77 protein-coding genes and 2 pseudogenes (1 of these 79 running past the window's edge) are annotated in these 85,523 nt (G+C 58.6%); 42 read left to right on the forward strand and 37 right to left on the reverse strand.

Annotation, left to right across the window (positions count from 1 at the left end):
• Positions 1 to 804: the 3' portion of an ABC transporter ATP-binding protein gene (locus ABK249_RS17190; protein WP_037145750.1), read on the forward strand. It extends 261 nt beyond the left edge of the window; the window shows 804 of its 1,065 coding nt (coding positions 262–1,065); the start codon falls outside the window, past its left edge; the stop codon is at positions 802 to 804.
• Positions 805 to 812: 8 nt separating this feature from the next.
• The gene (locus ABK249_RS17195; protein ID WP_037145753.1) at positions 813 to 1,193 is read left to right on the forward strand and encodes a RidA family protein; all 381 of its coding nucleotides are present in this window, start codon (positions 813 to 815) and stop codon (positions 1,191 to 1,193) included.
• Here the strand turns inward: ABK249_RS17195 and ABK249_RS17200 are convergent, their stop codons facing one another.
• The 3 genes from ABK249_RS17200 to ABK249_RS17210 form a co-directional block, all read right to left on the reverse strand.
• Positions 1,194 to 2,747, reverse strand: coding sequence for an acetolactate synthase large subunit (locus ABK249_RS17200; protein WP_037145755.1), 1,554 nt, complete (start codon positions 2,745 to 2,747; stop codon positions 1,194 to 1,196). It abuts the gene before it with no gap.
• 50 nt (positions 2,748 to 2,797) lie between these two features.
• Complete coding sequence (gene gabT / locus ABK249_RS17205; protein ID WP_037145757.1) at positions 2,798 to 4,105, reverse strand: 4-aminobutyrate--2-oxoglutarate transaminase; 1,308 nt, start codon at positions 4,103 to 4,105, stop codon at positions 2,798 to 2,800.
• 74 nt (positions 4,106 to 4,179) lie between these two features.
• The gene (locus ABK249_RS17210) at positions 4,180 to 4,767 is read right to left on the reverse strand and encodes a cupin domain-containing protein (RefSeq protein WP_037145759.1); all 588 of its coding nucleotides are present in this window, start codon (positions 4,765 to 4,767) and stop codon (positions 4,180 to 4,182) included.
• Between the two features lie 226 nt (positions 4,768 to 4,993).
• Between ABK249_RS17210 and panC the strand changes: the two genes are divergently transcribed.
• From panC to ABK249_RS17235, 5 genes are all read left to right on the forward strand, one after another.
• Positions 4,994 to 5,851, forward strand: coding sequence for a pantoate--beta-alanine ligase (panC, locus tag ABK249_RS17215; RefSeq protein ID WP_037145760.1), 858 nt, complete (start codon positions 4,994 to 4,996; stop codon positions 5,849 to 5,851).
• Positions 5,852 to 5,864: 13 nt separating this feature from the next.
• The gene (panB, locus tag ABK249_RS17220; RefSeq protein ID WP_037145763.1) at positions 5,865 to 6,686 is read left to right on the forward strand and encodes a 3-methyl-2-oxobutanoate hydroxymethyltransferase; all 822 of its coding nucleotides are present in this window, start codon (positions 5,865 to 5,867) and stop codon (positions 6,684 to 6,686) included.
• Between the two features lie 92 nt (positions 6,687 to 6,778).
• On the forward strand, positions 6,779 to 7,759 hold the full coding sequence (locus tag ABK249_RS17225) for a quinoprotein relay system zinc metallohydrolase 2 (protein WP_348863456.1): 981 nt from the start codon (positions 6,779 to 6,781) through the stop codon (positions 7,757 to 7,759).
• 27 nt (positions 7,760 to 7,786) lie between these two features.
• Positions 7,787 to 8,605: a quinoprotein dehydrogenase-associated SoxYZ-like carrier gene (locus ABK249_RS17230; protein ID WP_415926444.1), complete on the forward strand. Its 819-nt coding sequence runs from the start codon at positions 7,787 to 7,789 to the stop codon at positions 8,603 to 8,605.
• Between the two features lie 9 nt (positions 8,606 to 8,614).
• The gene (locus ABK249_RS17235; protein ID WP_348863457.1) at positions 8,615 to 9,199 is read left to right on the forward strand and encodes a rhodanese-like domain-containing protein; all 585 of its coding nucleotides are present in this window, start codon (positions 8,615 to 8,617) and stop codon (positions 9,197 to 9,199) included.
• On the opposite strand, the gene ABK249_RS17240 is transcribed toward ABK249_RS17235, so the two are convergent.
• A complete protein-coding gene (locus ABK249_RS17240; RefSeq protein ID WP_348863458.1) occupies positions 9,159 to 10,019 on the reverse strand; it encodes an SDR family oxidoreductase in 861 nt (286 codons plus the stop codon). The two genes, ABK249_RS17235 and ABK249_RS17240, sit on opposite strands and share 41 nt — an antisense overlap.
• Positions 10,020 to 10,110: 91 nt before the next feature.
• Between ABK249_RS17240 and ABK249_RS17245 the strand changes: the two genes are divergently transcribed.
• Entirely contained in the window at positions 10,111 to 11,025 is a 915-nt protein-coding gene (locus tag ABK249_RS17245) for an AraC family transcriptional regulator (protein WP_348863459.1), read from the forward strand.
• An 83-nt stretch (positions 11,026 to 11,108) separates the two neighbouring features.
• Here the strand turns inward: ABK249_RS17245 and ABK249_RS17250 are convergent, their stop codons facing one another.
• On the reverse strand, positions 11,109 to 11,303 hold the full coding sequence (locus ABK249_RS17250) for a hypothetical protein (protein WP_348863460.1): 195 nt from the start codon (positions 11,301 to 11,303) through the stop codon (positions 11,109 to 11,111).
• Between the two features lie 238 nt (positions 11,304 to 11,541).
• Between ABK249_RS17250 and cysD the strand changes: the two genes are divergently transcribed.
• The 3 genes from cysD (at position 11,542) to ABK249_RS17265 (ending at position 15,088) form a co-directional block, all read left to right on the forward strand.
• On the forward strand, positions 11,542 to 12,441 hold the full coding sequence (gene cysD / locus ABK249_RS17255; RefSeq protein ID WP_037145774.1) for a sulfate adenylyltransferase subunit CysD: 900 nt from the start codon (positions 11,542 to 11,544) through the stop codon (positions 12,439 to 12,441).
• Complete coding sequence (gene cysN, locus ABK249_RS17260; protein WP_348863461.1) at positions 12,441 to 14,357, forward strand: sulfate adenylyltransferase subunit CysN; 1,917 nt, start codon at positions 12,441 to 12,443, stop codon at positions 14,355 to 14,357. The genes cysD and cysN overlap by 1 nt, the downstream gene beginning before the upstream one ends.
• A gap of 113 nt (positions 14,358 to 14,470) precedes the next feature.
• Positions 14,471 to 15,088, forward strand: coding sequence for a sulfotransferase family protein (locus tag ABK249_RS17265; protein ID WP_037145778.1), 618 nt, complete (start codon positions 14,471 to 14,473; stop codon positions 15,086 to 15,088).
• A 516-nt stretch (positions 15,089 to 15,604) separates the two neighbouring features.
• Here ABK249_RS17265 and ABK249_RS17270 read toward each other — a convergent pair.
• Genes ABK249_RS17270 through cyoA form a run of 5 tightly spaced genes read right to left on the reverse strand, consistent with a single transcriptional unit; the run spans position 15,605 to position 20,658 of the window.
• Positions 15,605 to 16,333, reverse strand: a complete 729-nt coding sequence (locus tag ABK249_RS17270) for an SURF1 family protein (protein WP_348863462.1) — start codon at positions 16,331 to 16,333, stop codon at positions 15,605 to 15,607.
• A gap of 48 nt (positions 16,334 to 16,381) precedes the next feature.
• A complete protein-coding gene (cyoD, locus tag ABK249_RS17275) occupies positions 16,382 to 16,789 on the reverse strand; it encodes a cytochrome o ubiquinol oxidase subunit IV (RefSeq protein ID WP_037145780.1) in 408 nt (135 codons plus the stop codon).
• Complete coding sequence (gene cyoC / locus ABK249_RS17280; RefSeq protein WP_348863463.1) at positions 16,786 to 17,397, reverse strand: cytochrome o ubiquinol oxidase subunit III; 612 nt, start codon at positions 17,395 to 17,397, stop codon at positions 16,786 to 16,788. The genes cyoD and cyoC overlap by 4 nt, the downstream gene beginning before the upstream one ends.
• Positions 17,398 to 17,410: 13 nt before the next feature.
• Positions 17,411 to 19,414, reverse strand: coding sequence for a cytochrome o ubiquinol oxidase subunit I (cyoB, locus tag ABK249_RS17285; RefSeq protein ID WP_348863464.1), 2,004 nt, complete (start codon positions 19,412 to 19,414; stop codon positions 17,411 to 17,413).
• A gap of 20 nt (positions 19,415 to 19,434) precedes the next feature.
• Positions 19,435 to 20,658 carry a ubiquinol oxidase subunit II gene (gene cyoA / locus ABK249_RS17290; protein WP_037145786.1) on the reverse strand — a complete coding sequence of 408 codons (1,224 nt, stop codon included), beginning with the start codon at positions 20,656 to 20,658 and terminating at the stop codon, positions 19,435 to 19,437.
• A gap of 314 nt (positions 20,659 to 20,972) precedes the next feature.
• On the opposite strand from cyoA, the gene ABK249_RS17295 reads away from it, so the two are divergent.
• Positions 20,973 to 22,316 carry an MFS transporter gene (locus tag ABK249_RS17295; RefSeq protein WP_348863465.1) on the forward strand — a complete coding sequence of 448 codons (1,344 nt, stop codon included), beginning with the start codon at positions 20,973 to 20,975 and terminating at the stop codon, positions 22,314 to 22,316.
• Between the two features lie 65 nt (positions 22,317 to 22,381).
• On the opposite strand, the gene ABK249_RS17300 is transcribed toward ABK249_RS17295, so the two are convergent.
• From ABK249_RS17300 to ABK249_RS17315, 4 genes are all read right to left on the reverse strand, one after another.
• Positions 22,382 to 23,293, reverse strand: a complete 912-nt coding sequence (locus ABK249_RS17300) for a dihydrodipicolinate synthase family protein (RefSeq protein ID WP_348863466.1) — start codon at positions 23,291 to 23,293, stop codon at positions 22,382 to 22,384.
• A 57-nt stretch (positions 23,294 to 23,350) separates the two neighbouring features.
• Positions 23,351 to 24,493 carry a M24 family metallopeptidase gene (locus ABK249_RS17305; protein ID WP_348863467.1) on the reverse strand — a complete coding sequence of 381 codons (1,143 nt, stop codon included), beginning with the start codon at positions 24,491 to 24,493 and terminating at the stop codon, positions 23,351 to 23,353.
• Between the two features lie 105 nt (positions 24,494 to 24,598).
• Entirely contained in the window at positions 24,599 to 25,849 is a 1,251-nt protein-coding gene (locus ABK249_RS17310; protein WP_348863468.1) for an NAD(P)/FAD-dependent oxidoreductase, read from the reverse strand.
• 37 nt (positions 25,850 to 25,886) lie between these two features.
• Entirely contained in the window at positions 25,887 to 26,600 is a 714-nt protein-coding gene (locus ABK249_RS17315) for a GntR family transcriptional regulator (protein ID WP_348863469.1), read from the reverse strand.
• 441 nt (positions 26,601 to 27,041) lie between these two features.
• Between ABK249_RS17315 and ABK249_RS17320 the strand changes: the two genes are divergently transcribed.
• The 6 genes from ABK249_RS17320 to ABK249_RS17345 all read left to right on the forward strand — a co-directional run bounded on the left by ABK249_RS17320 (position 27,042) and on the right by ABK249_RS17345 (position 31,831).
• Positions 27,042 to 27,290, forward strand: a complete 249-nt coding sequence (locus ABK249_RS17320) for a hypothetical protein (RefSeq protein WP_348863470.1) — start codon at positions 27,042 to 27,044, stop codon at positions 27,288 to 27,290.
• Positions 27,291 to 27,382: 92 nt separating this feature from the next.
• Positions 27,383 to 28,198, forward strand: a complete 816-nt coding sequence (locus tag ABK249_RS17325) for a cytochrome c oxidase subunit II (protein WP_348863471.1) — start codon at positions 27,383 to 27,385, stop codon at positions 28,196 to 28,198.
• A gap of 42 nt (positions 28,199 to 28,240) precedes the next feature.
• Entirely contained in the window at positions 28,241 to 30,016 is a 1,776-nt protein-coding gene (gene ctaD, locus ABK249_RS17330; RefSeq protein WP_348863472.1) for a cytochrome c oxidase subunit I, read from the forward strand.
• A complete protein-coding gene (locus ABK249_RS17335) occupies positions 30,013 to 30,735 on the forward strand; it encodes a cytochrome c oxidase subunit 3 (RefSeq protein ID WP_227705407.1) in 723 nt (240 codons plus the stop codon). Before ctaD ends, ABK249_RS17335 begins: the two co-directional genes overlap by 4 nt.
• On the forward strand, positions 30,732 to 31,451 hold the full coding sequence (locus ABK249_RS17340) for a heme-copper oxidase subunit III family protein (RefSeq protein ID WP_037145819.1): 720 nt from the start codon (positions 30,732 to 30,734) through the stop codon (positions 31,449 to 31,451). The genes ABK249_RS17335 and ABK249_RS17340 overlap by 4 nt, the downstream gene beginning before the upstream one ends.
• 11 nt (positions 31,452 to 31,462) lie before the next feature.
• A complete protein-coding gene (locus tag ABK249_RS17345; RefSeq protein WP_037145821.1) occupies positions 31,463 to 31,831 on the forward strand; it encodes a cytochrome C oxidase subunit IV family protein in 369 nt (122 codons plus the stop codon).
• A 161-nt stretch (positions 31,832 to 31,992) separates the two neighbouring features.
• Here the strand turns inward: ABK249_RS17345 and ABK249_RS17350 are convergent, their stop codons facing one another.
• From ABK249_RS17350 to ABK249_RS17365, 4 genes are read right to left on the reverse strand one after another with little or no spacing between them, the layout of a single operon-like run.
• A complete protein-coding gene (locus tag ABK249_RS17350; protein ID WP_227705408.1) occupies positions 31,993 to 33,261 on the reverse strand; it encodes an ABC transporter substrate-binding protein in 1,269 nt (422 codons plus the stop codon).
• Between the two features lie 32 nt (positions 33,262 to 33,293).
• Positions 33,294 to 34,397, reverse strand: coding sequence for an ABC transporter ATP-binding protein (locus ABK249_RS17355; protein WP_227705409.1), 1,104 nt, complete (start codon positions 34,395 to 34,397; stop codon positions 33,294 to 33,296).
• A 3-nt stretch (positions 34,398 to 34,400) separates the two neighbouring features.
• On the reverse strand, positions 34,401 to 35,315 hold the full coding sequence (locus ABK249_RS17360; RefSeq protein ID WP_037145827.1) for a carbohydrate ABC transporter permease: 915 nt from the start codon (positions 35,313 to 35,315) through the stop codon (positions 34,401 to 34,403).
• The gene (locus ABK249_RS17365; protein WP_037145829.1) at positions 35,315 to 36,208 is read right to left on the reverse strand and encodes a carbohydrate ABC transporter permease; all 894 of its coding nucleotides are present in this window, start codon (positions 36,206 to 36,208) and stop codon (positions 35,315 to 35,317) included. The genes ABK249_RS17360 and ABK249_RS17365 overlap by 1 nt, the downstream gene beginning before the upstream one ends.
• A 161-nt stretch (positions 36,209 to 36,369) precedes the next feature.
• Between ABK249_RS17365 and ABK249_RS17370 the strand changes: the two genes are divergently transcribed.
• The 4 genes from ABK249_RS17370 (at position 36,370) to ABK249_RS17385 (ending at position 39,264) form a co-directional block, all read left to right on the forward strand.
• Positions 36,370 to 37,173 carry an aldo/keto reductase gene (locus ABK249_RS17370; protein ID WP_348863473.1) on the forward strand — a complete coding sequence of 268 codons (804 nt, stop codon included), beginning with the start codon at positions 36,370 to 36,372 and terminating at the stop codon, positions 37,171 to 37,173.
• A 47-nt stretch (positions 37,174 to 37,220) separates the two neighbouring features.
• The gene (locus tag ABK249_RS17375; protein WP_348863474.1) at positions 37,221 to 37,685 is read left to right on the forward strand and encodes a VOC family protein; all 465 of its coding nucleotides are present in this window, start codon (positions 37,221 to 37,223) and stop codon (positions 37,683 to 37,685) included.
• A 53-nt stretch (positions 37,686 to 37,738) separates the two neighbouring features.
• Positions 37,739 to 38,158 carry a VOC family protein gene (locus ABK249_RS17380; RefSeq protein ID WP_037145834.1) on the forward strand — a complete coding sequence of 140 codons (420 nt, stop codon included), beginning with the start codon at positions 37,739 to 37,741 and terminating at the stop codon, positions 38,156 to 38,158.
• Positions 38,159 to 38,238: 80 nt separating this feature from the next.
• Positions 38,239 to 39,264 carry a LacI family DNA-binding transcriptional regulator gene (locus tag ABK249_RS17385; RefSeq protein ID WP_348863475.1) on the forward strand — a complete coding sequence of 342 codons (1,026 nt, stop codon included), beginning with the start codon at positions 38,239 to 38,241 and terminating at the stop codon, positions 39,262 to 39,264.
• Positions 39,265 to 39,292: 28 nt separating this feature from the next.
• On the opposite strand, the gene ABK249_RS17390 is transcribed toward ABK249_RS17385, so the two are convergent.
• The 3 genes from ABK249_RS17390 to ABK249_RS17400 all read right to left on the reverse strand — a co-directional run bounded on the left by ABK249_RS17390 (position 39,293) and on the right by ABK249_RS17400 (position 42,779).
• Complete coding sequence (locus ABK249_RS17390; protein WP_348863476.1) at positions 39,293 to 40,066, reverse strand: slipin family protein; 774 nt, start codon at positions 40,064 to 40,066, stop codon at positions 39,293 to 39,295.
• Between the two features lie 26 nt (positions 40,067 to 40,092).
• The gene (locus ABK249_RS17395; RefSeq protein ID WP_348863477.1) at positions 40,093 to 41,451 is read right to left on the reverse strand and encodes an NfeD family protein; all 1,359 of its coding nucleotides are present in this window, start codon (positions 41,449 to 41,451) and stop codon (positions 40,093 to 40,095) included.
• A gap of 293 nt (positions 41,452 to 41,744) precedes the next feature.
• The gene (locus ABK249_RS17400; RefSeq protein WP_037145840.1) at positions 41,745 to 42,779 is read right to left on the reverse strand and encodes a LacI family DNA-binding transcriptional regulator; all 1,035 of its coding nucleotides are present in this window, start codon (positions 42,777 to 42,779) and stop codon (positions 41,745 to 41,747) included.
• A 170-nt stretch (positions 42,780 to 42,949) separates the two neighbouring features.
• Here ABK249_RS17400 and ABK249_RS17405 point away from each other — a divergent pair, with 170 nt between their 5' ends.
• From ABK249_RS17405 to ABK249_RS17440, 8 genes are all read left to right on the forward strand, one after another.
• Positions 42,950 to 44,875, forward strand: coding sequence for an ABC transporter substrate-binding protein (locus tag ABK249_RS17405; RefSeq protein WP_348863478.1), 1,926 nt, complete (start codon positions 42,950 to 42,952; stop codon positions 44,873 to 44,875).
• An 86-nt stretch (positions 44,876 to 44,961) separates the two neighbouring features.
• Positions 44,962 to 47,070: an alpha-amylase family protein gene (locus ABK249_RS17410; RefSeq protein WP_348863503.1), complete on the forward strand. Its 2,109-nt coding sequence runs from the start codon at positions 44,962 to 44,964 to the stop codon at positions 47,068 to 47,070.
• A 110-nt stretch (positions 47,071 to 47,180) separates the two neighbouring features.
• The gene (locus ABK249_RS17415; protein WP_348863479.1) at positions 47,181 to 48,167 is read left to right on the forward strand and encodes an ABC transporter permease; all 987 of its coding nucleotides are present in this window, start codon (positions 47,181 to 47,183) and stop codon (positions 48,165 to 48,167) included.
• Between the two features lie 10 nt (positions 48,168 to 48,177).
• A complete protein-coding gene (locus ABK249_RS17420) occupies positions 48,178 to 49,368 on the forward strand; it encodes an ABC transporter permease (protein ID WP_348863480.1) in 1,191 nt (396 codons plus the stop codon).
• Positions 49,369 to 49,378: 10 nt separating this feature from the next.
• The gene (locus ABK249_RS17425; protein WP_037145848.1) at positions 49,379 to 51,085 is read left to right on the forward strand and encodes an ABC transporter ATP-binding protein; all 1,707 of its coding nucleotides are present in this window, start codon (positions 49,379 to 49,381) and stop codon (positions 51,083 to 51,085) included.
• A 10-nt stretch (positions 51,086 to 51,095) separates the two neighbouring features.
• Complete coding sequence (gene otnI / locus ABK249_RS17430; protein WP_037145852.1) at positions 51,096 to 51,875, forward strand: 2-oxo-tetronate isomerase; 780 nt, start codon at positions 51,096 to 51,098, stop codon at positions 51,873 to 51,875.
• Between the two features lie 7 nt (positions 51,876 to 51,882).
• Positions 51,883 to 52,758, forward strand: a complete 876-nt coding sequence (locus tag ABK249_RS17435; RefSeq protein ID WP_227705421.1) for a 2-hydroxy-3-oxopropionate reductase — start codon at positions 51,883 to 51,885, stop codon at positions 52,756 to 52,758.
• A 103-nt stretch (positions 52,759 to 52,861) separates the two neighbouring features.
• A complete protein-coding gene (locus ABK249_RS17440) occupies positions 52,862 to 54,976 on the forward strand; it encodes a beta-galactosidase (protein ID WP_348863481.1) in 2,115 nt (704 codons plus the stop codon).
• A gap of 109 nt (positions 54,977 to 55,085) precedes the next feature.
• On the opposite strand, the gene ABK249_RS17445 is transcribed toward ABK249_RS17440, so the two are convergent.
• From ABK249_RS17445 to ABK249_RS17460, 4 genes are all read right to left on the reverse strand, one after another.
• Complete coding sequence (locus ABK249_RS17445; RefSeq protein WP_037145856.1) at positions 55,086 to 56,186, reverse strand: RHE_PE00001 family protein; 1,101 nt, start codon at positions 56,184 to 56,186, stop codon at positions 55,086 to 55,088.
• A gap of 840 nt (positions 56,187 to 57,026) precedes the next feature.
• Positions 57,027 to 57,275 carry a WGR domain-containing protein gene (locus ABK249_RS17450; RefSeq protein ID WP_348863482.1) on the reverse strand — a complete coding sequence of 83 codons (249 nt, stop codon included), beginning with the start codon at positions 57,273 to 57,275 and terminating at the stop codon, positions 57,027 to 57,029.
• Between the two features lie 154 nt (positions 57,276 to 57,429).
• Positions 57,430 to 58,656 carry a zinc metallochaperone AztD gene (gene aztD / locus ABK249_RS17455; RefSeq protein WP_348863505.1) on the reverse strand — a complete coding sequence of 409 codons (1,227 nt, stop codon included), beginning with the start codon at positions 58,654 to 58,656 and terminating at the stop codon, positions 57,430 to 57,432.
• A 108-nt stretch (positions 58,657 to 58,764) separates the two neighbouring features.
• Positions 58,765 to 59,520, reverse strand: coding sequence for an IclR family transcriptional regulator (locus ABK249_RS17460; protein ID WP_227705424.1), 756 nt, complete (start codon positions 59,518 to 59,520; stop codon positions 58,765 to 58,767).
• A 213-nt stretch (positions 59,521 to 59,733) separates the two neighbouring features.
• On the opposite strand from ABK249_RS17460, the gene ABK249_RS17465 reads away from it, so the two are divergent.
• The 4 genes from ABK249_RS17465 to ABK249_RS17480 all read left to right on the forward strand — a co-directional run bounded on the left by ABK249_RS17465 (position 59,734) and on the right by ABK249_RS17480 (position 63,121).
• A complete protein-coding gene (locus ABK249_RS17465; RefSeq protein ID WP_037145864.1) occupies positions 59,734 to 60,468 on the forward strand; it encodes a 3-oxoacid CoA-transferase subunit A in 735 nt (244 codons plus the stop codon).
• Entirely contained in the window at positions 60,465 to 61,154 is a 690-nt protein-coding gene (locus ABK249_RS17470; RefSeq protein WP_037145866.1) for a 3-oxoacid CoA-transferase subunit B, read from the forward strand. Before ABK249_RS17465 ends, ABK249_RS17470 begins: the two co-directional genes overlap by 4 nt.
• Positions 61,155 to 61,164: 10 nt before the next feature.
• On the forward strand, positions 61,165 to 62,370 hold the full coding sequence (gene pcaF / locus ABK249_RS17475) for a 3-oxoadipyl-CoA thiolase (protein ID WP_348863483.1): 1,206 nt from the start codon (positions 61,165 to 61,167) through the stop codon (positions 62,368 to 62,370).
• Between the two features lie 283 nt (positions 62,371 to 62,653).
• Positions 62,654 to 63,121, forward strand: a complete 468-nt coding sequence (locus ABK249_RS17480; protein ID WP_348863484.1) for a group III truncated hemoglobin — start codon at positions 62,654 to 62,656, stop codon at positions 63,119 to 63,121.
• 17 nt (positions 63,122 to 63,138) lie between these two features.
• Here ABK249_RS17480 and recX read toward each other — a convergent pair whose 3' ends face one another.
• Positions 63,139 to 63,693, reverse strand: coding sequence for a recombination regulator RecX (gene recX, locus ABK249_RS17485; protein WP_227705882.1), 555 nt, complete (start codon positions 63,691 to 63,693; stop codon positions 63,139 to 63,141).
• 90 nt (positions 63,694 to 63,783) lie between these two features.
• Entirely contained in the window at positions 63,784 to 64,515 is a 732-nt protein-coding gene (locus ABK249_RS17490; RefSeq protein ID WP_227705429.1) for a L,D-transpeptidase, read from the reverse strand.
• 190 nt (positions 64,516 to 64,705) lie between these two features.
• On the opposite strand from ABK249_RS17490, the gene ABK249_RS17495 reads away from it, so the two are divergent.
• Complete coding sequence (locus ABK249_RS17495) at positions 64,706 to 65,464, forward strand: IS6 family transposase (protein ID WP_227705430.1); 759 nt, start codon at positions 64,706 to 64,708, stop codon at positions 65,462 to 65,464.
• A 472-nt stretch (positions 65,465 to 65,936) separates the two neighbouring features.
• Here the strand turns inward: ABK249_RS17495 and ABK249_RS17500 are convergent, their stop codons facing one another.
• From ABK249_RS17500 to ABK249_RS17510, 3 genes are read right to left on the reverse strand one after another with little or no spacing between them, the layout of a single operon-like run.
• Positions 65,937 to 67,079: a site-specific integrase gene (locus ABK249_RS17500; protein WP_227705431.1), complete on the reverse strand. Its 1,143-nt coding sequence runs from the start codon at positions 67,077 to 67,079 to the stop codon at positions 65,937 to 65,939.
• Complete coding sequence (locus tag ABK249_RS17505; protein WP_037146307.1) at positions 67,069 to 67,485, reverse strand: type II toxin-antitoxin system VapC family toxin; 417 nt, start codon at positions 67,483 to 67,485, stop codon at positions 67,069 to 67,071. The genes ABK249_RS17500 and ABK249_RS17505 overlap by 11 nt, the downstream gene beginning before the upstream one ends.
• Positions 67,485 to 67,724 carry a type II toxin-antitoxin system Phd/YefM family antitoxin gene (locus ABK249_RS17510; RefSeq protein ID WP_037146308.1) on the reverse strand — a complete coding sequence of 80 codons (240 nt, stop codon included), beginning with the start codon at positions 67,722 to 67,724 and terminating at the stop codon, positions 67,485 to 67,487. Before ABK249_RS17510 ends, ABK249_RS17505 begins: the two co-directional genes overlap by 1 nt.
• A gap of 191 nt (positions 67,725 to 67,915) precedes the next feature.
• Here ABK249_RS17510 and ABK249_RS17515 point away from each other — a divergent pair, with 191 nt between their 5' ends.
• Positions 67,916 to 69,049 carry an RHE_PE00001 family protein gene (locus ABK249_RS17515; RefSeq protein ID WP_348863485.1) on the forward strand — a complete coding sequence of 378 codons (1,134 nt, stop codon included), beginning with the start codon at positions 67,916 to 67,918 and terminating at the stop codon, positions 69,047 to 69,049.
• A 33-nt stretch (positions 69,050 to 69,082) separates the two neighbouring features.
• Positions 69,083 to 70,033, forward strand: a complete 951-nt coding sequence (locus ABK249_RS17520) for a DUF4238 domain-containing protein (protein WP_348863486.1) — start codon at positions 69,083 to 69,085, stop codon at positions 70,031 to 70,033.
• Positions 70,034 to 70,140: 107 nt separating this feature from the next.
• Here ABK249_RS17520 and ABK249_RS17525 read toward each other — a convergent pair whose 3' ends face one another.
• From ABK249_RS17525 to ABK249_RS17545, 5 genes are all read right to left on the reverse strand, one after another.
• On the reverse strand, positions 70,141 to 71,292 hold the full coding sequence (locus ABK249_RS17525) for a reverse transcriptase family protein (protein WP_348863487.1): 1,152 nt from the start codon (positions 71,290 to 71,292) through the stop codon (positions 70,141 to 70,143).
• 183 nt (positions 71,293 to 71,475) lie between these two features.
• Positions 71,476 to 72,762: a phosphoribosyltransferase-like protein gene (locus ABK249_RS17530; protein ID WP_348863488.1), complete on the reverse strand. Its 1,287-nt coding sequence runs from the start codon at positions 72,760 to 72,762 to the stop codon at positions 71,476 to 71,478.
• Between the two features lies 1 nt (position 72,763).
• Positions 72,764 to 75,337: a poly-gamma-glutamate hydrolase family protein gene (locus ABK249_RS17535; protein WP_348863489.1), complete on the reverse strand. Its 2,574-nt coding sequence runs from the start codon at positions 75,335 to 75,337 to the stop codon at positions 72,764 to 72,766.
• A complete protein-coding gene (locus ABK249_RS17540) occupies positions 75,334 to 77,082 on the reverse strand; it encodes an ATP-dependent nuclease (RefSeq protein WP_348863490.1) in 1,749 nt (582 codons plus the stop codon). Before ABK249_RS17540 ends, ABK249_RS17535 begins: the two co-directional genes overlap by 4 nt.
• Positions 77,083 to 77,363: 281 nt before the next feature.
• Entirely contained in the window at positions 77,364 to 78,395 is a 1,032-nt protein-coding gene (locus tag ABK249_RS17545; RefSeq protein WP_348863491.1) for a hypothetical protein, read from the reverse strand.
• Positions 78,396 to 78,465: 70 nt separating this feature from the next.
• On the opposite strand from ABK249_RS17545, the gene ABK249_RS17550 reads away from it, so the two are divergent.
• The 5 genes from ABK249_RS17550 to ABK249_RS17570 all read left to right on the forward strand — a co-directional run bounded on the left by ABK249_RS17550 (position 78,466) and on the right by ABK249_RS17570 (position 85,016).
• Positions 78,466 to 79,776 (forward strand): XRE family transcriptional regulator, encoded by a 1,311-nt coding sequence (locus ABK249_RS17550; RefSeq protein WP_348863492.1) that lies wholly within the window; start codon positions 78,466 to 78,468, stop codon positions 79,774 to 79,776.
• Between the two features lie 6 nt (positions 79,777 to 79,782).
• Complete coding sequence (locus ABK249_RS17555; RefSeq protein WP_348863493.1) at positions 79,783 to 80,895, forward strand: beta family protein; 1,113 nt, start codon at positions 79,783 to 79,785, stop codon at positions 80,893 to 80,895.
• A 107-nt stretch (positions 80,896 to 81,002) separates the two neighbouring features.
• Positions 81,003 to 82,268: a YiiX/YebB-like N1pC/P60 family cysteine hydrolase gene (locus ABK249_RS17560; protein WP_348863494.1), complete on the forward strand. Its 1,266-nt coding sequence runs from the start codon at positions 81,003 to 81,005 to the stop codon at positions 82,266 to 82,268.
• Positions 82,269 to 82,333: 65 nt separating this feature from the next.
• Entirely contained in the window at positions 82,334 to 83,782 is a 1,449-nt protein-coding gene (locus ABK249_RS17565; protein WP_348863496.1) for an RES family NAD+ phosphorylase, read from the forward strand.
• Between the two features lie 232 nt (positions 83,783 to 84,014).
• Entirely contained in the window at positions 84,015 to 85,016 is a 1,002-nt protein-coding gene (locus ABK249_RS17570; protein WP_227705444.1) for a sensor histidine kinase, read from the forward strand.
• An 84-nt stretch (positions 85,017 to 85,100) separates the two neighbouring features.
• On the opposite strand, the pseudogene ABK249_RS17575 reads toward ABK249_RS17570, so the two are convergent.
• Positions 85,101 to 85,226, reverse strand: a pseudogene (locus ABK249_RS17575) (nuclear transport factor 2 family protein); the annotation flags it as partial.
• 171 nt (positions 85,227 to 85,397) lie between these two features.
• Positions 85,398 to 85,523, reverse strand: a pseudogene (locus ABK249_RS17580) (IS630 family transposase); the annotation flags it as partial.

Genomic DNA, 85,523 nt, shown 5'->3' on the forward strand with positions numbered 1-85,523 from the left:
TTCCCACACAAGACGGCCGTTGAGAACGTGTATTTTCCCCTTCAGATGCGTGGTGTCGGCCGTTCTCAGGGCTTGAAGCGGGCGGAAGACATGCTCTCGCTTGTCGGTCTCAAGGGTTTCGGTCATCGCCACCCGAAGGAACTTTCCGGCGGCCAGCAGCAACGCGTAGCGCTTGCCCGCGCGCTGGTCTTCGAGCCATCGCTGCTCCTGCTCGACGAACCGCTCGGCGCGCTTGACAAGAACCTGCGCGAGCAGATGCAGATCGAGATCAAGCGCATCCAACGCAGCTTGGGCGTGACCACCATTTTCGTCACTCATGATCAGTCGGAAGCCATGTCCATGTCCGACCGCATCGTGGTTTTCGAGAAGGGGCGGATCGAGCAGGCGGCCGCACCCCTCGATATCTATCATCGCCCGCGCACCGCATTCGTCGCCACCTTCATCGGCGAGAGCAACCTCATTCCGGCAACCATCACCAATGCGATGACGAAGACGGCGGACAATCCGACGCTCGGGCCCTTTGATTATGCGGGCAGCGAAGCTCTCTCCGACGGCCAGAACGTGACGCTGCTCATCCGGCCGGAGCATATCAAGCTTTCACGCAATCCGATCGAGGGGCGCAAGAACGTGCGCATGAAGGTCGAAACCATCGTCAACTACGGTGACAACGCGCTCGTTATCGGCCGGGCAGGAGAACTCTCCATGCGGGTGCGTGTGCTTGGCGCGGACGTGGTGATCATCAAGGAAGGCGAGGAATGCTGCATCAGCTGGACGCCCGAAGCTGTCTTCGTCATCACCAAATAGGTAGCCCCATGAACTCGGACTTTTCGTCGATCATCCGGCGTTTCGGCGTCGGCCAGCGCGGCAGCCTCGCCGTCGTCCATCAAGGTACGGGTTATTTTGCCTGCACGCCTCAGGCACCCTATGACGGTTCGCTGAGCATTGCAGAGCAGACGCGGCAGCTTCTCGCCAAGGCAGAAGGCCGGCTGGCGGAAATCGGCAGCGCCAAGGAAGGCCTCATCTTCTGCGCGATCATGCTGGCGGACATGGATGATTATGCCCCCATGAACGAGGTCTGGGACGATTGGGTCTCCGGCATCGCGCCGCCGGCGCGCGCCTGTTTCGAAGCGCGATTGGCGAGCCCGGACCTGAAGGTCGAGATGATCATGGTTTCCGCAGCGAACGCGGCCTGATCAGACGATTGCGGCTTCGATGAGAAACGGTCCTCTACGGCCGAGCGCGGCGGTATAGAGCTTTACGAATTCCTCGACAGTTGTGGCACGGCCGGCTTCAACGCCGAGGCCCTTGGCAAGCGAGCACCAGTCGAGTTTCGGCTGGTCGAGGTCGAGCATCTTGCGGGCATTCACGCCATAGGAATTCACGCCGACATTGGTCATCTCACCCTGCAGGATGCGATAGGCGTTGTTCGCAAAGACGATCGTCACGATGTCGAGTTGCTCGCGCGCCTGGGTCCACAGGCCCTGAACCGTGTACATGCCGCTGCCATCGGCCTGCATCGCCACAACCTTGCGATCCGGCGCGCCGATCGCAGCACCTGCCGCAAGCGGGATGCCGATGCCGATCGAACCGCCGGTGATGGGCAGGTGGTCATGCGGATGAAGGCCGGGCGCGAGTGCGGTATGCTGGCCGATCGAGGTCAGTGCCTCGTCAATGACGATGGCATTTTCCGGCAGGTAGCGAGCAATCGCCAGGCTGACGGCATCCGGTGTTAGAGCACCGTTTGGCACCCGTATCTCGTTCTGACGGAAAGCGTTGCGGGCGAAGTTCGCATTCGGCCTGATGCCGAGCCCATCCGCCAGTTGCTCCAGCGCATCGGCGAGATCGTGCTCATGCTCGGCGAGCTGGATCACCCGGCAGTCCGGTGGCAACGTCGTGCTCGGCTTGCCGGGATAGGCGAAGAAGGTAACGGGGCGAGGCCCGCCGATGCAGATCGCCACCTCGAATTCCTTCAACGCCTCGATCGCCAGCTCGATATTGTAAGGAACGGGCTGTACCAAAACGCGCCCCGCACCGCGTGCGCTTCTGGCCGACGATGTCGAGAAAAGAGCCGCACCGGTTGCCGCCGCAATACGACCGGCGGTCTCGACCGGCTTTTCGCGCAGGGCGTGGCCGGAGAGGATGATCACGGCGCGTTTGCCGCTGCGAAGCGCCGTGACGGAAGCCTTCAACGCTTCCGGTTCGATTGCCGGAGGCTCGGGGATGGCAACGGGAGAAAGCGTTTCCGGCGAAACCTCGCCCCAGGCGGCATCGGCCGGCAGGATCATCGTCGAGACGCCGCGGCGGGTGATCGACGCGGCAAAGCCCTCTTCGGTGCAACGGCGTATATCGTGAGCTCCGCCAGCACGTCCGACCCAATGGGACATCGGCCGTGCCAGGCTTTCGATGTCGCTCGTCAGCGGTGCATCATATTGCAGGTGATAGGATGCATGATCGCCGACGACGTTGAGAATGGGCGTGCGTGCGCGACGAGCGTTGTGAAGGTTGGCAAGACCGTTGGCGAGGCCGGGTCCCAGATGCAGGAGTGTCGCAGCAGGCTTGTCCGCCATGCGAGCGTAGCCATCGGCAGCTCCCGTCACAACGCCTTCCGAAAGACCGAGGACGCAGCGCATGGCGGGCTTGCGGTCGAGCGCCGCGACGAAATGCATCTCCGATGTACCGGGATTGGCGAAACAGACGTCGATGCCGTTTACCAGCAGGACATCACAAAGCATATCGGCGCCGTTCATGCAGTTCCCTCTTTTTCGTCTATACCGGCATCCATTCGCACGGACGCAGCTCAGGCTGCCACTGGAGCGGTCGCATCCGAAAATGCGGCTTCGATCGAAGCTTCGAGAATGTTGAGCCCTTCTTCAAGAACATCCCATTCGATCGTCAGCGGCGGCAGCAAACGGATCACGTTAAGACGCGTTCCGCAAGACAGCAGAATGAGGCCGCGGGCTTCCGCTTCCGCAACAATACGGTTGGTGATCGCCGGGCTGGCCGCCTTGGACTCGCGGTCCTCAACCAGTTCGAATGCCACCATGGCGCCGAGTCCGCGGACTTCGCCGATGCGTTCCATGCCCTGGCGCGATGCGATCGACGTCAACCGCTCCGTGATCCTGCGCCCGACTTCCGCCGCACGCTCGCACAGTTTCTCGCTCTCGATGACGTCAAGCACGGCATTGGCGGCTGCGACGCTCAGCGGATTGCCGGCATAGGTGCCGCCAAGACCGCCGGGATGCGCCGCATTCATGATCTCGGCCTTTCCGGTGACGGCGGAAAGCGGGAAACCGCCGGCTAAGCCCTTCGCCATGGTGACGAGGTCCGGCTTGACGCCGGCATGCTCGAAGCCGAACATTTTTCCCGTGCGCGCCATTCCCGCCTGCACCTCGTCGGCGATCAGCACGATCCCGTATCTATCGGCGATCTCGCGGAGCCGGATGAGGAATTCCTTCGGCGCGATGTTGAAGCCGCCTTCGCCCTGCACCGGCTCGACGATGAACGCCGAGATTCGTTCCGGATCGACGTCTGCGGCGAACAGGCGTTCCAGACCGGCGATCGCATCTTCGGTCGAGAAGCCGAGATAGGGGTTGGGGAAGGGGGCGTGATAGATATCGGCCGGGAAGGGACCGAAATTCTTCTTGTAGGGCATGACCTTGCCGGTCAGCGCCATGCCGAGCATGGTGCGGCCATGGAAGGCGCCCGAGAACGCGATGATGCCGGCACGGCCGGTATAGGCGCGGGCGACCTTCACGGCATTCTCCACCGCTTCGGCGCCGGTCGTGACCAGCATGGTGCGGTTTTCGGCACCCGTCGGCGCGATCGCGTTCAGCCGCTCTGCGAGCCGGACATAACCTTCGTAGGGCGCGACGTGGAAGCAGGTATGGGTGAAGCGTTCGGCCTGTTCGGCGACGGCGCGCATAATGGTCGGGTGACGGTGACCCGTATTGTTGACGGCGATGCCGGCCGCGAAATCGATGAAGCGCCTGCCGTCCACATCCCAAAGTTCGGCGTTCAGTGCCTTCTCCGCGAAGATGGCGCGGGTGCCAACGCCACCTGCCACGGCAGCTTTCTGGCGCGAATGCAGATCTGATGAAACGGTCATCGCAGTGTCCCCTGATGTCGATGATCAAGGTATATCTTTGCTCAATATTTTGAGCAATAGGGCAGCCCTAGGAATTACAGATAAGGTGGAGAGCAGGCGGAGATGACGATCGTGCGGCGATCGGAAAGGTTCCGGAAGCGATGCGGCACGCGGCTGTCGAAGAGATAGGCCTCGCCAGCCTTGAGCACGCGCACGTCGTCCCCGACGGTGACCTCCAATTCGCCCTCGACCACATACCCTCCTTCGGACGAGGCATGCTGCAGCAGCGTGTCGCCGGTATCCGCGTTCGGTTCATAGACTTCGTGGAGAATCTGGAGGTTATGTGTCCGTGCATCGCCGATCTGGCGAAAAACGAGTGTTCCGTCATCGCTGCCGGAAATCGGCGAGGCGGCGATTTTCGAGGTCAGATCAACGAGTTCATGCGCCGAGAAGAACGGGCCTTTCGGAGGGCTGCGCTCCGGTTCGAAAAAATCACCCATGCCGACGCCGAGGCCGTTCAGGATCTTGCGCAATGTCGCAACAGAGGGGCTGACCTTGTTGGTCTCCACGTTCGATATCTGAGCATGAGGCACACCGGCTCGCTCTGCGAGCTGACGCTGGGATAGGCCGGCTGCCAGCCGCATGGCGTTGAGCCGCGCCCCGATATCAAATGTTTGGTCCATCGGCATGATCCAGATTTTATAGCGGCGGTTATGCCAAGGATGGCCCGAAGGATCAACTGGATCATATTTTGAGCGATCACGCGCCGCAAAAGATCGCGTCCGGCTTCGGACCGCCTCGTGAGCGGCCTTAACATCTAATCGTTATTAATGGTTGGGGCACGTTGACTCCCCGCAGGGCCGGTCTCTATTCAGATCGCCACAAGCTTGGCGCACCGAGGGAGAGATGATGCGGGTTATCCAGGCGATCGATGAGCTGCGCGATAGTTTGCGTCTGCAGGCAAAGCCGGGAAAGCGGGTCGGATTTGTTCCCACCATGGGCTATCTGCACGCCGGCCATATGGAACTCGTCTCGCGAGCCCGCGCGGAAAACGACATCGTCGTAACCTCGATCTTCGTAAATCCATTGCAGTTCGGCGCCAATGAGGATCTGAGCCGGTATCCACGCGATCTGCCGCGCGACAGCAGCATGCTGGAGGCTGCCGGTGTCGATATCCTGTTCGCCCCGGGCGGTGAGGACATGTACCCCCGTCCCATGCTCACCGTCGTCGACGTGCCTGATCTCGGGCGCGAACTGGAAGGCGCGGTGCGGCCGGGTCATTTTGCCGGTGTCGCCACGGTGGTCTGCAAACTCTTCAATATCGTCCAGCCGCAGACGGCCTATTTCGGCGAAAAGGACTATCAGCAGGTCGTCATCATCAAGCGAATGGTCGAAGACCTGGCGCTTCCGGTTCGGGTCATTGCCGTTCCAACTGTACGGGATACAGACGGGCTGGCTCTGTCGTCGCGCAATGTCTATCTTTCGGAGGTGGAGCGGCGCGCCGCGGCGATTGTGCCGCGTACGCTCGATGAAGCGGAACGACTTGTGCGGTCGGGCCAGACCGATCCGGTCAGGCTTGAGGAAATGCTGCGCGAATTCATCGGCCGGGAACCCTTGGCAAATGCGGAGGTCGTTGCAGTGAGAGATGCTTCGACCTTGCAGCCTGTCGCATTGATTGACGAGCTGGTCGTCGTCGCGCTGTTCGTCCGCATCGGCTCCACACGGCTTCTTGACAACAGGGTCATTGGCCGCCGAGGCGTGCAATGAAAGAGAGATTTCGATGAGTGTCCCGGCAAAACAAGGGCGCATTACGCCGAAGCGTATCCGTTCAATGAAAGGCGGGCAGCCGATCGTCTGCCTGGCCGCGTATACGACACCGATGGCACGTCTGCTGGATGCGCATTGCGATCTGCTGCTTGTCGGGGATTCGCTCGGCATGGTCCTCTACGGCATGGAGACGACCGTTTCGGTGACGCTCGATATGATGATTGCCCACGGACAGGCAGTCATGCGGGGCGTTAAAAATGCGTGCGTCGCCGTCGACATGCCTTTCGGCTCCTATCAGGAGTCCAGGGAGGTCGCTTTCCGGAATGCCGTCCGCCTTCTTCAGGAAACAGGATGCGATGCGGTGAAGCTCGAAGGCGGGGAGGAGATGGCTGAGACGATTGCCTTTCTGACGACGCGGGGCGTTCCCGTGCTCGGTCATATCGGCCTGATGCCCCAGCAGGTTCACACGGCCGGTGGTTATCGTTCGGTCGGCCATTCGGATGAGGAGTCCGCAAAGCTTCGGCGTGACGCAAGCGCCATCGGCAGCTCCGGGGCATTCGCAGTTGTCATCGAAGGAACGGTCGAAACTCTTGCCAGGGAGCTGACGGCACAGGTCGAGGTTCCCACCATCGGCATCGGCGCATCCTCGGCATGCGATGGGCAGATTCTGGTCTCCGATGACATGCTGGGCCTCTTCAACGACTTCACGCCCCGCTTCGTGAAGCGGTATGACGAACTGGGTCAGCGGGTTCGCAAGGCAGCCGAGGATTATGCGCGCGAAGTTCGCGCACGCCAGTTCCCGGGGCCCGAACATACGTTCAAGCGCCGATCGTGAGTTCGGGATTTTGTCCGGGATGGCAAACACCCATTGCACGATGACACTCTGCTTCGGCTACCAGGTCGAGGTGAAACGTGCTATTTTAGGGAATGTCGATAGATAGGCTCAACTGGGTCGATGATGCCGGACAGCCCGCCGTTAGCGCCCGCTTCACGCGGCGTGCAGCGTTGGCAATGGGTCTCTGTCTGTGCTGCGTGCCGATGCGTGGCTTTGCGGCCGCGTCTCTTTCGCTGAAAGATGTCGGGAACGGCCTCTTCATTCGTGAGGCGCCGCACGAGGAAGCGACACGGGCCAATAGCGGAGGCATTGCCAATATAGGTTTCATCATCGGACGCGATAGCGTGCTCGTGATCGATCCCGGAGGCAGTCTGGCAGATGGGCAATGGCTCCTTTCAGAAATCAGGAACCGGACCAGCAAACCGATCCGGCATGTCGTAATGACCCACGTCCATCCCGATCATTGCCTTGGTGCTGCGGCCTTTGCTGAAGAGCGGCCGGATTTCGTCGGTCATCACGCTTTGAGGTCCGCGCTCGATGCGCGGGGAAGCTATTATCGCCAGCGTCTTGTCGAGATCGTCGGATCGGAGAACGTAGGCGGCATCGTATATCCCACCCGGGAGATAGAAGATGTCGCCGAGGTCGATCTCGGTGACCGCATTATCCGGTTTACCGCGCACGGCACCGCGCACACCGATTGCGACCTGTCGATGTTCGACACCTCGACGGGGACGCTGTTTCCCGCGGATCTGCTTTTTGTCGATCGCGTTCCCTCGCTGGATGGAAGCCTGCCCGGATGGCTGATCGAAGCCGAGCGGCTCAAGGGCGTTGGTGCTGCCCGCGCAGTGCCGGGGCATGGGCCGGCGATGGTGGACTTCGGACCGGCCGTGGCAAAACAGGTGCGCTATCTCACGGCTCTCCGCGATGAAACACGCAAGGCGATAGCGCAGGGCATTGCGATAGACGAGGCCAGCCGAACGGTGGCTGCGGGAGTGGGCGAAGGCTGGGTGTTGTTCGACGACTATAATGGCCGCAACGTCATTCAAGCTTACAAGGAGCTTGAATGGGAGTAGGCTTCGGATCGAAGCAGGGAGGAGAATATGATGCACATATTGCGACCGGCCTTTGCGGCCGCTTTGATTACGGCGATCTGCGCCGGGCCGGCTCCCGCCGCAGATTCCTCTCAGGCTGATGCCAAGCGAGAGGAGCGCTGGCAACTGATTGCCGACTATCTCTTCGATGATCGGGAAGTTCTTCCAACCGATTCCTTGATCAAGATCGATGCGCCAAAGCGTGCGCAGGATGCTGCGCTCGTTCCGATCACTCTGACGATGCCCGAAAAGGACAGGATCAAATCGGTCTATCTTGTGATCGATGACAATCCTGCGCCGCTTGCCGCTCACGTCACCTTCGGGCTGGCTGCGGATCCTGGCTCGCTGCAGCTGCGTGTGCGGGTCGACACCTACACCAACGTTCACGCCGTTGCCGAGACGAAAGAGGGAAAGCTGTTTTCAGCTGTCGCCTTCGTGAAGGCCTCCGGCGGCTGTTCGGCGCCCTCCGGACCGAGTGACGCGGAAGCGATGAAGGGAATGGGTGAAATGAGAATGAAGTTCGCGGAGAGCATGCAGGACGGACAACCTGCCGAGGCAACGCTGATGATCCGCCATCCGAATTTCACCGGAATGCAGATGAACCAACTCACCCGGCTTTACACGCCGTCGCGTTACATCGACAAGGTGACCGTCTCCTATGGCGACCAGACTGTCCTGGAAGTGTCTGGCGATATCTCCCTGTCCTCAAATCCCGCAATCGGCTTCAATTTCGTGCCGGGTGGCAACGAGCCGATGAAGGTGGTCGCGTCCGACACCAAAGGAGAGCGCTGGGAGCAGAGTTTCAAAGTGCCTCCGGTCACGAATTGAGGTGTAGGCATGTCCGACCTGATTGGAGCCTTGGTGAGGGTTGCCGCTTCACTTGCGATTGCGTTGTTGATGACCGCGGCGGGCACGCAACTGTCCCGGGCCGAAGTGCCGGAGCCGGAAGGCTTGTGGACCGGACCGATGCGAGGGGAGACACCAAAGACGCTTACAGGTGCCGTCGTCATCGATCTGGCAGGCCTTGAGGCGCTCATGCCGAAGAACCCGGTGCTTCTCGATGTCGGCCCCGCCGAAAGGAAGCCGGAGGATTTTCCCCGGGACCGGCTTTGGCTGCCGACCCATCGCTCCATCCCGGGCGCCGCGTGGTTTCCGGGCGCCGGAGCAGCATCTTTTGAGGCGGCGCAGGAAGAAACTTTCTTTCGTCGCGTGGAAGAACTGACTGAAGGCGACAGTTCAAAGCCCATCGTCACCTTTTGCCTTCCCGGCTGCTGGGGGAGCTGGAACGCCGGCAAGCGGCTGGTGATGAAGGGCTATACCGGCGTTCATTGGTTCCCAGGCGGCATCAACAGTTGGCAGGAGGCCCACGAGGCGGTTGAAATCAAGCCAGATAGGGCTTGGGAGTCGGAGCCGGCAAAATAGTCGTGGGGATGAACAGCTCTCTGATCTTCGCCAGGTAGTGGTCTTCGCAGGTCGACCACCGCAGCTTCGCGAGAAGCTTGGTATCGGCGCCGGCGGGATAACGAATACGCTTCCCGTCCTCCGTTGCAGCCGTCCAGGTGGCCTCCGCGACTTCAGCCTCGGTGCAGTACGGTGTCGGATAGTTCGCCATCTTCTCGAAGAAGGCCTGGACGAACCCTTCATAGTCCTTAGGAAAAACCCCTTGCATCCTCGTTCCAGTATTCGCGCCAAAGCTGGTGGTCGGCGCCAGGCCGGGCTCGACGAGCCGGGCCTTGATGTCGAACAGGCTCAACTCGTAGGAGAGCGACTCGGTAAAGCCTTCGATGGCGCATTTGCTGGCGGCATAGACCGCCGACAGCGGCATGACGCCAATGGTGACGCTGGAGGTGACGTTGACGATGATACCGCGGCTTTGCTTGCGCATCTGCGGAATGATTGCGCGGCAACAGGCCATCACGCCGAACGTGTTGGTCTCGAACAGCTCTCGGATCGTTGCCTCGGGCGTCGCCTCTACCGCGGAGGCCAAGCCGATCCCGGCGTTGTTCACCCAGACGTCGATGCCGCCGAAGGCAGCCACACCGTCGGCGATTGCACCGGCGATGCTGTCGGCGTCGGTCACGTCGAGCGGAAGCACTTTCAGCCGATCCGACTGCACCTTAAAGACGCTCGGATCCGGGCGCCGCATGGTCGCGAGGACGTTCCAACCGCGATCGAGGAAAAGCTCGGCGATGGCTTTGCCGTAGCCAGACGACGTTCCGGTGATGAGGATTGTTTTGGTCATTGGTTTCTCCGCTTCTGTCAGAGCGGAGAATAGACATTTGATTAGGACGATCTATAATTATCTGTCTTTATTTTATTATGGATCGTCCAGAATGGACCCTTTCAGCGACATCATCGCCTTGCTGCGCCCTCATGCAGTGTTCTCGAAGCCGATAACCGGCCGCGGAAAGTGGGGCGTGAGCTATTCGGCCTATGCGGCGCCGGGGTTCGCCATCGTGCTCAAGGGGCGATGCTGGCTGTCCATCGAGGGCGCAGACCCGGTGCCGCAGGAGCGGGGCGACTTCGTGCTCTTGCCTGCCTCGCCAGCATTTTCGCTTCTCAGCGAGCCGGGTGCGGCATGCGTGCCGGGCATTCCATCGTTCAGCAGCATCCGGCATGGAGATCCGGAGGGGGAGCCGGACTTCGAGATGCTCGGCGGCTCATTCCAGCTCGAGCCCGTCAATGCCCCGCTGCTGCTGGCCCTGTTGCCGGGTATGATTCACATAAGGGCGGAAGACGGAGATACCTCCCGTCTGGCTCGCATCATTGATCTCATCATGGACGAGTGCGCCAACGACAGGCCGGGGCGCGAAATGATGCTTCAACGCCTCCTGGAGGTCATGCTAGTCGAATGCCTGCGCTGGCCCAGCATCACTCCGGGAGCACTGCCTGCCGGCTTGCTGGCGGGGATGCAGGATCCGGCCCTTGCATCGGTCCTTCGTGCAATGCATGCCAATGTGCGCGCCGGATGGACGGTGGCGGAGCTGGCAAAATTCGCGGGCATGTCGCGATCGGCATTCTCGGCCCGCTTTTCCGAAGCCCTTGGTTGTGCCCCTATGGAATACCTTTCCCGTTGGCGCATGACGCTGGCTCAAGATCTCCTAAGCCGCGGCGGTAAGCCTCTCGAACGCCTGGCAGAAGAGATCGGCTACGAGTCCGCCAGCGCGTTCAGCACGGCGTTTCGTCGGCGTCTGGGGTGCTCGCCCGGTATGTTCGTCCGCTCGCGACGCACTGCGAACGGTCACTAACGTTGCGGCGGAGGGTCGAAGCCATTGCCGCTTGGAGCCGCCGTTGCCATCCAGTGCATCTGCGGAGGGTCACGAGGCGAAGCTCAGCCTGTGCCGAGCACTTTGGCCAAATACTTGTCGAGCGTGATCGGATAGCCGCGCACCCTCACGCCGGTAGCGTTGTATATCGCGTTCGCGATCGCAGCCGCGGCACCGGGATTTCGAGTTCGCCGATGCCCCTGGCCTTCAGCACAGCCGCTGCCCGGCTGCCGTTTATTGCAGTGCTGGTCAGCAGTCAAGTCCGTGTTTCGCGCAAGCGCACCGATCCTCGACTCATCTCCCGGCGTCCTCTCGATCGTATTGAGCCGATGTGGTTTAGTTGACGAGATGGGCGGACGCCTCAATCTGGCCTAACGGGCGGATTAGCCGGCTATACGACAGCAAACGGTTTCCCTGGGATGGAGCCACAATTAAATGTCCGACTTGTTGACAAAGGTAAATTGCCTTCAGCACGGACGTATGGTTTAGGAAAACGTGATGATCGTTAACAATCTTCAAAGGCTAGAGGCGGAAGCCATCCACATCTTGCGGGAGGTGGTTGCGACGTCCGCCAAGCCGGTCATGTTGTATTCGATCGGCAAGGATTCTTCGGTTATGCTTCACCTTGCGCGGAAGGCATTCCATCCAGCCAGACCTCCTTTTCCTCTGTTGCACATCGATACTATGTGGAAATTCAGAGCGATGATCGAATTTCGTGATCGGGTTGCTCGAGAATACGGGATTGAACTTCTTATCCACACCAGTCAGGAGGGGCTGCAGCAAAACATAACTCCGTTTACCCATGGATCAAGCGCTTATACGTATAGTATGAAAACTCTTCCTTTGCGGCAGGCGTTGGACAAATACGGATTCGATGCCGCTTTCGGCGGAGGGCGGCGTGACGAAGAGAAGTCTCGCGCCAAGGAAAGGATCTTTTCGGTCCGTAATTCCCAGCACGCCTGGGATCCGAAAAACCAGCGCCCGGAAATGTGGAAAACCTACAATACTCGGATTGCCCAGAATGAATCATTCCGGGTCTTTCCATTGTCGAATTGGACCGAGCTGGATATTTGGCAGTACATTCTCAAGGAGCGCATTCCAGTTGTCCCACTGTACTTCGCTGCAAAAAGGCCAGTGGTGAATCGTGATGGCACGTTGATCATGGTCGATGACGACAGGATGCCGATACTGGCTGGTGAGCGGATCGAGGAAAGGGTGGTCCGTTTCCGCACTCTTGGTTGCTATCCACTGACCGCTGCAATTGAAGCAGAGGCTTCGACTGTGGAGGAAATTATCCTTGAAATGTTGACAACCCGAACGTCGGAGCGGGAGGGCCGCCTTATTGATAAGGATGAAACCGGATCCATGGAGCGAAAAAAACGTCAAGGATATTTCTGATGGTCGATAATATGCCGAGTGAGCAATTACCGAACCTCTCCCGAATTCTTCATGAGCAGGAGAACAAGTCGCTGCTGCGTTTCTTCACTTGCGGCTCTGTAGACGATGGAAAGTCAACCCTTATTGGAAGATTGCTTTACGATACGAAACTGATTTTCGACGATCACTTGGCAGCGCTGCGACGCGACTCTGCCAGACATGGGACGACATCCAGCGATGACATCGACTTTGCGCTTCTATTGGACGGATTGGAAGCCGAACGGGAGCAGGGCATTACCATTGATGTGGCATATCGTTTCTTTGCTACCGAAAGGCGGAAATTCATCGTCGCTGATACGCCAGGTCATGAAGAATACACGCGCAATATGGCGACGGGAGCCTCGACTGCAGATTTAGCGGTCATGCTTGTCGACATCCGCAAGGGTATTCTACCCCAGACAAGGCGGCATTCCTGTATCGCGTCACTTCTGCGGGTTCCGCATATCGTTTTAGCTGTCAATAAGATCGACCTTGTTTCTTTCGATCAAGAAAAATTCGAGGACATCGTCGCTGAATACAGGCGATTTGCGTCGGACCTTGGCTTTACCTCAATCTGCCCTATTCCAGTTTCGGCCCGTTTTGGCGACAACGTGATCGAAAAGTCGACCAATACTCCTTGGTACGAGGGCCCGACTTTACTTCAGCATCTGGAGACCGTCCCGGCGACATCGGTTGATGCATCCAAACCATTCCGTTTCCCAATCCAATTGGTCTCCCGCCCAAACTCAGATTTCCGAGGATTTTCTGGGCAGGTCGCGGCAGGACGTATCGGAGTAGGTGACCCAGTCGTAGTTGCCAAGTCGGGGCGGATGTCAAAAGTTATGAAGATCAGCACTTACGATGGCTTCCTGCCCCAAGCCGTGGAAGGGCAGGCGATTACTTTGCTTCTCGAAGATGAACTGGATTTATCCAGAGGAGACATGCTGGTCGCGCCGAAGGGACGCCCCCATGTGTCGGATCAGTTTCAAGCCAATATAATTTGGCTCGACAAAGAGCCGATGTTTCCGGGTCGAAGCTACATCTTGAAAACAGAAACAGACAGCGTCGACGCGACGATCACCAGCCTAAGATATCAGATCGATGTTGCAGACTTGGGTCATGTTGCGAGCAAAACTTTGCGCATGAATGAGATCGGCACCTGCAATGTCGCAACGCAGGCGCCGATTGTTTTTGACAGTTACGGCGATAATCGTCTTGTTGGAAATTTTATTTTGATTGATCGTCTGACCAACCGAACTGTTGGTGCGGGAATGATCAATTTTCCTCTCCGCCGCGCGGATAATCTTCATTGGCAGACTCTGGAAGTTACCGCGCAAGCCCGCGCGAATTTGTTGCGCCAGCGCCCCGCCATCGTTTGGTTCACGGGATTTTCAGGCTCAGGCAAATCAACTATCGCCAATAATCTGGAGAAATTGCTCCATGCCAAGGGCAGGCACACATGTCTGCTAGACGGGGACAATGTGAGGCATGGCCTCTGCCGTGATCTGGGTTTCACGGACGAGGATCGTGTTGAGAACATTCGGCGTGTTGCGGAAGTCGCGAAACTTATGGCGGATGCTGGCCTGATCGTGTTGGTAGCGTTCATATCCCCGTTTCGTTCCGAGAGGCAGATGGCGCGCGACTTAATGGGCAGTCACGATTTCATTGAGGTCTTCATCGACACACCGATTGAGGAGTGTGCTCGGCGTGATCCTAAGGGTCTTTATGCCAAGGCAAGAGCTGGGATGCTCCTGAACTTCACGGGCATAGATTCCAGCTACGAAGCCCCTGAAAAGCCAGATATGCACTTGCAGACGGTGGGAAGCAGTCCGCAGGAGCTTGCCATCGCGATTGAGGAGTTTCTTGAGCGTCAAGGTCGTGACCTGGATGAGACCTGAACATCGTGAATCAGAGTAGCCGCAGAATGCGTTCTATTTAACGGCAGAGGACCGAATTTATGAGAGTGCCACGGAATTTCATCGAGAGCCTTCTGTCGAATCGAGGTCTTTCCATGATTCACATCCACACACCGAAGTGCGGCGGAAGCTTCGTGAACAGCGCGTTTGGTGAACGCTTCAAGCAATGCCCTACGCTACGATGGAGTGAAGCAAAGGGACACAAGACCTTTCTTGAATACCGGGACATTTTTGAGAAGCGTGGTGATAGCCTTACCAAGTACGTCCTATTCACAGTCATCCGAAATCCATGGGATTGGCACCTTTCCTGGTTTAACTACGTATCGAAGGATGCTGGTGGAAGAAATTCCGGCATGCTGTTGGAACATGAGCAGATAAAAGACCTGAGTTTCTCCGGTTATATCAAATGGCTTGAAGATATGGACCAACCGAGGTCGCTTCACGATTATGCACGAAGGCAAGTGAGTGACTGGATTATTGATGAGAATGGAAAAATTGCTGTCCATGAAGTATTGAGGCAGGAGAGGCTCGAGGAAGATCTTCGGTCACTTAAGGAAAAGTACGGGCTTCGGATAACCGTACCCTATGGCCAACGAATAAATTCCTCACGGAGCGAGCGCGGCTACAGATGGTCCTATTCTGACGAAGATGCGGAAATAATTGCGCGGCGGCATCAGCGTGACATCGCCTTATTTGGCTATCGCTTCGAATAGGCTCGTTGGGATTGATGTTGATCGCGAGCAGGTATCATACGGCAGTGTGCTGAAGATCACCGAGCCTGGGCACAATCTCACAGCGGCTGCAGCGAACGACCAATCGAAATGGGACAGGAGGTCCGACGCGCCTCATGTGATCCGAGCCGGACTTCCCGGCCGCAGGGAGGGGTATTTGGGGGGCTTTCCCGCGGCAACGGCACTATCTTTTGCCACCCTGAATGGTTCCAGTTCCGTTAGTAGACGTGGCTAACATTTTGTAAATATCCACACATCCCGTGCCGAAGCGAGGCAGAACCTCTCAAAATCAGGGCCGCGGCGGCTTTGACAGGCACTTTCCGTCATCCTCACTCCTGTTCTCGATGGCGGCAGTGATTCGAATGCCCTGAATACTGGGATTGAAGGGCGGAGAATTCGGGCCTGTAGCATATCGGCCGAAAACGGGACGCCCTTTCGGGATGACGAAAGATCAGTGAGTTAGATCACCTCGAGCGAATCCGCGGGATGCGGAGAATCTTAGGCAATCTGCCTGCGAAAAATCGCGAAAGCCGCGCCGGCGCTCATGGCGGCCAGCAGATACCAGGTGATTGCATAAACGAGGTGGGTGTTGCGGAACTTGACGACCGTCAGTCCGCCGACCGGCAGGCCACCGGGATTGGGTGTCGCATCTACATCGATGAAATAGGGTGCAACGTTCGTCAGGCCTTTTGCCGCGGCGATCGCCGCGACGTCACGCGAGTACCAGCGGTCGCTTGCCGGGTCGTTGTTCCGCAAGAAGGCGCCGCCGGGTTCCGTCATTCGGAGAAGGCCGGTGATTTTGACGGAGCCTTCGATCTCGTCCTCGGCACGTGATGCAGGCTCGCGTCTGTCGACCGGGACGAAGCCGCGGTTGATCAGGATTGTTGTTCCCTCCGCCAGCCTGAGCGGCGTTATCACCCAGAAGCCGGCGCCGAGTTCGGTGACTGCCTGGACGAGGGTTTCCTTACCATGATCGAAGGTGCCCGACGCAGTCACACGCCGGTATTCGTCCTTTTCAGCATCAACTCCCGGCCACGCGGATGGTGACGGTGCCGCGACCGGCGCAGCGTGAATGCGAGCGTCTACGCGGGCGATCAGATCGAGTTTCCAGAAAAGCCGCTGCACCTGCCAGGTGCCGAGCCCGAGGAAAGCTGCGGCCAGCAACAGCATGGCCGCCGCGAAAAACCGGCGGGGCTGCGCCGAACGGGCCGGTTTGTCCGGCGTCATGTTTCCAATCTTTGGGCGATCCGGGGCCGCGCTCATCGGTTTTGCCCGTCAGGGCATGTTCTTCATCATTTCCGGTGACATTGGCATCATATTGACGTTGAGGTGATGCATGACCCAAAGGGAGCCGGCGAGCGTGATGCCGACCAGCACCAAGGTGAAGATCAACGCCATCATCGTCCAGCCGCCTTCCGAACGTGGGTTCATGTGCAGGAAGTAGATCATGTGCACGACGATCTGGATGACACCGAACCCCATGACGAGGAAGGCCGTGAACAGCTTGCTGTCGAAGACGCCGCCCATGACGAGCCAGAAGGGAATGGCCGTCAGGATGACGGAAAGCGAGAAGCCGATGAGGTAGCTCCTGAGGGTGCCGTGACCAGCCTCGTGGCCGTTGCTGTGCCCGTGATGCGCATTGTGGGCATCTTCATGGGCGGGTGCGTGCGGGTGCGAGCTCATCCGAGGACTCCCATCAGGTAAACGAAGGAGAAGACGCCGATCCAGACGACGTCGAGGAAGTGCCAGAACATCGACAGGCACATCAGCCGGCGCTTGTTTTCCGGGATCAGGCCGTGTTTGGCGACCTGCACCATCAGCGTGATCAACCAGATGATGCCGAAGGTCACGTGCAGACCGTGGGTGCCGACCAGCGTGAAGAAGGAGGAGAGAAAGGCACTGCGGGTCGGACCGGCGCCCTCGTGGATCAGGTGATTGAACTCGTAGAGCTCGAGAGCGAGGAAAATCGCTCCGAAGACACCGGTTACAGCAAGCCAGAAGAGCGTTTCGGCCTTGGCATTCCGCTCCATCTGCAGCATCGCGAAGCCGTAAGTGATCGATGAGAGGAGCAGCATCGACGTGTTGATCGCGACGATCGGCAGATCGAAGAGATCGGCGGGCGAGGGGCCTGCCGCGTAAGAGCGGCCGAGCACGCCGTGGGTAGCAAAGAGCACTGCGAAGATCAGGCAATCGCTCATCAGATAGAGCCAGAAGCCCAGCATGGTGCTGCCTTCCGGATGGTGCTCTTCCTTCAGGTAGAATTCCGGCTTCTCTGTTTCTTTAAGTTGCATTTGACTTGGCATGTCAGGTCCGTTCCGCGAGCAGTTTCGAGCGCGCGTTCTCCGTTGCGGCCACTGTTTCCGACGGGATGTAAAAATCCCGGTTGTAGTTGAAGGTATGGCCGATCGCGACGGCGAGCAGGGCGACGAAAGAGGCGATCGCCAGCCACCACATGTACCAGATCATGCCGAAGGCGAGTGCGACGCTGATCGCGGCCAGGATGACGCCGGTGCCGGTGTTCTTCGGCATATGGATCGGCTTGAAGCCGGCAAGCGGACGCTCGTAGCCGCGGCTCTTCATGTCGTACCAGCTGTCGTGGTCGTGCACGACGGGGGTGAAGGCGAAATTGTAGTCCGGCGGCGGCGAGGAGGTCGACCATTCCAGCGTGCGACCATCCCAGGGATCGCCGGTCGTATCGCGCAGCTGGTCGCGCTTGAGAAATGAAACGACGAGCTGGATGACGAAGGAGGCGATGCCGAGCGCGATCAGGAAGGCGCCGAAGGCAGCGATGACGAACCAGATCTGCAGCGACGGGTCCTCGAACTGGGATACACGGCGGGTGACGCCCATCAGGCCGAGTACATAGAGTGGCATGAAGGCGAAGAAGAAACCGATCTGCCAGAACCAGAAGCTCATCCTGCCCCAGAACGGATCGAGCCTGTACCCGAAGGCCTTGGGGAACCAGTAAGTCACGCCCGCCAGCACGCCGAACACCACACCGCCGATGATGACGTTGTGGAAGTGAGCGATCAGGAAGAGCGAGTTGTGCAGCACGAAATCCGCGGGCGGGACGGCAAGCATGACGCCTGTCATGCCGCCGATGACGAAGGTCACCATGAAGCCGACTGTCCACAGCATCGGAACCTCATAGCGGATGCGGCCGCGATACATGGTGAAGAGCCAGTTGAACATCTTCGCACCGGTCGGGATCGAGATGATCATCGTGGTGATGCCGAAGAAGGCGTTCACAGACGCGCCCGAACCCATGGTGAAGAAGTGGTGCAGCCAGACGATGTAGGAGAGGATCATGATCACGCAGGTTGCGTAGACCATCGAAGCATAACCGAAGAGGCGCTTGCCGCAGAAAGTGGCCACCACTTCGGAGAAGATGCCGAAGGCCGGCAGCACGAGAATGTAGACCTCCGGGTGGCCCCAGATCCAGATGAGGTTCACATACATCATCGGATTGCCGCCGAGGTCGTTGGTGAAGAAGTTCGTACCCGCATAGCGATCGAGCGTCAAAAGGGCGAGCGTGGCGGTCAGGATCGGGAAGGTCGCGACGATCAGCACGTTGGTGCAGAGCGAGGTCCAGGTGAAGACGGGCATCTTCATGAAGGTCATGCCGGGTGCCCGCATCTTGACGATCGTGGCGATCAGGTTGATGCCCGACAGCGTCGTGCCGACGCCCGCCACCTGCAGACCCCAGATATAATAGTCGACCCCGACGCCCGGACTGTAGTCGGCGCCGGAAAGCGGCGGGTAGGCGAGCCAGCCGGTTCTGGCAAATTCGCCGACGAAAAGCGACATCATTATGATGATCGCGCCGGCCGTGGTCATCCAGAACGAGAAGTTGTTGAGGAACGGGAAGGAGACGTCGCGCGCGCCGATCTGCAGCGGCACGACGAAGTTCATGAGCCCGGTCACGAAGGGCATGGCCATGAAGAAGATCATGATCACGCCATGCGCGGTGAAGATCTGGTCATAATGGTGCGGGTTGAGGTAGCCTTCATTGCCGCCGAAGGCGATCGCCTGCTGCAGGCGCATCATGATCGCGTCGGCGAAGCCGCGTAGCAGCATGATCAGCGCCAGCACCACGTACATGATGCCGATCTTCTTGTGGTCCACGCTGGTGAACCACTCTTTCCAGAGATAGCCCCAAAGCTTGTATCTGGTGATCAGCGCCAGGATGGCGATGCCGACGATCGCGACGACGAGGAAGGTCACGACGAGAATGGGTTCGTGATAGGGGATGGCTTCCAATGTAAGCCGCCCGAAGAGGAATTGCGTTAGCGTGGTGTTGCCGAACATGGGTTTCTACCAGATCTCTTTCAGGGCTTTGCCGGAGCGACGTTGTTGATCTGCGCCGGCGCGGCACTGCCCTGCGAGGTTCCGGGGGTGCTTCCGGGCGTATCGCCCTGCATGTTGTGCATGTCGTGGTTCATCGGCTGCCCCTGAGACCCGTTGTGCGACTGGGGTCGCTGAGGATTGTTCACGCCTTCCGCCGGTTCGGGGCTGCGGGCCGGGTTGCCGGTGGCAGGGAAGGTAGCTGCGGGAGCCGGCGTGCCGTGGGCGGCTTCACCTGCATGGCGGCTGTCGTATTCCAGCCGGTTGCGGTTCTCATGGCTTTCCGCGCCGCCGCCGCCCATCATGTCGATATGCATCATCTCGCTCATGCACATCTTGCCCGGCGTGGCGCACATGTTGAGTACGGCGTTGTAAAGTCCGTCCTCGACGCTGGCATAATAACGGACCGGCTCTTTTGCGCTCGGCTTTTCAAGCTTCAGATAGGTGTCGCGATTGAGTGCTGTGCCCTGGCCCTTCACCCGCGCGACCCATGCGTCGAAGCCGGCCTGCTGCAGGCCATGGAACTTGAAGCGCATGTGGGAGAAGCCGTCGCCGCTATAGTTCGCCGAAAGACCATCATATTCGCCCTCCTTGTTGATGACGGCGTGCAGCTTGGTCTCCATGCCCGGCATGGCGTAGATCATGCCGGCCAGCGCGGGCACGTAGAAGGAGTTCATGACCGACGATGCGGTGATCTTGAAGTTGATCGGCACGTCAACGGGAGCGGCCATCTCGTTGACGGTCGCGATGCCGTAGTCGGGATAGAAGAACAGCCACTTCCAGTCGAGCGCCACGACTTCCACCCTCAGCGGCCTGACTTCAGCGGGGATGGCCCTTTCGGCATCGATGCGATCCAGCGGCCGATAGGGATCGAGCTTGTGGGTGCTGATCCAGGTCACGGCGCCGAGTGCGATGATGATGGCAAGCGGTGCCGACCAGATGATGACCTCCAGCCGTGTCGAATGATGCCAATCGGGGTCGTATTTCGCGGCAGTGTTTGAACTGCGATAACGCCACGCGAAAAACAGCGTCAAGCAGAGGACGGGCACGATGATCAGAAGCATCAGCACCGTCGAGACGACGATCAGATCCGCTTGCTGCGCGGCGATATCGCCCGATGGAGACATGACGACCAGGTTGCATCCGGTCAGCGCCAAGGCAGGCAGGAGAGCGAACAACCGTCCGGTGAACTTCAACAGAGTGGGCATCTCGGGCTCGAAATTTGCGTTTTGTCTAGTGTGGACTAATCGCGGCGATGCCCCTGCTGGAATGAGGTCGTTCGTCGCAGTGCAGCAATCTGTCGCGGTGCAGCAAGATTTTTTGTCGATCGTTTTGGTCAAAGCTTGTCGCCGTTGGAGTAGCATATGCCAATCGCTGTTCGCGGAAATCTAGGACAGAACCCCTGGCCCGCCAGAGTCTCGTGCCACTACAATCGGCGTTTTTTGAAGAGGTTCCTTGAACTCGGCCGGCATTTGATCAACATTTCAAGGCTGAGGCGGATTATCGCCAGGAGGAAGGCTTTATGAGCACGGTCGTCAATCCCACATCGTCAGGTATGGAGCGGGATGCTCGCCGCATTCATGACGACAAGCCGATTTCGCCTGGCAGCATCGCCATCGGTGTGATCATCGGTCGCATGTCCGAGTTCTTCGATTTCTTCGTCTACGGCCTCGGCTCCGTGCTGGTTTTCCCCAAGCTGATCTTCCCGTTCGCCCCTAATCCGGTGGCGGCCACCCTCATGTCCTTCGCGATCTTCCCGCTCGCCTTCATGGCGAGGCCGGTGGGCTCGTTCGTCTTCATGTGGATCGACCGCAATTACGGGCGTGGCACCAAATTGACGGTCGCCCTGGTTATCCTGGGCGGATCGACGGCCTCGATCGCTTTCCTGCCAGGTTACGACACGATCGGCCTGTGGTCGGTGGCGCTGCTGGCGCTTTTCCGCCTGGGGCAGGGGTTTGCGCTCGGCGGAGCCTGGGACGGGCTGGCTTCGCTGCTCAATCTCAACGCGCCGCCCAACCGCCGGGGCTGGTATGCGATGATCCCGCAGCTCGGTGCGCCTTTCGGTTTTGCGCTGGCGAGCATCCTGTTCGGCTATTTCGTCGCTAATCTTTCCGAAGAGGATTTTCTCTCCTGGGGCTGGCGCTATCCGTTCTTCGTCGCGTTCGCGATCAATGTCGTGGCGCTCTTCGCCCGCCTGCGTATCGTCGCCAGCAAGGAGTTCGGAGCGGCTATGGAGGCGCGTGAACTGGAGCCCCGGCCAGTCTTCGAAATGCTGAGCAAGCACGCCCATGACGTTGTGCTCGGCGCCTTCGCGCCGCTTGCGAGCTTTGCCATGTTCCATCTGGTAACGATCTTCCCGTTGAGCTGGATAACGCTCACAGGCGGGCAGTCGGCCGCGGAATTCCTTTGGGTGCAGGTTGCGGGCGCGGCTGTCGGCGTTATCGGGATCGTATTGTCCGGCGTCATCGCCGACCGTATCGGCCGTCGCAACCAGTTGATGATCGGCGCAGTTATCATCGCCATCTTCAGCTTTTCCGCGCCGTTCCTGCTGGATGCCGGCGGGACGGGGCAGGATGCGTTCATCATCATCGGTTTTGGTATTCTGGGCCTCTCGTTCGGCCAGGCCTCGGGGGCCGTCTCCTCCCGTTTCGGGCAATATTACCGCTATACCGGCGCTGCTTTGACATCCGATCTCGCCTGGCTTGTCGGCGCAGGCTTCGCGCCATTGGTGGCGCTGGGGCTCGCCAGCAGTTTCGGTATCATCTTCATCGGCGGATATCTGATTTCCGGGGCGATCTGCACGATCATCGCGCTCAGCCTTAGCCGGGTGCTGGACCAGAGTAATGAGCCGGGCGGGCAGCGGTAACCTGACATGAAAATGCCGGACACAAGGCCCGGCATTGAAAGTTGACCGTGAAAAGGAGGGCTGCCCTACGCAGCCTTTCTGCTCAACGTCGGACGTGTCGCAGCCGCCTTCTCGACCATGGCGGTGACTTCTGCCCGGCGCGCGCCGGAAAGCGGCATGCGTGGCATGCGCACGCGCTCGGAGCCGCGGCCCATGATCTGCTCGGCGAGCTTGATCGACTGGACGAGGTCGTGTTCCGCGTCGAGATGCAGAAGCGGCATAAACCAGCGATAGATGTTACGGGCCTCTTCCCAGTCGCCCCGCTCAGCAGCGGCAACCAACGCGACGGATTCCCGCGGGAAGGCGCTGGTGAGGCCGGAGACCCAGCCCTTGGCACCGAGCAGCAGCCCTTCGAGCGCCACGTCGTCAAGGCCGGCGAAAATATCGAACCGGTCGCCGAAGACGTTGATCAGGTCTGTGAAGCGGCGCGGATCCGGTGCGCTTTCCTTGACCGCCTTGATGTTCGGCACGTCTTCGAGCTGGCGCAGCACGTCGACGCCGATATTGACGCGATAGGCCGGCGGGTTGTTGTAGAGCATGATCGGCAGCGAGGTCGCTTCGGCAACCGCCTTGAAATGGGCGACGAGCTCTTCGGGCTTCGGCACGTAGACCATCGCCGGCAGCACCATCAGGCCGTCGGCACCAAGCTTTTCGGCATCTTTCGCATAAGCCACCGCGCGGCGGGTGTCGAATTCGGAAACGCCGGTGACGACCGGCACCCGACCGTTCACCACTTCGACGGCAGCTTTCAGGATCGTGCGCTTTTCTTCCGGGTCGAGCGAATTGTTCTCGCCGCAGGTCCCCATGACGATGAGGCCGTTGACGCCATCATTGACGAGCGCATCCTGCACGCCTTGCGTAGCCTTGAAGTCAACGGAGAAATCTTCATTGAATTGTGTCGTCACTGCGGGAAAGACGCCGGTCCAGCCTGTGGTCATTGGAAGAACTCCTGTGGTTGATGGATCGTACCATGCGCGTGTCCCTGTCGGGGCTTGTCACGCGAACGGCTCCGTCGGGCTTTTTGCGGGTTGGGTGAACCATTCAGGCCCGGTTTCGGTCATATGGATATGGTCTTCGAGACGGATGCCGAACCGGCCGGGGAAAACGATCATCGGCTCGTTCGAGAAGCACATGCCGGGTTCCAGAGCAGTTGCATTGCCCCGGACGAGATAGGGTTCCTCGTGGATTTCGAGGCCCAATCCGTGCCCTGCGCGATGCGGGAGGCCCGGCAGCATATAATCCGGACCTAGCCCGTGTCTCGCGAGCACCCGCCGGGCTGCGTCGTCGAGGCTGCCGCAGGTTGCGCCGAGGCGGGCGGCGTCGAATACGGCCTGTTCCGCCTCGCGTTCGACCGCCCAGGCGTCCGCGAATTCCTTGGTAGGCTCTTCCAGCATATAGGTGCGGGTGAGGTCGGAGTGGTAGCCGTCCAGCCGGCAGCCGGTATCGACCAGCACGACATCACCCGGTGCATAGACTTGGTCGCCATCGGCGCCGTGCGGCAACGAGGTCGCCAGCCCGAACGAGACGATGCAGAAGGACGAGCTGCCTTCGGCGCCAAGCGCGCGGTGCTGCTCGTCGATATAGCGAACAACTTCGGAAGCCTTGACGCCCGGCTTGATGAGGGCATGTGCGCGGCGGTGGACCTCCAGTGTCAGGCCCATCGCATGTTCGATCAGAGCAATCTCGGCCTTCGACTTGCGAAGCCTCAAATCGCGGATGAGCCGGCCGCCATCGACAAGACGGTCAGGGCCAAAGATCGCGGCGAGCTGATGGTAGACGAAGAGCGGCAGGGCATCATCGAGCGCGAGCTTTCCTCCCGCCGGCATCAGCGAGGCAACCAGCGCCGCGCTCGACTCATCCTCCTGCCAAGTGACGATTTCGCCCGGAAGCCGGGGTAGGGTTTCGACGCGGCTCCGCTCGAAGCCGGGCGCGATGTAATAAACGTCTTTCGGCGTCACCAGCGCGCCGAGCAGGCGCTCGCTTGGATGCCATTCGAGGCCTGTGAAATAGCGCAGGCTTTCCGTCGAACCAAGCAGCAGTCCTTCGAGACCTTTTTCCGCAAGCGTGGTCTGCAGCCGCTGAAGGCGCCGTCGTCGCTCGTCATCGGTGATCTTCGGGACGGGATGAGACCAGGACATAGCCGGTTCCTTTTCAATATTGGAAGGTTCTATACAGGTTTGTATTTAGTTTGTCGACAATGCATTTGGACGCATTTTTCCGGCGCCTGCGAATGCTCTCAAGGATTAACGAAAACGGCCGATCCGAAACGGCTCGATGGAAAGGGCGGGCTGGCGGCGAGCGGCAAGATCGGCGACCAGACGTCCGGTTGCTGCCGATTGGGTCAGGCCGAGATGCCCGTGGCCGAAGGCGTAAATGACCGCTGGTGTGGCACTCGAAGGGCTAATGACAGGCAGGCAGTCCGGCATGGAGGGGCGAAAACCCATCCATTGGCGGCCACCCTCAGCCTGTAGTGTGGGCAGAAAAGCCCTCGCTTTCTTCAGCATGGCTTCCGACCTCTTGTAGTTCGGCGGCAGATTGAGCCCTCCGAGCTCGACCGCGCCGCCGACGCGGATGCCGGAGGAAAGCGGCGTCACCACGAACCCGTGGTCGTTGAAATAGAGCTGGCGCTGCAGCGGGAAGGCACCGGGGGGCAATGTCGTGTTGTAGCCGCGCTCGGTTTCGAGCGGCGCATAATCGCCGAGACTTGCGGCGACGGACTTCGACCACGCACCACCGGCAAGCACGACGGTCTTTGCTTCGAAGGCTGCGCCATCCGAAAGCGCTACGCGGGCACCCGATGCCGTCGGTTCGATGCGCGTGACCTCGCCGATCCTGAGCGAGGCGCCGCAAGAGATGGCGTGGTCGACAAGTGCTTTCGTGAAATCGTAAGGATCGCAAACCTGCAGGCCATCCGGGGTGAAGATGCCATGCCGGAACTGCGGCGCCAGTCCTGGCTGCAGGGTTTCAATTTCGCTGCGGCCCACCCGGTTGAACTCGAAGCCGGCATTGCGTTTCGCCTCCCAATCGGTCGATGCTGCAAAGAGGCTTTCTTCGCTGTCGTAGAGGTCGAGTGTCCCGGTCCGGCTCACCATCTTCTCGAGGCCGGTGCGCCCGATGACCCGAAGCATCTCACTGCGTGCCAGCGGCATCATTTTCGCGTTCACCTCGACCGTTCGATTGAAAGCAGCGCGAGCGCCGGCGCGCCAGAAGCGCCACAGCCACGGCACCATGGCGAGCGCATAGGAGGGCGGAAGGCTGAGGGGACCGAGCGGATCGAGCAACCATTTCGGCGCCTTCCATATCGTGCCGGGCGCGGCGATCGGGATGATTTCCGGAAAGGCAAGAATGCCGGCATTGCCGCTGCTTGCGCCTCTCGATACCTCTCCGCGTTCGATCATCATCACCGAACGGCCATCCTGCTGCAGGTAATGCGCCGCCATCGCGCCAATGATACCCGAGCCGATCACGACGGCATCGACCGAAGGGTTGTTCATGGTATCTATCCTGTGTGACGAATTCGGAAGGTATGGGTCAGCTGGCCGAGAGATCGATCGGATGGCCGAGATCGCGGGCGACATAGTCCTGGATCTGTTTGACGATCTGGGCGGCATGCCTGATGGCGAGCTGGTCGGCACGCTCTGGATCGCGGGCCTCGATCGCAGCGATCATCTCTTCGTGCTCATCGACATATTGGCGGGGCAGGCGGTCATCGAAGGTGCGGTAGTAGAGCCTCAGGATGCGTCGTCCTTCATCGAGAAGCCGCGTAAACAAGGCGGTGTAATAGGGATTGCCGGCAAGTTCGGCGATTGCCACATGGAATTCGCGGTTAGCTTCGATCATCGCGAAGGCATCGCGGGCGACCACGGCCGCGGCAAATTCCTCCTGACGCCTGCGGATATCGCCCATCGCCTCCGATGTCGCGTGCAATGCTGCGCCGCGAGTGGTTACGCGGTACATCAGCGTCAGCGCGTCGAAATAGGTGGGTAGTGCCGCGAAATCGATAGGCGCGACAATCGTATTGCGATTGGGCAGCGTCGTGACGAGGCCCTCGCCGGAAAGTCTCAGCAGCGCCTCACGGATCGGTGTGCGCGACATGCCAAAACGGTCCGACAGCCGGACCTCGTCAAGCGGGCTGCCCGGCGTCAGCGTCATGGCGAGAATCTCACGGCGGAGTACGGTATAGACGCTCTGGGTGCCGGAGCCGCGGACGCGGGTAACACCGTTTTTTTCCGTTTCTTTCGTCACTATCAATCACCGTCCTATGCAACGTCAGCGATGCTGCGGCGACAATTGCACACATTGTGTCGACAGAAAATTCCTATATGCCAAGAAGACTCGATTTCTGGACTTTAGGGTACGGTCTTTGGTTCCATAATATGTATTATGAAATTATTGTGTGTAGCCACAAAGTTAGAGTGCCGTGTTCCTGCAAAGTAAGAATGGCACGGTTCCCGCGTTTTGATGGCACAGAATCTAGGCCCCTGCCCTCCGTTATCAGTGAGGCTCTCAGCGAGGAGTTCTATCGAGCAGCATGCGATCTCATGCCTTGCGAACCTCAAATCAGGTGACTGCCCGTGGAGCCAAATATGTTGCTTGAGACCTTCGAATGGTGGAACCGATTGACTTGCTACTGCGAAGGACTACTTTTTAGAGATCGCAAATTCATCCGCACAAGGATAGCAGTGGATGCTGAAGCGATTGGGCAACCTTGAGGAGGATGAGGTTTGCCATGGAATATCGTTTTCTTCTGCTAATCGGCGCGTGGGAGACGCAACGACGTTACGTGGCCATCTTCGCAACCCAAAATTGAAGGTGAAAGCTGCGAAGACGGCATTCGGCGACCTGAAGGACGAGCAGAAATCAGCTGTCCGAAACGGGCGCTGCAAGTTGACCGACTGCGGAACAGATCGGTTGAAAATGCCTAATTTTCTGTAATTACACGCATTTTATGTCTATGAGATACTAAGGCCAATATTTGCGGAATGCGGTTCATATCCACGGTCGGATCGGCTCAGGGAGGGGCGATAATGGCTGTCGTGCTGATTCTCGTTTTGCTGGTGCTGGGCTCCGTGTTGTTCCACATGCTGAGCCCCTGGTGGTGGACGCCGATCGCGTCCAACTGGTCCTATATCGACAGCACGCTGGTCATTACCTTCTGGATCACCGGCATCGTCTTCGTGGCTGTGGTATCCTTCATGGCCTATTGCGTCTTCCGCTTCCGACACAGACCAGGCAACCGAGCGGCCTATGAGCCTGAGAACCGCAAGCTGGAATGGATGCTGGCATCGGTAACGGCGGTCGGTGTCGCAGCCATGCTCGCGCCCGGCCTTGTGGTGTGGAACCAGTTCGTCACGGTGCCGGACGAAGCCGTCCCTGTGGAGGTCGTGGCACAGCAATGGTTGTGGAGCTTTCGGCTGCCGGGAGCCGACGGTAAACTCGGCCGGTCGGATACGCGCGACGTTACCCCTGAAAACCCGCTCGGCCTCAACACGAACGATTCCGCAGGGTTGGACGACGTGATCATCGAGGGTGGAGAGCTGCACTTGCCGGTCGGTAAGCCGGTCCGGGTATTGCTGCGCTCCGTCGATGTCCTTCATGATTTCTACGTGCCGGAATTTCGCGCCAAGATGGACATGATCCCTGGCATGGTGACCTATTTCTGGCTTACGCCGACGCGAACGGGAACCTTCGAGATCCTCTGCGCCGAACTCTGCGGCGTCGGCCACTCGCAGATGCGCGGAACCGTCGTCGTTGATGACGAAGCGAACTACCAGACATGGCTGGAGCAGCAACAGACGTTCACCCAGCTCCTGGCATTGGGAGAGCCGCAACCGGCAAATTGAATCGGGCAGGAAGGCAGCATCGGAAGGAAGGGAGGAGATATCATGGTCGAGATTCCATCCGGCGACGCAGGCACCGTCCCGTCCGCCGAAGTCGAGGATGTTGAACTCTATCATCCGAAAAGCTGGTGGACGAAATATGTCTTCAGCCAGGATGCCAAGATCATTGCCGTACAATACTCGGTCACGGCCATTTCGATCGGTCTTCTGGCGCTCGTGCTCTCCTGGCTGATGCGCCTGCAGCTTGCCTTTCCCGGCTATTTCGCCTTCATCGATGCCGACCGCTATTATCAGTTCATCACCATGCACGGCATGATCATGGTGATCTATCTCCTGACGGCACTGTTCCTCGGCGGTTTCGGCAATTACCTCATTCCGCTGATGGTCGGCGCACGCGATATGGTGTTCCCCTATGCGAACATGCTGAGCTACTGGATCTACCTGCTCGCCGTATTGATCCTGGTCGCGAGCTTTTTTGCACCGGGCGGGCCAACGGGGGCCGGCTGGACCCTCTATCCGCCACAGGCCGTTCTGTCCGGCACGCCCGGCGGCAGGGACTGGGGCATCCTCCTGATGCTCTCCTCGCTGATCGTCTTCATCATCGGCTTTACCATGGGCGGCCTGAATTATGTGGTGACGGTGCTGCAGGGACGCACGCGCGGCATGACGCTGATGCGCATGCCCCTGACCGTCTGGGGCATCTTTACCGCGACAGTGATGGCGCTGCTGGCCTTCCCTGCCCTCTTCGTCGCCTGCGTCATGATGCTGTTCGACCGTCTGCTCGGCACGAGCTTCTTCATGCCCGCCATCGTCGAAATGGGCGAGCAGTTGCAGCATGGCGGGGGCAGCCCGATCCTGTTCCAGCACCTGTTCTGGTTTTTCGGGCATCCTGAGGTCTATATCGTCGCCCTCCCCGCCTTCGGCATCGTCTCGGACTTGATCAGCACCCATGCGCGCAAGAACATCTTCGGCTACCGCATGATGGTATGGGCGATCATCATCATCGGCGGCTTGAGCTTCATCGTCTGGGCGCATCATATGTATGTCAGCGGCATGAACCCGGCTTTCGGCTTCTTCTTCGCCACGACCACGCTCATCATCGCCATCCCCACGGCAATCAAGGTCTACAACTGGGTGCTGACCTTGTGGCGCGGCGACATTCATCTGACGCTGCCCATGCTTTTCGCGCTGGCTTTCATCGTCACTTTCGTCAATGGCGGCCTGACCGGCCTCTTCCTCGGCAATGTCGTCGTCGACGTCCCGCTGTCCGATACCATGTTCGTCGTCGCGCATTTCCACATGGTCATGGGCGTCGCGCCGATCCTTGTCATCTTCGGGGCGATCTATCACTGGTATCCGAAGGTGACCGGGCGCATGCTGAACGAAGCACTCGGCCAGATCCATTTCTGGATCACCTTCCTCGGCACCTACGCGATCTTCTTTCCCATGCATTATCTCGGCCTGCTCGGTGTGCCGCGCCGTTACTACGAGCTTGGAGAGACAACCTTTGTTCCGCCTTCGGCCCATACGCTGAATGTCTTCATCACTGTCACGGCGCTCGTCGTGGGCGCGGCTCAGATCGTCTTCCTGTTCAATCTGGTCTGGAGCCTCTTCAGGGGCCGGGAGGCAGGCGGCAATCCGTGGCGGGCGACGACGCTCGAATGGCAGACGCCGCAGACCCCGCCTGCACATGGCAATTGGGGCAAGGATCTGCCGGTGGTTTACCGCTGGGCCTATGACTACAGCGTGCCGGGAGCGGCCGAGGATTTCATCCCACAGACGGAACCGGCAAGCGGCGTCACAAGGGAGGTCGTCGCATGAACGTCGCACTGGTCTTTCTTGCCGCGATCGGTGCCATCATTATCTGGTGGCTGGCCGGGCAGCGGTTGACCTCGAAGCCCTGGCTTGAAGCAAGTCCGGTGCAGGCGGTGGCAGGCGGGCAAGAGCCGCCTGTTGTGGCGGTAAAAATCGGCCTCTATGTCTTCCTCGGCGTCGTCGGCGCCCTCTTCAGCCTCTCTGTCAGCGCCTATTTCATGCGGATGGAGGCCTCGGACTGGGGAGGAATGCCGGTCCCCCGGTTGCTCTGGGTGAATACCGCCGTGCTTGTCCTGAGCAGCGCTGTGCTGCAATGGGCAAGAAGAGAAGCGCGGCTTGGCCATATGGAGACCCTGCAGCCAATGCTTGCCGCCGCTTTCCTTCTCGCTGCCCTCTTTCTCGTCGGACAGATCCAGGCGTGGCGCGAACTGATGTCGACCGGCTACGTGCTTGCCGACAATCCCGCCAACAGTTTCTTCTACATGCTGACGGGCTTGCACGGCCTGCACGTCCTCGGTGGCCTTGTCGTGCTCGGCCGAACGACCGCCAGATCATTCGTGGCGGATGCTCGGAAGGACAGGCTGCGCCTCAGCGTCGATCTTTCCGCCATCTACTCCCATTTCATGCTCGCCGTTTGGCTCATGCTCTTTGCGCTCTTTGCCGGCTGGGCAAACGACTTTGTCGATCTCTGCCGCCAATTGCTGAACCAGGGGATTCCTGGATGACACAGTCTCTCCAGACACACAGCAATCCTGATCTCCACCCCGCCGGACTGCGCGGCGTCGCTTCCGATTTCGCCTCGGATCAGCGCGCCTTCAAAACCGCCTCATGGGGCAAGGCGATGATGTGGATCTTTCTCTTGAGCGACACCTTCGTCTTCGGATGTTTTCTGCTGGCCTATATGACCGCGCGCATGTCGACGCCCGTCGCCTGGCCCAATCCGAGCGAGGTCTTCGCGCTCCATATCGGCGGGCAGGATGTTCCGCTGATCCTGATCGCGATCATGACCTTCGTGCTGATCTCAAGCAGCGGCACCATGGCGATGGCGGTCAACTTCGGCTATCGCCGGGAACGCGGCCGGACGGCTGCCCTGATGCTGGCGACAGCGCTTCTCGGTGCGACCTTTGTCGGCATGCAGGCCTTCGAATGGACGAAGCTGATATCGGAAGGGGTGCGCCCCTGGGAAAATCCCTGGGGGGCGGCGCAATTCGGCTCATCCTTTTTCATGATCACCGGCTTTCACGGCACTCACGTCACGATTGGCGTCATCTTTCTCTTCATCGTCGCCCGCAAGGTCTGGCGGGGTGATTTCGACGAGGCGCGGCGCGGCTTCTTCACCAGCAGGAAAGGTCACTACGAAGCCGTCGAGATCATGGGCCTCTACTGGCATTTCGTCGATCTGGTCTGGGTGTTCATCTTCGCATTTTTCTATCTGTGGTGAGGGGGATCGTCATGAGCGAGACAACCGCGCATGCTCAAACGCACACGCAGGCACGCACACAGACGCATACCGGGCAGCAACATCCGATCCGGCTTTACCTTCTCGTCTGGGGCCTGCTCTTCGTGCTCAGCGCCTTTTCCTACATGGTCGATTATCTCGGAATCCAGGGCTTTGCCCGCTGGTCGCTGATTCTCGTGTTCATGATGCTCAAGGCGGGACTGATCGTCGCCATCTTCATGCACATGGCCTGGGAACGGCTGGCGCTCGTCTATGCCATCCTGCTGCCACCGGCGCTGGTGCTGGTCTTCACGGCCCTCATGGTCTCGGAGGCAAACTATACCATCCTCACCCGGCTCGCCTTCTTTGGAACGGCTCCCTGACGGGCGCGACGCCGAAGCCTCCTTTCAAGCTCGCCGATCGCCTGCGCATCTTTGCCCGAGGTTTGCAATCACTCCGGCTTCGGCCCGTGAGGACAACTCGGGGAACAAAAATGCCGGACGCATTCGCGCGCCCGGCTTGCAGTCAGTCCACTGGGAGGGCTTCAGTTGAAAATCGACTCGTATTCGCCTTTCAGCATGGCGATCACATCGTCTGTCGTCATGTTCCGATCCCCCTGAAAGGTGAACATCGTGTTCCAGATCGAGTTGATCCAGTCCGAATCCGAAATATAGAACGGATTGAGCACGCTGGAATTGTCCTTGGCGAGATTGCTCAGAACCAGCTTGTTGCAGGCGTCGAGCTTGTCCTCCGGCGCATCGACCCGAACCGGGGTCGATCCTTTATAGGCTGCGAATTGTCCATTATTGGCCGGATCGACGGCAATTGATGCCATGTCGAATTCCGCGGCGAGTTGATCCTTGCTGACAGGAGCACCACCGAGGATGCCCATGGCGTCGACCGTGACAGCCACAGCCTTGGTGCCCGGCCAGTTGATGCAGTTGAAATCCTCGCCCAGCACCTTGTTGTTGGCTTTCCACTGCCCCTTCATCCAGTCCCCGTGGAACTGCATCAGCGTCTTGCCCGAAATCACCGTATTCGTGGTTTCGTTCCACTGGCGGTTCGTCCAGCCTTCGTCAGCCTGGGCAGTGATCTTCCGGAACATCTCGATCGCGTCGCGAAGACCCTTTTCCTCGAACACCGACGGATCCGGCTTGCCGCCGTCAGATACGTTGTAGAACTTCTTGTAGACTTCAGGGCCGGCTACCGCCGCCATGAGAGCGTGGAACAGGTAGCCTGCCTGAAACGTATTGCCGCCGACGCCGATGAAATTGTAGCCGGCCGCCTTCACCTTATCCATGTCGGCAAACATATCGTCCGCCGACTTCCATTGCGTCGGATCGACGCCCGCAGCCTTTGCGATTTTCATATTGTAGTAAACCATGCCGTCGATATGAATTCCGAGCGGGATCTTGCGCACCTCGCCGTCGACCTTGATCGCTTCCTGTACGGCGGCCGGGAAATTCGGCGTTGCGCCGATCTTGTCGAAATATTCGCCCACGGTCTGGCCAAGCCCGCGATCACGAATATCCCGATAGACGTCAGCATTGCCGGTCAGAAAGATGTTCGGCGGCGTTCCGGCAATCACCAGGCTCACGATCGGCCCCCCTGCTCCGGACTGCTCATGCGGAACCGCCAGTTCCTTGATGGTGTTGCCTTTGGCTTTCAGCGCTTTGACGAATACGTTGAGAGCTTTGATCTCGCTTTCATTCGACCAAGAATGAAAGATTGTCAGATCGGCTGCGCTGGTCTTGGCGATGGGGGCGATAGCGAGCGCGAGCGCCAGCCCGATGCCTGCGAGTTTGGATCTCATGCCATTTCCTCCCTGTCATCAGGCCGTCCGGCCTAGATTCGCACTTCCGTCTTCGGGTCGAACAGATCGAACTTGTCAGCCGGATAGCTGACCCGAAGACGTTCGCCCGCTGCCGGTACGTGGTAATGCTTGGAATCGAAACGGACGGCGATCAGTCCGCCGCCGCTTTCAAGAAAGGCAGTTACGTCGCTTCCGGTTTTTTCCGTGTAGCGGACGGGCAATTCGAAATATGCGCCACATGCCTCTTCAGGCATCTCCCCAACGGAAAAATGCTCCGGCCGCATGCCGGCGATGACGTTCTGCCCCGTTTTGGGCTGGTGCTCGAATTGATAGCGCGAGAGATGAAGGGGGACGCCTGACGGCTCGTGCCGGGCAACACACGCGCCTCCATTGGCGACGACCGTCGCGGGGACCATGTTCATCGCCGGTGAACCTATGAACGAGGCGACGAAGAGGTTTTTCGGCCGTTCATAGATTTCGTCGGGCGTTCCGATCTGCTGGATGACACCGCCATTCATGACGGCGATCCGCGTCGCCATTGTCATTGCCTCGATCTGGTCATGCGTGACGAACACGATCGTCTTCTTCAGTTCATTGTGCAGGCGTTTTATCTCGAGACGCATTTCAGTCCTGAGCTTCGCGTCGAGGTTCGAGAGCGGCTCGTCGAACAGGAAGACATCGACATTCTTCACCAGCGCCCGGCCGATGGCGACGCGTTGGCGCTGCCCCCCGGAGAGCTGCGCCGGCTTGCGGTCCAGCAGAGCATCTATCTGCAGAAGCTTTGACGCCCATTCGACACGTCGCTGCATTTCGGCCTTGTCGAGCTTTTGAGCAGAAAGACCGAACAGCAGGTTTCCCTTCACGGTCTTGGTCGGATAGAGGGCGTAGGACTGGAACACCATTGCCAGACCACGATCCTTCGGATCGAGATCGGTCACATCCCGGTCACCGATCGCAATCGTGCCGTCCGAAGTTTCCTGCAGGCCGGCGAGCATGTTCAACAGCGTGGTCTTGCCGCATCCCGAAGGTCCGAGAAGCACCAGAAACTCGCCATCGGCAATCTTGAGATTCAGGTTCTCAAGCACGGTCAGGCTGCCGAAACGCTTGACAATATTGCGAAACTCGACGTCAGGCATGGACTATCCCTTGATTGCTCCGGCGGTGATGCCCTCAACGAAGAACTTGCCAAGCCCGAAATAGACGACGAGCGGAGGGATGGCGGTCAGAAGTGCTGCGGCCATGTTCACGTTGTAACGAACCTCGCCGAACGAGGTGATCACGGTATTGGCGAGGATGACGGTCATCGGTTGTGTGCCGACGCCACCGAAGGTAAGCCCGATCAGATAATCGTTCCACACGCTGGTAATCATCAGGATGAGCACGACGATCATGATGTTTGCCGACATCGGCAGTATGATTTCCAGGAATATCTTCCAGAAGGAGCCGCAATCCATGATCGCCGCCTTGATGATCTCGTCTGGAATGTCCTTGTAGAAATTCCGGAAAATCAGCGTCAGCAACGGCATCGACAGGATGGCGTGGACAACCGCAACCGCCCAGATCGTGCCGAAGATCCCGAGCGAGGAGACGAGTACCACAAGCGGGATCATGATGATCTGAAAGGGGACGAAGGCGCAGAGGAACAGAATGAAAAGGAAGGTTCCCGCCCAGTTGATCTTCCAGAGCGCCAGCGCATAACCCGTCACCGACGAAACGCCGATCGACAGCAACAGGCTCGGAAACAATATCTTGAGCGACGTCCAGAAGCCGGCGCTCACCCCATTGCAGGTCATGCCCGCACACGTCTGCGACCACGCGTAACGCCAGGGTTCCAGCGTCCATTCCGTCGGAAGCGAGAAGATCTGCCCCTGCGCGATCTGGTCCATCGTCTTGAACGAGGTCATGATCACGACATAGAGCGGAACCGACACAAAGGCCGCGCACATGGTCAGGAAGACGAGGATGGCGATGCTCGATCCCCGGATCCGTCTCCGGCGCCGTTTGACCTTGACCCGGTCAGCGGCAAATGCCGTGGCTTCGATGGTAGCTGTCATTATGCACGCTCCTCCCGCCGGCGGGCCTGCCAGGCTGTCACGAGCATGAGAGGCAGGAAAAGTGCCGCCGTCATGAGAAGCATGATGACGGCCGCAGCGGAGGCGTAGCCGATATTGCCGCGTGCGCCGAACGAATTGACCACGAAATAGGCCGGTGTCCAGGTTGATGTGCCGGGCCCGCCATTGGTCATCGCAAGGACGATGTCATAGGTCTTGACGACACCAAGAGACAACAGGATCGCGCAGGTCAGAAAGGTGAACTTCATCATGGGAATGATGATCTCTGTGTAGAATTTCCAGAGACTCACGCCATCGAGCCTTGCTGCGCTCCATATCTCGGAATTGATCGATTTCAATCCCGCCAGCATCAGTGCCATGTAGAAGCCGAGACCGTGCCAGATGGAGGCAAGAATGATTCCGTACATGGCTGTCCGCGTGTCCGCGAGCCAGTTGAAATTTGCGCTTTCCCAGCCGAGCCCCCGCAGGAAATTCTGGACGCCGAGATCCGGATTGAAAATCCATCGCCAGGCAATGCCTGTCACGATGAGAGAAAGCGCCAGCGGATAGAGAAATATCGTCCGGAAAAACCCCTCCCCTCGCTTTTCCCGCTCGATCATCGCGGCAAGTATGAAGCCGAAGAGAATTGCCAGCGCATTTCCGATTGCGAGAACAAGGATATTTCCGAGCGCCGTGGTCCAGGAACTGTCATTGAACAGCCGTTCATACTGTCTGCTCCAGGAACTGAGATCGATCGTATATTCGGGGAACCGCCGCGAGCGCGTGAACGAAATCCAGATCGTCCAGAGAATCGCGCCGAGAAACGCAACGGCGGTCGTCGTCAGTGCGGGAATAAGCGCAATCCTGGGCGATGCCCAGCTCCACCGAATTGCCATCTGTTCCTCCCCGACCCGCCGTGGTCGCTTGCGAAGGGTATTCGCAAATGATCGCAAACAGATCTTGTATTAGCGCTAATATAAAGGTAAGCATTGCCAAACGTCAATGGCCTTGTTGATGCCGGGAAGCCATCACGGAAAAGAGGCCGGGGAGGAAGGCGATGCTTGGGGACCAGATACCGGCGGTGGGGCTTGGTACATACGGGCTGACCGGAAACGACGGCCTTTCCTCAATGAAATCGGCAATTTTGCTCGGATACCGGCATCTTGATACCGCGCAAACCTACGGCACGGAGGAAAATGCCGGACAGGCTGTCCGCGGATCGGAACTGCCGAGGGGTTCATTTTTCATTACGACGAAAATCACCGCCAAGAACCTCGGACGCATTCGGCAGAGCATTCGGGAAAGCCTCATCCTTATGGGGCTTGATCACGCCGATCTTGTGCTCATCCACTGGCCCGCACCTTACGACGAGGTGAGCGTGCGCTCTTATATCGGAGACCTGGCGAGAGCGCAGGACGAAGGTCTGTGCAAGTTGATTGGCGTTTCGAATTTCACGCGCAGACATCTCGATGAGGCACTCGCCGAAATAGGTGAGAATCGCCTGGCGACCAACCAGTTCGAACAGCACGTCTATCTGCAGAACCGCGTTCTGGAAGATCACTGCATGTCGGCGAACATACGGGTCACCGCTTACATGCCGTTGGCAGGCGGCAACGTTTCAGACGACGCCGTTCTGAATGCCGTTGCGCAAAAACATGGCGTTGCCGCAAGCCAGGTCGCGCTCGCCTTTCTGCTCAACAGGGGCTCGATCATCATACCGAAATCGGGCTCACGCGCCCGCCAGCAATCGAACCTCGCTGCCAAATCCGTGAAGCTCGACGCACAAGACCTTGAGGCGATCGCAGGTCTCGATTGCGGCAGGCGTTACATCAACCCGGAATGGGGTCCGGCGTGGGACTGATTTAAAGAGGAGGCCGGGCAAGACACCGGCCATATCTGGAGGAGAAGATGGGTATCTTCACGACGCTTGGCCACATTGCCTTCAAGGTCAACGATCTCGATAGGTCGGTGGCATTCTACAACAGGATTGGATTTCCCGAAATGCTCCGCCTGCTCGATGCGGAGGGCAGACCCTGGATCGTCTATCACCGCATCAACGACAATCTTTATCTTGAACTATTCCCTGGAGGAGATGGCACCCCTGCTCCGGCCAATGAGAAAACCGGCTTGAACCACTTCTGCCTCACGGTCGCCAATGCCGATCGGGCCGAAAGGGACCTTGCGGAAGCCGGCATCAAGCTTCTCCGTCCCCGCAAGGAAACACGCGGTGTCGACGGCAATTGGGGCATGTGGATCGAAGACCCGGACGGGAATCGCATCGAAATCCAGGAAATGGCGCCGAACTGCATCCAGTACGAAGCTGAAAGAGCACTGGTCGCCGGCGGTGAGCCCCACGTCCTGACTGTCTATTAGCAACCGTCGAAAACCGCAAAACGAGGCCGACAATATTGGCCGGGAGGATTTTCATGATCAAGGTAAAACAGATCGCTCATGTCTGCATCTTTGCTCACGACCTGGATAAGACCCGCGCGTTTTACGAGGATGTTCTGGGACTCGACACGCAGTTCAACTTCCTGCGTGACGGCAGGATTTTCGGCTTCTATCTCAATTGCGGCGGCAGGAGCCATGTCGAGGTTTTCCAGAAGGATGGAACCTCATATAGCGACACGAACCAGATCACCCATTTCTGCCTCGAGGTCGAAAATCTCGACGAGGCAATCGCGCATATCAAATCAAAGGGTATCGATATCACCAACAAGAAGTACGCGTGCGACGACACCTATCAGGCGTGGATAAGGGATCCCAACGGAGTGAGGATCGAACTGTTTGAATATACAGATAAGAGCGCTCAGTTTACCGGCCGTGACCGCGTTGCCGACTGGTGATTGGCGCTTGAATTCGGCAATCTGTCTCTTGCATCTGGAAGACGGAATGCCGGCACAGGCAGGCTAGAAAAGTCACTTCCATGGAAAAGGGCCTCGTGAAACCAAAACCCAAAACCAAGCTGAAGGATGTGGCCAAAGCTACGGGTTTTTCAGAAAATACGGTATCGCTGGCCCTGCGGGGCAGTCCCCGCCTGCCGGAGTCGACCCGGGACCTGATCCTTAAGGTGGCGGAGGAACTCAACTATTTTCCCAACCATATCGCCCGCTCGCTGGCCAACAATGCGACGCGGACTATCGGGTTGGTATTGACGGACATCATGAACCCTACGCTGACCTTGGCTGCCCGCACGATCGAGCGGGAACTGACCAAAGCCGGCTACGGGATGATGTTCGCGGCAAGCGACACCAACGTCGAAAGTGAGAAACGGGCGCTTCTGCGTTTCCAGTCCTATCAGGTGGACGGAATTCTGGTATATCCCGCTCATCATCGAAAATTCGATCATATCGTCGCCGTCGCTGAGGCCGGGACACCTGTTTTGCTGCTAGCCGAACTGCGCGGATCGGGCCTCGATACGGTGGCAATCGACGATATGGCAGGTGCCTACAAGGTCGCTTGCCATCTTCTCGGGCTCGGTCACCGCCGGATCGCCATGCTGGACGGCGGCTTCATGTCCGGGAATGACGACAAACGCCGCGGAATCCGCAACGCAATCCGTCAGGCCGGGCTTCCGGCCAATACGCTCATTGTTCACAATACCAAGGGAACTTCAGCTACCCAAGGCTACCGGGTGATGCCTGCCGTGATGGCCGACCCCAACAAGCCCACTGCGCTTGTCGCCTCAACCGACGCATTGGCTACCGGGGCGTTGCGCTGGTGCGGCGAAAACGGGATTTCGGTTCCCGGCCAAATGGCGATCGCCGGATACGACAATACGGAAGTCTCGGAATTCAGCGTTTTGCCGCTGACGACCGTGAACTATGCAGCCGATGAAATCAGTCGAATCGGCGTTGCACGCATCCTTCATCGTCTGGAAAACAAGGAGGCGCGGCTTCCCGCGGAAACTCAGTTGATCGAGCCTGAATTGATTGTCCGCGCGACGACCTGATGGGAGAGGCTGTCACGTTATCCTTGAATTATTCCGGCGATTTCCCCGTCTTGAGCGGGAGGAGATTGCCGAGATCGATCGGGAACGGAAAGACGATCGTCGAATTCTGTTCGCCTGCAATGACGTTCAACGTGTTGAGATAGCGGAGTTGCATCGCCTCGGGCTGTCTTGCCAGGATTTCGGCCGCTTCAAGCAGCTTCGCCGCGGCCTGTTGTTCACCCTCGGCATTGATCACCTTGGCTCGCCGTTCACGTTCGGCTTCCGCCTGGCGGGCGATTGCACGGATCATGGATTCATTGATGTCGACATGTTTGATCTCGACATTCGCGACCTTGATGCCCCAGGCATCGGTGTGAATGTCGAGGATCTCCTGGATGTCGTTGTTGAGCTTGTCGCGTTCGGCCAGCATTTCATCGAGATCGTGCTTGCCAAGCACCGAGCGTAAGGTCGTCTGGGCCAGTTGGCTCGTCGCCATCATGAAGTCCTCGACCTGGATGGTCGCCTTCTCGGGGTCGATGACCCTGAAATAGATCACGGCATTGACCCGGACGGAAACGTTGTCGCGAGAGATGACGTCCTGACTGGGAACATCGAGCACCAGCGTACGCAGGTCGACGCGCACCATCTGCTGCACGTAGGGAATGAGAAGGATCAACCCCGGTCCCTTGACGCCGGTGAAACGGCCGAGCGTGAAGACGACGCCGCGCTGATATTCCCGAAGGATCTTGATCGCGGAACCGATGAGGAGCAGCAGAAGAAGGACGATGACGAGATAGAAGGCGATATCCGTAAACATACCCATGATTTCCTCCTGTTTTACAGAAGCCCCTAGCGTTCCTGCGCAATTCTGGTGACTTCGAGCGTCAGCCCGGTTCTACCGGTTATCTTGACGCCATCGCCGGCGACGAGCGGTTCGGTGGATACTGCCTTCCAGCGCTCGCCATGCGCGATCACATAACCCGAGGTATCACTCCAGCTATCAACCTTGCCGGCGATACCGACCATCTGCTCCGTGCCGGTGACGACGTCACGCCGGCGCGAGGTGAATGCAAGGCGAGCAACGATAACGCTGAAGACGATGCTGGCAATGGCTATGCCCCCCAGCACCGACCAAGAAATCTCCAGGCCGGGCACATCCGTATCGAACAGGATGGTCGCGCCCAGTACCAGCGCTACAGCGCCGCCGATGCCGAGGGCACCGAAGGATGGCGAATGTGCCTCGGCTACCGTCAACCCGGCACCAAGGACAATCAGCGCGACACCGGCATAACTCACCGGCAGCAATGCAAGCGCATAAAGGCCGAGAAGCAGGCTGATACCTCCGATCGTGCCGGGAACAAATGTTCCTGGAGTGAGAAATTCGAAGATAAGACCATAGATGCCAACCATCATCAGGATGAGTGCAATGTTTGGATCGGTTATCACTGAAAGCAGCCTGGTTCGCCAATCCGGCTCGAAATCACGGATGGCGAGACCTGCGGTCTCAAGTCGAATATCTGTCTGGCCAACACGCACGACGCGACCCTGAGCCTGCGCCAGGAGATCCTCCACGGTCGCCGCCGTGAAATCGATGACATGTTCGCGCTGGGCGGCGACCGATGAAAGGCTGGCAGCTTCGCGTACGGCACGTTCTGCCCAATCGGCATTGCGGCCGCGCAGTTCCGCAAGACCGCGAATATAGGCAACCGCATCATTGACGGCCTTTGCTTCGCTTGCGTTATCCGGGGATTGTCGCTGCTTGCCGTTGGGGTCGTCCGGACGATCGTTGCCCGGTTCCGGACGACGATCGAATCCTCCGCCGAGGGAAATCGGTGTTGCCGCCCCCAGATTGGTGCCCGGCGCCATCGCTGCGATGTGGCTTGCATAAAGAATATACGTGCCGGCGCTGGCAGCCCGCGCGCCGCTTGGGGCCACGAAACCTGCTACCGGCACGGGCGAGGCAAGGATCGCACGAATGATGTCGCGCATCGATGCGTCAAGACCGCCGGGCGTGTCCATCTGCAGGACGACCAAACCCGCTCCACCTTCATCGGCACGCTGAAGTCCGCGCCTGACATAGTCTGCCGTCGCCGGACCGATGGCGCCGTTCAGCTTCAGCACTATCGCTATATGTGCGGGTTCCGTTGACGGCGCCGCGCTCAGACCAAAAACCGGCAGGGCAAGCAGCAGGAGGATGGTTCGGGCCATCAACCGCCAGAACCTCAAACACCGCATGGTCTTCCGTCGAATGTTCATGATCTGGAATATATGGCGGAAGTGCAAAACGGTAAGATAAGGACCTTTCGATCACAGCTGTCGGCTATGCAGCGTGTATCGTCAGAATATGACTGATCATGCGAATTCGTACCTTAGAACACGCCGTTTCTGGAAAGATCACTCGACGTACTTTTGGGGCGGAGCGAAGCGTGCGCGTCTCGTCAGAGACGGAAGTCTGGCCAAGGCCATATGAGAGACCATGCGCGCCGATGAGCCGAGTGCAATTACGCGCGTTCCTCCGCCGCAAAGTCGTCGTGATGCTTCGTCAATTGCTTGCACGGGCCGGTGGACCGACGCTCGACAATCCTCGATGCGATATTGACGCGGCGTGCGGGCATGTCCGGCTGGCGCGGGTGTTCGATGCGCTCGACCAGAAGCCTCAGGCCGACGGCACCGCATTCCTGGCCTTCCATTCGCACTGTCGTCAATTGCGGTGATATCTGTGTTGCAGCCGAAAAATCGCCGAAGCCGACGACGGAAACATCATCGGGAATACGGTAGCCCTGCCCCAAAAGTTCGGACACGACAGTCAGCGCGAGACCGTCATGGGCGCAGAAGAACGCCGTTGGCTGAATACCCTTCTCCTTGAGCGCGCGATAGGCGCCGGCAAAGCCGCCTTGCTCGTCGAACTCCATGGCATGCAATGCGACATCGGGGTAACGTTCGGCAATCTCGCGCGCTCCATAGAAACGCTCGCGGCGACCGCGATAGCCGGGCGTACCGTAGACATAGGCGATCGATCGGTGCCCGAGGCCAAACAGGTATTGCATTACAGCCTGGCCCGCCTCATGGTCGGTGCCGGAAACGTGGTCGGCGTCTTCCAGGGGATCGATCCAGCCGAAACGGACGATCGGAATACCGGTCGCCGTCGCGGCTGCAATCGCTTCAGGGGCATGCGGTCCAACGAGCAGCAGGCCGGCACAGGTGTGTGCCAGATCCTCAAGCTGGCTCGCGTGGTGCGTCCAGCGCATTCGCAAACCCATGCCCAACCGATGGGCCTCGGATTGAACCCCGTTCTGGATCTGCATGTAGAGTTCGCTGTTGACGGGATCGTGATCATGAAAAACGATGGCGACCTCGCTCGCCGCAACCTTGTTCAGCGGCTTGATATATCCCAGCCGCTGCGCCGTTTCGCGGATGCGCTCGCGGGTCTCATCGCTGACACCGCTCTTGCCGGACAATGATCGCGATACCGCGTATTTCGACAGGCCGACTTCCCGTGCAATCGTCTGTAAGGTGACGCGTCCGCGCTTTTCCATTCCCGCATCCTTCTGCAGCCGCAGCCTCGCTACACGGCTGCGTTGTAAAACACAAATTTTCCAAACACGGAACATAACACTTTACCTAACGATATTGTAATGCAAACCTCACGTTATCCAAGCCCGGGAGAAGGAAAAACAGGGGCAAGGATTTTGTGGAGGAGATACCGATGATCAAGCTGAAACGTCGTACGTTTCTGGCCGGAAGTTCGGCCGCTCTGATTTTGCCGGCTTTGCCGGTCGCCGCCGCTACCTACAAGGAAGCGGACATTCTGAAGGACAAGGTTTCAAACGGCGCCCTGCCGTCTGTTGCGGATAGGCTTCCTGAGACCCCCCTTGTCGTCAAACCGTTCGAAAGCATCGGGAAATATGGCGGTGACTGGAGAATGGCCCTGGTGGGAGGCGGTTCGCTCTCCATGCTGTTCCGCTATCAGGCTTATGAGCCTCTGCTGCGCTATACACCCGACTGGTCGGGGGTGACCTTGAACGTCGCGGAAGCCTTCGAGGCAAATGCGGACGCCACGGTCTACACGATCCGGCTGCGCAAGGGCATGAAATGGTCCGATGGACACCCTTACACGACGGCGGACGTCAAGTTCTGGTACGATACCGTGCTCACCGACAAGCGGGTCGCGGTCACCAGCCAGGGCCACTGGAAGACCGCCGGCAAGCCGGCGAAGCTGGAAGTGGTCGATGAACAGACCTTCAAGGTGATCTTCGAGGCACCTAACGGTATGTTCCCGCTGCAGGTCGCCTGGGCCAACAACGATCACACGACACGCTGCCCCAAGCATTATCTCGAACAGTTCCATATCGACTACAATCCGAAGGCCGACGAACTTGCCAAACAGCACGGCTTCGAAAGCTGGATTGCCGCCTTTCAATCGGTTTCCGGGTTCCAGAACGACAATGCCTTTTTCCTGAACTCCTCGAAGAAGCCGTGCCTCAACGCCTGGATGTTCACGATCGCACCCGGCGAGAACACCGAAAGGGCGGTTGCCGAGCGCAATCCCTATTACTGGAAAGTGGATACCGAGGGTAACCAGCTGCCCTATATGGATCGCATCGTCTACCAGATGGTCGCCGATCCGCAGGTGCTACTCTTGAAGGCCATGCAGGGCGAAATTGACTACATGGACCAGTATATCGCAACACCGAACAACAAGTCGGTGCTCTACGATGCGCGCCAGCAGGGCGACTATGATTTCTGCACGCTGACCTCGACGGAGGCCAACGTCATGAACTTCATCTTCAACCTCAATCATAACGACGAGACAAAGCGGGCGCTTTTCCGGAACAGGAATTTCCGGGCGGCTCTCTCGATGGCTCTCGATCGTCAGGCGCTGATCGACGCCGTGCTGGTTGGCCAGGGAGCTCCTGCTCAACCCTCCATCAAGGAGAACGACCCGCTGTATAGCGAACAGCTTGCCAAGCAGTTCACGGAGTATGATGTCGAGAAGGCGAACGCCATGCTGGACGAGATCATTCCGAAGCGCGACGACCAGAACTTCCGCCTCGACGAGAAAGGCCGGCGCCTGACGATCATCTTCGAGATTGACCAGGCGCGCGCGATCTTCCTCGATCTCTTCCAACTGGTGATCCCGATGTTCCAGGCGGTCGGCATCGATGCGCAGATGCGGACCATGGATCGTTCACTTTGGGAGACGCGCGTCCGTCAGGGTCGCGATTTCGACGCGACCGCACATCAGTTCGGCGCCAATGGCGGCATCGCGGCCATGCTCGATCCACGCTATTATGCGCCGACGGACTCCAACGCCATGTATGCCCCCGCCTGGCAGCTCTGGTATCTCGACCGCAACAATGCCAGTGCGGAGGAACCGCCGCCGGAGACGAAGAGGCAGCTTGAGCTTTACGACAAGCTGAAGGCGACGTCCGATCCTGCAGGTCAGCAGGCGATCATGAAGCAGATCCTGCAGGGTGCTGCGGACAACTTCTACGTCTTCGGTATTTCTCAGCCGCCGGACGGCTACGGCATCGTCAAGAACAACATGAAAAACATTACCCGGACCATGCCGAGTTCCTTCGGTTGGCCGACGCCCGCTCCCACCATGCCGGAGCAATTCTACAAGGTCTGACGGCCTTCGACGGAATGACGCGTTTCGGGCGCCGGCCGTGCCGGTCGGCGCCGCGATACCTCTTTGCCGATGATTGGATGAAGACGATGCTCGACGCCAGGAAACAGAACATAGACACGCTGAGGACACCGGAGTGGTACAAGACTGCGACACGCTGGACCCAGCTCACTTTCGTCGAGGACGATCCGGAAAAATACGACCCCGCCTTCTGGATCGATGTCTTCAAGCGAACGAAATCCAATGCCGTCTGCCTCAGCGCCGGTGGCTACGTCGCCTATTACCCGAGCAGGGTTCCTTATCACTACGTCAGCAAATATCTGGGCGACAAGGATATCTTCGGCGCTCTCGTCGATGCGGCACGCAAGCTCGACATGCATGTGATGGCCCGTGTCGATCCGCACGCCATCCACGACGATGCCGCCAAAGCCCATCCGGAATGGGTCATGGTCAATGCCGACGGCACGCCCCGCCGACACTGGGCCTATCCGGATGTCTGGGTCACCAACGCCTACGGCGACTATAACACGGTGTTCATGCCGGACGTGGTCAAGGAGATCATTCGCGAATACGATATCGACGCGATCTTCGCCAATCGCTGGCAGGGGCATGGCGTCGATTACAGCGAAGACAGCGCACGTCGTTTCAAGGACATGTTCGGCTACGGCCTGCCTCGGAAGGCGGATGCGGACGATCCGGCCTGGCAGGCCTGGCTGCAATGGCGCCGCCACGTCCTGACGGGCGTGATCGCGCAATGGGATGACGCGATCAAGGCGATCCGGCCGCATGCGAGCTTCATTCCCAACATGAGCGGGGCGTCGCTGATGGAGTTCGACCTTTCCGTCATCACGAGGCATTGCCCCTTCCTCGTCGTCGACCACCAGGGTCGCAAGGGGCTGGAAGTCGGCTGGTCGGCAGGCCGCAATGGCAAGCGCATCCGGGCGACCTTTCCCGACCGTCCCGTCATGCTCATTACCTCGATCGGTCCCGAGGAGGAATATCGCTGGAAGGATGCCGTGACTTCGCCGGAGGAAATCCAGCTCTGGATCAACAACGGCACGACTCACGGCCTTTATGCCTGGTTCACGAAATTCAATGGCGTAGTGCCGGATAAACGCTGGGTGGAGCCGGTCGCCGATTCATTCAACTTGCAGGCCGCGGTCGAGCCGGTACTGGAAAGCATGAAGCCCACGGCCGAAATCGCCGTGATCGATCCTTCGACCACGCTGCGTCATTGGGCACCGGAGGATCGGCATAGTGCCGAAAAACACGATCTCGGCTTCTATCACGCCCTGGTAGAGGCCCGTCTGCCCTTCGAGCTTCTCTCCGATCAGGTTCTGACTAAGGACAACCTCGATCGCTTCAGAGTGATCATCCTCGCCAATGCCTCCTGCCTGTCGGACGCGCAGAACGCGGCGATCCGCGCCTATGTGGAGCGTGGCGGCAGCATCATCGCCGCCTATGAAACCTCGCTGCGCGACGAGAACGGCAAGATGCGGCCGGAATTCGGCCTTGCGGATGTCTTCGGCGTCAAATTCGTCTCCGGCCCCCGCGGCATTGTCAAGAATACCTATCTGGCGCTTTCGGGAGACCATCCGATCGGCGAAGGGTATGAAGGAGCGAGCCGCATCATGGGCGGCACGCGGCTCATCCATGTCGAGCCGGTCACCAGCACCGCGACGCCCTTTCTCTACATCCCCGACTTCCCGGACCTGCCTATGGAGGAAGTCTATCCACGCAAGGCACCGGAAGGAGCCGCCGTCATCGCCCGCGAAACCGGCAGGGGTGGGCGGGCGGTCTATATTCCGTGGAATATCGGCGAGATTTTCTGGGAGGTCTTTGCCGTGGACCATGCACGACTGATCGCGAACGCCGTTCGGTGGGCGCTCGGCAAGATGCCGCGTGTCGTGATCGAAGGGCCTGGGGTCATCGACATGGCGCTACGCGAAAACGACGAAGGCATCGCGCTCAGCCTCTTCAACCTGACCAATCCAATGATGATGAAGGGACCGATCCGCGAAAATTACCCTCTGGCGGGCCAGACGGTTTCCGTGGAAATTCCGAAAGGCAAATCGGTAGACAAGGCTTGGCTCGTTGTCGCCGACCGCGCCGCAGATTTCAGCCTCCGGAATGGACGCGCCGAGGTGGAAGTACCCGGTATCGAGCGGCTGGAGGTGCTGCATCTCACCTGGACGTGAGATGATCGACTGAAACGGAAGAGCGCTGCCGGCCTGGAGGGGCCGGTAGCGGGGTAGAGATCCGGAGGAAGCGCCGGTCCGACGCTCTCAACGGGAGGAGAAACATTCCGATGCTTGGCTATATCTTCAAGCGCGTGCTCTACATGATCCCGACCCTGTTCGGCATGTCGCTGATTTCGTTCCTGATCATCCAGTTGCCGCCGGGCGACTATCTGACCTCGATGATTGCCACGATGAGTGACAGCGGCCAGGCGGTCGATCCGGTTGAGATCGAACGGCTGAAGGAAATCTACGGTTTCGATGATCCGTTCTATATCCAGTATCTGAAATGGATATGGGGCATTCTCAGCCGCGGCGATTTCGGCCGCTCCTTCGAATGGAATCAGCCGGTTGCCGACCTCATCTGGGCTCGCATGGGATCGACCCTGGTGATCTCGCTGCTGAGCCTTCTTTTCGTGTGGGTCGTCGCACTTCCGATCGGCATCTATTCGGCCGTGCGGCGTCATACCGTTGGCGATCACATCTTTACCTTCTTCGGCTTCATCGGCCTTGCGGTTCCGAATTTCATCCTGGCGCTGATCCTGATGTATGTCGCCTATAAATATCTCGGCCAGAGCGTCGGCGGCCTCAACTCCCCAGAATTTGCCGAAGCGCCCTGGAGCTTCGCAAAGGCCGGCGACTTCCTGGCGCACCTATGGATTCCGATCATCATCATCGGCGCTTCGGGAACGGCTGCGCTGATCCGCATCCTGCGCGCCAACTTGACTGACGAGCTGCACAAGCCCTATGTCATCACCGCCCGCGCCAAAGGGTTGCCGGAATACAAAGTCATCCTCAAATATCCGGTGCGTATCGCGCTCAATCCTTTCGTTTCGGCGATCGGCTGGGTCCTGCCGCATCTCGTTTCCGGTGTGACGATCACGGCGATCGTGCTCAATCTTCCAACGGCCGGGCCGCTTCTTTTCCGCGCGCTGGTTTCACAGGATATGTATCTCGCGGGCAGTTTCATCCTGCTTTTGAGCGCCCTCACCCTTGTCGGCATGCTGCTTTCGGATCTGCTGCTTGCGCTGCTCGATCCGCGCATCCGGTTCAGCTGAGGAGGCCGGCATGGGCGTACACGATACTCTCGGGAAACATGTTGAACCCGCGCTGATGGTCGTCGATGGGCCTTCGATCAGCCCGCTCAAGCAGGGCAAGTCGGTCTCGACAGCCACAGTTGGACCCTGGAAGCTGATCGCCGGCAAGCTGATCCGCCAGAAAGTGGCAATGACGGCTGGCGCCGTCATCCTTTTCCTCTATCTGGTCGGCCTGTTCGCCGAGTTCTTGGCCCCTGCCCTGCCTGCGACGTCGAAGCCGCAATATACCTACGCGCCGCCGCAAGGGATCAGTCTCTTCGTGGCGCGGCCGGACGGCAGTACGGAGTTCAATCCGCATGTAAAGGGTTACAAGGTCGAAATCGAAAAGGTAGCCCTGAGGCGCACATTCGTCGTTGATGACAGCAAGGTCGTGCCGATCGGGTTTTTCGTCAAAGGCCCGGCCTATGAACTATGGGGGCTAATCCCCATGGATCGTCATCTGATCGGCCCGCTTAACCCCAATGATCCCATGTACCTGCTCGGTACGGATCGTCTCGGGCGCGACGTCTTCTCGCGACTGATCTACGGAACGCGTGTCTCCATGTCGATCGGCCTCGTGGGCGTCGCGGTGTCCCTGGTTCTGGGCGTGGTCTTCGGCTCCATCTCCGGTTTCTATGGCGGCTGGGTCGATACGGTCATCCAGCGGATCATCGAAGTGATCAGCGCCATGCCGACCATCCCGCTCTGGCTGGGGCTGGCGGCGGCCATCCCGCTTACCTGGTCGCCGGTCAGCGTCTATTTCGTCATCACCATCATCGTCTCGCTGCTCGGATGGACCAGTCTCGCGCGCGAGGTGCGCGGACGGTTTCTGGCGCTCAGGAGCGAGGATTTCGTCACTGCCGCGAGGCTCGACGGATCGAGCGAGGCGCGGCTAATCTTCCGCCATATCCTGCCGTCGCTGACGAGCCATATCCTCGCCGTGGTGACGCTCGCCGTGCCCACCATGATCGTCGCGGAGACATCGCTCTCCTTCCTCGGCATCGGGCTGAAGCCGCCGGTCGTGAGCTGGGGCGTGCTGCTGCAGGATGCCCAAAACATCCGTACGGTCGCGACCGCACCCTGGCTGCTGATCTGGCCGTCGCTCGCGGTTATTGTGGCCGTCCTTTCCTTCAACTTCTTCGGCGACGGCCTGCGCGATGCGGCCGATCCCTATGACAATTGAGGAGGGAGCGATGAATACTCTTCCTGACGATGTCGTGCTTTCCGTCGAGGACCTCTCGGTCGATTTCTGCTTGCGCACCCATATTCTGCATGCGGTGGAAAAGGTGAGCTTCCAGCTGAAACGCGGCCAGACGCTCTGCCTTGTCGGAGAAAGCGGTTCCGGCAAAAGCGTCACGGCGCGTTCGCTGCTGCAGATCATCGACCGTCCTGGCCGGATCGTCGGCGGACGTATCCTGCTCAAGAGCGGCGACGCAATCACCGACATTGCCACGCTTTCTCCCGACAGCAACGCCATGCGCGCGATCCGCGGGCGGCGCATCGGCCTTGTCTTTCAAGAGCCGATGAGCTCGCTTTCGCCGGTCCACACGATCGGCTCGCAGATCGTCGAAGCGATCCGCCTGCATACCAACCTCGGCAAGAAGGCTGCGCGCGAGCGGATGATCGATCTGTTGCGCCAGGTCGAAATCCCCAATCCGGACAAGATGGCCGACCGTTATACGTTCGAGTTTTCCGGCGGCATGCGCCAGCGCGCGATGATCGCCATGGCGCTTGCCGGCGATCCGGACATCCTGATTGCCGATGAGCCGACCACCGCGCTCGACGTCACCACGCAGGCCGAAATTCTCGATCTCATCAAGCGCCTGCAGGTCGGGCGCGGCATGGCCATGCTGCTCATCACTCACGATATGGGCGTGGTGGCCGAGGTGGCGGATGAAGTCGCCGTCATGCGTTTCGGCCGCATCGTCGAACATGGAACCGTCGATGCGATCTATCATGCGGCCGGCCATCCCTATACCCGCCAACTGCTCGCTTCGACCGTCAAGCTCACTCGCCAGGCGAATGTCGGGAAACCGGCGGTGATGCTGTCGGCCGAAGCGCCGCTGCCGGTTCTGTCTGTCCGCAATCTCGGCAAGACTTTTGGCTTTGCGGGCAACAATACGCTCAGGGCCGTCGACGACGCCAATTTCGACCTCTATCCGGGTGAGGCCCTCGGCATCGTCGGGGAGAGCGGTTCCGGCAAGACCACACTCGGCAGGCTGATCCTGCGCATTGTCGAGCCAACAGCTGGCGCCGTTTTCTACCGCAACAAGAACGGCAGCGAAATCGAGGTCACCAGACTTGGCAAGAAGGGACTTCGGGACTTTCATCGCGAGGTCCGCCTTGTCTTCCAGGACCCCTTCGCCTCCCTCAATCCGCGCATGACGGTCAAGGAGGTGATCGGCGACCCGCTGATCGTCAACGGCCCTGCCAAGGGCAAGGAACTGGAGGATCGCGTTGCCGAGCTGATGCGCCTCGTTGGACTCGACCCGATGGGCATGGAGCGTTATCCGCACGCTTTTTCCGGCGGCCAGCGGCAGCGCATCGGCATCGCTCGGGCGCTCGCGCTCGAACCGCGCATCATCATCGCCGATGAGGCGACCTCGGCGCTCGACGTCTCCATCCGCAGCCAGATCCTTGACCTTCTGCTCGATATCCGCAGGCGGCTGAACCTCAGCTTCATCTTCATCTCGCACGACATTTCCGTGGTGCGCTATTTCTGCGACCGCGTGGCCGTCATGCACCGCGGCAGGATTGTCGAGCTTGGCGAGGCCGAGCAGGTCTGCACCGCGCCGCGGGAGGCTTACACAAAAAGCCTCATCTCTGCCGTTCCTAACCCCGATCCCCGCGACAAGCGCATGATGCACCGGCAGCGTTTCGTCGCACCCGTCAATTCATAAGGATGTTCCAGTGCCGAAATTCTCAGCCAATCTCTCCTTCCTCTATCAGGACCTGCCCTTTCTCGACCGTTTTGCAGCCGCAGCGAAAGACGGTTTCGGAGCGCTCGAATATCTCGGCCCCTATGTCGAGCCGAAGGAAAAAGTCGCGAATGCCTTGAAGGCAAGCGGTCTCGAACAGGCGCTTTTCAACGTGCCCTCCGGCGATTGGGCCGGCGGCGAACGCGGCATCGCCTGCCTGCCTGACCGCGTGCAGGAATTTCGCGATGGAGTGTCGCTGGCGCTCGATTATGCCAAGGCACTCAGTTGCCGGCAGCTTAACGTCATTTCAGGTCTGGTGTCGAAAGATGCCGACCCCGACGTGCTGGAAAACACGCTGGTCGAGAACCTGAAATATGCCGTACCGCGCTGCGCCGATGCCGGCGTCAAGCTCTTGATCGAGCCGATCAACCTGCGCGACATTCCCGGTTTCTTCCTGTCGACGACGAAGCATGCCGAGCGCATCCTCGATAAGGTCGGCTCCGACAACCTCTTTATCCAATACGACTTCTACCACATGCAGATCATGCAGGGCGACCTGATCCCCACCTTTACACGGCTGAAGGAGAAGATCGCCCATGTGCAGATTGCCGACAATCCCGGTCGCAACGAACCCGGCACGGGCGAGATCAACTACGGCTTCATCCTCTCGGAACTCGACCGCCTCGGTTACGACGGCTGGGTCGGCTGCGAATATAAACCGAAGGCTGGCACCAGCGAGGGCCTCGGCTGGATGAGGCCCTATCTGAAGTGAGGTTGTCATGAATATCGGATTCATCGGACTGGGCGTCATGGGCCGCCCAATGGCGGAACACCTGATCGACGCGGGTCACACGCTGCATCTCAGCCGCGTGAAGGAAGGTTCCCAGCATCTCATCACCAAGGGCGGCAAGGCGGCCGCCAGTGCAAAGGCCGTAGCTCAAGCCTCGGATATCATCATCCTGATGCTGCCCGATACGCCGGATGTCGAGGCGGTGCTCTTCGGCGAAAACGGCGTGGCGTCGGGCCTCTCCGCAGGCAAACTCGTCATCGACATGAGCTCGATCTCGCCGGTCGCGACCAAGGGCTTTGCGAGAGGCGTTGAAGCGCTCGACTGCGATTATCTCGACGCGCCGGTTTCCGGTGGCGAGGTGGGAGCCAAGGCGGCGTCGCTGACCATCATGGTCGGCGGCAAGGATGCGGCCTTCGAGCGGGCCCGGTCGCTGTTCGAGAAGATGGGCAAGAACATCACCCTGGTCGGAGGCGTCGGCGACGGGCAGACCGCCAAGGTCGCCAACCAGATCATCGTCGGCCTGACCATCGAGGCTGTTTCCGAAGCGCTGCTCTTTGCCAAACGCGCCGGCGCCGATCCGGCTAGGGTCCGCGCCGCACTGATGGGCGGCTTTGCAGCCTCCCGCATCCTCGAGGTGCATGGTGAGCGGATGGTCAAGGAGACCTTCGAGCCCGGCTTCCGCATCCGTCTGCACCGCAAGGACATGACGCTCGCCGTCGATGCCGCCCGGTCGCTCGACCTCGCGCTGCCCAATACCGCCGCGACCCAGCAGCTCATGAATGCCGCGATCGCCAACGGCGATGGCGACCGTGATCATTCCGCCCTCATCCGCACGCTCGAACTCCTCGCCGGAGGGCCGCGCTAAGACCAACGCTTTTTAGGACTGCCGGACGATATCTTCGCCTGCGTCAGCCGGAGCCTCCTCTCCGGGCGGCGAAGCTGTGTCCGAACTGAAGAAGGACAGGACAATGCTCAGAAACGATATTCAATTTCCCTATGGCGCCGTCTATTTCCGCAAGTCGAACCCGCCGCAGGAACATTGGGAACGCGACTACCGTGTCGCCGCCGAGGATGGGCTCAACATCTTTCGCCACTGGTTCATGTGGGGAGCGATCGAGGTGGCGCCCGGTGTCTATGACTGGGAGGAATACGATCGGCAGCTCGATCTCGCGGCGAGGAACGGCCTCAAGACGGTGATCGCCGAACTCATCCACGCGGTGCCGGATTGGGCGGTTCGCAAATTCTCTCATGCCCTGCAGGTCAACGCCGACGGGACGAAGCTCGGCTCCTGGATGGGTGTCTCGGCCGCGACCGGGGGCTTCTCCAACAATGGCGGGGGGGCCGGTGCGCTGACGCTGAACTGCCCCGAGGTGAAGGAGGCCGCTGGCAATTTCCTGACGGCACTCGCCACCCGATACAAGGACCATCCGGCAATCTACGGCTACGACGTCTGGAACGAATGCAATTATTCCGCGGACGTGGATTACAGCAGCTATGCCAAGGCCACTTTCCGCAAATGGCTGGAGAAGAAATATGGCTCGTTGAAGGCGCTCGCAAAGGTCTGGCACCGCTACAGCTATGCCGAATGGGACGACATTGAGCCTCCGGTACACATGGCACCCTATCCGGAATGCATCGACTGGCTGCAGTTCAAGCGCGATAACTTCTATGACCAGATGCAGTGGCGCATCGATACGATCCGGGCGGTCGACAGCAAGAATGTTATCGCCGCCCACGGCATTTCGGGTGCGATCCCGAACATGGCGGCGAATGGTTGCGACGACTGGCTTGCCGCCTCCAAGGTGGAGATCTACGGCTTCACGTGGGTTCAAGCCCGCAAGGGCACCGAGCCCTGGAAGACCTGGTATGGCGTCGATATCAACCGTGCCGCAGCCCGCGGAAAAACCTTCTGGCATGCGGAGCGTCAGGGCGGGCCGCTGTGGCTACAGCCGCAGGTGATCGGTCGCGACAAGGAGGACGGCCGGGTGGCGGAACCGGAGGATATCCGCATCTGGAGCATGACCTCGCTTGCCGGTGGCGCTCGCGGTGTTCTCAACCTGCGGTGGCGGCCGCTGCTCGATGGGCCGCTCTTCGGCGCCTTCGGCGCCTACGGTATGGACGGCTCGCGCACACCGCGTTCCGACATGCAGAGCGCGATGGCGAAATGGGCGAACGATCAGGCACAGGCTGTTCTCTGGGACGCAAAGCCGGTGCGCGGCGAAATCGGCATCCTGGTCGTGCGCGAGACCCAGGAATGGGACTATCTGCTCAATTACGACCGCAAGGAAAAACCCTATCCGGAAGCCATGTGGGGCGCGTATCGTGCATTTCTGGACAATGGTGTGCAGCCGGATTGGGTGCATATCGACGATATCGGTGCCTACGACTTTCTCTATTTCCCCTACCCGATCATGTTTACCGCGGAACAGGCCGACCGGCTGAAAACCTGGGTTGAGAATGGCGGCACGTTGATCACCGAAGCCTGCCCCGGTTATTTCGGTGACCGCGGCCATGTCGGTCAAGTGCAGCCGAACATGGGCCTCGATGCCGTCTTCGGCGCGCAGGAGGAAACCGTCGAATTCATGCCCGATATCGGCGATCGCATCCATTTCGAGTTCGGCGAGCTTGCCGTCGATGGCGGCGGCCTCCTGCAGTCCTATCGTCTCAACGGCGGTACGGCCCGGGGCAACTTCACCGACGGCCGCCTTGCCGTTGTCGAGAACAATTTCGGCAAGGGGCGTACGCTCCTGATCGGCACCAACCCGTCCGTCGCCTATTACCGCAGCAACGGCAAGGCGAATGCGGCCTTCTTCGCCGAGCTCCTGGGATGGAGCGGCCGCGAGCGTCATGTGATACTCTCCAACAAGACGCTCTTCGCCCGCATTCACAAAGGCGAGAAAGGCAGCTTTTTATGGCTGGTCAATCCGACCCGTACGATACAGGCCACCGACGTGGCGCTGGCGGATCGCCATGGCAGCATCAGCTCCGGCAAGGCCGTTTGGCCGATCGGCCACGAACATAACGGCGGCCAGGTCGAAATTCCCCCGCGCAATGTGGTCATCCTGCCGCTTGTGGAGGCATGATGCGCGCGCCATGGCTTGCGATCGAATTGCCTGGAGCTGATTGCCTTGAAGGGCTGCGAAGCGTGAACTCCGCAATGTCGACGTTACTCTCGTATAAGGCGCGGGTACTCTAGACTATCCCCCACGCCCGAAACCTTCCCCTGCCCGTCAGCTCGCGCAAGTTCAGTTCACCGGCAATCTTGAGTGCCCCCTGGGGGGTCACGTCAAGCACCTCGGCAATCATGCCGGCGGAGACCATCGGGCGGGAGAGGACGAGCTCGATCAGCTTCGGCAATTTAGACGATCTGCGACGGCCATCGAGTTTTCGCTGCATCTGCTGTTTTGCAAGCAGCAATCGGTCATGCTCCTTCAGGCCTAGTTCGGACGCAATGCCGATCCCATCGAGGATGGCGAGCAGTCGCGTGTTGCGGTCGCGACTGGTGCGGCGCTCGCGTGAAACGTTTCTAAGGCCCCGATTGACGGCGACAAGATGCGCGATGGTGATGTCAGCCTTGCGGAGCAAGGAGGCTGCCAGCAGCCGGCCGAGCCAGGGCGCGTGCTGGAGGACCTGCAACTGGTTCCAGGCATCGAGCAACAGCGCGGCTCGCAGTGCCGCTGGCAACCCGTCCGTTTCGATCAGGATAGCGCGCCACTCCTCGAGGCGCTCGTCCTCATCCCAGCCTGGCTCATAGACGAGCGGGGCACGCTCCTGCCGCGACGATCGTGATGGCTGGATGGTCCCGGAGAGAACAGCTTCGGAGCGAGCAAGAACGGCATCGATCTCCGCCAGTTCCCTTGCCAAGGGGTCCTCATCCTCGGCGATCGGTTCGCTGAGTGCCTCCTCTTCCGGCAATGGAGCAGGCAGGGTCGCAGCGTCGTTCCCCCCTCCCCTGCCCCGGAGATTTCTGAGGCCTTCGGGGCTCAGCGCCCAGCCGGCCGGATGGCCGGAAATGCGACGACGGGTGCGCAGCACGTCCTGCGCAATCGCGAGCTCATGCGTGGGTGCGCGAATGCCCATGCCGGCGTCGTGCAGGACCAGATCCTCGAGGTGAACAAGTTCGCCGTCGATCCACAACGAGGCGCAGGCGTCTGCAAAATCGGCGCGGCTGATGCAGCCCTGGCGCAAGTCGGACCGGTTAAGACGCTCGTCGAGGCGCACCAGAGCGGCGGTCGCCGTCGCTACGGGCGTGACAAGGGTCTGCAGCGGCAATTTCGAAAGTTCGTAACGCATTGTTGTTGTTATAGAGGATCTTCGTTACGAAAGCGATAGAGAGGTTGGGTTTCGTTACCGCTGCGTTAACCATAATTCGCGCTAGCGGTCGGGAGGTGTCGACTGAGGCCCGTTTCTCGGAGCTGCAATGCCCCTGGGGTCGAGATTGGTGCGGGAAACACCGAATCGATCAACAGGTTGCCCGTTACGATTCTACTCCGCCGATTGCCGAAGGCAAATGCCGGTCGATGGGCGGATGGCGACGCCGAGACCCCGCCCCTTTTTCCGCGGATCGAGGCGGGAGCATGTTTGCGGGGCTGAAAGCTTCGCCTGTTGTGAAGTCCGGCGTGGCTGGAACCCCTCCCCTTGCCCGGGTTGGAGATCGTGCGGCAAAGCCTGACGAAGCGATCGATATGATGCATTTGGCGGCTATGCACTCGGGAGAAGCCTGTGATCTGCTGTTGACGGCGGCGCAGCCGCGTCCGGGACCTGTGGGCGTCTCTCCTGCTCCGTCCGCGTGCCCTGGGGGCTTTCCCGAGATGGTGGCATTTCATTCCGGCCCCTGTTGGTCAGATGGCCTATCGCGGCAACTTTGCGATAGCGGCAGGATATGATCGGCAGGCTGTACGCCGCCGGAATGGGCCGGAACAGAAAATGGTCGGAAGGGCGGAGTTGGTCTTCTGGCAGGAAAGTTACAGCAGCGCAGCCTTTCCTGCGTCGACAATGGCCTCGTCTCCAGGACGAGTTGACAGCTGTCAACTCGTCCTTCTTCGCCTTCCTTCGCTGATGCGGCAGGAGAGGTTCGACCGGATGGGTATCTATCGTTCAGATCAAAGTCATGGGTTGCTGAGTTGACAGCTGTCAACTCACCTTCTCGGTCGATCTATACCCCCGCCTCACCTTGCTGCGCGCGATTGCGGCCATTCGGTGCTCGGCCTCCTGTCTGGAACGGAAGAGCTCAATGCAGGTGCGGCCCTTGGTGCCAATACGGCCCCAGTTGCGGGTCAGTGCCGTGCCTTCGAACAGATCAGGCTCGACGGTGAGCACATAGAAGCGAGCCATGTTGCGAACCGGGTCGCGGCGGGTCAGAAGAAGAGGTTCGGTATCCATGGCAGCAGAATCGCAAAGCCAGATTCCATCGTCCAACGAGATGATTGAATCGATCCGACCCGATCGATTCATCCTGATGATGGATCGCGCCCGACAACCGAAAGGCGCCGCGCTCCCGGGAGCGCGGCGCTGGAGTGTTCACTGAAGCCACCGTTCAGTGATCGAGGCCAGATCCGCCCACGGCGACGATCGCGAACGGCATTCCTTCCAGGGGAATGGTGCGGCTCTCGGAAAATGTTTCGATATCGATGATCCGCACCAGGCTATGACGCGGATCGGTGATGGCGATTACGTCGCCGGCGACTGCAAGCCGCGGCCGCGGGTCGCGCCAGTGACCATCCTTGCTATAAGGCTCAGTCACCCTGACCGTCTTGACGATCGAACCATTCAGCACGTTGAGCAGATGCAGATCGCCGTCCTCCGTCAGGATATAGGCGTTCTTTGCGCGGGCAGGGTCGAGCGCGAAATCCACCCGCCGGGTCGGTAGCTCGACCAACCGATAGGGTTCCTCCGCGTCCGGATCGATGACGACCAGCCTGTCCCCACCAAAATTTCCCAGAAAGAACTGCATTGATTTGCCGCCGAGCAGAGTCGTCACTTTGCCCTTCGGGAGACTGCTTCCATAGGGGAGCATCTCAGGCTTCGGTCCGGCGTTGCCGCCAGGGCGAGCCAACAGGACGCCCTCCTCGCAACCGAAAGCCACCAGCCTCGCCGATAGAGCCTCGCCATGCAGGGCAGTGCAGGGGATAGCATCACCGACCTGTTTGCCAACCTCATCGACAACGCGCAGGCCCAGCCGCGGAGGCAATTCGTCCGGCTTCACCTCTGCTTTGGTATCCGGGACGGAAACCAGCGTGTGCCTGCCCATGGTCACTGCGACGCCATGATGCGGCGCAGTCGCATCGACGGCGCGGATATCCGTCTTTCCCTCCAGCAAAGCACCCTCATCGGCGACATCCGCCCGTCCTTCGCGATCGAAGAACAGGATCATCCTGTCGTCATGGGGCACCGCATGCACGGGCCGCCGACCTCCGAAGCTCACCGGCAGCATTTCCGGCGCTTTGATGTCCACGTCCCGGTGCTCGCCGTGGTCGGAAACTGCAATGCCGGTGCTGATCGCCTGCACCATGTCGGCTTCCGTTTGAACCGCGAAAACCGTTCGGCCCGATGCACTTGCGGTCAGGGCTGCGAAACCCTTGAGGTCGAAATTCCCGAGCCCGGCGCCAGTCTCCAGATCGATGGCACGGACAACCGGTGCCGTGTGATCGGCAACGAACAGCCGCCAGACCTCGCGTTCTGCGTCATCCGCGCCCGCAGGGGAGGCGGCAAGCCAGAACACTGCTGCCGAGGCCAAGGCGCTCTTCTTCCATCCCTCTCTCATACGTCTCATCGAAAACTCCTTATGAGATGTAATAACATTACGTTGATAGCGAATGGAAGGAGGATTGTCCACTCGGGGAGACGTGAAATCGAGAGAAGGGAAGGGAGCTTAGCGAAGCATGGGTTTGAGCGCTCTGGCCACGGCCTTGAGTGGCTCCAGATAACGCTCGGCCATCTGCTCAGCCGGAACGCTGGCCGCCGGGGCGCCGATGTTGAGCGCGGCGACCACCCGGCCACGGTCGTTTTCCAGCGGCACGGCGATGGAGCAGAGGCCGAGTTCGAGCTCCTGGTCGATGACGGCGAAACCCTGAGCGCGAACGCGGATAAGCTCCTCCATCAACCGGGCTGGGTCCGTCTTTGTGCGCGGAGTGAAGGCCTTCAGCGCGGTCTGCCTGAGAAGCGCCCGCGCCTCCTCTTCCGGCAGGGCCGCGAGCAGCACACGCCCCATGGAGGCGCAATAGGCGGGGAGGCGGCTGCCAGGCATCAGGTTGATCGACATCACCCGCTTCTGCGAAGCACGGGCGATATAGACCACCTCCGTGCCATCCAGCACGCTCGCCGATGCGCTCTGCTGCACTTCCTCCGAAAGCTTGTCCAGAAAGGGCTGGACGATATGGGGCAGGGGAGTCGCGGAAAGATAGGCATGACCGAGCCGCAGAATCCTCGGCGTCAGCGCGAAGAATTTTCCATCGTAATCGGCATAGCCAAGCTCGGCGAGCGTAAGCAGGCAGCGTCGTGCCGTGGCCCGGTCAAGACCGGTCGCCTTGGCGACATCGCTGATCGACAGTTTCGGCGTCGTCTCGCCGAAAGCCTCGATCACCTTCAGCCCCCGGGCAAAACCGCTGACAAAATCCGTTTCCCGCATCGTGATTCCTCGATCCCTCTCCATTTGTTAGGTCGACGCCCGCCTCCGCCCCTCGTCAGCCTCAACAGCGCTGGTTCAATTTGTGCGATATATGAACAAATGTCAAATATCGCACAAATCCCTTGCTGCTGATCCCGCCGCGATCTATGTCTGGTCGAGGAGGCGCGGAGGACCGATTTTCCGGGCCTGAAGCGAGGCAAGGAGAAATCGCCCATGGACAAGACAATCGGGAGTCTGGCGGAAGCCGTCTCCGAAATCGGCGATGGCGCGACCGTCATGATCGGCGGTTTCGGTGGCTCCGGTGCGCCGATCGAGCTTATTCATGCTCTGATCGACAAGGGTTCGAAGAACCTCACGGTCATCAATAACAATGCCGGTAATGGCCGCATCGGCATTGCAGCGATGATCGACGCGGGCATGGTCAGGAAGATGATCTGCTCGTTCCCGAAATCCTCCGATCCGCGGGCGTTCACGGATAAGTATCTTGCGGGTGAGATCGAGCTCGAACTCGTACCCCAGGGCACGCTCGCCGAGCGCATCCGCGCCGGCGGCGCCGGCATTCCGGCCTTCTACACCCCGACGGCCTATGGCACCGAGCTTGCGGAGGGCAAGGCGATTGCTGAATTCGACGGCCGGCATTATGTGCAGGAACGCTGGCTGAAGGCAGATTTCGCGATCGTCAAGGCGCATCTCGGCGACACCTATGGCAATCTGACCTACAACAAGGCCGGCCGCAACTTCAATCCTCTGATGTGCATGGCCGCCGCCAGGACGATCGTGCAGGTCTCGAAGATCGTGAAGGCCGGAGAGATCGATCCCGAGCACGTGGTCACGCCCGGCATCTTCGTCGATCGCGTCGTCGAAGTCGCGAACCCGAGCCAGGAAGAAGAGCTCATCCGAGCCGGAGTGGCCTACGCCGCCCCAGAATCCCAGGGAGCCCAAGCATGACCGTCAACACCCGTGAAGACATCAAGCTCTCCAACGCCCAGATCGCCTGGCGCGCCGCCCAGGACATTCTGGATGGAGCCTATGTGAATCTCGGCATCGGTTTTCCTGAAATGGTCGCCCGCTACCAGCCGCCGGGCCGGCAAGCAATCTTCCACACCGAAAACGGCATCCTGAACTTCGGCGAAGCGCCGCCGGCCGGTGAGGAGGACTGGGACCTCATCAACGCCGGCAAGAAAGCCGTAACACTGAAGCCTGGCGCTGCCTTCTTCCACCATGCAGACAGCTTCGCCATGGTGCGCGGCGGCCATCTGGACGTCGCGATCCTCGGTGCACTGCAAGTGGCGCAGAATGGAGACCTTGCCAATTGGCGCGTCGGTTCCAAGGGCGTGCCTGCCGTTGGTGGGGCCATGGACCTCGTGCACGGCGCCAAGCAGGTGTCCGTCATCACCGAACACGTCACCAAGAACGGCGATCCGAAACTGGTCGAAAAGTGCACCTTTCCGCTGACCGGCGTCGCCTGCATCACCCGTGTCTATACGAGCCATGCGGTGATCGATATCAAGGACGGCCATTTCGTTTTGCGCGAAAAGCTCGGCGACATGACGATCGAAGAACTGCAGGCCATGACGGGGGCGAAACTTCACATCGACGGGCCGGTCGCCGACCTCGTCGTGCCGGTACTATGAGGAGACAGCCATGACCGAAGCCTATATCTGCGACTATATCCGCACCCCGATCGGCCGTTTCGGCGGTTCGCTTTCCTCCGTCCGCGCCGACGACCTTGCCGCGATCCCGATCAAGGCGCTGATGGAACGCAACACATCGGTCGATTGGGAAGCCGTCAACGATGTGATCTACGGCTGTGCCAATCAGGCCGGCGAGGACAACCGGAATGTCGCCCGCATGGCCGTGCTGCTTGCCGGCCTGCCGGTTTCCATCACCGGCACGACCATGAACCGGCTGTGCGGTTCCGGCATGGATGCCGTCATCACCGCCGCGCGCGCCATCAAGGCGGGCGAGGCGGAACTGATGATCGCCGGCGGCGTCGAAAGCATGAGCCGGGCGCCATTCGTGATGCCCAAGGCGGAGACTGCGTTTTCACGCAATGCCGAGATCTATGATACGACAATCGGCTGGCGTTTCATCAATCCGCTGATGAAGAAGCAGTATGGCGTCGATTCCATGCCGGAGACCGGCGACAACGTGGCGATCGATTACAAGGTCTCCCGCGAGGACCAGGACGCCTTCTCCGTGCGCTCTCAGGCGAAGGCCGCCGCCGCGCAGGAAAACGGCCGGCTTGAGAAGGAGATCACGCCCGTCACCGTGCCGCAGCGCAAGGGTGATCCGATCGTCGTTTCCAGGGATGAGCATCCCCGCGCGACGAGCCTGGAAGCGCTCGGCAAGCTGAAACCGGTCAACAAGATCGAAGGCGGCACTGTCACGGCGGGCAACGCATCGGGCGTCAACGACGGTGCGGCGGCCTTGATCATCGCGTCGGAAGCGGCGGCGAAGAAATACGGCCTCACGCCGATCGCCCGCGTCATGGGTGGCGCCGCGGCCGGCGTTCCGCCGCGCGTCATGGGCATCGGCCCGGCTCCGGCGACCCAGAAGCTCTGCGCGCTGCTCAAGCTGACGCCCAAGGATTTCGACGTCGTCGAACTGAATGAGGCCTTCGCGTCGCAGGGCATCGCCGTACTGCGCGAACTCGGCCTTGCGGAAGACGCCGAATACATCAACCCGAATGGCGGCGCGATCGCGCTCGGCCATCCGCTCGGCATGTCCGGCGCACGCATCTCCGGCACGGCGGCACTCGAACTCTCGCTCCGCAAGGGCCGCTATGCGCTCTCCACCATGTGCATCGGAGTAGGGCAGGGCATCGCCGTCGCGCTCGAACGGGTCTGATCCGATCGCATTCTTCTGATTTCCTGGTGGCCCGGCAGCAATGCCGGGCCACTGTTTTGTGGTACTATCCAACATGAAGAAGCGCCATCGTATTGCGCTTGAGCTCATCTATTCGCTGCGGTAATCGCCGCAGCGATCAACGACCAAAGCCTCCATGAATGGCTGGCCGGACGATTGCCGCTGTCTGACAGATCGTCGCAACCGAGAGTTCGGCCTTTGGCCAGGCATCGGCAGATCCTATATCAGGTGAGCCGTAGATGGTGTCGGAGCCGCGGGGTTTTACATGAACAACGAACTACAGGGCCGTGCTGCGCATGCCGCAGAGATCCGCGAACGCGCCGCAGCGGAAATGCACGCGATCGGTATTGATGAGGTCTTCATCGGCAATCTGGTCGACACGTTTTATGGCCGGGTGCTGGCTCATCCGGAATTGGGACCTGTCTTCGACGCGAGGCTTTCGGGGCGCTGGCCGGAGCATATGCAGAAAATGAAGAGCTTCTGGTCTTCCGTCGCCTTGCGCACGGGCGCTTATGGCGGAAAACCGGTCCAGGCACATCTCGGCGTCGCCAATCTGACGCCGGAGCTTTTCCCGAAATGGCTGGAGCTCTTTGCCGCGACGCTTGACGACATCGCCCCGAACGAGGAAGCAAAGGCCTGGTTCATGGCGACGGCGGAGCGCATCGCCAAAAGCCTGACGCTCTCGCTCTTCTACAATCCGGCACTCGACGACCCCGCACTCAGGCGTGCCTGATTGCCGATGCCCGTCGTTTAAAGACTGCGGCCGACATCCAGCGCTTCTTGAGCCTCGTCCAGCGACATCTCGAATACCCTTTTGCCGATATCGAAGCTGAAGCCCGCCCGGGCAAAGGCGGAAAGCTCCTTTGCCTTGCGCTTTTCATCGAGCGCGACCTTGCGGAACGGCCCGAAAGCGCGTTTGCGGGCAAGGGCGAGAGCTGCATGGAAGTCGTCCGCCTCGGCGACGGCAGCCGCGACGGTGCTTCGGGCGACACCCTTCTGCGACAATTTCTGGGCGATCGCTCGTTTGGACCTGCCGTGGCGCATGCCCGAACGAGTGCTGATCTCGGCATAGGCCGCATCATCCAGCGCCTTGTTGTCATAGGCAAACTTCACAGCGGAGTCGGCCAATGCCCCGGCCTGTGCTTCGCTGATGTTTTCGAATTTCTGCCGAGCCTTTCGCCATATGGCGTCAAAGAGCTGCTTTTCCGTATGCATCCGCCGCTCGAGGCGATAGATCGTTGAGTTGCGGGCCCATGACAACATCCGCGGCGTCGGTGTGTCGGGTTGCGGCGTTTCCTCGTCCAGTTCCAGCTTGCCCTCCAGCCCGTTCGCCCGCTCTCTGCGCCTTTGAGCGGGCTCTACATGACCCGCCTGCGATAAAACAGCAGCGGTCTATCAAACGGCGGAAACCGGCACCAGGGGCTCCTGGTGAACGACGATCGGCGCGTGGTATGGCACCCGCGTATAGAGATCGAGGACATCCTGGTTGACCAATCGGACGCAGCCGGAGGAGGTAGCCTTGCCGATCGAATCCCATTCCGGGGTGCCGTGCAGCCTGTAGAGCGTATCCTGTCCGTTCTGGAAGATGTAGAGGGCCCGCGCGCCAAGCGGGTTCTTGATCCCGGGCTCCATGCCGCCGTTCTCGATCGAGTATCTTTCGAGATGCGGCTGGCGCACGATCATCTCGGCCGGCGGCTTCCAGCGCGGCCAGTGCTGCCGCCAATGAATGATGCCTTCGCCCTGCCAGGCAAAGCCGTCGCGACCGATGCCGACGCCATAGCGCATCGCCGTCCCTCCGGGCTCGACCACATAGAGGAAACGACCGGGCGTATCGACGACGACGGTGCCGGGCGTCTCGCCGGTCGGATCGGCCACCCGCTGGCGGAAATATTTCGGATCCATCTTTTGATAGGGAATGGCGGGGATGAGATGACTGCCATCCTCAAGGGCCGCATATCTCGCCTGCAACTCGGCATCCGTCGGAGGACCGATCGGAAGGCTGACCTTTTCGGGAAGAGGAGCCCGTCGGGCAGATGATGTCGTGGCGGCGCAGCCTGCGAGCGTCGCGGTCATTGAAACCGAGGCGAAAACGAAGGCTCGCCGCGACAGCCGATATTCGCTGGACATGGATCGAAAGAACTTTCTGAAATCGGAACTTGAAAGCTAGTAGCCAGGTACGACACGGACCGGCAAGGCATGGCCCGATCACATCGCCGTCACCTCGCCGTCATTCATCAGGAAGTGACGGAAGCGGGCTCTGTTGCAAAAACTCGGTTGATGGCCGAAAGAGCGCTGACAATTTTCAGCGAGACTTTTGATGAGCGATTTCAAGTGGCGTCATTTTCAGGGTGACGTAATCTTATGGGCGGTGAGGTGGTATTGCCGCTATGGCATCAGCTACCGCGATCTTGAACAGATGATGGGCGAACGGGGCGTGCCTGTCGATCATTCCACGATTTATCGCTGGGTTCAAAAGTATGCGCCGGAGATGGAAAGACGGCTGCGCTGGCATTGGCGCCGGCCACAGTCAACGAGCTGGCGTGTCGACGAAACCTATGTGAAGGTCCGCGGGCAATGGACTTACCTTTACCGGGCCGTCGACAAATTCGGCAACACCATCGATTTCTATCTGTCTCCGACCCGTAATGCCAAAGCAGCCAAGCGCTTTTTGGGTAAGGCTTTGAATGGCCTGAAAGACTGGGAAAAGCCGACTGTCATCAACACTGACAAAGCGTCAACCTACGGGATTGCCATCGCTCAATTGAAGGCCAAAGGCAAATGCCCCGACGAGCTGGTACATCGGCAGATCAAATATTTGAACAATGTCGTCGAGGCCGATCACGGCAAGCTGAAACAACTCATCAAGCCGGTCAGAGGGTTCAAGACGTTGAAGACGGCCTATGCGACGATCAAGGGTTTCGAAGTCATGCGGGCATTACGCAAGGGCCAGGCTGCTATTTTCAACCTGACAAAAGACATCTGTGGAGAGGCTCGTATCGTTGAACGGGCCTTCGGTATCGGGCCGAGTGCTCTGACCGAAGCCGTGGCTTTGCTCGCCCAGAATCTCGAAGATTAGGCCGCTTGATAGCAGAGAACGGTGGAATTCCCCGGCGCTTAAAATCTTTGCAACAGAGCCAGATCAAGGGCCTCCAACTCGCCATTGACGACGCAGCCGAGAATGCGGAACACAAGGTGGATCCGGTCATGGCCATTCAGCTCGCTATGGCACGGCAATAGGCCTGAAAGAAATTGCTTTCCGGCGGCGTTCACGAGCCCACCTGTATGGTGATTGCCGCGAAGGGCCTATCAAGAATTCAAGATTGAGAAAGGTAGCCAGGATCATTCCTGGCTACTTTTATGCTTTGTGGACCACCTGAAGGCCGTAGAGATATGCAAGCAGGTGGTTCCGATCAGACTTGACTTCTGCTCGACGAGAGAGGCCGTTTTGCCGCTGTTTCGCGTTTCTTTCCATATAAGGAAACAAAGGAAGGATAAGGCAATCTTATCAATCGTTTAGCTGTATGTCCCTTGAACCACGCCTACTCGGATCAGAGCAATCTCGCAGCCCGACCACTGCGACGCGTTGCGCTGTTATAGTAGCTTGAGGCCTGTTGCACTGAGCGATGGCGCGACTGCTCCATGGCCTCTGGCAGCGGAACCCCCCTGTTCGCAGCCTCGGTTAGGTATCCCGATCGCAGTCCATGCGCCGAAAACTCCCGCGGATCTAACCCAGCCATCACCGCCCGCTGCTTCACGATCTGGTTGACCGCACTCGGCTCCAGGGCCCGCTTCGAAACATTGCCCCAGCGATCGATCTTCCGAAAAATACTCCCCGTTTCGATTCTTCCAACCGCAAGCCATGCGTTGAGCGCATCCACGGGCCGGCCCGTCAGATAAACGACCTCGTCGTGCTCGGAACCAGACGTTTTTGTGCGACCCAGATGGATGGCGAGAGAGGGGAGGGGAGGGCCGTTTTCGACTGTGATCGGCGGCTCGACTGAGAGCTGCTCCCTGCGCAAACCGGCGATCTCGCTACGCCGGCGACCGCCAGAGGCAAAGGCGACCATCAGGATTGCTCGATCTCGACTATCGCGCAGGCTGTCGGCGCTGCAGGTAGCAAGCATTTTTGCCAAGACGTCGCCGGTCACCGCCTTGACGCTCTTGCGTTTCCTTGGCCGCGGCGTCGCGCGGACGGCAAGGCGTATCGCCGATTTCAGGGAAGGCGAGGAGAAGACGCCGGTCAGGCCGCGCCATTTCGTCAGCGTCGACCAGCTGGCAAGCCGCCGGCGCACCGTGTCGGGCGCATGCGGTCCGGAAGATCGAAGGAAGCGTTGCTCGCGCAGGCTTTGCTCAACAGCTGCAGGCATGCCGTGGTGAGGATCGATGTCGCGCTGGTCGGGCTGCCACAGATGGTGGGCGACGAATTTCAGTAGCAGTGCCTCGGGCGCCGGCCAGGGGAGGGAGGCGCCGGTTGCGGCCAGCGACCAGGCCTGCAGATAGGCGAGGTCGGAGGTGAGGGCGCGCAGGGTGTTTTCGCCCATGCCCTCGTTGACCAGATGGCGCAGTGTTTCGATGTCCTGGTCGGTCAACAATTCGGCCAGTTCGTCGCGCCGGTCGATCGGCAGGACGGCGGCGATCGTGTCGAGTTGTTTGGCGCGGGCAGAGACGAGAACTTCGCTGTCAGTCGCCATGAGCGTAAGGGCCGAGCACGGTTACCCCCTCTTTCCGGGCTGCGGCGGCCAGCTTGCGGTCGAGGGTGGCCAGGGGCACGTTTCTATTGATGGCCAGGGCAAGATAGGCCGCGTCATAGGCGCTGAGGATGTGATTGGAAGCCAGGAGCAGGATTGATCCGTCGCCGCCAATCCCTGCATCGTCGAGCGGCAATCGTCGCACCCGCTCCATGCCAAGGAGCGCGCCTCCCGAAGCAATCCGGCCACGCCTTTCCGACATGACCAGAATGTTGCGAATTTCGAACCAGAACAGTGACGGCGCAGGGCAGGGCTCCGCAATCGAGGCGATAACGGTCTCGGCCGCATCGCTATACTCTTCCGGTAGCAGCCAGGCCGCTACCAGGGATGCATCAATGACGAAGGACATTATCGGCGCCCTTCGTCCCGCCAGGACATGATCTCATCGTGAGAAGAGGGCTTTGCCCGGCCACGGGCGGCCCGCACTTCGTTGACCAGAAGCTGAAGATCGGTTTCCCCGCGGATCCGGGACAGCTTGGCAATCGGGTCGTTTCCGCGTGAGATGATCACGTCTTCGCCGGCTTCGACCCGGACGAGCAATTCGGACAGATGGGCCTTGGCCTCGGAAACCTTGACGGTGGTGCTCATGACGCGCTTCCATAAAACGGGTGATTTTCGCCGAGGATAAGGCGGCTGCGGCAGTTGGTCAATCGGTAGATCTTCTAACATACGATAAGGGGTACTTATCGATGGTGAGCAACCGCGGGCACATTTACGAGAAGTACGGAACCGTAATGTGCATATAGCTTTCGCTTAACGAATCATTTACCATAAATTCAATGTCTTACGATCTCGCAAAATTGCCTATCCAGAGCCTGCTGCGGCCGATCTCCGAGGCTGCGGTCGCGCTTGCCCGGCTTGACGAGCGCATCGCCCGCTCTCCCGTCGGTGAGGGCTTTCTCGAGCGCTCGCATTTCCTCGACGCGCACGCCTCGCTCTGGGTCGATGGCGAACTCGTCCATCTCGAGGATCTCGTCCTGCATGACGCCCTCCGGGACATCCGCGCTCCCACCCATGAACTCACCATCGCCCGCGACATCCTGAAAACCCGCCGACGCATCGCCGCCCATCCACCTGGCTGGGCGCTGTCGGCCCCCGGCCTCGCCTCCCTCCGCGGGCGGGCGTGGCCCGCGGCATCATGGGGTGAGGACGGGGAGGGGGTGCCGGATGGGAATGTCGAGCCGACCGGTGCTCCGGCTGGGGTGGGGGAGGTGGAGGATGAAGTTGAAGACGGTCTGGGTGACGCGTTTGCCGCGATCGATGCGGTAATTGCCCGCTCGGAGGCGGCTATTGAAGAGGCGAAGAAGCCGGGCCGTGTTGAAAATGCTCCGGACAAGGATCCGTTCGTCTATGATCTCGACTGGGATGAGGACGAGCGGCTGGAGGATTGGCGGGCCGTGCTGGCTCGCGCCCAGGATCTGCCACCGGTCCTTCAGACGATCGTCGCCCTCGATGCGTGGAATGAGATCTCCGTCCTCCAGCACGCACCCTGGCTCGGCCGGCTGCTGGCCTCCTCGATCCTGCGCGAAGGCGCTGTGACCACCGGCACTCATCTCGTGGCGATCAATCTCGGGCTGAAGGCCATTCCCGTTGACCGGCGCCGGCATCGTGATCGCGAGACACGTTTGCTGGCGATAGCAAGGGCGCTGACAATCTCCGCCGAGACGGGGCTCAAGGAGCATGACCGGTTGGTGCTGGCGCGGGAGATGATGATGCGCAAGCTGGAGGGACGGCGAACGTCGTCCAGGCTGCCGGAGCTGGTCGAGTTGGTCATGGCGCGGCCGTTGATCTCGGCCGGGATGGTGGCGAAGATGCTTGAGGTCACGCCTCAAGGAGCGAGGCGCATCGTGCAGGAGCTCGGTCTTCGCGAGATGACGGGCAGGGGGAGGTTTCGGGCATGGGGAATCATATAATGCAGCTCGTCTTTCGAGAGGTCTGGTGAAGGCATGAGTGAACGTACAAAACGACAGCATGTGGTGCCCCGCTTTTATCTGAGGCACTTCACTCAGCCCGATGGCGAGCTTTGGACCCACGACTGCGTAACCGGAACCGCACGTAAGTCGACGCCAGAAAAGACTGCGTACGAGACCAACATCTACACCCCGACAGGCGAAGATGGAGCCCGGATCGATTTGATCGAGGACACACTTGCGACGATCGAATCGCAAGCTGCGGGCGTCTATCCTGAGCTTTTGGCCTTCAAGCCTCTCGATACGATTGCAAAGCTAGATTTCGCGGCGTTTCTGGCCACCATGTTCGCACGAAGTCCGGCGCAGCTCCGACAGGTCGCCCAAACTATGGGTCAGATGGCTTTGTGGGCCGGTAGACATGAAATGGACCGCGATTTTCGAGAAAAGGAGGCGCTGGGCGAAGTTTCGACCGTAGATCGCGCCATTCAGAAAATATTGCACAGCAATGACATGTTCACAATGGACGTTGATCGGCGGGCCGGGCTCTTGGCATTTCAACAGGTTGAGGGCTTGATGAATCTCATGTCGCAAATGAACTGGAGCTATGAAATCAGTGAGAACCAGCAGCTGGTCACAAGTGACAACCCCGTCTTTTGGGTGAAGGGCGGCGGCCCACCAGATCTACCGGGGTACGGTTTTGGGTTGGGCAATCCCTACGCAGTTATACCATTTCCCCTCAGCCCGGGCGTAATTCTCCGGCTTGATTGGCGCCGCGACGGGGCGTGGAAGAGGGCAAAGCTTGAGCGACAACGGGCGAAGCTTGCAAATCGGTACCAGGCGAAACACAAAGAGCGTCTTCTATTTTTCCGGGACAGCGATCAGGGGCTCTGCTCCCTCGCGATGAAACACAGAACTCCCGTGAATCAGATTGATCTGGGCGTGCCATCTCCGATAATTGATGTGGTTCGGAAATTGAAGGGTTCCTAAGCCGGGTGCTTGGGCGAGCCTCATTTGGAACTCGATTGACGCCGCAATTCTCTAATAGACGTTCGTTCAGCGAGCATTGGACGTCGGACGCGGTTCAAACGACGCAACTAGACGGGCCAATCGATCTTTTGGAACCGCTCTCTGCAAAGTGCCGCGTATTTCGGTTCGATCATTTTGGCAAAATCTATAAGGCCCTTGATGTGAGCTTTCATACCCCAGATGGAATCGAACTTTCGGTTAAACGCATGATCGACTGGCCCAAGCTTTTCCAAGAAGTACAGGTGTTGGCGAATTCGATCTTTGAACTCTTTCGTCAGTCCGGGCTCCGCGCCATCAACCGTTAGACCCAGGACCAACTTTCTTGCCGACGGCGGCACAATCGTGCTCTTTCTGGCATTCGGCCGATATCCCGCGCGGGACAGAACAGAGTAAGCTTCGAATATCAGTTTCCGACATGCATCCCTACCGTGATCAGGGTCGTGGGAAGAAAAAGTCAGGTCATCGCTGTAACGGGTATACTTCATACCAAATTTCGCTGCGATCTCCGACAGCTCTTTGTCGCACTGACGCATTACGAGGTTGGCCAGAAGAGGGCTGGTCGGCGCGCCCTGCGGCAAATACCCTAAATATCGATCGTTGTAGGCGTAGATTGTGTTGTTGGCCTTTTTGACCAGCCATTGCTTGAAATGCTGGCGCGGACTGTGGGTCGGCGTCCTTATAGTGCAAATTCGAGCGAGCTCGAATGCCACGAGAGGCGCGTATCCCATGCTATGGAACGCGCGGAATACCTGTATCTCTGAAACCGATTCAAAGAAGTCGGAAATGTCGAGTTTGACTAGCCAAGCACTTCCGCAATGGACCTGGGCACATTTTTTGATCGAGCTTTTTCGCGAGAAAGCATGGCTCGCGGAATGGGGCTTCACATCTTGCAGAATATGGCTGTTGATCCAGCGCTGAACAGCCATCAGCTGCCGGTTCGGAACATGGATGAAGCGGCGACCTCCTGAACGCTTTCGTATTGAGAAATTCTGGTACGGCATCGATGGCTCATTTTTGTCTATCGACCGTCGTGAGACGAATTCCCGCAAATCCGAATAAGGTATGCCGCAGCGGACCGACAAATGGTTCAGCGATAGGATAGGGGGAAGGGCAGGATCGGCGGTTAGGAGCCTTTCGGACTGCGATATGGCAGCTTGAATGACCTGCTCGGAGAGCAGCTTTTCACGCGCTTCTAGCCTGTACCGGTGAGACGACCACATGCTGTTACTCCGATGCGTCGCCGCAGGCGACGAAGCGCTCTGCTGCCCAAGGCGCACGCAGGAGACTTGCAGAGTGCTTCGTCTCCAGCCAAGCTTGAGCTTTGTCACGAGGTACAGGAAATCCTTGCCCCGACGATTGCCTCGCGGCAACCGTAAGCAACTGACGTTGCTTGCTAACACTAATCAACATGTGGTCGGTCTCAGCTGCTGAGGGTAGTAATAATCAGAGCCCGGATCAACGGAAGTTTCACTTTGTGCTCGGAATTTCCGGGCAGCATCGAGCTCTGCCAAACCTTGCGGTGTCAACCGCCGCTGTGGCGTCAGAAATTTCCACTTTATGCACCGTTCGATAATCCTCTCGCAGTCTTTGCTGTTCAGACCGGTAGCAAAGCAAATCGTTGCTCGTTTCCGATGGCCTTTGGCGATGAGCGCGAGGACAACCAGGATTACCTTGCCGGTCTCACCAGTTCGCGACAGAGCCCCGGATTTTGCGAGTTTGGTTTGACCCATGTTCATCAACGTGGCGACAGAGTCGCCGCGGGCGATCTCGGCTGGGAATACCGATGCGATCTCGCCGCTGATAGCTCGGTGCGGGAATAAGCCCGTCCAGTTCGGCGTTCCGTCTTTCATATCCCAAAGTATCGCGGGGGTGTTGTTTGGGCATCCGTGCTCGAAGATTATGGAGCACATCCCCTGCTTGTATCCGTACCACATGTTCTTGCGACGCTTGAACACCCGCGCTCCATAGTCCCTGCAAAGCTTTCTAATCAGCTCCTTTTTCTCGAGGCTTAGAGGCAACGTCTCAAATGACGTTGCCTCGCGATGCATCGAGATTTCAGGCGAACACTTGAGGCGTCGCACAGATCGTGTTCCTTGATCGGTTACCGAGTAGGCAAGGACGTGGAAGCTGATGAGCTTCGTTGACCACCAAGACTTCAACGTTGGCTCGAGCCAAAGGCTCTCCAAGAACGACCGGGCCCGACCTCCGGAACCTACATAATCATCAACTACAAAAATCGCTCTACACCCACGGTCGCGCATTTCGTTGAGGGTAGGATGATTGATGAACTTTGCCGGATTTCCTCTCGCAAGCTGGCGGATCATGTGCGCAACGATTGCTTCACTGCCGAGATCCGACGTCGCGCCGACTGAATTAATGCTTCGGCCATCCTCGCTCCTGCTTGTACAGCTATAGAACGGCAACACTTGCGGCATCATCCACTTTTCTTCCGGAGCAGATTTTGGAAGTTCGCGCACTGCAAAAAGGGCGACTGGTCCGTCGAGGTCTGCTGCAGCGTCTAAAACCAGCTTCTCAAGCTCTCTTCTGAACTCAGTGTGAGAGATAAGCGTCAACGAGTTCGCCAGCAGTATTGCGGCACCCTGGTCTATGTCGTCAAACTGAGTGATCCACTGCTTGCCCTGCACGGTGAGTACCAACTTGCGCGCAAGAAAGTTCCCGTCATCCGTCAATTTACCGCTCCTTGTTCAGAAGTAGAGCTTGGCGCACGCTTTCAACGAACGCTGCCATCAGACGGCCATCAGCCATGAGACGATCTCTCAGACTGCGCGGAATCTCCAATTGAACGCCAGCCGACGAGGTACCGCGATTGCAAATATTTCCTGGTTCCACACCGGGCAGCCGATGCACATTGCTCTTGGACCTGAAGCCGGCTCTTTCAAGTTCGGCTTCAATCTGGGATCTCAATGCGAGGTCTCTACCTCCAAGGAAGATTGTTTCAGGCTCGTCGTCGTCCGAGCGTCCGTGAATTCCGAGCGCTGTGTGCGTGTGAGAAAGAAGTTCCAGACATCCCTTTTCATCGAAATTGGTTGAGGTGATATGCAGCTCACGATGGTGGCGACCAGGCCGTAGGCCTGAGAATACGTAGCTAGAGAGGTCCTCTCCGGCTATTGCTCGAGCTAATTCCGATGTACCGGGCTCAATATAACCGCCATGGGGGGCGATCACGGCGACCATGGAATCCCTGTTCAAGACAGAGATCTGATAGTCCACATTCTCAATTTCCTGCGTTGAAAGCTCAGAAAAGCTGGCGTACCAGTCCCCTTTCTCCGGTGGATTCCAAGTTTTGGCGGGGAGTTCCACCGAGCCTTGTACGGGTAGATGTCTCTCGGCCGTCGCTTCCGAGATGATCGGAAGAGAGATAGCGCCGATAAGCTGCTGAGACGAGTGGGCCGCTTGGACCGCTGTATTGCGGCAATCCGTGTCCACCGTTGCCCCGCGTCTATCGACATCGGACGGGCTCGCCGTTGCTGCGACTTCTATGCCACCCGACGGCTCTCTCACGGCGGCCGCGGTGGAGCTTGCGGAGGCATAGCGCTTTACGCCATGGGTTTCCAGCGAGGCCGCAAGATCCTTTTCCGCCGCTTCGGGGATTGCGAGAAGAAACAAGTTGCGGGCGCGTGTCAGCGCAACGTAACCAATACGTCCAACTTCTGTCTTCGGACCGGCTATGAGCTCCCGCGCATGATCTTTACTCGCGACATACATCACTGCGTCGATGCTCTCTCCCTTGACCCCATGAACGGTATCAACTTTGTACTGAACTGCCGTATCCAGGGACGTTGATTGTTGCTCTGCTAAGGGGGACGTAGAAAGTCCGGCCTTAGATAGCCGGCTGCTGATATTTGTCGCGGCAGTAATTCCTGAAATCGCCGCTAGTTGTTTGAGCATCTCCTTGGCCCGAGTGAGCAGTAAAGGCTGCCATTGGGTAGATGCGGGCAAAGAAGCTGCGGGTAGGCCAATTGTTTCGTCGCGGAGAAATTTCCAAAGGATCCGCCTCATCGAACGTACTTTCTGATCTGCTCCTGGCCTTCGTAGTTGCGCAGCGAGATCTGCAGGGGGCTTGTCGAGAAGGCCTAATACGGCTCGAATGAGCATGCTGAAGGCGGCGTCAAAATTTCCAACACGGTCTCGCAGCACTGCAGCTTGCGCAAAGTATTTCGCCGAGCCGCGACCCTGGTCGGGTTCAGCCCCTCTCCAGTGATTGACCCACTCGTTACCGCGACATAGGACAACCGAATTTTCCGGCGAAATGCCGGCAGCCTTCAGCATATTGCCGAGGAGATTTAAAAGATCCTCGCGCTTATCCTGCCGAAATGTCGTGAAAAACGCACCATTCAGTAGAGAGGGAGAATCCCGATCTGGCTTGTCATCTCTACCGGCGATCGAGTTTGCAACACTCAAAATATCGGGGACGGAACGAAAATTGATAGTAAGTTCCTGAGCGTCGGTATCTTTTTGTAGGTGATAGTTCGCAAGGAATCGGCCGTCCGCTCCATTGAACTCGAAAATTCCCTGGTTCACATCGCCGACCAATGTGATCGTAGATCCAGCGGCGGCGAGGATATCCAGGAGCACTCCGTGCGAAGGCCCGATATCTTGAGCTTCATCGACAACGATCTGAGGGTACCGGCGTGCAAGCGCCCTTAGGATGTGGGGTTGCTCGGTCAGAACTTTGTAGCACCAATACCGGCCGAACTCGTGCGTATAGGCGCCGACTTTTCCAAGCCTGCTGATCAGGGCAGTGGCAAGTTTGGTGTCTATCTTTGTTTTGCTATTCTTGAATACGCTAAAGAATTCCCACTTCCCGCCTTCGAATGATGCCGAGATCGTTTGTGCGCTCTGGGGAAACTTGCCGAGGTTGATTGTGAAGCCTCCCATGAAGGGTTCACTACCGTGCACAAGGAAGGGTGCTGTTTTGCAGCCCATCGGGTGATGCCCGTGCGGTCTCAGCACATTCGTGGTGAAGAAGCTGTCAAAGGTGGCGATTTCAACGCGGCTCTGATTTTGGGCCGCCAATAATGATTTTTGCTGGATCGCGCGGTAGTCATGCCGAAATGTATCGACCGCCACGTTGGAGAAGGAAAGAAGCGCTATTCTCCCGCGCTCGCCGCCCAGCATTTCTTGAAGTTTGGCCACCCGATGCACGACGGTGCGTGTTTTACCGCTGCCCGCGCAGGCAATTACGCAAAGGCGACCGCTAGGTCGATCAACGACAAGCTGTTGCTGCGGAGAGATACTGGTCATTGCGTTGTCTCATTTCCGCACACATGCTTAATCGCACCAATAATATAATCCGGAACTTTGACGCTTTTCTTTTCATCAGATATCTTCGATGCTAGCGCTTGGCCGAATTTCCCCTTCTGTACGTTCCCTTCTGCTCGCTCAAACATTCCACGGAATAGAGCTGTCGCCTTTTCCTGATCGGTGGTTTTGGATGCAAGTTCAGCCTGCAAAGCCGCTGCTATTTTAGGATGAATTTCCTTGAGCGCGTCGATCATCGTTGGCCGGTTGTCTTCAAGCAATGCAAGATCGTATTCAAACGTCTTCACACCGTGGAATATCTTGACGAAGCTGTCGTCACTTTTCTTCATCTTTGCTGTGTTGTCAGAAACAGTGATGACTTCATCTAACGCCGGGTAGTGAGCGACTGGTTCGCCGTCGGCGACGACGATTTTCTCCGGATCTGCGTCCGTTATGACAGCGACCCTGACGCCAAGTGCCTTCTCTCCGAAAAGTGGAAGAAACGAATCGAAGTTTAACCCTTCGACGCTGATGACGCTCACACCGTATTGGCGTAGGTCATATCCGGCGCTTTCGGCGAGTGTAGTCACCATCAGCAGCTCAGCTGCCCCCTCGACAAAGATAATTCTTCTGGCGAAGAACAATTCGGCGCGAGTGACATCGAGATATCGAGCAAGTTTTTCCTTTTTCCCTTTCTCGAAAGTTATCGTTCGAGGAGCAAAGGATTGCACAGCGCCCCCAGTTTCGACCAGGCAGGTGATAGTATCTAAGGGCGCGATACTTGCAAAATTTGGGGAATGGCTGGTGACAAAAACCTGCACGGGCTTGTCGGTTTCGGTCGCTTTGATGTCAGAGAGGTACTTGAGAAGTACGGTTTGAAGCTGCGGGTGCAAGTGAGCCTCAGGCTCTTCAACGATAAGGCCACGAAATGCGGCATCAGGGTTCATTGCCATTTCGCTCAGTACAACCGCCATGAAAATCAGGTTGTTAAAACCGAGCCCATTCTGTTCGATTTCAAATGTATCTACCAGGAGCGACAAGCGGGCAGCCAGTCTTTGGAAGTCGGTCCCTGAAAGCCCCAGTTCTAGGGCCTGTCTCAACTGCGCGCCAATCATATTTTCATGGCGGGTCGAAATTGCTTTGTGCGTATCGAGGAGCGGGCCCTGTTTCTTCAGGTCAGTGTCGAGTTTGGTCAACGCGTCATTGATTTGCTGTCGACCATCGTCATCTGTAAGCAAATGAAAGAGGCGCGCTAGCTGGCTCGACCGCCCTGGTTTTAGTAATTGCCCCGCATCCCGTAGAGGCTGAAGATATACACTGCGCAGGTTTTCCAGAATATCTGATGTCAGCGATGTTTCTTCATGCTCCCCGCACCACCGCTTTGCTTTGAGGCGCCCCGATTTGTCTGGGTCACTATATTGGACCGATATAACGGCCTCGAGCTTTTTGTCCGCTCCAATCCTCAACGCCGGTAGAAAATCGGCCTCATCGTCAAGCGTCAAGCCCCTAAAGGTGAATGAAAACAGTATGCTGCCATGGCTTTTACCACCCTTAGGAATGTGGATGTCGTCGACTGTGAGTCGGGGATATGGATCGTCCGCGCCGGCCAGCAACGACCGCAGCGCGTCAACGACCGCCGACTTGCCGACGTTGTTGGGGCCGACAATGATATTAAGCCCCTCGTTGAAGTCGAGAGACACGCTCGAAAGTTTGCGAAAGTTCGAGACTTTCAAATTTGCCAAATACATTGATTCTCCCCATAGCAACGCATGACAGCGTTATTCCGGGTGCATGTAAAGGATGGAGATTGTCTTTGGCTCGGCGAAGCGGTTGACTGAGTGAATGGTTGCCATGGATTTTGATATTGGGGACACCGTTAATCCGCTCTGGTCGAAATGGCGCTGTCGTTTAGCATTTAACCGTGAGAAGTCCACCACGATTCTGCTACCAGAGAGCGCATTTCCCTTGGAAGCAAACTCGCTTTTGCGAATGGAGGCAGGGATCAACCGGCGAGGATTCAACTAGGTCGCTATACATTAAAAAAAGAGCACGGCATGTCCGGGTCTAGAAAGGAGAGTGGGTTTTTCGGCCCCACAACATATTCGGGCCATTCAGTTGCGATCTTTTCAGCTGACCTCGCCGAGGGAGCAATCTGGCGGGAAACATTGTATCGGCCAACCTCGACAAACCGCTCTACCAGCTCGATGACTTTCTGTGATCCGACTTTCGCGGGGATGGTGAGACGTACGGAGTTTCCGAGTGTGTCCAGCAGGATGTGAACGATATGGGGGTGAACAGCCTTTGTATCCTCAAGGAGCCTTTTGTAGTTGAACTGTCGCCCATCCTGGGCATGCAGCCTCACGTCATAGAGAAACCCCGGTTCGCCATCGACGTGTGACCATTCCACCCAGGGCCGCCGTTGCACATTAACAGTAACGCCGATCACGAGTGACTTATCAACGAAACCGACCTGCGCCCACTCATGCGGACGAATTTCGCCCCATGGGAGAGGATCCATAGGAAGTAAATGCTCTGTGACCTTATCTCGTGATTGAGGAAGGATTGGCCGCGCGTCATTGTAACTTGTGCAGAAATTCCAAAACCCGAGATCGACGTCTCTCAAGAATTGGAGAAGGCGGGGTAGGTCGTCGCTGTGTCCTAGCCGAAAATGGGCGACCCGGTTCCTGATCTGAAAAACCTCTTTTAATTTTGCATCAAGAATGTCTTTCGGAGGAAAGTAGCACTCGAAGCACGTCCAGTGCTTCCCAATCGCTTCCATAAGTTTTGTCAGTGTGGAATAGCTTAGAACGTTCATCTCGGGCGTCGGCATGTGCCTTAGCGCTTTGTCTGCATCGAAAGACTTCGACAGCGGAGGTAGGTCTTGAGCCCAGTCATCACCTTTCAGTGCTCGCAGCTCGACGTATACCATTCGCCGCAACCATGTCTCGAGCTGCCATAACCGCGCGAAGATCTCGAGCGCGCGCTTGGGCACCTCTGGCACAATTTCGAGAAGGTTCGGCTCGCTTGTCTGTGAAATGTCTTCCTGTCCGTCTTCTTCCACATTTTCCTCCTGGAGATTGCACAACAAGACTATCACTCACCTTAATCAACACAACAAATTTGATGTGCCCTTGACCACAACAAAAAAGTTGTCTACATCGCGCCTTATGAATGGAATCGTCCTAAACGAAAAAGAGCTGCGAGATGCCAAGGCGCGCGTAGCGAAATTAGCTGATGCGCTTTCCTCTGAGAGCGGCATAACCCAGCTCGTATCGAATCTACCACCCGAAGTCGTGACGCAGGTCACGAAGATGATGAAGTCGGAGAGAGTCCGTCTGCTGTCAGCGATTGAGGCTTTTGAGAACGCGAAAGGCGGCGGCGATGCGTCCTCTCTCCTGAAGCAGTCTGGCACGGATCCTGGCGTGACGCTCATCGTCGCGCGGATCGCCAAGGGCTATTCTCAAAAGGACCTTGCATGGCGACTAGGGGTGAAAGAGCAGCAAATACAGCGGTACGAGGCGGATCGATACAGCTCGATCAGCCTGAAAAACTACGCGCGAGTGGCTGCACTCCTCGGTGTGCAGATGACAGCTACGATAACGGAAAACCCCAGCTTCCGTGGCCTAGACGCAGTTATCGCTGACGTGACCCGCGAGGATATTCGAAAGATCCTCAAACATGGTCGTTCACGTGGTTGGTTTGCAGCTGAGATGAGCGAAGCACAGCTTCGGCAATATATCGCGGAGAATCGGATCGAATTCGGAAGCCCATCATTGCTGCGAACTGGTCTAAACGTGACAGATCATAGTGAGGATGTCCTTCTGCATGCGTGGAGGGCGCGCGTTGCAACTCGCGCTCGTGAAGAGCTATCTCTACAGCCAGCGACCTTCGACCCTCTCGAGATCAACTGGTTGTCCGAATTAGTTCGGCTGAGTGCCTTTTCCGATGGGCCAATACGAGCGCGGGAGGCACTCAGAGAAAATGGGATCTTGCTTATTGCGGAGCCTCAGATACCGGGCCTCGCGATTGATGGAGCCGCATTCCTCGAAGGCAATGTACCAGTTATCGGGATGACGATCCGAAAGGACACGATCGACAATTTCTGGTTTACTCTCCTTCATGAGATCGCGCACGCGGTCCTTCACCATCGAACAGGACTGGCAACTGGCTTCTTTGATCAGCTTGAGTCAGTATCTACCGATGAACAAGAAGCGGAAGCCGATTCTTTTGCTGCCAATATACTGATACCCGAAGAGAAATGGCGAAGATCGACCGCGAGAATTGCGAATTCTGCCGATGTGATAGAAAAATTTGCAAAAGAAATCGGAATCCATCCAGCTATAGTATTCGGTCGCATACGTAAAGAAAGAGACAACTACGCATTATTTTCGAACAAGATTGGCGCCAACACTGTCCGTGAACAGTTGGTCGGCCCTGTATAAGGAAACATGATGCTTCCCTACCATCCGGCTCTCCGCTTCAAGCAAGGCGAATACATCGCAACAGCACGAATTGCTCGCGATGTGCAGCGACACATTCAGCCTCGATTCATCCTCGCTCCGCCGAAGGAGAGGGACCCCGAAAAGGGAAAGCCGTTGACCGAGGAAGAGATAGCCGTTGTGACCGGGGAAAGGATCGCGAAGCACTGGCCGTTGTATCCTGCGTATCTGGATGCTCGATATGTGGCTCCTCTTTTGGGAGATGAAGGCCTCAGATCATTGTTTCGGATCGCGCAGCGGAAGAATGAGCAACTGGCCGCAGTGGCGTCCGTCCAGGATCTTTTCAACCCGATATTCCGCGAGTTCCTGAGAACATCCGGTCCTCGCATTGCAATTCATCTACCGTACGAAGATATCGACATTGATGCGTTGCTGAACGGAGTAGAGGCTGTTGGCTGTAAGACGAGCGAGTGCGCTCTCTTCTTGGACTTTACAAAAGCACCTCTGAGTATGGAGGGTGTCTCTGGATCGGTTGCCGGTGTCTTCGACACCCTCGGTTCCGTCGCCCAATGGGCGCGAATTATCTTCCAAGCGTCTAGTTTTCCATCCAAGAACCCCGCCGAAAGCGATGGCCAGTGCGTAATACCGCGTCACGAGTGGGAGGTTTTTCTTGCCGCATTGAAGGAATGCTCCGTTGCGCCGAACCTAATCGGTTATGGAGATTTTGGCCCGGATCACGGCGAGATCCGGTTCAGGCGCAAAGGGGGAGGAGCGGCACCTATCCGACACCTCCGTTACACTGGAAAGAAATCGACGATCGTCGTCCGCGGGAAAGAGACTGGCAAACAAGGCGACGTCATGAAGGCGGTTTGTGAACGCGTTCTCAACAGCGGCGAGTTTGCAGGGCAAGGGTACTCCTATGCGGATGACATGATTTGGCGGGTGGCAAAGGGCCTTTCGAATGCCGGCACACCGTCCATGTGGCGCGAATGGAATATGGCCCATCACCTCTCTCAAGTCGTGAAGGATCTCGGAATGTTGTCCGGCATGAGTTTCGCAGAAGGGCCCGTCACCCGTATCACGGAACAGTTTGCGCTGTTCGCTGAACCCGTCGAAGAATGACGACCAGCTGCTATTAGAGCAACCAGCGCCTGAAGCTATTCTGTCAGGTCGGCGCAGGCCACAGCCAACCTTCCAAGGGCTTCGCCTAGACGGGAACAGGAGCCTTTATGAAAAGGATCACAATTGAGAGCCTTCGCCCCGGCGACATCATCCTGACGGCGCGGCCTGGAAAGGGAAGTAAGTTTATTCGAGGGATGACAGGAGGGCTCGTTTCCCACGCTATGATCTGCGTCGAGCAGGGGTCTTTTATTGACTCTACGATGGATGGCGTCCAAGCGCGAAACGTCCAACGCGAATTTTTCGAAAATGACGAGAATGTCTTTGCCTTTCGGTTGAAGAGCCCTCTGCCCGACCACCTCGTTTCGCAGGTCGTCGATTACGCGAGATCCCAAATTGGGACGCGTTACTCTCTCGCTGAAGCAGTAGTCTTGGTAACCGGGGGTCCGAGGCTTCGAACAAAACGTTTATTTTGCTCCAGGTTGGTTGCCAGGGCGTATCAGAGCGTCGGTATTCAGTTGGTGCCGGATCAAGACTACTGCTCGCCGGAGGATTTGCGGATCAGCCCGCTTCTCGTTGAACTGGAGTTGCAGATTGAGACTATAGCGCAAGACGAGATCGAGGCGATGGCTCGGCGTCCCAATCCTATAGCGATGACCCACACGGTCCAGAATCAAGTCCTCGACTTTGCCCGTTCGCTTGACGCCAGCGTGGAAACTTTTCAGGACCTTGACCAAGTGATCAACGACCATCCTGAATGGGACAGCCGCATAGCAGATGTCCTGCAACGCTCCGGATATCTAGATCTCTGGCGATACGAGCTTGAGACGCATCCGTGGCGCTACGACCATGCAAGAATGGCGACGATGACAGGATTGGAAATCCAGCAAGAGCTCCGGCTTTATTGTGTCGATACGGTTAAGGAGGCCTATAGCGGCGGGATCCGCTTTGCGGTAAATCTTGCGCACTATAACCAGCGGCATTTGGCCTCGCCTCGCCGATCTTGGCAGCTATTGATCGGGCTTTACGAGACTTTGGTCCGTAATGATCATTCTCGGCGGGAGGTCGCGCGGTCCTGGCTGGCAAAGACTTATCCCGCTGACCTTAAACTGCATATGGAGAGGATTGAGCCGCATTCCGAAATGTGGTTCGCAATCGTGGATCGCGTCGAACCGCGTCTTGGTGCACTGGCGCGTATCGTGATCGCGAATGAAAAGAGCAAGATGGTCTGTTCTTCCTGCGGCGATGAACCGACGACGGACTACCGAATTGCAAACGCCGCAGAAGCTATGCCCGGCGTTCCCTCGCTGCGGCTTTGCAATGACTGCGTGAACATTCGTCGGGGCTTTGGCGAGCGACTTGAACCTCTCAGCTGAGCATCGCCTACCTGAACCCGCCGGAGAGAATTGCGTCGGGCGTGCCTCAATCGGGAACTGATTATATGTCCGTTGATGATGAAGAGAAGCGGATTTGCTTCCGTTGCGTTGGGAATGAGTTCTTAAGTCTTCGCGTGAAACGTGAAGGACAAACAGGGGGATGCTCCTATTGCTCCGACGGCGAGGATCCAACCTTCAAAGTCACAGAATTGGCAGATTGCGTCGCGCTGGCTTTTGAACAGCACTATGTTCGGACTGCGAGCCAGCCGAACTCAATGCAATATGCTATGTTAGCCGACAAAGAGTCCGATTACTCGTGGGATAGAGAAGGAGAACCGGTCGATGACGTTATCGCGAATGCTGCTTCAGTTGAGCAGGAGGTGGCCTGTAACATCCGTGAAATCCTCGCCGACAGGTTCGGAGATTGGGACTCGGCGCTGTCGGGCGAGGAGACGGAATTTGACGGCGACAGCTACTATGAACGCAAATCGGTCGGTAGCGGCCGATGGACCAGAGAGTGGGACGACTTTGAACATTCTTTAAAGACAGAGGCGCGGTTCTTCAGCCGCCGTGCGTCGACATATTTGGTCGATCTCTTTGAGGGATTGGACACACTAAAGGCCCGCGACAAGATTTCAGTTCTCGCGGAAGCCGGCCCCGGCTTCGCGCTCTCCAGTTTGTATCGGGCGCGGTCATTTCCCCGATATGCCGATATTCAAACGGCACTCGCGAGGCCCGACATCCATCTTGGCCCACCGCCAGCGCCTGTTGCCCGTGCCGGTCGCATGAATGCACACGGTATCTCCGTCTTTTACGGCGCCAGCGATCCCTTGGTTGCTCTGGCAGAAGTTCGTCCGCCGGTGGGATGCACAGTCGCCGTTGCGCGGTTCGACATCACGAAGCCTGTAATGCTTCTTGATCTCACGGCACTCCGCGATGCAATGACGATTGGCAGCGTCTTCGATCCAACCTATCTTGATCGCCTCCAGCGAGCTGAGTTTCTCAGGCAACTGAGCAACCGGATCACGGTTCCCGTCATGCCCGATGATGAAGATCTTGGTTATCTCGTAACCCAAGCTATCGCTGATTTTTTGGCAACGATAGAACGGCCGGAGATCGATGGAATTCTGTTCCCCTCGGTTCAGGTGAAAGGAGAGGCATGCAATGTGGTGCTCTTTCATAAGTCGTCTCGCGTTCGCCCGATGGAATTCCCTGCTGGAACTAAGTTCGAAGTAAACGAAGGTTTTACGACTGAAGACGGTTGGGAGCCCGACTTTTCCGTATATGAACGCACACCCCGAAAATCTGCTGAACCGAAACCTGAAGCAAAGCTCCCACCGACTATGCCATCGTATCAGCAAGTATTCGATCCGTCGGATCCAGACCCACGCGACTTCACTTTACGTGTTGATCCAAAGTCGCTTGAAGTCCATGTCGTTGACGCTGTGAGCTACAAAACGGATAGGAATTCCGTTCGTCGACATCGATTTGAAGATTTTGATCCGCCGTTTTAGTTCAGGTACTAATGCCGCCGGATCGCTCGCTGGCGCCTTATTTAACTATGGAGGGGCAATGCCTTAGCGTAACCAACAGGCTTCAAGCTTTTGTTTTAGAATATATTTTTCTATCGTGGTCATTGGTTCGGTTCCCATCAAGGCGACGACCACTTGCCGCACGTGAAGAAAAAGATAGTTTTCGGGTTCTACGGTATTAAATGAAGCGACGATTTTTCATGGAGATGCCTCTATGCCGTTTAGCGACCCTCACCATCCGCTCTGGAAGCCCGAAAACCTGCGTCGCGCCATCCATGCGGCGGGGGTGGCGCTTTGGTCATGGGAAGTAACGAACGATCGTTTTGCCATGGACGAGCAGGCATTCAAACTATGGGGGCTTGTCAAAAGTGGCGAGGTAAAATTCGAAGACCTTTCAGCCCGCATCCACCCGGCCGACAGGGATCGGGTGCGTGCCGCATTCATGGCAACACGCGGAATTGTCGGAGCCTACGAGATCGATTTCCGAATTATAGTTGGAGACGAGATCCGGTGGATCTCTGCGCGGGGCATAGGCGATGACGCCGCCCTCCACGAGGGACAGATGTTTGGAGTTTTTCTGGACGTCACCGGACGCAAGCAGGCTGAAGAAGGCAACGAGCTGCTGGCTGGCGAAATGAGTCATCGCGTCAAGAATCTCTTGGCCATTGCCATGGGTCTTACCAATATCACCTCGCAATCGACAACAACCGCGAAGGAGATGGCGCAAGAACTGACAGGGCGATTGGCGGCTCTCGGTCGGGCCCATGATCTTGTGCGCCCGATTCCCGGCGATCAGGGGCATGCTGCCCTTTTGGCCGACCTCCTATCGGTCCTGCTTTCGCCTTATGAAGATATTGGAGCATTTAAAGGGCGTATTCGGGTTGCGGTGCCGCGCATGGGCGTAGGGGAAGCCGCTGCAACCGCGCTGTCTCTCATCTTCCACGAACTGGCGACAAACTCCTTGAAATATGGCGCCCTCTCTGTGGATACCGGAACGCTCGACCTTTCAGGGTCTGCCGACAATGACGAGGTTACGCTGACATGGACCGAGCGGGGCGGGCCGGCGGTAGCACCCCCAAATGAGGCTGAGGGCTATGGAAGCAAGTTGCTCAACCGAAGTGTATCCGGTCAACTTGGGGGGACGATTACATACGACTGGTCGCCCGATGGGGTCGTCGTTGTTCTCAAACTGAGAAGCGAGAGACTGGCAAAGTGATGGTTCAGATCCCATATGTGGACGGCCCCCAGAAGCTGGTTGCGGACCGGGGCAGCGCCCGCCGTTGCCACGCTCGACGCGCAGCAGCATGCGCTCGCTGTTGACGTATCCGCGGTACGTTCCGGCCCGCGGCCAGTCCTCGCCAGGGATGATCCACCCGATGTCTTCGGCGACCACCGCCAGCAGAGCCTCCCTGTCGCCGCAGCCGATCGCGGCGAAGAAGTCCTCACGGTGTGGATGTTCTACTCGTTACTCATTGGAATTTCTCCATTTTGCACGGATCGGATCGCGCTCGATCCGATCCGTGCATCCCGGTGCACCCGGTGGGCACGTCGTGTTCGTCAATCGAACTTGACCAGGTCCTCGAAGATCAGTTGACCCCAGCCCGCGCAAGGTGAATGCCTGCGCGCGGCAGCGCTCGATTAGCCAGGCCCGATGCTCACCGGCGATCGCTCGCGGCTTGTGCCCGCCCATCTGGCCGGCGGCGGCGCTGCCCGTCTCACGGAA

Source organism: Neorhizobium phenanthreniclasticum, from assembly GCF_040066075.1.
GTDB classification, from domain to species: domain Bacteria; phylum Pseudomonadota; class Alphaproteobacteria; order Rhizobiales; family Rhizobiaceae; genus Neorhizobium; species Neorhizobium petrolearium.

What these genes read in the sequence shown, in the direction of transcription:
- ABK249_RS17200 (WP_037145755.1), bottom strand. Translation starts at nt 2,747, where the DNA reads ATGAACGGCGCCGATATGCTTTGTGATGTCCTGCTGGTAAACGGCATC.
- ABK249_RS17335 (WP_227705407.1), top strand. Translation starts at nt 30,013, where the DNA reads ATGAACGTCGCACTGGTCTTTCTTGCCGCGATCGGTGCCATCATTATC.
- ABK249_RS17325 (WP_348863471.1), top strand. Translation starts at nt 27,383, where the DNA reads ATGGCTGTCGTGCTGATTCTCGTTTTGCTGGTGCTGGGCTCCGTGTTG.
- ABK249_RS17310 (WP_348863468.1), bottom strand. Translation starts at nt 25,849, where the DNA reads ATGAACAACCCTTCGGTCGATGCCGTCGTGATCGGCTCGGGTATCATT.
- ABK249_RS17525 (WP_348863487.1), bottom strand. Translation starts at nt 71,292, where the DNA reads ATGTGGTCGTCTCACCGGTACAGGCTAGAAGCGCGTGAAAAGCTGCTC.
- ABK249_RS17440 (WP_348863481.1), top strand. Translation starts at nt 52,862, where the DNA reads ATGCTCAGAAACGATATTCAATTTCCCTATGGCGCCGTCTATTTCCGC.
- aztD (WP_348863505.1), bottom strand. Translation starts at nt 58,656, where the DNA reads ATGAGAGAGGGATGGAAGAAGAGCGCCTTGGCCTCGGCAGCAGTGTTC.
- ABK249_RS17560 (WP_348863494.1), top strand. Translation starts at nt 81,003, where the DNA reads ATGAAAAGGATCACAATTGAGAGCCTTCGCCCCGGCGACATCATCCTG.
- ABK249_RS17465 (WP_037145864.1), top strand. Translation starts at nt 59,734, where the DNA reads ATGGACAAGACAATCGGGAGTCTGGCGGAAGCCGTCTCCGAAATCGGC.
- ABK249_RS17505 (WP_037146307.1), bottom strand. Translation starts at nt 67,485, where the DNA reads ATGTCCTTCGTCATTGATGCATCCCTGGTAGCGGCCTGGCTGCTACCG.
- ABK249_RS17365 (WP_037145829.1), bottom strand. Translation starts at nt 36,208, where the DNA reads ATGGCAATTCGGTGGAGCTGGGCATCGCCCAGGATTGCGCTTATTCCC.
- gabT (WP_037145757.1), bottom strand. Translation starts at nt 4,105, where the DNA reads ATGACCGTTTCATCAGATCTGCATTCGCGCCAGAAAGCTGCCGTGGCA.
- ABK249_RS17510 (WP_037146308.1), bottom strand. Translation starts at nt 67,724, where the DNA reads ATGAGCACCACCGTCAAGGTTTCCGAGGCCAAGGCCCATCTGTCCGAA.
- ABK249_RS17385 (WP_348863475.1), top strand. Translation starts at nt 38,239, where the DNA reads ATGGAAAAGGGCCTCGTGAAACCAAAACCCAAAACCAAGCTGAAGGAT.
- ABK249_RS17460 (WP_227705424.1), bottom strand. Translation starts at nt 59,520, where the DNA reads ATGCGGGAAACGGATTTTGTCAGCGGTTTTGCCCGGGGGCTGAAGGTG.
- ABK249_RS17340 (WP_037145819.1), top strand. Translation starts at nt 30,732, where the DNA reads ATGACACAGTCTCTCCAGACACACAGCAATCCTGATCTCCACCCCGCC.
- ABK249_RS17240 (WP_348863458.1), bottom strand. Translation starts at nt 10,019, where the DNA reads ATGACCAAAACAATCCTCATCACCGGAACGTCGTCTGGCTACGGCAAA.
- ABK249_RS17245 (WP_348863459.1), top strand. Translation starts at nt 10,111, where the DNA reads ATGGACCCTTTCAGCGACATCATCGCCTTGCTGCGCCCTCATGCAGTG.
- ABK249_RS17495 (WP_227705430.1), top strand. Translation starts at nt 64,706, where the DNA reads ATGAGCGATTTCAAGTGGCGTCATTTTCAGGGTGACGTAATCTTATGG.
- ABK249_RS17370 (WP_348863473.1), top strand. Translation starts at nt 36,370, where the DNA reads ATGCTTGGGGACCAGATACCGGCGGTGGGGCTTGGTACATACGGGCTG.
- ABK249_RS17210 (WP_037145759.1), bottom strand. Translation starts at nt 4,767, where the DNA reads ATGGACCAAACATTTGATATCGGGGCGCGGCTCAACGCCATGCGGCTG.
- ABK249_RS17390 (WP_348863476.1), bottom strand. Translation starts at nt 40,066, where the DNA reads ATGGGTATGTTTACGGATATCGCCTTCTATCTCGTCATCGTCCTTCTT.
- ABK249_RS17230 (WP_415926444.1), top strand. Translation starts at nt 7,787, where the DNA reads ATGATGCACATATTGCGACCGGCCTTTGCGGCCGCTTTGATTACGGCG.
- ABK249_RS17415 (WP_348863479.1), top strand. Translation starts at nt 47,181, where the DNA reads ATGCTTGGCTATATCTTCAAGCGCGTGCTCTACATGATCCCGACCCTG.
- ABK249_RS17380 (WP_037145834.1), top strand. Translation starts at nt 37,739, where the DNA reads ATGATCAAGGTAAAACAGATCGCTCATGTCTGCATCTTTGCTCACGAC.
- ABK249_RS17395 (WP_348863477.1), bottom strand. Translation starts at nt 41,451, where the DNA reads ATGGCCCGAACCATCCTCCTGCTGCTTGCCCTGCCGGTTTTTGGTCTG.
- ABK249_RS17410 (WP_348863503.1), top strand. Translation starts at nt 44,962, where the DNA reads ATGCTCGACGCCAGGAAACAGAACATAGACACGCTGAGGACACCGGAG.
- ABK249_RS17320 (WP_348863470.1), top strand. Translation starts at nt 27,042, where the DNA reads ATGCTGAAGCGATTGGGCAACCTTGAGGAGGATGAGGTTTGCCATGGA.
- ABK249_RS17295 (WP_348863465.1), top strand. Translation starts at nt 20,973, where the DNA reads ATGAGCACGGTCGTCAATCCCACATCGTCAGGTATGGAGCGGGATGCT.
- ABK249_RS17270 (WP_348863462.1), bottom strand. Translation starts at nt 16,333, where the DNA reads ATGACGCCGGACAAACCGGCCCGTTCGGCGCAGCCCCGCCGGTTTTTC.
- ABK249_RS17555 (WP_348863493.1), top strand. Translation starts at nt 79,783, where the DNA reads ATGATGCTTCCCTACCATCCGGCTCTCCGCTTCAAGCAAGGCGAATAC.
- ABK249_RS17360 (WP_037145827.1), bottom strand. Translation starts at nt 35,315, where the DNA reads ATGACAGCTACCATCGAAGCCACGGCATTTGCCGCTGACCGGGTCAAG.
- ABK249_RS17350 (WP_227705408.1), bottom strand. Translation starts at nt 33,261, where the DNA reads ATGAGATCCAAACTCGCAGGCATCGGGCTGGCGCTCGCGCTCGCTATC.
- panC (WP_037145760.1), top strand. Translation starts at nt 4,994, where the DNA reads ATGCGGGTTATCCAGGCGATCGATGAGCTGCGCGATAGTTTGCGTCTG.
- ABK249_RS17265 (WP_037145778.1), top strand. Translation starts at nt 14,471, where the DNA reads ATGATTCACATCCACACACCGAAGTGCGGCGGAAGCTTCGTGAACAGC.
- ABK249_RS17400 (WP_037145840.1), bottom strand. Translation starts at nt 42,779, where the DNA reads ATGGAAAAGCGCGGACGCGTCACCTTACAGACGATTGCACGGGAAGTC.
- ABK249_RS17405 (WP_348863478.1), top strand. Translation starts at nt 42,950, where the DNA reads ATGATCAAGCTGAAACGTCGTACGTTTCTGGCCGGAAGTTCGGCCGCT.
- cyoD (WP_037145780.1), bottom strand. Translation starts at nt 16,789, where the DNA reads ATGAGCTCGCACCCGCACGCACCCGCCCATGAAGATGCCCACAATGCG.
- ABK249_RS17520 (WP_348863486.1), top strand. Translation starts at nt 69,083, where the DNA reads ATGAGTGAACGTACAAAACGACAGCATGTGGTGCCCCGCTTTTATCTG.
- ABK249_RS17300 (WP_348863466.1), bottom strand. Translation starts at nt 23,293, where the DNA reads ATGACCACAGGCTGGACCGGCGTCTTTCCCGCAGTGACGACACAATTC.
- cysN (WP_348863461.1), top strand. Translation starts at nt 12,441, where the DNA reads ATGGTCGATAATATGCCGAGTGAGCAATTACCGAACCTCTCCCGAATT.
- ABK249_RS17565 (WP_348863496.1), top strand. Translation starts at nt 82,334, where the DNA reads ATGTCCGTTGATGATGAAGAGAAGCGGATTTGCTTCCGTTGCGTTGGG.
- ctaD (WP_348863472.1), top strand. Translation starts at nt 28,241, where the DNA reads ATGGTCGAGATTCCATCCGGCGACGCAGGCACCGTCCCGTCCGCCGAA.
- pcaF (WP_348863483.1), top strand. Translation starts at nt 61,165, where the DNA reads ATGACCGAAGCCTATATCTGCGACTATATCCGCACCCCGATCGGCCGT.
- ABK249_RS17450 (WP_348863482.1), bottom strand. Translation starts at nt 57,275, where the DNA reads ATGGATACCGAACCTCTTCTTCTGACCCGCCGCGACCCGGTTCGCAAC.
- ABK249_RS17490 (WP_227705429.1), bottom strand. Translation starts at nt 64,515, where the DNA reads ATGTCCAGCGAATATCGGCTGTCGCGGCGAGCCTTCGTTTTCGCCTCG.
- cyoB (WP_348863464.1), bottom strand. Translation starts at nt 19,414, where the DNA reads ATGTTCGGCAACACCACGCTAACGCAATTCCTCTTCGGGCGGCTTACA.
- ABK249_RS17480 (WP_348863484.1), top strand. Translation starts at nt 62,654, where the DNA reads ATGAACAACGAACTACAGGGCCGTGCTGCGCATGCCGCAGAGATCCGC.
- ABK249_RS17470 (WP_037145866.1), top strand. Translation starts at nt 60,465, where the DNA reads ATGACCGTCAACACCCGTGAAGACATCAAGCTCTCCAACGCCCAGATC.
- ABK249_RS17345 (WP_037145821.1), top strand. Translation starts at nt 31,463, where the DNA reads ATGAGCGAGACAACCGCGCATGCTCAAACGCACACGCAGGCACGCACA.
- panB (WP_037145763.1), top strand. Translation starts at nt 5,865, where the DNA reads ATGAGTGTCCCGGCAAAACAAGGGCGCATTACGCCGAAGCGTATCCGT.
- ABK249_RS17435 (WP_227705421.1), top strand. Translation starts at nt 51,883, where the DNA reads ATGAATATCGGATTCATCGGACTGGGCGTCATGGGCCGCCCAATGGCG.
- ABK249_RS17355 (WP_227705409.1), bottom strand. Translation starts at nt 34,397, where the DNA reads ATGCCTGACGTCGAGTTTCGCAATATTGTCAAGCGTTTCGGCAGCCTG.
- ABK249_RS17540 (WP_348863490.1), bottom strand. Translation starts at nt 77,082, where the DNA reads ATGTATTTGGCAAATTTGAAAGTCTCGAACTTTCGCAAACTTTCGAGC.
- cyoC (WP_348863463.1), bottom strand. Translation starts at nt 17,397, where the DNA reads ATGCAACTTAAAGAAACAGAGAAGCCGGAATTCTACCTGAAGGAAGAG.
- ABK249_RS17535 (WP_348863489.1), bottom strand. Translation starts at nt 75,337, where the DNA reads ATGACCAGTATCTCTCCGCAGCAACAGCTTGTCGTTGATCGACCTAGC.
- cyoA (WP_037145786.1), bottom strand. Translation starts at nt 20,658, where the DNA reads ATGCCCACTCTGTTGAAGTTCACCGGACGGTTGTTCGCTCTCCTGCCT.
- ABK249_RS17570 (WP_227705444.1), top strand. Translation starts at nt 84,015, where the DNA reads ATGCCGTTTAGCGACCCTCACCATCCGCTCTGGAAGCCCGAAAACCTG.
- ABK249_RS17420 (WP_348863480.1), top strand. Translation starts at nt 48,178, where the DNA reads ATGGGCGTACACGATACTCTCGGGAAACATGTTGAACCCGCGCTGATG.
- ABK249_RS17445 (WP_037145856.1), bottom strand. Translation starts at nt 56,186, where the DNA reads ATGCGTTACGAACTTTCGAAATTGCCGCTGCAGACCCTTGTCACGCCC.
- cysD (WP_037145774.1), top strand. Translation starts at nt 11,542, where the DNA reads ATGATCGTTAACAATCTTCAAAGGCTAGAGGCGGAAGCCATCCACATC.
- ABK249_RS17305 (WP_348863467.1), bottom strand. Translation starts at nt 24,493, where the DNA reads ATGTCCTGGTCTCATCCCGTCCCGAAGATCACCGATGACGAGCGACGA.
- ABK249_RS17235 (WP_348863457.1), top strand. Translation starts at nt 8,615, where the DNA reads ATGTCCGACCTGATTGGAGCCTTGGTGAGGGTTGCCGCTTCACTTGCG.
- ABK249_RS17375 (WP_348863474.1), top strand. Translation starts at nt 37,221, where the DNA reads ATGGGTATCTTCACGACGCTTGGCCACATTGCCTTCAAGGTCAACGAT.
- ABK249_RS17225 (WP_348863456.1), top strand. Translation starts at nt 6,779, where the DNA reads ATGTCGATAGATAGGCTCAACTGGGTCGATGATGCCGGACAGCCCGCC.
- ABK249_RS17500 (WP_227705431.1), bottom strand. Translation starts at nt 67,079, where the DNA reads ATGGCGACTGACAGCGAAGTTCTCGTCTCTGCCCGCGCCAAACAACTC.
- ABK249_RS17425 (WP_037145848.1), top strand. Translation starts at nt 49,379, where the DNA reads ATGAATACTCTTCCTGACGATGTCGTGCTTTCCGTCGAGGACCTCTCG.
- ABK249_RS17515 (WP_348863485.1), top strand. Translation starts at nt 67,916, where the DNA reads ATGTCTTACGATCTCGCAAAATTGCCTATCCAGAGCCTGCTGCGGCCG.
- ABK249_RS17195 (WP_037145753.1), top strand. Translation starts at nt 813, where the DNA reads ATGAACTCGGACTTTTCGTCGATCATCCGGCGTTTCGGCGTCGGCCAG.